The organism is Lactobacillus johnsonii ATCC 33200, assembly GCF_000159355.1.
Classification (GTDB): Bacteria; Bacillota; Bacilli; order Lactobacillales; family Lactobacillaceae; genus Lactobacillus; species Lactobacillus johnsonii.
On record NZ_GG670121.1, the window covers coordinates 181,754 to 270,307 of the forward strand.

85 protein-coding genes, 2 tRNA genes, 3 pseudogenes and 2 riboswitches are annotated in these 88,554 nt (G+C 34.8%); of the genes and pseudogenes, 30 read left to right on the plus strand and 60 right to left on the minus strand.

Annotation, left to right across the window (positions count from 1 at the left end; translation table 11 throughout):
• Nucleotides 1-8 precede the first annotated feature (8 nt).
• A pseudogene (locus HMPREF0528_RS09090) lies at nucleotides 9-349 on the plus strand (transposase); the annotation flags it as partial.
• Nucleotides 350-565: 216 nt separating this feature from the next.
• On the opposite strand, the gene HMPREF0528_RS05995 reads toward HMPREF0528_RS09090, so the two are convergent.
• The 9 genes from HMPREF0528_RS05995 to HMPREF0528_RS06035 all read right to left on the minus strand — a co-directional run bounded on the left by HMPREF0528_RS05995 (nucleotide 566) and on the right by HMPREF0528_RS06035 (nucleotide 12,547).
• Nucleotides 566-817, minus strand: a complete 252-nt coding sequence (locus HMPREF0528_RS05995; RefSeq protein ID WP_004895935.1) for a type B 50S ribosomal protein L31 — start codon at nucleotides 815-817, stop codon at nucleotides 566-568.
• Between the two features lie 116 nt (nucleotides 818-933).
• A complete protein-coding gene (locus HMPREF0528_RS06000; protein ID WP_004895936.1) occupies nucleotides 934-2,532 on the minus strand; it encodes an APC family permease in 1,599 nt (532 codons plus the stop codon).
• A 104-nt stretch (nucleotides 2,533-2,636) separates the two neighbouring features.
• The gene (locus HMPREF0528_RS06005) at nucleotides 2,637-3,401 is read right to left on the minus strand and encodes an ABC transporter ATP-binding protein (protein ID WP_004895937.1); all 765 of its coding nucleotides are present in this window, start codon (nucleotides 3,399-3,401) and stop codon (nucleotides 2,637-2,639) included.
• Nucleotides 3,394-4,293, minus strand: coding sequence for an ABC transporter permease (locus HMPREF0528_RS06010; protein WP_004895938.1), 900 nt, complete (start codon nucleotides 4,291-4,293; stop codon nucleotides 3,394-3,396). Before HMPREF0528_RS06010 ends, HMPREF0528_RS06005 begins: the two co-directional genes overlap by 8 nt.
• Nucleotides 4,290-5,282, minus strand: a complete 993-nt coding sequence (gene trpX / locus HMPREF0528_RS06015; protein ID WP_004895939.1) for a tryptophan ABC transporter substrate-binding protein — start codon at nucleotides 5,280-5,282, stop codon at nucleotides 4,290-4,292. The genes HMPREF0528_RS06010 and trpX overlap by 4 nt, the downstream gene beginning before the upstream one ends.
• A gap of 285 nt (nucleotides 5,283-5,567) precedes the next feature.
• On the minus strand, nucleotides 5,568-6,803 hold the full coding sequence (glyA, locus tag HMPREF0528_RS06020; protein ID WP_004895940.1) for a serine hydroxymethyltransferase: 1,236 nt from the start codon (nucleotides 6,801-6,803) through the stop codon (nucleotides 5,568-5,570).
• A 147-nt stretch (nucleotides 6,804-6,950) separates the two neighbouring features.
• Nucleotides 6,951-8,393 (minus strand): sucrose phosphorylase, encoded by a 1,443-nt coding sequence (gene gtfA / locus HMPREF0528_RS06025; protein ID WP_004895941.1) that lies wholly within the window; start codon nucleotides 8,391-8,393, stop codon nucleotides 6,951-6,953.
• A 10-nt stretch (nucleotides 8,394-8,403) separates the two neighbouring features.
• Complete coding sequence (locus HMPREF0528_RS06030; RefSeq protein ID WP_004895942.1) at nucleotides 8,404-10,602, minus strand: alpha-galactosidase; 2,199 nt, start codon at nucleotides 10,600-10,602, stop codon at nucleotides 8,404-8,406.
• Complete coding sequence (locus tag HMPREF0528_RS06035) at nucleotides 10,586-12,547, minus strand: sugar MFS transporter (protein WP_004895943.1); 1,962 nt, start codon at nucleotides 12,545-12,547, stop codon at nucleotides 10,586-10,588. Before HMPREF0528_RS06035 ends, HMPREF0528_RS06030 begins: the two co-directional genes overlap by 17 nt.
• A gap of 221 nt (nucleotides 12,548-12,768) precedes the next feature.
• Between HMPREF0528_RS06035 and HMPREF0528_RS06040 the strand changes: the two genes are divergently transcribed.
• From HMPREF0528_RS06040 to HMPREF0528_RS06050, 3 genes are all read left to right on the plus strand, one after another.
• Nucleotides 12,769-13,596, plus strand: a complete 828-nt coding sequence (locus HMPREF0528_RS06040; RefSeq protein WP_034525272.1) for an AraC family transcriptional regulator — start codon at nucleotides 12,769-12,771, stop codon at nucleotides 13,594-13,596.
• Between the two features lie 77 nt (nucleotides 13,597-13,673).
• Entirely contained in the window at nucleotides 13,674-15,089 is a 1,416-nt protein-coding gene (locus HMPREF0528_RS06045) for a C69 family dipeptidase (RefSeq protein ID WP_004895945.1), read from the plus strand.
• 139 nt (nucleotides 15,090-15,228) lie between these two features.
• A complete protein-coding gene (locus tag HMPREF0528_RS06050) occupies nucleotides 15,229-15,987 on the plus strand; it encodes an NADPH-dependent oxidoreductase (protein ID WP_004895946.1) in 759 nt (252 codons plus the stop codon).
• A gap of 146 nt (nucleotides 15,988-16,133) precedes the next feature.
• Here the strand turns inward: HMPREF0528_RS06050 and HMPREF0528_RS06055 are convergent, their stop codons facing one another.
• Entirely contained in the window at nucleotides 16,134-16,736 is a 603-nt protein-coding gene (locus HMPREF0528_RS06055; protein WP_004895947.1) for a nitroreductase family protein, read from the minus strand.
• A 149-nt stretch (nucleotides 16,737-16,885) separates the two neighbouring features.
• Here HMPREF0528_RS06055 and HMPREF0528_RS06060 point away from each other — a divergent pair, with 149 nt between their 5' ends.
• Nucleotides 16,886-17,206: a winged helix-turn-helix transcriptional regulator gene (locus HMPREF0528_RS06060; RefSeq protein ID WP_004895948.1), complete on the plus strand. Its 321-nt coding sequence runs from the start codon at nucleotides 16,886-16,888 to the stop codon at nucleotides 17,204-17,206.
• On the opposite strand, the pseudogene HMPREF0528_RS09750 reads toward HMPREF0528_RS06060, so the two are convergent.
• A pseudogene (locus tag HMPREF0528_RS09750) lies at nucleotides 17,207-17,659 on the minus strand (UCP014422 family protein).
• An 86-nt stretch (nucleotides 17,660-17,745) separates the two neighbouring features.
• Here HMPREF0528_RS09750 and HMPREF0528_RS06070 point away from each other — a divergent pair.
• Nucleotides 17,746-18,456 carry a DUF4097 family beta strand repeat-containing protein gene (locus tag HMPREF0528_RS06070; protein WP_004895951.1) on the plus strand — a complete coding sequence of 237 codons (711 nt, stop codon included), beginning with the start codon at nucleotides 17,746-17,748 and terminating at the stop codon, nucleotides 18,454-18,456.
• Nucleotides 18,457-18,497: 41 nt separating this feature from the next.
• Here HMPREF0528_RS06070 and HMPREF0528_RS06075 read toward each other — a convergent pair whose 3' ends face one another.
• Both HMPREF0528_RS06075 and HMPREF0528_RS06080 read right to left on the minus strand, forming a co-directional pair.
• A complete protein-coding gene (locus HMPREF0528_RS06075; protein ID WP_004895952.1) occupies nucleotides 18,498-18,764 on the minus strand; it encodes a hypothetical protein in 267 nt (88 codons plus the stop codon).
• Nucleotides 18,765-18,832: 68 nt separating this feature from the next.
• Nucleotides 18,833-20,014, minus strand: a complete 1,182-nt coding sequence (locus tag HMPREF0528_RS06080) for an AEC family transporter (RefSeq protein WP_034525273.1) — start codon at nucleotides 20,012-20,014, stop codon at nucleotides 18,833-18,835.
• Nucleotides 20,015-20,406: 392 nt separating this feature from the next.
• On the opposite strand from HMPREF0528_RS06080, the gene oxc reads away from it, so the two are divergent.
• From oxc to HMPREF0528_RS06095, 3 genes are all read left to right on the plus strand, one after another.
• A complete protein-coding gene (gene oxc / locus HMPREF0528_RS06085) occupies nucleotides 20,407-22,143 on the plus strand; it encodes an oxalyl-CoA decarboxylase (protein WP_004895954.1) in 1,737 nt (578 codons plus the stop codon).
• 5 nt (nucleotides 22,144-22,148) lie between these two features.
• Nucleotides 22,149-23,507: a formyl-CoA transferase gene (gene frc / locus HMPREF0528_RS06090; RefSeq protein ID WP_004895955.1), complete on the plus strand. Its 1,359-nt coding sequence runs from the start codon at nucleotides 22,149-22,151 to the stop codon at nucleotides 23,505-23,507.
• A 194-nt stretch (nucleotides 23,508-23,701) separates the two neighbouring features.
• Nucleotides 23,702-24,217 (plus strand): hypothetical protein, encoded by a 516-nt coding sequence (locus tag HMPREF0528_RS06095; protein ID WP_004895956.1) that lies wholly within the window; start codon nucleotides 23,702-23,704, stop codon nucleotides 24,215-24,217.
• A 145-nt stretch (nucleotides 24,218-24,362) separates the two neighbouring features.
• Here the strand turns inward: HMPREF0528_RS06095 and HMPREF0528_RS06100 are convergent, their stop codons facing one another.
• From HMPREF0528_RS06100 to HMPREF0528_RS06125, 6 genes are all read right to left on the minus strand, one after another.
• A complete protein-coding gene (locus HMPREF0528_RS06100; protein ID WP_004895957.1) occupies nucleotides 24,363-24,878 on the minus strand; it encodes a phosphotransferase-like protein in 516 nt (171 codons plus the stop codon).
• Entirely contained in the window at nucleotides 24,875-25,348 is a 474-nt protein-coding gene (locus tag HMPREF0528_RS06105; protein WP_004895958.1) for a methylated-DNA--[protein]-cysteine S-methyltransferase, read from the minus strand. Before HMPREF0528_RS06105 ends, HMPREF0528_RS06100 begins: the two co-directional genes overlap by 4 nt.
• A 197-nt stretch (nucleotides 25,349-25,545) precedes the next feature.
• Nucleotides 25,546-26,304 carry an MFS transporter gene (locus tag HMPREF0528_RS06110; RefSeq protein WP_236691938.1) on the minus strand — a complete coding sequence of 253 codons (759 nt, stop codon included), beginning with the start codon at nucleotides 26,302-26,304 and terminating at the stop codon, nucleotides 25,546-25,548.
• A gap of 39 nt (nucleotides 26,305-26,343) precedes the next feature.
• The gene (locus tag HMPREF0528_RS06115; protein WP_004895960.1) at nucleotides 26,344-27,048 is read right to left on the minus strand and encodes a B3/B4 domain-containing protein; all 705 of its coding nucleotides are present in this window, start codon (nucleotides 27,046-27,048) and stop codon (nucleotides 26,344-26,346) included.
• 170 nt (nucleotides 27,049-27,218) lie between these two features.
• The gene (locus HMPREF0528_RS06120; protein WP_004895961.1) at nucleotides 27,219-27,719 is read right to left on the minus strand and encodes a GNAT family N-acetyltransferase; all 501 of its coding nucleotides are present in this window, start codon (nucleotides 27,717-27,719) and stop codon (nucleotides 27,219-27,221) included.
• Nucleotides 27,720-27,892: 173 nt separating this feature from the next.
• Nucleotides 27,893-28,570 (minus strand): YncE family protein, encoded by a 678-nt coding sequence (locus HMPREF0528_RS06125; protein WP_004895963.1) that lies wholly within the window; start codon nucleotides 28,568-28,570, stop codon nucleotides 27,893-27,895.
• A 415-nt stretch (nucleotides 28,571-28,985) separates the two neighbouring features.
• Here HMPREF0528_RS06125 and HMPREF0528_RS09100 point away from each other — a divergent pair, with 415 nt between their 5' ends.
• A complete protein-coding gene (locus tag HMPREF0528_RS09100; protein ID WP_080545357.1) occupies nucleotides 28,986-29,105 on the plus strand; it encodes a putative holin-like toxin in 120 nt (39 codons plus the stop codon).
• A 130-nt stretch (nucleotides 29,106-29,235) separates the two neighbouring features.
• Here the strand turns inward: HMPREF0528_RS09100 and HMPREF0528_RS06130 are convergent, their stop codons facing one another.
• Both HMPREF0528_RS06130 and HMPREF0528_RS06135 read right to left on the minus strand, forming a co-directional pair.
• Nucleotides 29,236-29,745, minus strand: coding sequence for a YbhB/YbcL family Raf kinase inhibitor-like protein (locus tag HMPREF0528_RS06130; RefSeq protein ID WP_004895964.1), 510 nt, complete (start codon nucleotides 29,743-29,745; stop codon nucleotides 29,236-29,238).
• A gap of 162 nt (nucleotides 29,746-29,907) precedes the next feature.
• Nucleotides 29,908-30,540, minus strand: coding sequence for a TetR/AcrR family transcriptional regulator (locus tag HMPREF0528_RS06135; RefSeq protein WP_004895965.1), 633 nt, complete (start codon nucleotides 30,538-30,540; stop codon nucleotides 29,908-29,910).
• Nucleotides 30,541-30,695: 155 nt separating this feature from the next.
• Here HMPREF0528_RS06135 and HMPREF0528_RS06140 point away from each other — a divergent pair, with 155 nt between their 5' ends.
• Complete coding sequence (locus HMPREF0528_RS06140; RefSeq protein ID WP_004895966.1) at nucleotides 30,696-31,088, plus strand: hypothetical protein; 393 nt, start codon at nucleotides 30,696-30,698, stop codon at nucleotides 31,086-31,088.
• A gap of 90 nt (nucleotides 31,089-31,178) precedes the next feature.
• On the opposite strand, the gene guaA is transcribed toward HMPREF0528_RS06140, so the two are convergent.
• Complete coding sequence (gene guaA, locus HMPREF0528_RS06145) at nucleotides 31,179-32,732, minus strand: glutamine-hydrolyzing GMP synthase (protein WP_004895967.1); 1,554 nt, start codon at nucleotides 32,730-32,732, stop codon at nucleotides 31,179-31,181.
• Nucleotides 32,733-32,991: 259 nt separating this feature from the next.
• Here guaA and HMPREF0528_RS09615 point away from each other — a divergent pair, with 259 nt between their 5' ends.
• The 4 genes from HMPREF0528_RS09615 (at nucleotide 32,992) to HMPREF0528_RS06160 (ending at nucleotide 35,804) form a co-directional block, all read left to right on the plus strand.
• Nucleotides 32,992-33,201, plus strand: coding sequence for a hypothetical protein (locus HMPREF0528_RS09615; protein ID WP_004895968.1), 210 nt, complete (start codon nucleotides 32,992-32,994; stop codon nucleotides 33,199-33,201).
• Between the two features lie 123 nt (nucleotides 33,202-33,324).
• Nucleotides 33,325-33,735 carry a hypothetical protein gene (locus HMPREF0528_RS09620; protein WP_004895969.1) on the plus strand — a complete coding sequence of 137 codons (411 nt, stop codon included), beginning with the start codon at nucleotides 33,325-33,327 and terminating at the stop codon, nucleotides 33,733-33,735.
• Nucleotides 33,728-33,826: riboswitch (purine riboswitch) on the plus strand. Its footprint overlaps the gene before it by 8 nt.
• A 70-nt stretch (nucleotides 33,827-33,896) precedes the next feature.
• Complete coding sequence (locus HMPREF0528_RS06155; protein ID WP_004895970.1) at nucleotides 33,897-34,475, plus strand: xanthine phosphoribosyltransferase; 579 nt, start codon at nucleotides 33,897-33,899, stop codon at nucleotides 34,473-34,475.
• A complete protein-coding gene (locus HMPREF0528_RS06160) occupies nucleotides 34,476-35,804 on the plus strand; it encodes a nucleobase:cation symporter-2 family protein (protein WP_004895971.1) in 1,329 nt (442 codons plus the stop codon).
• Nucleotides 35,805-35,877: 73 nt separating this feature from the next.
• On the opposite strand, the gene murA is transcribed toward HMPREF0528_RS06160, so the two are convergent.
• The 4 genes from murA to HMPREF0528_RS06180 all read right to left on the minus strand — a co-directional run bounded on the left by murA (nucleotide 35,878) and on the right by HMPREF0528_RS06180 (nucleotide 40,038).
• Nucleotides 35,878-37,143: a UDP-N-acetylglucosamine 1-carboxyvinyltransferase gene (gene murA / locus HMPREF0528_RS06165; RefSeq protein ID WP_004895972.1), complete on the minus strand. Its 1,266-nt coding sequence runs from the start codon at nucleotides 37,141-37,143 to the stop codon at nucleotides 35,878-35,880.
• A 131-nt stretch (nucleotides 37,144-37,274) separates the two neighbouring features.
• Nucleotides 37,275-38,897, minus strand: coding sequence for a CTP synthase (pyrG, locus tag HMPREF0528_RS06170; protein ID WP_034525274.1), 1,623 nt, complete (start codon nucleotides 38,895-38,897; stop codon nucleotides 37,275-37,277).
• A 130-nt stretch (nucleotides 38,898-39,027) separates the two neighbouring features.
• Nucleotides 39,028-39,570: a DNA-directed RNA polymerase subunit delta gene (gene rpoE / locus HMPREF0528_RS06175; RefSeq protein WP_012845594.1), complete on the minus strand. Its 543-nt coding sequence runs from the start codon at nucleotides 39,568-39,570 to the stop codon at nucleotides 39,028-39,030.
• A 48-nt stretch (nucleotides 39,571-39,618) separates the two neighbouring features.
• The gene (locus tag HMPREF0528_RS06180) at nucleotides 39,619-40,038 is read right to left on the minus strand and encodes a YwiB family protein (RefSeq protein ID WP_034525275.1); all 420 of its coding nucleotides are present in this window, start codon (nucleotides 40,036-40,038) and stop codon (nucleotides 39,619-39,621) included.
• A 112-nt stretch (nucleotides 40,039-40,150) separates the two neighbouring features.
• Here HMPREF0528_RS06180 and HMPREF0528_RS06185 point away from each other — a divergent pair, with 112 nt between their 5' ends.
• Complete coding sequence (locus tag HMPREF0528_RS06185) at nucleotides 40,151-41,515, plus strand: HD domain-containing protein (protein WP_004895976.1); 1,365 nt, start codon at nucleotides 40,151-40,153, stop codon at nucleotides 41,513-41,515.
• A 37-nt stretch (nucleotides 41,516-41,552) separates the two neighbouring features.
• Here the strand turns inward: HMPREF0528_RS06185 and HMPREF0528_RS06190 are convergent, their stop codons facing one another.
• The 22 genes from HMPREF0528_RS06190 to trpS form a co-directional block, all read right to left on the minus strand.
• Nucleotides 41,553-43,169, minus strand: a complete 1,617-nt coding sequence (locus tag HMPREF0528_RS06190; protein WP_034525277.1) for a glycoside hydrolase family 13 protein — start codon at nucleotides 43,167-43,169, stop codon at nucleotides 41,553-41,555.
• A 73-nt stretch (nucleotides 43,170-43,242) separates the two neighbouring features.
• Nucleotides 43,243-44,100: a sugar ABC transporter permease gene (locus tag HMPREF0528_RS06195; RefSeq protein ID WP_004895978.1), complete on the minus strand. Its 858-nt coding sequence runs from the start codon at nucleotides 44,098-44,100 to the stop codon at nucleotides 43,243-43,245.
• Nucleotides 44,101-44,102: 2 nt separating this feature from the next.
• Entirely contained in the window at nucleotides 44,103-45,458 is a 1,356-nt protein-coding gene (locus HMPREF0528_RS06200; RefSeq protein ID WP_004895979.1) for a carbohydrate ABC transporter permease, read from the minus strand.
• 36 nt (nucleotides 45,459-45,494) lie between these two features.
• Nucleotides 45,495-46,712 carry an extracellular solute-binding protein gene (locus HMPREF0528_RS06205; protein ID WP_004895980.1) on the minus strand — a complete coding sequence of 406 codons (1,218 nt, stop codon included), beginning with the start codon at nucleotides 46,710-46,712 and terminating at the stop codon, nucleotides 45,495-45,497.
• Between the two features lie 110 nt (nucleotides 46,713-46,822).
• Entirely contained in the window at nucleotides 46,823-47,926 is a 1,104-nt protein-coding gene (locus HMPREF0528_RS06210; protein WP_004895981.1) for an ABC transporter ATP-binding protein, read from the minus strand.
• A 20-nt stretch (nucleotides 47,927-47,946) separates the two neighbouring features.
• Nucleotides 47,947-48,609, minus strand: coding sequence for a beta-phosphoglucomutase (gene pgmB / locus HMPREF0528_RS06215; RefSeq protein WP_004895982.1), 663 nt, complete (start codon nucleotides 48,607-48,609; stop codon nucleotides 47,947-47,949).
• A complete protein-coding gene (locus HMPREF0528_RS06220) occupies nucleotides 48,594-50,864 on the minus strand; it encodes a glycoside hydrolase family 65 protein (RefSeq protein ID WP_004898725.1) in 2,271 nt (756 codons plus the stop codon). The genes pgmB and HMPREF0528_RS06220 overlap by 16 nt, the downstream gene beginning before the upstream one ends.
• Nucleotides 50,865-51,018: 154 nt before the next feature.
• Entirely contained in the window at nucleotides 51,019-52,743 is a 1,725-nt protein-coding gene (locus tag HMPREF0528_RS06225; RefSeq protein ID WP_004895984.1) for a glycoside hydrolase family 13 protein, read from the minus strand.
• A gap of 19 nt (nucleotides 52,744-52,762) precedes the next feature.
• Nucleotides 52,763-54,418 (minus strand): alpha-glucosidase, encoded by a 1,656-nt coding sequence (locus HMPREF0528_RS06230; RefSeq protein ID WP_004895985.1) that lies wholly within the window; start codon nucleotides 54,416-54,418, stop codon nucleotides 52,763-52,765.
• A 104-nt stretch (nucleotides 54,419-54,522) separates the two neighbouring features.
• Entirely contained in the window at nucleotides 54,523-55,467 is a 945-nt protein-coding gene (locus HMPREF0528_RS06235) for a LacI family DNA-binding transcriptional regulator (protein WP_004895986.1), read from the minus strand.
• Between the two features lie 148 nt (nucleotides 55,468-55,615).
• Nucleotides 55,616-56,587 (minus strand): ribose-phosphate diphosphokinase, encoded by a 972-nt coding sequence (locus HMPREF0528_RS06240; RefSeq protein WP_034525278.1) that lies wholly within the window; start codon nucleotides 56,585-56,587, stop codon nucleotides 55,616-55,618.
• 110 nt (nucleotides 56,588-56,697) lie between these two features.
• The gene (glmU, locus tag HMPREF0528_RS06245) at nucleotides 56,698-58,083 is read right to left on the minus strand and encodes a bifunctional UDP-N-acetylglucosamine diphosphorylase/glucosamine-1-phosphate N-acetyltransferase GlmU (protein WP_004895988.1); all 1,386 of its coding nucleotides are present in this window, start codon (nucleotides 58,081-58,083) and stop codon (nucleotides 56,698-56,700) included.
• A 47-nt stretch (nucleotides 58,084-58,130) separates the two neighbouring features.
• The gene (purR, locus tag HMPREF0528_RS06250) at nucleotides 58,131-58,967 is read right to left on the minus strand and encodes a pur operon repressor (protein WP_004895989.1); all 837 of its coding nucleotides are present in this window, start codon (nucleotides 58,965-58,967) and stop codon (nucleotides 58,131-58,133) included.
• 117 nt (nucleotides 58,968-59,084) lie between these two features.
• Complete coding sequence (locus tag HMPREF0528_RS06255) at nucleotides 59,085-59,324, minus strand: Veg family protein (RefSeq protein ID WP_004895990.1); 240 nt, start codon at nucleotides 59,322-59,324, stop codon at nucleotides 59,085-59,087.
• A gap of 81 nt (nucleotides 59,325-59,405) precedes the next feature.
• A complete protein-coding gene (gene rsmA, locus HMPREF0528_RS06260) occupies nucleotides 59,406-60,290 on the minus strand; it encodes a 16S rRNA (adenine(1518)-N(6)/adenine(1519)-N(6))-dimethyltransferase RsmA (RefSeq protein ID WP_004895991.1) in 885 nt (294 codons plus the stop codon).
• Nucleotides 60,280-60,843, minus strand: coding sequence for a ribonuclease M5 (rnmV, locus tag HMPREF0528_RS06265; RefSeq protein ID WP_004895992.1), 564 nt, complete (start codon nucleotides 60,841-60,843; stop codon nucleotides 60,280-60,282). Before rnmV ends, rsmA begins: the two co-directional genes overlap by 11 nt.
• Complete coding sequence (locus HMPREF0528_RS06270) at nucleotides 60,827-61,600, minus strand: TatD family hydrolase (RefSeq protein ID WP_004895993.1); 774 nt, start codon at nucleotides 61,598-61,600, stop codon at nucleotides 60,827-60,829. Before HMPREF0528_RS06270 ends, rnmV begins: the two co-directional genes overlap by 17 nt.
• Entirely contained in the window at nucleotides 61,600-63,576 is a 1,977-nt protein-coding gene (metG, locus tag HMPREF0528_RS06275) for a methionine--tRNA ligase (protein WP_034525279.1), read from the minus strand. The genes HMPREF0528_RS06270 and metG overlap by 1 nt, the downstream gene beginning before the upstream one ends.
• Before the next feature lie 98 nt (nucleotides 63,577-63,674).
• A complete protein-coding gene (locus HMPREF0528_RS06280) occupies nucleotides 63,675-64,706 on the minus strand; it encodes a P-type ATPase actuator domain-containing protein (RefSeq protein WP_004895995.1) in 1,032 nt (343 codons plus the stop codon).
• Nucleotides 64,707-64,775: 69 nt separating this feature from the next.
• Nucleotides 64,776-64,948, minus strand: a riboswitch (M-box (ykoK) riboswitch).
• A gap of 56 nt (nucleotides 64,949-65,004) precedes the next feature.
• Nucleotides 65,005-65,592 (minus strand): TPM domain-containing protein, encoded by a 588-nt coding sequence (locus tag HMPREF0528_RS06285; protein ID WP_004895996.1) that lies wholly within the window; start codon nucleotides 65,590-65,592, stop codon nucleotides 65,005-65,007.
• Entirely contained in the window at nucleotides 65,582-66,070 is a 489-nt protein-coding gene (locus tag HMPREF0528_RS06290; protein WP_004895997.1) for a deoxycytidylate deaminase, read from the minus strand. The genes HMPREF0528_RS06285 and HMPREF0528_RS06290 overlap by 11 nt, the downstream gene beginning before the upstream one ends.
• 19 nt (nucleotides 66,071-66,089) lie before the next feature.
• On the minus strand, nucleotides 66,090-67,118 hold the full coding sequence (gene trpS / locus HMPREF0528_RS06295; protein WP_004895998.1) for a tryptophan--tRNA ligase: 1,029 nt from the start codon (nucleotides 67,116-67,118) through the stop codon (nucleotides 66,090-66,092).
• A gap of 134 nt (nucleotides 67,119-67,252) precedes the next feature.
• Here trpS and HMPREF0528_RS06300 point away from each other — a divergent pair, with 134 nt between their 5' ends.
• Nucleotides 67,253-67,864, plus strand: coding sequence for an SOS response-associated peptidase family protein (locus HMPREF0528_RS06300; RefSeq protein WP_034525281.1), 612 nt, complete (start codon nucleotides 67,253-67,255; stop codon nucleotides 67,862-67,864).
• A gap of 26 nt (nucleotides 67,865-67,890) precedes the next feature.
• Nucleotides 67,891-67,961: transfer RNA gene (locus tag HMPREF0528_RS06305), tRNA-Gly, on the plus strand.
• A gap of 43 nt (nucleotides 67,962-68,004) precedes the next feature.
• Here the strand turns inward: HMPREF0528_RS06305 and HMPREF0528_RS06310 are convergent.
• Entirely contained in the window at nucleotides 68,005-68,451 is a 447-nt protein-coding gene (locus HMPREF0528_RS06310; RefSeq protein ID WP_225844797.1) for a CPBP family glutamic-type intramembrane protease, read from the minus strand.
• Nucleotides 68,452-68,809: 358 nt separating this feature from the next.
• Between HMPREF0528_RS06310 and HMPREF0528_RS06315 the strand changes: the two genes are divergently transcribed.
• The 9 genes and pseudogenes from HMPREF0528_RS06315 to HMPREF0528_RS06355 all read left to right on the plus strand — a co-directional run bounded on the left by HMPREF0528_RS06315 (nucleotide 68,810) and on the right by HMPREF0528_RS06355 (nucleotide 76,453).
• Nucleotides 68,810-69,670, plus strand: coding sequence for an ROK family protein (locus HMPREF0528_RS06315; RefSeq protein WP_034525282.1), 861 nt, complete (start codon nucleotides 68,810-68,812; stop codon nucleotides 69,668-69,670).
• 202 nt (nucleotides 69,671-69,872) lie between these two features.
• Nucleotides 69,873-71,252, plus strand: a complete 1,380-nt coding sequence (locus HMPREF0528_RS06320; protein WP_004896002.1) for a glycoside hydrolase family 1 protein — start codon at nucleotides 69,873-69,875, stop codon at nucleotides 71,250-71,252.
• Nucleotides 71,252-72,594: pseudogene (locus tag HMPREF0528_RS06325) on the plus strand (PTS sugar transporter subunit IIC). Before HMPREF0528_RS06320 ends, HMPREF0528_RS06325 begins: the two are co-directional and overlap by 1 nt.
• Before the next feature lie 146 nt (nucleotides 72,595-72,740).
• A complete protein-coding gene (locus tag HMPREF0528_RS06330; RefSeq protein WP_004896007.1) occupies nucleotides 72,741-73,064 on the plus strand; it encodes a PTS sugar transporter subunit IIB in 324 nt (107 codons plus the stop codon).
• A 4-nt stretch (nucleotides 73,065-73,068) separates the two neighbouring features.
• Nucleotides 73,069-73,290, plus strand: coding sequence for a hypothetical protein (locus HMPREF0528_RS06335; protein WP_004896008.1), 222 nt, complete (start codon nucleotides 73,069-73,071; stop codon nucleotides 73,288-73,290).
• Between the two features lie 116 nt (nucleotides 73,291-73,406).
• On the plus strand, nucleotides 73,407-73,733 hold the full coding sequence (locus HMPREF0528_RS06340; protein ID WP_003647909.1) for a PTS lactose/cellobiose transporter subunit IIA: 327 nt from the start codon (nucleotides 73,407-73,409) through the stop codon (nucleotides 73,731-73,733).
• Entirely contained in the window at nucleotides 73,733-74,458 is a 726-nt protein-coding gene (locus HMPREF0528_RS06345) for a GntR family transcriptional regulator (protein WP_004896009.1), read from the plus strand. The genes HMPREF0528_RS06340 and HMPREF0528_RS06345 overlap by 1 nt, the downstream gene beginning before the upstream one ends.
• A gap of 66 nt (nucleotides 74,459-74,524) precedes the next feature.
• Complete coding sequence (locus HMPREF0528_RS06350) at nucleotides 74,525-76,018, plus strand: glycoside hydrolase family 1 protein (RefSeq protein WP_034525283.1); 1,494 nt, start codon at nucleotides 74,525-74,527, stop codon at nucleotides 76,016-76,018.
• Between the two features lie 75 nt (nucleotides 76,019-76,093).
• Nucleotides 76,094-76,453 (plus strand): DUF3284 domain-containing protein, encoded by a 360-nt coding sequence (locus HMPREF0528_RS06355; protein WP_234600852.1) that lies wholly within the window; start codon nucleotides 76,094-76,096, stop codon nucleotides 76,451-76,453.
• Between the two features lie 88 nt (nucleotides 76,454-76,541).
• Here the strand turns inward: HMPREF0528_RS06355 and HMPREF0528_RS06360 are convergent, their stop codons facing one another.
• The 3 genes from HMPREF0528_RS06360 to HMPREF0528_RS06370 all read right to left on the minus strand — a co-directional run bounded on the left by HMPREF0528_RS06360 (nucleotide 76,542) and on the right by HMPREF0528_RS06370 (nucleotide 79,188).
• Complete coding sequence (locus HMPREF0528_RS06360; protein ID WP_004896012.1) at nucleotides 76,542-77,240, minus strand: GntR family transcriptional regulator; 699 nt, start codon at nucleotides 77,238-77,240, stop codon at nucleotides 76,542-76,544.
• A gap of 75 nt (nucleotides 77,241-77,315) precedes the next feature.
• Complete coding sequence (gene celB, locus HMPREF0528_RS06365; protein WP_004896014.1) at nucleotides 77,316-78,668, minus strand: PTS cellobiose transporter subunit IIC; 1,353 nt, start codon at nucleotides 78,666-78,668, stop codon at nucleotides 77,316-77,318.
• A gap of 22 nt (nucleotides 78,669-78,690) precedes the next feature.
• A complete protein-coding gene (locus tag HMPREF0528_RS06370; protein ID WP_004896015.1) occupies nucleotides 78,691-79,188 on the minus strand; it encodes a hypothetical protein in 498 nt (165 codons plus the stop codon).
• Nucleotides 79,189-79,385: 197 nt separating this feature from the next.
• Between HMPREF0528_RS06370 and HMPREF0528_RS06375 the strand changes: the two genes are divergently transcribed.
• Entirely contained in the window at nucleotides 79,386-80,834 is a 1,449-nt protein-coding gene (locus HMPREF0528_RS06375) for a 6-phospho-beta-glucosidase (protein WP_034525284.1), read from the plus strand.
• A gap of 148 nt (nucleotides 80,835-80,982) precedes the next feature.
• The gene (locus HMPREF0528_RS06380; RefSeq protein WP_034525285.1) at nucleotides 80,983-81,414 is read left to right on the plus strand and encodes an Hsp20/alpha crystallin family protein; all 432 of its coding nucleotides are present in this window, start codon (nucleotides 80,983-80,985) and stop codon (nucleotides 81,412-81,414) included.
• Nucleotides 81,415-81,458: 44 nt separating this feature from the next.
• Here the strand turns inward: HMPREF0528_RS06380 and greA are convergent, their stop codons facing one another.
• Together greA and HMPREF0528_RS06390 are read right to left on the minus strand one after the other, a co-directional pair.
• Entirely contained in the window at nucleotides 81,459-81,920 is a 462-nt protein-coding gene (gene greA / locus HMPREF0528_RS06385; protein ID WP_004896018.1) for a transcription elongation factor GreA, read from the minus strand.
• A complete protein-coding gene (locus HMPREF0528_RS06390) occupies nucleotides 81,920-82,549 on the minus strand; it encodes a hypothetical protein (protein ID WP_004896019.1) in 630 nt (209 codons plus the stop codon). The genes greA and HMPREF0528_RS06390 overlap by 1 nt, the downstream gene beginning before the upstream one ends.
• Nucleotides 82,550-82,711: 162 nt before the next feature.
• On the opposite strand from HMPREF0528_RS06390, the gene HMPREF0528_RS06395 reads away from it, so the two are divergent.
• A complete protein-coding gene (locus HMPREF0528_RS06395; protein ID WP_004896020.1) occupies nucleotides 82,712-84,022 on the plus strand; it encodes a C1 family peptidase in 1,311 nt (436 codons plus the stop codon).
• A 91-nt stretch (nucleotides 84,023-84,113) separates the two neighbouring features.
• On the opposite strand, the gene HMPREF0528_RS06400 is transcribed toward HMPREF0528_RS06395, so the two are convergent.
• From HMPREF0528_RS06400 to tyrS, 6 genes are all read right to left on the minus strand, one after another.
• Entirely contained in the window at nucleotides 84,114-84,497 is a 384-nt protein-coding gene (locus HMPREF0528_RS06400; RefSeq protein ID WP_004896021.1) for a hypothetical protein, read from the minus strand.
• Nucleotides 84,498-84,512: 15 nt separating this feature from the next.
• Nucleotides 84,513-84,806 carry a type II toxin-antitoxin system MqsR family toxin gene (locus HMPREF0528_RS06405; RefSeq protein ID WP_004896022.1) on the minus strand — a complete coding sequence of 98 codons (294 nt, stop codon included), beginning with the start codon at nucleotides 84,804-84,806 and terminating at the stop codon, nucleotides 84,513-84,515.
• A 105-nt stretch (nucleotides 84,807-84,911) separates the two neighbouring features.
• Complete coding sequence (locus tag HMPREF0528_RS06410) at nucleotides 84,912-85,565, minus strand: HD domain-containing protein (RefSeq protein ID WP_004896023.1); 654 nt, start codon at nucleotides 85,563-85,565, stop codon at nucleotides 84,912-84,914.
• A gap of 15 nt (nucleotides 85,566-85,580) precedes the next feature.
• On the minus strand, nucleotides 85,581-86,894 hold the full coding sequence (locus HMPREF0528_RS06415) for a C1 family peptidase (protein ID WP_004896024.1): 1,314 nt from the start codon (nucleotides 86,892-86,894) through the stop codon (nucleotides 85,581-85,583).
• Between the two features lie 105 nt (nucleotides 86,895-86,999).
• Nucleotides 87,000-87,072, minus strand: a tRNA-Thr gene (locus tag HMPREF0528_RS06420).
• A 70-nt stretch (nucleotides 87,073-87,142) separates the two neighbouring features.
• The gene (gene tyrS, locus HMPREF0528_RS06425; RefSeq protein ID WP_004896025.1) at nucleotides 87,143-88,405 is read right to left on the minus strand and encodes a tyrosine--tRNA ligase; all 1,263 of its coding nucleotides are present in this window, start codon (nucleotides 88,403-88,405) and stop codon (nucleotides 87,143-87,145) included.
• Nucleotides 88,406-88,554: the final 149 nt, after the last annotated feature.

The window sequence follows — 88,554 nt, forward strand, 5'->3', positions numbered from 1 at the left end:
ATGCTTAACTAGGAGAATTAGGAGACTTACGCAGATTTAGTAATCCTAACAAAATCAATGCTTTTATTGGAATTGATCCGGGACGTTATCAATCTGGTGAAATGGACGCCAGTTTAAGCATTACTAAGCATGGTAATGCCGTAGCACGTAAGATTCTTTATCGGGCTATCGACCAAATCGACCAGGCAGCTAAAACACAGCACTGTCATATAGCTGATTACTATGAAAACAAAAAGCTATCCTCTCAAACCAAAGGGTTCAAAAAGATAGCTATTGCCTCTATACACAAACTGATCAACTATATGATTACGACGTAGCCAAACATAATCAAAAAAGACTTTTATCGTAATTAATCGATCAGATTTATTATACTCTTCTAGCTTATTAAAAAACTATTTTAATAAGCTTATTTGTCTTGGATTAATTTCCAAATAAATTGACCTGTTTATTTAGAAAGTTAAACAACTTGATCAAAAATAAAAGCCAAATGCCTTATGGCACTTGACTTTACGTAGAAAAAGAGCAGTCCAAAGTGGGCTGCTCTTTTGGTAAAAACCAAGAATTATTAGTTCTTTGAAGACATACCGTACTTCTTGTTGAATTTTTCGATACGACCATCTGCTTGTGCAAACTTTTGCTTGCCAGTGTAGAATGGGTGAGAATCTGAAGAAATTTCAACACGAACTAATGGGTAAGTCTTACCTTCGAATTCAACTGTTTCTTCTGGTTTTAAAGTAGAACCAGCTACGAACTTAGCACCAGTTGCTGAGTCCATGAAAACAACTTCTTGGTAATCTGGATGAATCCCTTTTCTCATTGTTTAATACTCCTTTGCCATGACCAATATTTCAGATCATAGATTATTTTACGACTAGTTAAGGATAGCACCTTTCTAACTATAATTCAAGCTAATTTATACTAGTGTACTTAATTTTAGTCATTCTTAAGCTTAATTTTTTCGTTTACTTTTATCGCTGCCGGATCAATTTTTTCTAGTCCTGTATCAATTGCAACTTTATAGAAGATCAAGGAGACAATTGCAATCAACAGAAAATCCCACGGATATTTAATCCAGTTTTGTCCACCAAAGCCGTCGCTACCACAATAAGACATAATAGAAATAAATACTAAATACCCTAAAAGCCAAGCAGCATGCTTAAACTGCGATTTAAAATCTTTCTTTTGATATTTAACTTCATAATAGAAATAAATTGGAATTCCCACAAGAATAACCAAAATAACTTGAATTGTTGTTGGCCACATCGTCCAATAAATAGCTAAACTAGTTAATACAAAAGTTAAAGGAGCAAACCAGCGCATATAATTAGGTTTATATGGTCTTTCCAAATCTGGTGCTATTTTTCTCAAAGTAATAGTAGTAACTGGACCAGTTAAATAAGCAATCAAAGTTGCACAAGTAATTACTGTTGCAAGTAAATTCCAGTTCCTAAAGACACTTACTAAAATCATTGCCAAAATTAAATCTGCAATCATCGCAAAACGAGGCACTAGATAGCGTCTATTAAGTCTCCCTAACCAAGCTGGTAAGTGTTTTGTATATGTCATTGCAGCAAGTGCTCTTGATGCTGTTGCGACAAAAGCTACTCCAGTCCCAAAAGGCGAAACAAAAGCATCCATATAAAGTAAAATCACAAGCCAATTAATTCCTAAAAGGATTGCAATATCTGCAAATGGGGACGCAAAATCAATTCCATGCCAGGAGTTTTTAGCAAGCATTGCTGGATCAACTGCTCCAATAAAGGCTACTTGAAGCAGAATATAAATTGCAGCTGTCACAAACATGGAAATTAAAACTCCACGAATAATGTTCTTTCGAGGATTCTTTAATTCACCACCAATATTAATTATTGTCTGAAATGCGTCATAAGACATAATGATACCAGCGCCAGAAGCTGCTTCAAAGATGGCTCTACTTCCATAAGGCATAAATGTTTTTACATCGTGACCAAAGTTAGCAGGATGAAAACTAGATGCAAACAGCATAATAATTGTTATCGTAGGCAAGAGTACTTTAAAAACAGAAATTAAGTTAGTAAAGTGCGTCATGATTTTAATTGACCAGAAGTTAATTAAAGTAAAAATAATCATGAATACAAATACCAATAATAACCCAGGTGTAGTTATATTTCCGTCTTGCATAAAGTGATGTGTCCAGTTTGCCCACTTCCATGGCCAAGAACTCATGTATTGAACAGCCGCAACTGCCTCCATTGGCACCAAGGTTACCAAAGAAATCCAATTCGCCCAGGCAGCGATAAAACCAAGCATGGGACCATGGCTATATTGAGCATATTTGCTCATTCCCCCACTTTCAGGAAACATAGTTCCTAGTTCAACATAGGTTAAGGCGATTGCAATAATAATAACTGCACCAATGATCCAAGATAAGATAGCCGCTGGGCCGGCAATTTTTGCTGCCGAACCTGAGCCAAAAAGCCATCCGGATCCGATCAACGAATTAAGGGCTAGCATTATTGCTGAAAATAAACTTATTTTGTGTCCCTTATTCACATCTCTTCCATCCCTTCTTTATAAAACTTAAATCTATAGTTAAAACAATTAAAAATTATTTTAACTAAAAAACCTAGAACCGACAACCAGCCCTAGGTTTTAGATCAATCTTCAAAATAGCTATAAAGATCACTTACTTTTAAATTTCTTTTTTCTTCTTCACTAATATCTGCTTTAACTTTACCATCCTTTAACACTAAAAGACGATTTCCATATTTTAAAGCATCCTCCATGTGATGTGTAATCATTAAGGCAGTTAATTTATTTTCTTTAATTTGCTTATCAGTTACTGCTAGTAGATTTTCACTAGTATGAGGATCTAAAGCTGCTGTATGCTCATCTAATAACAAAATATCGGGCTTTTCTATTGTAGCCATCAAGAAGCTCAAAGCTTGTCTTTGGCCTCCAGATAAGCCCTCCACAAACGTATTTAAACGATTCTCTAAGCCATTATTCATAACTGCAGCTAGCTTTTTAAAACGAGGTAAGTTTTGCTTAAGTCTTCTAATCTTTAAAAATCTTCTCTTTCCCCGTTTTGTTGCTAGTAATAAATTTTCTGCCACCGTCATTCGCGGAGCCGTCCCCATCTTAGGATCTTGAAAAACTCGTCCAATAAATTGTGTCCGCTTTTCTTCACTCATTTTAGTAATATCTTGCCCATTATGCCGAAGAATACCACTATCAGGTTTTAAACTACCCGCAATCGTATTAAAAAGTGTAGACTTACCCGCTCCATTTGTCCCAATTATAGTAATAAAATCTCCAGGTCTAATTTCTAAATTAATTCCTTTTAAAATTGGAACAATTTCACCATCAGCTGTTTTAACAGTTGTTTGGACATCTTTTAATTCTAAAATTGGCTTAGTCATGCTTTTTCACACCTCTTTCTACTGGCTTTTTCAAATGTAAAAACTTTTCTAACTGCGGAAGCATCATACATAGAGCTAAGACAATTGAAGAGATTAAATTTAAATCATTAGCTGAAAATCCAAGTTGCAGTACAGCGAGTAAAATCAAACGATAGATAATACTACCTAAAGTTACAGCTACTAAACGCTGATTTAAGGTTAATTCTCCAAAAGCTACTTCACCAATAATAATTGAAGCTAAAGCAATAACAATAGTTCCAATTCCCATATTAATATCAGCATAACCATTATTTTGCGCAATTAATGCTCCACATAAGGCAACTATTCCATTTGATAGCATCAATCCTATAATTACCATAAAGTCTGTGTGAATTCCTAATGATTTTGCCATACTCGGGTTATCTCCGGTAGCAATAAAAGCTTGGCCAAAATCTGTATTTAAAAAGAAAATTAAAATTCCAGTAATCACTACTACAATAACAATACCCAAAGCAACACTATTAAAATATTGCGGTAAATTTTCTAAAAATTCATTGTTGAGTAATGTCTTCTTACCAATCAGTGAAATATTAGAACCGCCCATAATTCTTAAATTAATAGAATAAATTGCCGTCATTGTTAAAATACCAGCAAGTAGAATTGGAATTTTTCCTTTTGTATACAATAATCCCGTTACTAAACCTGCTGCCATTCCAGCCAAAAGGGCTAAGAAAGTAGCTAAGTATGGGGACATTCCGTGTGAAATATTAGCTACTGCAACAGCTGCACTCAATGGAAAGGTTCCTTCTACGGTCATATCAGCAAAATTCAAAATTCTAAATGTCAAATATAATCCTAAGCCAAGCAAAGCCCATAGCAAACCCTGGCCAATAGCAGATACGATCAAGTTCATCTATATACAACTCCTTTTTTCTGACATTCTTCTAAAAATCGTTTAGGTACGTGAAGATTTAATTCTCTGGCTTCTTTTAAATTAACAACTGGTTCTCCCTTTTTCACTCTTTCGATTGGTAAAGAACTAACTTTTTTACCCTTTAAAATTTCAATAGTCATCCTTCCAGTCATTTTTCCTAACTCATATTGATTAACACTATAAGTTGCAAGACCGCCTTGTTTTACCATATTAGCTGCAGCAGGGAAAATTAGCTTTTTAGCAGCATTACCATTTTTAACTAATGTTTCCATCGCTCCAGCAATTGTGTTATCAGTTGGTACAATGACGGCATCTACTTGACTAAACATCTGCTCTGAAACTTGATTAAGATCGTTACTATTTGCAATTGAGAAAGATTTTAAAGGTATTTTTCTCTTTTTACATTCACGTTCAATCTCGTGAAAGCCGCTAACTGCAGAAGAATCACTAGAAGTATAAATTACTCCTAAAGTTTTTAAATTGGGTAAAAACTCCCTAATTAAATCTAATTGTTGCTTAATTGGAGCAGCATCTGATACACCAGTAATATTTTTTTCGGGATGTCTTTCATTTTTTACTAGTCCACTAATTTTTGGACTTGTTACAGCACCTAAAACTATTGGAATTTTATTCGTTGTATTCGCCAATGCTTGGGCAGCTGGAGTAGTAATTCCAACTAATACTCTTGATCGCTCATCAGTTAGTTTTGTTGCCATCGTACGTAAATTACTCTGATCATTATTTGCATTTTGATAGTCAATTTTGATATTTTTTCCATTTACGTAGCCTTCCTCTTTCAATTCATCTCGAAAGCCGCGATATATCTCATCAAGAGCTGGGTGACGCATAAGAGTTAATACACCAACCCGGGGAATTTTATTATTTTCTTCTTTCTGTTTATTCTCTCCAAAAAAAGCTATGGTTAAAAAAGCTACCAAAATTACAATTAATCCATACATTCTTTTCATAATTTTTCTCCAAAAAAACAGGAATCTACTTTCACATGCAGATTCCTGTTACTTTTTTATCACAAAAAGAAAAAGGTCTGCATGTTACTCCATGCAGACCACAATAAATACACAGCCAGCACAGATACAATCTGAATCTTTCAGGTTGCATCTTGCTTAACAACCTGATTTACTGGCCTTGCCAACGATTATTTTTCATAAACTTAGCTTGTGTATTCATAATTAACTACTCCTTAAAAAATTTAATTATATTGTAATTGGCTTATATTTTTCTGTCAATAGCTTTTATTTGATCGGATATCTCTGAATTAACCCCTTAACTCTTTCTTTTGCCTGAGCTAGGACTCCTGCATCTTCAGGATTATCCAAAACTTCAATAATTATTTTAGCAACTTCTTTAGCATCAGATTCCTTAAAGCCCCGACTAGTTATTGCTGGTGTTCCAATTCTCAATCCACTAGTAATAAATGGACTTCGTTTATCGCCAGGAATAGATTCTTTGTTAGTCGTAATATTCACAGAGTCTAGTAAATTTTGGGCATCTTTTCCTGTTACGCCGGTCTTGGTAATATCAATAATCATCAAGTGATTATCAGTTCCACCTGAAACCACGCGAATATTTTTGCTATTTTTAAATTCTTCAGCCATGGCTTTTGAATTCTTAATTACTTGATCAATGTATTGAGTAAATTCTGGCTGTAAATCTTCATAAAAAGCTTGAGCCTTTGCAGCAATAACATGCTCTAATGGTCCACCTTGCGTTCCTGGAAAGAGAGCTGAATCAATTTTCTTCCCTAATTCTTTATTGTTAGATAAAATCATCCCTCCACGCGGACCACGTAAAGTTTTATGTGTGGTTGTTGTAACAACGTCAGCTATAGGAATTGGGCTCGGATGTGCTCCAGTTGCAACTAAGCCTGCAATATGCGCCATATCAACCATTAGATAGGCACCAACTTCATCCGCAATATCACGAAACTTCTGCCAATCAATAATTCTGCTATAAGCAGAAGCGCCAGCAATAATTAATTTTGGCTTCTTCTCTATAGCAATCTGTCTAATTCGCTCAAAATCCAATTCTTCAGTTTCAGGATTTAGGTCATAACTAATAGAATTAAAAATTTTCCCTGAAAAGTTAACCTTCGCCCCATGCGTAAGATGCCCACCAGCATCCATACCCATTCCTAAAATTGTATCTCCTGGCTTTAACAAAGCATTATAAACTGTCATGTTTGCCTGTGAACCAGAATGAGGCTGAACATTGGCATATTCTGCATTAAATAATTTTTTGGCATAGTCAATTGCCAATTGTTCTACCTTATCAATATATTGACAGCCACCATAATATCTCTTTCCCGGATATCCTTCTGCGTATTTATTGGTGAGAACAGATCCCTGTGCTTCTCTGACAGAATCGGAAACAATATTTTCTGATGCAATTAATTCAATTGTATCTTCTTGTCTTTTCTCTTCACTTTTAATTGCATCCCAAAGTGCAGGTGATTTTTCTCCATAATTCATCTATAAATTCCTCCCATGCTTGCAGAATTTTTTCATTAATCAAATTATACCTTATATTGTCTATAAACTTAGTTTCTAGATCTGCTTCAAAAAAAAGAATTAAGCAATTTCTACCTAATTCTTCTTCAAAAATATTTATAGTTTGTATTAAAAAGCCATCTCTCGCCCATTCACTAACACTTTATAAGCTAAGGTTTCTAAGTTTGCACGTAATTCTGCTTTTCGTGTTTTGTCCTGATTCAAACGGATAATATGAATTTCATTTTCAGTAGGAGTAGTAACCTCAATACTTCCATTCAAATCAAATGCCGCTTCATTATTTCTAAATCTTAATAAGTTAATTAAAGAACTAACAACAGGACGTTGAACTTCTTCATGAATTTCTTCACGACTATAATAATGACGATTAATATTTCGACCTTCTTTTGTCTTTTCAAGAAGTTCAATATCATTTTTACCAGCAAGCATTCCAACATAATAGACTTGGGGAATTCCAGGTGCAAATACTTGTAAAAGTCGAGCCATAAAGTATTTTTTATCATCATCACCAAGTGCAGAGTAGAAAGTAGAGTTTATTTGATAAATATCGAGGTTATGATATTCCGCACTTGAGTATTTCTTTTTAACATTAGCGCCGACCTTATACAATTCATTGCTTGTGTATTCTATCTCATTCGGAGTTAAGATATCACGAGCATCTACTACACCAATTCCATCATGAGTATCTAATGTCGTAAACTGCTTCATTGGACTCTTTTTTAGCCATGAAGCAAGACGCTGACTTTTACCGCTATATAGTGAATAAAGCACCACCATTGGTAAGGCAAAATCATAAATAAAGTAACCATGTCTTGCAATCTTAAATGGCATTGAATAGTGTTCATGAATTTCAGGCAAAATTAGCGCGCCTTTAGCTGAAATATCATCTTGAACTTCTTTCAATAGATCCCAAATTTCTGGTTCTACGAAAAAGTCATTAGTATCTAGCTTCTTAACAGCATAAGCAAACGCATCTAGTCGAATGATGTCACTGCCATGATCAATTAAATTATTTAAAGTCTGCTTAATAAACTGTTTAGTTACATCTTTGCGAACATCAAGATCAATTTGCTCTTCACCGAAAGTATTCCAGAGTTTTTCCTTACTTCCATCCGCAAAAATAATTTCCTGATATGGAGCACGATCTTTTCTCTTGTAAATAAGGTCAATATCTTTTTGCGTTGGTCGATTCTTAGGCCAGAACTTATCCCAACTCAAAAATAAATCAGCATATGGACTTTGATCCTTATTTTTTTGAAAGTTACGGTAATATTTAGACTGGCGAGAAATATGATTAATCATAAAATCAAACATAAGATAGTATTCTTCGCCTAACTTTTCAACGTCCGACCAGTCCCCAAATTGAGGATCAACCATTGAATAATCCGTTGGAGCAAAGCCGCGGTCACCAGTTGAGGGAAAGAATGGTAACAAGTGAACTCCTCCAACAGCACCTTTTAAGTCTGTGTGCAGTACGTCATCTAAATCTTTAATATTTTTACCTAAACTATCTGGATAGGTTATGAGCATTACTTTATTTGAAATTGCCATTACTATATTCCTAATCTATTGCTTTAAAGTGATAAATATAGGCCTTGAAATCACCGTGTTCAACTGGATCATAAATTCCTAAATTCATCAATTCATCTCCGCCGTATACCTCATGAGTATTTTGATCTTCATAGTACTTTTCTGGGGCAAGTCCGACCATCTTGGTCTTAGTTAAATATGGCTGAGCACTTGCCATTACTTTAACTACTGATAAAACAGCTTCAGTTTTATCTTTCGAAACAGTTTCCCAGGCACATTGATTACTGGTTTGAGCACTCTTTAACCGATAAAAAGTGCCATACTGAGTAACTTCTCTAATTTTTTTATATTCTGCCACCTGCTCTTTAACTGCTTGACGATCCTCTTTGCTCATCTTAGTTAAATCAAGTTCATAACCTAAATCACCCCACATTGCTACAATTCCACGTGTCTTAAATGGTGTAATTCGACCATTTTGTTCATTTGGACTAACTGAAACATGAGAAGTCATCATTGATTGTGGATAAGCTAAACTAGTACCATATTGAATACTTAATCTATCAATTGCGTCACTATCATCACTAGCCCAAATTTGTGGGTTGTAGTATGCCATACCAGCGTCAAAGCGTCCGCCTCCGCCAGAACAACCTTCAATTAATAGATCTGGATAAGAATTAACTAATCTTTCAAGCAAGTCATAGAGTCCTAAGACATAACGGTGGTAAGTTTCACCCTGTCTTGCAGCTGGTAAATCTGCTTCATAAATATCTGACAAGTGACGATTCATATCCCACTTGATATAATCAATCTTTCCTGATTCAAGAATTTTGTTCATTTGCTCAAAGATATTGTCACGAACTTCTTTTCTACCTAGATCAAGAACATATTGATTACGAGATGGACTTGGAGTTCTTCCTGGAACATGCATTAAATAGTCAGGATGCTCTTGATATAAGTTTGAATCCATTGAAATCATTTCCGGTTCAAACCAAAGACCAAATTTTAATCCTTGTTCATGAACATAATCCGCAAAATGGTCTAATCCATGTGGGAATTTCTTTTCAAAAACACTCCAGTCTCCTAATGAAGAATTATCATCATCACGATGGCCAAACCAACCATCATCAAGAACAAACATTTCAATGCCCATTTCCTTCGCATCATCAACAATTGGCTTCAATTCTTCTTCGTCAAAATCAAAATAGGTAGCTTCCCAGTTATTTACTAAAATTGGTCGAACTTGATCTTTATACTTACTTCTAATAACACGATCATGAATTAAACTGTGGAATGCTTGACTCATCTTGTTCAAGCCTTGAGCAGAATATGTCACCAATACTTCTGGAGTTTGGAAACTAGAATTTGGTGTTAGTTCCCAGCTAAAGTTGAAATCATCAATACCGATATTGACATGGGTTTGTGCAAATTGATCTTTTTCTACTTCAAATTTGTGATTACCGGAGTAAACAAAGGCAAAACCATAAGCATCCCCAGAAAATTCAGTAGTAGCTTTATCAACTAAAGCCATAAATGGATTCATTTGATGACTAGAAGTACCACGATGACTAGAATAGACATGAATACCTTGATTAATTTCGCTACGTTCTACTCGTCTTTCATGTGCATGAGCACCAGGTAAGGTAATTGATTCAAAGTCACGGTCTACAAAGTCGATTTGCATTGAAGCAACTTTTTCAATGTTAACTGCTTTCTCACCCTCATTAACAACTTTTACTGAGCGCGTGAGTACGGGGTAATCGCGATAAATTGTATAAGCTAATTTAAATTCAACTTTGCTCTTTTCATCAAGTAAATTGATAATTAAAGTTTCAGCTTCATCATTATTTTCAACAAAGGAATGTGGCAATCCTGCTAAATCTGGCTTACCTGCTACAATTTTATAATCTTGGTAAGTCAAAAATAGTGCGTTAGATCCATCCTTTTGGCGAACTACTGCTGCTGGAGTATGGTAATCCATTTCACCAGCTGTACTGTATTCTTTTGGTAAAGAATCACGTGAAAAAGTTCTATCTAGTGAGCCCGGTAAATTACCAGAAAAGCCTCGGTCTACTCGCGGATAGCGTAATTGCCCATGATATTGTTTAATTGTTTTACCAAAATACACGTGAGCAAGTGTATTTCCATCTTCAACTGCTAATAAGTATGAAATTTGATCATTATGTAAATGAAAAACTTTATTTTTTTTATCAAAATTAATTAGTTGGTTCAACTTCTCCGCCTCCTAATACTGGCTCTTCCTTCTTTACTTTTAATTCTAAAATATTATCTTCTGCTTGTACGGCTTGACCAGTTTTCGCCATTAAGTCAATATCTGAAAACTTACCAGAATTTGTTACTATTACAATAACCGTGTCATCTAGACCAGCCTTTTTAATAGTAGGGTCCCAGAATTCAATTAATTCTTGGCCCTTCTTTACCCTTTGACCCTGTTCAACATATGATACAAATCCAGTTCCGTTTAGTTCTACCGTTCCAAGTCCAATATGAATTAATAGAACTACCCCGTTATCACCAACTAGCCCAACTGCATGTCTTGTAGTAAAGACCTGTCTAACTGTCGCATCAAATGGAGCCAGGACCTTTCCATCACTTGGCTTAATTGCAAAGCCTTGTCCAACTGATCCAGATGAGAATGTTTTGTCATTAACCTGGTTTAAATTTATCAATTCACCAGAAATTGGAGTGGCAATGAGGACATCACTATCAACATCATTATCACTATCCTTATCAAATTTCTTGCCCCAGGTCTTTTCAAGCTCAGCTACGATTTCTGCATGTTTCTTTTCACTTAAAATAACCTTACTTGCAAAAATTAAAATTGCAATTACAAGCATAACAGCAGGTACAGCGAACATCATTATTTTAAAATTAAGCTTACCAGCTGCTGTAATTGAAGAAGCAGTAGCACCAGTAGTCATCCCAGCCATAATCGCAATTTGACCAACAACACCATTTGAAACGGCACCGCCAAACTTATCAATTAATGGACGAACAGACAACGCAAGTGATTCGTCACGATGCCCAAGTTTTAACTGACCATATTCAACTGAGTCAGTAATAACCATTAAAACGATTAAAAATACCATTGGTTGTGGAAAGCCAAAAATTGAGGCAGCAAGCAAAACCAGTGGTAAATTACTTCCAGCTACTGCAAATAATCCCATTCCACAAAGCATTACAGCTAAACAAGAAGTAAAGAGTGCCTTACGACTCATTTTTTTAGATAAAAGTGGAAATAATGACGTCGCAATAATTCCTAAGAATACATTAATCGTTGAAAAAATAGAAAATGCTTTTGGCATTCCCATAATATATGTAAAATAGTAAACTTCAAGAGATCCAGTAATATTAATTGCAACCCCATAGAATAAGTATGCAAGTGCAACCCACATTAATTGATCATTACCTGATAAAGCTTTAAAAATACCAATAATTCCCTTAGTATCTTTCTTATTTTTACGAATATCGCTGTTAACTTCTCTAGTAAATAAACCAACACACCATGCAGAAACAAATGCAATTGAGCAAATAATTGCTGCAAAAATGAACCAACCACGATCATCCCCCGTAGAAGTTGGACGGGCTGAGAAGTAGATAACAGCTGGCATAACTAGAATTCCAACTAACCCACCACCAATAGTAGATCCTACACGAGCATAAGTAGCAGTTTTTTCTCGTTCTCTAGAATTAGTTGTTAAAGATGGAAGCATTGACCAAAAGCCAACATCTTTAAATGAATAAAAGATATCCATTGTGATGTATAGAACTGCAAAAACAATCATGTATAAGATTGCATTCTTTTGATAAAGTCCGCCTAAGTTAGTGAACAATATCAATAAAATCACAGCTGAAACGCTACCACCAACTACAACCCATGGTCTAAAATGGCCCCACTGGGTCTTAGTCCTGTCAATTGCATTTCCAATAAATGGATCAATAAATAATTCAACAATTCTTAACACCATGATAATCAATGTAACCATACTGATCATTCTGGCATCTTCAGCCGCATTACCTGTATTAAATAAATGCGAGGTAATAAACATAATTAAATATCCTGATAGTAATCCATAAAATGAATCATTACCAAATGCACCAAAACTGTATGCTAGTCTAGCACCCAGTGACATTTTTCCCTGATCTTTATCTTTCATAATCTTCCCTCTTTTAGTTTTTTGTATTCGCTTTCAACAATATTTATTATGCATAATGTATGCGCTTTACAAAATAGCTAGATTAAGTCAGATTATGTCAATTTGTTTTTAATCATAATGATATGTTTTACCGTAAAAGTGGTATCATTATAAGTACTAAATATATTTTTGAAAACATATATCCATCATTAACATGGGAATTTGATAAGAGGATAAGAGCAATGAATGGTGAATATCATACATTAAACAATCACAGTATTGAGACTAAAGTTTTATTTTTTGGACAAGAAAATTGTCTTCCAAACTACTTTTTCAAGGGTAATAATGTCCGTAACAACTATGTCATTCACTATATTCAATCAGGTAAAGGAACCTTTTCGGTAGCTAATCACCATGCTGTGAACTTAAAAGCTGGCGATATTTTCCTTCTTCCAAAGGATATACCTTGTTTTTATCAAGCTGACGGCACTGAACCCTGGTCATACTTCTGGATTGGTTTTTCAGGTGTAAAAATCAAGGGATTACTAGACAATTCTAAGTTGACTAAAAAATATTATTTACGTCAGCTTCAAACAAGTGAAACTTACGAAAGCCTAAAACAACTTTTCGATTCACTTCACTACCGTAGTTCCCTTGCTAGCGATGTATTAATTGAGTCATTAATCTATACATTCTTTTACCACTTAATCACCGAATATCCTGCTGAATTAAATTCTAAAGCTAAAAACGCTAATGAAGAATTGCGTCTAGCGGTTAATTATTTAGAACAAAATTCTGCTAATTCTACTTGTACAATTAGTGCTCTATGTAATGATCTCGACCTATCTCGAAGCTACTTATACAGCATTTTTAAGAAAAATCTGAACCTTTCTCCACAAGCATTTCTTACCCAATTACGGATGGAAAAAGCGAAAGAAAAACTATTAAACAGTAATTACGCTATTCAGCAAATTGCAAATATTACCGGGTATACGGATGCCTTTACTTTTTCAAAAGCTTTTAAACGCTATACTGGCCTTAGTCCCAAATACTATCGAGAAAAGCATTAACTAGTGCCAGATTATTTCCTAAGACCTTACATTTTCGCGTACAATAGTAAGTAAAGAATTCAGAAAGGATTTTATTTATGAAACCAACCGAATGTACTACTATCTTAGTCGGAAAAGATGCAACTATTGATGGTTCAACAATGATAGCTCGTAGTGAAGATGGCGGCCGTACTATTATTCCTGAGCGATTTGATGTAGTAATGGCAGCTGATCAACCTAAACACTACGAAAGCGTAATTAGTCATCAAAAGATCGACGATGAAGATCTTCTCCCTAATCCTCTTCGCTATACTAGTGCACCTGACGCATCAGGTGAAAATGGAATTTGGGCTGCTGCTGGTATTAATTCAGATAATATTGCTATGACTGCAACTGAAACTATTACCACTAATTCAAGAATTCAAGGTATTGATCCCCTCCTTGAAAAAGGGGGTCTAGGCGAAGAAGACTTCGTGACTCTAACTTTGCCATATATTCATTCTGCCTATGAAGGTGTAGAACGCGTAGGCTATCTCCTTGAAAAGTATGGTACTTACGAAATGAACGGAATGGCTTTTTCTGATAAAAACGAAATTTGGTACCTTGAAACTATTGGTGGCCACCACTGGGCAGCTCGCCGTATTCCAGATGATGCATACGTAATTGCTCCTAACCGTCTAAATATCGATGAATTTTATTTTGATAATGATGATTTTGCTTCATCAGAAGATTTAAAAGATTTAATTGAAGAATACCACTTAAATCCAGACCTTGAGGGCTATAACTTGCGTCATATCTTCGGCTCCTCAACAATTAAAGATGCGCACTACAATAATCCACGTGCTTGGTATATCCATAACTATTTTGATCCTAATTTTGGTGGCGAGCCAAGTGATCAAGATCAACCATTCATTTGCCACGCAAATCGCAAGATTAGTATTGAAGACATTAAATGGGCTGAAAGTTCTCACTATCAAGATACTCCTTTTGATGCATATGGAGATCAAGGTACAGCTGAACAAAAGAAGACCTTCCGTCCAATTGGTATTAATAGAAACTTTGAAACTCATATTTTACAAATTAGAAATGACGTTCCAGAAGAAATTGCCGGTGTTCAATGGTTAGCATTCGGACCAAATACTTTTAACAGCATGGTTCCTTTCTACACTAATATCACTACCACTCCAGCAAGCTTCCAGACTGGTCCTAAATTCGATTTAAATAAGATCTTCTGGTTGAATAAACTAACTGCTCAATTAGGTGATACTAATTTCCGTGTTTATGGTGAATTAGAAGCCGATTTTGAACAAAAGAGTCTTGCTCAATGCCATAAAATTCAACATGAAACTGATAAAGAAATTGAAAACTACTCTGGCAATGAACTCCAAGATAAGCTGAACAAAGCAAATCAAAAAATGGCCGATACAGTTTACAATAATACTGTTGAATTACTAGGAAATATGGTTAACGAAGGTCACGGCTTAATGACCTTAAAATATGACTTACTTGATTAGGCGAAAATAAATACATACAAAGATGCATAGAAGTATATACTTCTGTGCATCTTTTTTTATCCAAAATTAATGACAAAGAGAAAAAAATAATAACTATTTGCTATAATATACTTACTAATTATTAGCAAGAAGGATAAAAATGATACATAACAAAACTATTGATACACAATTAAATCACCGTTCAATTCGAAAATTTAAAGATACAACTTTAAATAAGGAACAATTGGAAACTTTATACTCAGTTTTTGCACAAACTCCAACTAGTATGTTTATGCAAAATGCTAGCTTGATACATATTATTGATCCTGAGCAAAAGAAAAAAATTAGAGAACTATGTAATCAAAAATATGTTGGTGCAGAAGGTGATTTATTCATCTTTGTCGTTGATTTATATCGTAATCAACAAATTAGAAAACAACTTGGCACGGATGATGGTCGTGTGCATACTACTGATATCTTTTTCCAAGCAATGGAAGATACCTTACTTGCCTACCAAAATGTCGCTAATGCCGTAGAAAGTATGGATTTAGGCTACGTACCACTTGGAACAGTTAATGATCATCCACTTGAAATGCTTAAGACACTTGATTTACCTAAATTGACTTTCCCAGTATTAGGGATGCAAGTTGGCGTGCCTGATCAAAAGCCACAATTAAAACCACGTTTACCATTAAAATTCACTTGTTTTGAAGGAAAATATGATAAGGACTTCAATGTAAAAGAATTACGTGACTATGACAAAGTAGTTACTACTTACTATGATTTACGTGATTCAAATCGTTGTATTGATTCATTTACTAAACAAATCACTGGCGCTAAGCTAGATAATCATAAAACTGATCGTGACGAATTGCCTGAAGAACTGCATAAACAAGAGCTTTGCTTAGACTGGAAGTAAAAATATTAGAATCGGATCAAATGATTCGGTTCTTTTTCTTTCTAAAAATAAAAAGTGAGAAGAAAATAATTTCTTCTCACTTCACTTGTTTGTTCAAATTTATCAGTATCTTAACCTAACGAAATTACTTGAAAAAATGTATTTTATTATTTAATCAACTTAAATACTTCATTTTCATCAAGATAATCTTTCTCACCAGCTGGAGCTTCAATAGAGCCAAATGGCATTTGTGCACGAAGTTTCCATTCTTTAGGTAAATCAAAGGCTTCATGAATTGCATCATCAATTAATGGATTGTAATGCTGCAAACTTGCACCAATATTTTGTTCAGCTAAAGCAGCCCAAACAGCTTGTTGTGCTCCGCCAATGCCTTGTTCTGCCCAGTCAGCAAAATTATCTGCATACAGAGGAAAATCTCTTTCTAACTTTTCCACAATTGCTGTATCAGTTAGGAAAAGAATTGTGCCAAATCCAGCTCTAAAAGTAGCAATTTTTTCTTTTGTTTTAGCAAAGGCTTCTTCGTCAAGTACCTCAGATTTTAATCTGTCTTCAACAATGTCCCATACCTTATTTGAAGCTTTTCCAAATAAAACAACTGTACGCACAGTTTGACTGTTAAAAGCAGTTGGAGAATTGCGAACCGTATCCTTAATCAAAGTATAAATGTCCTCAGGAGTTTCTTTTACATTATCCCCAAGTGCATAAATTGAACGACGTTTTGCTAATAAATTATTAAATTCCGTTTTCATGCTTGTACCTCTCTATTTACAAAATAAGTTTTACAAGTTAATGTATTTATATATTTCACTTACTTATAGTAACTTGCTTTTAAAAAGTAACAAGACGTGAATTTATTTTCACCTAGTCACAATTTATTCACCAGAAAGGAATGTTATTAATGGAAAAACTATCTGCTTCTAGTTGCTCACTAGAAAATACCGTAAGTATAATTGCCGGAAAGTGGAAAAGTGTTATCATTTACTATCTATTGCAAAGAAAAGTGTGCCGTTTTAGCGAATTACAGAAATTAATTCCTGACTGCTCTAAAAGAATGTTAGCTCTCCAATTAAAAGATTTAGAAAAAGCAAAAATTATTAACAAGAAAGTTTATCCGGTAGTTCCTCCTAAAACTGAATATTCCTTGACTGATTTAGGAAAGACACTCTTTCCAGTTATTAAGGCGATGGATGATTGGGGCGCAAACTACCATAATTCTTAATTACTTACTAGCCTTAGGTGGACGAAGAGCGCCGCGTTTAATCGTGATTGGTAAATCCTTTAAAGCCCCATAAACCTTTTCAAGTTCAGCCATAACCTCTTTTTCATCTAATCCTTTTTCCTTGATAACTTCAGAGGCCGCTTTAGCATAGTTACGTTTAAATTTTGCATTCACTTCATTCCAGTTAACTGATGCAAAATTATCAGCTAATTTTTGATCAAAGGATATTTTCCCTTGCAACATCAAAACTGCAATTATCGGATACCATGCATAACCTTGCTAATAAGTCGCATTGTCATTTGAATGGTAAATGTTATCCTCCCAGCTTACCGTATAGGTCTTTGCACCATTTGATGAGGTAACCAAAGCTTCATTATTTTTTAATTCCACATGTTTATCCACAATTGCTGTGTAAGCTTCTAAAATTTTTTGAATTGGTGGCATCTTTTTCATTAACTTTCCCTCCAATTTTCATTTAAATTTACTTTACTCAATAAATATAAGATAATTAGTCATAACTATTATCTTAGGATTTTTTTATGAAAAATATTAGTAAAAAGTTCGCCTTAATTTTTATGCTGCTCTCTCTTGGACTGACTCTTTCAGCTTGCAGCATTATTATCTCTAACAACAATAAACCGGAAATTAAAACTACTATTAGTAATCAAGGTTTTAATCAACTAAAAGTCTCTGTTACTGCAACAGACATTTCTGTTAAATATGGCGATAAATATAACGTTAAATACGAAGGGCCTAAGAATTTAAAGCCTACTGTTAGCAGAAAGAATGGTAGTCTAACAATTAAGCAATCAGCCTCTGGTATTCACCGCATTAACGGAGATCCTACTATCACTATTACCGTACCAAAACACCTATTGAAGAGTTTAAATCTTTCAACAGATGATGGTAATATTGAAGTGGAAAACATTGCTACCACAAATCCTATTTCTTTGAATACTGATGATGGAGATATTGATATTAACAATTTAAAATCTCCAAGTGGAAAAATTGATACCAGCGATGGAGATATCACTATCAACAAATTAAATAGTAAAAATGGCTTTAAGATAAACACAGATGATGGCGATATTCATATCTCTATGTCTAATTTTAGTGGCTATAACCTTAATGTAGATGATGGGGACATCAAAGTTAAAGGTGATTCATCTAGCGATACTTTTACACAGAATAAAAATAGCACTAATGTATTAACAGCTTCTACACAAGATGGAGATATCAAAATTAAATAGAATATAAGCAAAAATGACAGATTGTAGCCTTTTACAATCTGTCATTTTTGCTTACTTAAATATAATTTGTTACTTCGTGGAAATTCTATCTTTTGTAATTTTTTCATTCTCTTTAAAACTTCTATTTCAGTTAAATTTTCCCACACTATTTGGCGATATCCATTTTCAACTACTGTAAAAGCATCTCCACTCTTTTCCACAAGGATGCTTCGATCTTTTTTATAAGTTAAAAATTTAATTTTATCACCCTTATTCATCTTTTGAAGTTCAATTCTTAGGAGCTTCAACAAATTTTTATTATCTATCATGTTTTAATTCCTCAACAAAAAAGAGATAAGAACTCATCTTATCTCTTAATTATATACATAACTTTTATTTAAAACATATGTGCCAAGATTGGTAATAGCCAAATCCAAAAGATACAACTTACTGCAAAGAATACTGTTGAAACAGCTACTGAACTAGCACCTTCCTTAACATAAATGTTGTAACGGCTAGAAATAATAATTCCAGAAAATGCTGGTGGCAATCCAGTGGCCAAACAAAGCATTGAAATCTTAGTAGGATCAGATCCCATCCCGCAAATATAGGCAGCTGCAACAATTACTGCTGGAGTTAAGAATAATCTAAAGAAAGTATTCCAAATTACTTCCTTATTAATTGAAAACTTAACTGTTGATAAAGCAAGTCCCGCTGCTAAAACGGCAACACCAGCATTTGCTTTTGCAATCAAATCAAAAGTTGGTGCCCAAGAAGTAGGAATTCTGATACCAATTAACACGAAAATAACCGCAATTAGTGGCGCTGCAGCAACTGGTTGCTTAATGGCGTTGATAACAGACTTTACAGTTGGGTTCATTTGCTTGTGTGGTTCATCAGCATGATCTGCAATTTCAGCACATGCTAAATCAATTTCACGTTCTATACCTTTTTCTTTCAAAGCTTTTGCTTCCGCATCAGTAACCGGTACTCCATCGGGAATAGTTACCATCACTTTTTTCTTAGTCTTGTTTGGCCCTTTACCCTTTATGTCTTCTACTTCTACTTTTGTACCCTTATTATTTGAATTAGAAGCAGCTTTTTTCTTTGTTAAGGCCTGTCCCCTATTAATTAAGGCTAAGCCTAATGGAATAGTAATTGCATTAACAACAATTGAGACAATTCCAATGACTAAGTTAGTTGTTGCATTATTTCCATAAATGGGATCTAGTACTGCAAAACCAAGAAAACCAATTGTTGGAGAACCAGCAATTAAAGCACAAACCGCAGCTTGTTGTGTAGTTCTGTGGAAAAACAATTTATCTAAGTAATAACTCAACATAAAGAGTCCTACCACACCAACAATTGAAATTAACGTTAATACGATATCTTGCGCAAACATTTTTCTGGTAGCTTTAACAATTGAAATAAATAAAGCTGCTGGTAATGCGATATCAAGAACTAATTTATTTAATCCTTGTCTCTGATCATTATCGAAAAAGTAAAACTTTCCGCAGAGATAGCCTAGTAACATAATCACCAAAATTGGAATTATGTCATTGATTAAGATACTAATCATCTCTATACCTCGCTCATAATCTGACCAGTCTAATATTTCCCGTCTGACCAGTCTAATATTTCCCGATGGAGTTATCTTCATCGTAATTCAAATATAAACCTAATACAAAGATAAGCAAGCAAAAAATTTTATAAATTTAAGCAAAATAGTTATTTTTATTTAGCTATACATAATACATGTTGTATCAGAGAAAGCTGGCAAAGTATTTAAAATACACGTAATATATACAAGCCATATCAGCAACAACTTATGTGTAGTTGTATAAGTTTTTTTATAGTGTTTTTCTTGCTAACCAATTCAAAAAAAGCTATAAATTATAGTGTGCGCATCCTTTATTGGAATAGCGCCTTTATATAAAAAAGTAATATTTATAATTACTATGGAGGTACGTTATGGTAGAGGACTCTCTAAGTAGAACGGGTGCCAGTTTATTAATTGACGCTTTACAAAAAAATGGTATTAACAACCTATATGGAGTTGTGGGAATCCCAATCACAGATTTAGCAAGATTAGCTGAGTTAAAGGGAATGAAGTATTATGGCTTTCGTCGTGAAGACTCTGCCGTAGACGCTGCCGCAGCTGCTGGATTTTTAACTAAAAAACCTGGTGTAGCTATGACTGTATCTGCTCCAGGTTTTTTAAATGGACTAACTGCTTTAGCTCAAGCTACTAAGAATTGTTTTCCATTAATTATGATTTCTGGATCATCAGAACGCCACATTATTGACTTAGCACAAGGTGACTATGAAGGATTAGATCAATACAATGTTGCTAAGCCTTTCTGCAAAAAGGCTTATCGTGTTGATCGAGCACAAGATGTTGGTTTAGCAGTTGCTCGTGCAATTCGTACTGCTGTATCTGGCAGACCCGGTGGTGTTTATCTTGATTTACCAGCTGATACTATTGCTCAACTCAACAATGATCTCGGTGAAAAGAACATGGGAGTCTATAAATTAGTTGATCCAGCTCCTCTGCAAGAACCAAGCGATGAAGCAATTAATCGTGCAGTTGATATTATTAAACAAGCTAAAAAACCTTTAATTATTCTTGGTAAAGGTGCAGCTTATGATAGAACTGAAAAACAAGTCCAAGAGTTAATTAATAAGACTGATATTCCATTCCTACCAATGTCTATGGCCAAAGGATTGATACCTGATGATGATAAACACTCTGCAGCTGCAGCTCGTTCATTATCATTAAAGGGTGCTGATGTCGTAATTTTAATTGGTGCTAGATTAAACTGGATGCTTTCATACGGAGATGCACCACAATTTAATCCTGATGCAAAATTTATCCAATTAGATATTGATGCAACTCAATTTGATTCTTCTCAAAAGATTTCTGCTCCACTTCAAGGTGACTTAACCTCTATTTTAAACAAGTTAGTACCAGCTCTTACTGCAACTGGTTATAAGGTACCTTCTGAGTGGCTTAACGCTATTGCTCAAGATACTGCAAAAAATGATGCAAAATTCGCTAAAAGAATCAAAGCCGGTGAAACTAATCCTGAGTTTGGTTATTACGGCGCTATCGAACCTATTAACGAGTACTTCCAAGAACATCCAGATACTTATCTTGTAAGTGAAGGTGCTAATACTCTTGATATTGGTCGAGACATGATTGGAATGAAACTTCCTCGTCATCGACTTGACACTGGTACCTGGGGAGTAATGGGTGTTGGGATGGGCTATGCTATTGCCACTGCTATTGAAACTGGTAAACATGTTGTTGCCCTAGATGGAGATAGTGCATTTGGTTTTGATGGTATGGACGTTGAAACTATGTGTCGGTATAATCTACCAATTACTGTTGTCGTTATTAACAACGGTGGTATCTACAATGGTGTTGACAATGTTGTTCCTAACCAATTAGGCCCAACAACGCTTGATCCAACTGGCAGATATGATTTAATTGCCAAAGCTTTTGGCGGTGATAACTATTACGTAACTAATTATCAAGAAATGAAAGATACTTTTGCTACAGCAGTTGAATCGGGACGTCCAAGTATTATCAATGTCCAAATTGATCCATCAATGGGTAAAGAATCAGGTCACATTGGTAATTTGAACCCATCATTAAACTTAAAGCCTCTTGAAGAAGCTGAACAAGAAAAAATTGATAAGGAGTAATTAAAATGAGTGAGAACGAAAAAAAAGAACAAAATGAATATGCTCCATTAAAAGGAATTAAAGTAGTTGACTGGACTCAAGTTCAATCCGGCCCTTCATGTACTCAATTACTAGCATGGCTTGGAGCTGAAGTTATTAAAATCGAACGTACTAATACTGGTGACCCAACCAGAAATGAATTACTTGATATCAAGGATTCATGGAGCCTTTACTTCCTCCAACTAAATGCTAATAAGAAGTCTTTAACTGTTGATATTAAAACTCCAGAAGGTAAAAAGATTATGTACGACTTAATTAAAAAAGCCGACATATTCGTAGAAAATATTGCTCCTGGTTCTGCTGATAGAAATGGTTTTGGCTGGGAAAAGCTTCATAAAATGAATCCTAGATTAATCTATGCTTCATTAAAAGGTTTTAACCAAGGATCACGTTTTGAAAATGTTAAGGCTTTTGAACCAGTTGCTCAATCTGCTGGTGGTGCTGCTTCTGCAACTGGTTGGAACAAAGGTGAAGACAATGTTCCTACTCAATCTGCGGCAGCCTTAGGTGACTCAAACTCTGGGATGCACTTAACTATCGGTATTTTAGCAGCCTTACTTCAACGTGAACACACTGGTGAAGGTACCTTTGTTTACCAATCAATGCAAGATGCCGTCTTAAACCTTTGTCGTATTAAATTACGTGACCAAATCATGTTAGACAACTTAGGTGCTCTTCCTCACTACGCTGTCTATCCTGACTGGAAATGGGGTAAAGCAATTCCACGTGCAGAAAATACTGAAGGTGGACAAGTTATTGGTTGGTGCTACAAGGCTAAAGGTTGGGAAACTGATCCAAACGCTTATGTTTATATTGTTGTTCAAAACGAAAACAAGAAGTGGAATAAGCTTTGTGAAGCAATGGGTCATCCTGAATGGGAAGAAGATCCAAGATTCATTGACTGGCAACACCGTCAATTACATAAGGAAGAACTTTACCCATTAATTGAAGCTTATACTAAGCAATATGACAAATATACTTTAACTAAAGAACTAGGTGCTGCTGGTGTTCCTGTTGGTCCTGTTCTTGACTGGCATGAACTTGAAAATGATCCTGATTTAAACAAAGATGGTGCTATTGTTACTATTGATCAAGGCGGTAATCGTGGTGACTTCAAGACTATCGGTCTACCATTTACCCTTTCAAATTACACTCCATCTTACGATCGGGCACCAGATCTTGGTGAAAACAACAAGGAAATTTTAACTAAGTTAGGCTATGATCCTGACCAAATTGAAGAACTAGTTAACAAAGGAGTTATCTCCAAGGCTAAGGGTCCTAAGAACCCACGCGTTCACGTTATTATCGACGGCAAAGAACACTAATTAACTTTTAAATATTTACTAAAGACAGTTAGAATAAACCTCTAACTGTCTTTAGTGTTTTCTTTTTATAGACATTAATTAATTTTTTGTACTCTTACAAATTACTTAAAGTCCTACTTTAATCACTATACTTTATTTTAAAATGCGTCTATAATATAGATTCATAAGATATATAAAGGGGTGAATTTCTGATCATGAAGAGTGTAAATTACACTAAAAAACATCACATGTATTTAATGAACCATACCAATGGTGACGTTATTGAAGTGAAGACGGATAAAAATAATAAATCATTCAAAAAGTTACGTCTTTATCGTCAAGATGGTTTAGGAAACTATTATCTAGATCCACATGCAGAGTTAAAAGATCGGAATAGTTTAGCCACTAAAGAAAATATTGTTGAAGCCGGTAAAAAAGTTAGTCGTCATGTTGCTAGTGCTCGTCACTGGCACCATAAAGTAAGACCAGTCTTTAATGCTGATCATAAAATTATTGATTTTGAACCTCGCTTAAACCTAAAGCATCATACTCAGGTTCAAAACGCTAAAAGATATCTACGTCACCTTGAAAATCATCATGCTGACTTTCTTTTCCGTAAAAACAATAAAGGTCGCCTAATGGCACCCTGGAACTACGTAAAAGACGCAATTTATGAAGATCGAAACAAAGAAATGGTTTTGGCTCATAAAGTACATAAATTAACTAAGTAAAAAGTTTCTCGTTCAAATTGAACGGGAGCTTTTTGTTTTATATAACACAAAATTGGATTAATATCTTCCCAATCAAGTGACAATAAAAATATATAAGATTTATATTCCCCAGTTACTTAATAATCGGCTAAGGATCTTTACTCTTTTAATTATCTAAATCAATATCAATCTTATATTGCTCATTAATTAGCACATAGTTTGACCTATATTTTTTAGCTCCTTGTAAATAATCTGCATTGTCTTTCAAGACATCCTCTATTGAACACTCATCGTCTAACCTATTTTCGATTTTATTTGCATACTTTTTGATATTTGCAAAATTATTCTCGACATATTTTTCACTCATTACAAGGCAATAATATTTAATCCGCTCTAAATATTTTTCATTAAAATCATTCTGCCAATCAAAAGGAATGTAACATCCCTCAATAATTAAATTCTGTCCATTCTCAATCACAATTTTAATTATTTCTCGCACAATCGGCCACAAATAGTCCGTAAGTTGATCATCATCTTCAGGTGTGAGCTTTGTGTAACTACCACGAATCATTCCCATTTTTAAATGATCAATAGATAGATATGGATATTTATATTTTTCAAGTAAACACTGTGCCAGAGTAGTTTTTCCAGTATGTGATGCACCAGTTATTAAAACAATCATTTATTTTTTCTCTCAAGTTCAAGTAAAAACTTCTTTATTTTAACGCCATATGCATAGCCAGTTAGACTTCCATCTGCGCCAACAACGCGGTGACAGGGAACCAAAATCATAATCGAATTATTATGATTGGCCATTCCAATAGCTCTTGAAGCCTTGGGCTTGTCTATTAGTTTAGCAATTTCGCCGTAAGTTTTTGTCTCACCATAAGGAATTTGTTTAAGTTCTTGCCACACTTTCTTTTGAAATTGTGTTCCTTCTTGCTTCAAAGGAAGATCAAATTTTTTTCTTTTTCCAGCAAAATACTCTGCTAGCTCTACTTTACACTCTTGAGCTAACTTATTTGCTGCTTCATTTCCCACTATATTTTCTTCATGATCAGTAGGTTTTGCGCTGACTATTGCTTTATCGGTAGCAATTATCTGCAGTAATCCTATTGGTGTGGTTACGGTTAATTTGCTAATCTCGCTCATTTTTATCCTCCTTTTTTATTATTTTAGTTAACCAAATACAAGAAAACTATTCAATTTCATGAGTAGCTTATTTTTATCGCTCTTGCTTTTTAATCCCAAAAATCAACAAAGTTGCCAACAATGTAACTAATATCGTTGTACCAAGTGACCACTGGTAGCCACTGATAACAGATCCTGTCTGATCTTGAACCAGATTTTTAGTTGTTACTGCCAGTGCCGTACAGAAGGAGTGGCTTCCCTATCTTAAATTGGCGTTTAATAAAGATCATAATAAAAGCTATTCCAACAAGTGCAAATAAAGCTGTATAAATTCCATTACTATCGCTTTCACCTAAACGTCCTAAGCTATAGAGTAGTGATCCAAGACCTACAATTGCATAAAGTACTGACTGAAAATCTGCACTTATCTTCTTAGGTTCGAGCAAATTTTCAACAAAAAATTGTGTACAGATTAAGGTCAAAATGGTAAATGGCAACAACACAATAAAGAGCATGCGCCAGTCATAAAATTCTAAGATTACTCCTGATAAAGTCGGCCCAATTGCTAGTCCCAAGTTAATGATGATACCCGCAATCCCAATGGCAAGACCACGATTTTTAGCCGGAATGATGATTGTCAATACATTCGTAACCAACGGCATATTGATCCCCACAGCAATGGCTTGAACTAAGCGCCCAAGCAACAAAAATGTGAAGTTTGGCGCAAAAGTTGAAATTAAAGTTCCAATTAAGAAGATGCCCATTGTCATTGTAAATAAACGCTTCAAAGGAAAACGATGCATGAAAAATGCGGCTAGAGGCATTATCATTCCTGCCACCAACATATATCCCGTGTTCAGCCATTGCGCACTCATTTGGCTGACATGTGTTTCTTCCATAATCATTGGTAAGCCGTTGTTCATCAACGTTTCTGCCAAAGTCGTAATAAAACTTCCTAGCAAAAGCGTGGCCATCATTAAATTTACTTTGCTGCGATTATTCTTTATTGCCATTAATTACTCCCATTCAAATTCTGGATGATTACGATCTACAGACCCGACTTGCGTTTTTACACCAAAAATTTCAGCAACCCTAATTGCTAGATCTGTTCGTGCTTTATTTACAATATCTTTATTCACATCTGTAAAGCCATAAATTGGAAAGAAAACATCGCGAGTTTGATCAATGATTTTGCCGTGCTCGCTTTGACACCAAGTCCATCTACGCGTTCTCACATATTTCCCTACTGCATAAAAAACTTCCTCTTCATCAGGTTCTTCTATTTTATCTGTACCAAGTGGAATAAAGTTATCACCAGGTTGAGCCACACGCATCATAATATTATCTTCAATCCCATCTAAACTATGCGTCCCCATGAATAGCGTGTACTTCAGTGAAATCGCATTATTTAGATCAACAAGTGGATTAATATGCGGTAAATCTTTTCCTTTTGATAAACGTTTAAACAAAGCTTCGGCAGAACAAGGATAACGATTAGGATTAATACCAATTTTTCTAAAAGCTTCGCGATAGGGAATAATTTCCTCATTTTCCTTAACATTCACACCATCAAATCTTTCTTGTGAGAAGTTCATGTATTTATTGAGAAGCTCATTAATTTTAGGATAATCCTGACTATTATCGACTTCCTTTGCCACTACAACCCCTACATACAAATTTGGTAATTTTTCAAAAATCTCAGGTGTAACTATAAATTTCATAAATATCCTCCTTAACAAAAAAAGCTGGATAAGAAACCCGCCGCAATGCGACGCTCTTATCCAGCTTGTATCAGTTTACAAACCCTCTGAACTTAAAAAGTATTTGATTTTGAATAATTGTATCAGTAAGGCTGATGATTGGTCAAGACTCTATTGATTGTACAAAATATTTATCTCAATTCCCTCACCATATTGTAGCTACTTACGTCTTCTGGATCAGGGATATCATCACTAGTCTTGCCTTCGTTGACAAAGCCACGCGTTTCATAAAAATGGAAGAGCTTAGGTAAACAAGTCAGTGTAACTGCACCTCTATCCTGGGCTTGAGCAATCTTGCATAATTCTTCAATTAAAGCTGATGCAATTCCCTGCTTACGATATTCTTTTCTAGTCGCCAAACTCAAAATTGTTTGATAAGGATACTGTGCATTATTCGATTGATTTTTAAAATAGAGCTCATCCTTAATGTAGCGATCTTTACTTACTGGACCAAAAACGTGGCCCACTACTTTTCCATCAACTTCTGCAACTAAAAAAGTATCTGAGTAATTTTCAATCCGGCCGATCATATCCTTACGCGTCATTTCTTCTGACATATGAAAAGCACTCGATTCAAGCTCAACACTTGCATCTAGATCATCCATTTTTACAGTACGAATATTTAATGTCATCTATTTTTCTCACTCTTATGTTTTCTATTTTTGTTTAATATTCCTCTTGATAGCTATTCCTTACTATTTTTGAGCCCCTTGAATTTAACTTTTAACTTAATTACTCGATCCATATGCAGTAAATTAGGATTTTGACGGTACAATGCTGTAGCAGATTCAAACAACATATAAATTTAACCATCTTGCATTTTATCCTTTTTAAATAGTCCTTTTTTATTAAGTTTATAGGCAAAAAGTTGATCACCTCGGACTTTATCGAAGTAGCCGATATAGAGTTTATTCTTATGATAAGTCATATAAGATGTTCGAAGTGGTACTAATAAGTTAGTACCATGTTCAAATTTTATTGGCTTTTTCTGTTTCTTAAAATTATATTTTTCAATTTCTTTCAGCGTTACCGATTGCACTTGTGCTCGCTGTTCCTGATTAATAGTGGCTACCCATAAACGCTTATGATCTTCGTCATAAGTAATTCCCCCAACATGATCAATATTATTTAAGGCAATTGTTTTTACAAAGCGACCAGTCTTAAAATCTAATACCCAAAGAACTGAATCAAAGGTCTTGCTTTTACTATACGCTGAAATAATCAAATATTTATGGTCAATAATTGCTAAGCCTTGTGGATCCATATCATATGCAATCCCTGGTTGTCCCTGACCAGGAGGAGTATATTTAATTGCTGCTGACTGAATCAAACCGGGAATCACATAGCAAGTTGGTTTTTGCTTAAAATTCAAGTTTTTATAAATATCTGGATAATTTTGGGATAATAAATTTTTGAATTCTTTAGTTGGATAAGAAGCTGAACGAGTACTAGTGTTATCAATTAAAGCAGGTTGGGGCTTCAATTTATGATGTGGAGTTTTCTTTTTAGAATTATTCCACCATGTAAAAATACCTATACATATTATTAAAACTATTCCAATTGTAACCCAATAATTAACTCTTTTTAGAATTTTTTTCTTTCAAAAATTCCTCCACCTTACTCCAAATAAGTTTTCTCTTTTAACTCTATCATATCAATAATTTTACTATAGTTTAGTATCAGCTACTTACGATGATACTTTTCAAAGTGAACTATTTTTTGGATATAATTATGGTAAAAGCCCGCAAATTAATTGTGAGCTTTTTGACTAATCTATATTCTTTTGCAAACAAATTTTCGCTATAATTATATCCGCAGAAAGTTTTATGAGCGGTGGCTGTTTTTCCTCCCGAAGGTGAGGCCTATGGTCCGACATCAATTGGAAAGGGTTCAGCCTAATGAGTGTTTACGATGCCATCTCGTTAATGCTATTGTTTGGTACTTTTTTGTTAGCATTGCTAACATATATCGAAACCACAACAAAAAATAAAAAACGCCGCTCAATATATAACTTTTGACCGAGTTATTGAGTAAGCGTTTGCCAAAACTATAATTTTGTTACCGCTCTTAAAGCGGGCTGCAAAGGAGATCTTATGATCTCCTTTTTCTTTATCTAAATTATAGCATATTTATTAGTAACTTCGACTTTTATTTTGCTTTACTTGGAACTGAAATAGTCGCACTATCAATTATATGACCTTCCATCTCACGCAAAAAGTCGTTTAACCAATAACCTTCTTTTAGATCAAGTTTTGTGTCTAATGCATACACGGTTAAGGTGTAATAGTGCGTCTTATCAGGAGGCATCGGACCTGTATAGCCTTCAACTGGGCCAGAATTTTCACCCAAAAACTTGCTAATATTACTATTATTTCCTTGAACAAAATCAAGGCTGCTATTCTTAGAATGACTAATATTAGCTGGAACATCTCGAACCGGAAGATTGGCAGCTAACCAGTGAATCCAAGTAAATCCACAGACTGGAACTGAATCAAAATCTCTAAAATACACAGCTAAAGTTTTTGCCTTATCAGGCGCATCAGTAATAAAAATTGGAAAAGATCTACTAGGCTTCCCTTCAATCTTTTGATCAGCATTGGCAAATTTACCGTAGCAATCTGGAATAAATCCATTCATAGTTGGAATTTCTATTTTCATTGACGTATCCCCTAAAACTTCGTTTTTTAATTACTATTCTTTTTATGCTACTTCATATTTAAGTACAATTATTTCTCAATTGCCAACAAAACCACTTCATTCAATACTTTAGCCAGTTATCGTGGAGTTCAGCCTAGTATACTATAAATTATTTTATCGTCTCTATTTTTTATTTATATTCATGGAAGCTATCGGTGACTCACGTAAAAATGTAAGTATACTTTGACGAACGTCATATGGAGCTAATCTATCGCTGTATTCAAGCAAGACTCTTACCATACCAATGATGCTATATACAAATACCTGCACACTAATCATCATTCTCATTTGGTCTTTTTCGTCCATTTTTAACTCATCAATATGTTTCATCTGGCTCATACGTTTCATAATTTTCTCACAACCAGTGTGGAAAATCATATTATAGAAACGCGTATCCCCATTATCAGATAACAAGAGTTGAATCTCTTTTTTATGCGCATAACAGAACTCAATGGTATTTTTTGTTGCATTTAAAATAGTCTCTAACTGATCTTCAAAAGGCACATCTAAATCAAGATCTCCTAGTGAATCACGATCTTTTTCAACATTTTTTAGATACTCTGCCATAAAGCTATCTTCTATATCTCTTAGCAAATCATTGACATCTGAATAATATTGATAAAACGTTCTAGTACTTACGCCAGCCTTATCAATAATATCTTTTACTTTTAGCTCATGCACACTCTTATCTTCTAAGCAGCTTAAAAGAGCAGTAATTAAATTATTCTTTGTATTCTGCACCCTAATATCACTCAAACTTTTTCCTCACTTCTCTTTCCTGGATAACTTACTCTCTGTAACTTTCTTTGAGGTAATTATTTTTTCTTTTTCAACTTAGTTAACAGTCATTGTTTTTACTTTTTTCAATTTATATACTTTAGGTGCAATAGTAAGAATAGGAATTGATAGCGATGATTAACTTAGATAGCAATGACTATGTCATTAACAAAAAAGATCAAAAATTACTTAAACAATTTGAAAAACAAGTTCTAAACTCTCAAATCTTATATCCTTTTCATCCGATTAGACATATCAACTGCGAATTTTTCCACTTTATTAAAGGCTCAGGAAAAGACTTATTACTTGATTTTGTAATGCAACCTAAAAAACGTAATGTAATTTTTTCTGAGCTACTATTTATTAGTTACAAATACTTAGCTAAGGTCAGATATGACATTGATGACTATTTTCTTAGAAAAAATTGGGTTAATCTGATTAATGTCTCATATACCAATGACATTATTACCGATGTTTCATCTTTCCTAACTAAGATTGATGAAGCAAATAAGCTTGAGTTTAATTAAGTACTATAAAAGCCTATTAAATCATGGTTCATCAATACAAAGATTTAATAGGCTTCTTTCATTTATATTCTTTTTTCAGAGATGAGTCTCTTATTCCCATTCAATAGTGGAAGGTGGCTTACTGGTAATATCGTAAACTACGCGGTTAATGTGGTCACATTCATCTACGATTCTAGTAGAAATCTTACTTAATACATCCCATGGAATTTGGGCAAAGTCAGCAGTCATCCCATCAATTGAAGTTACGGCACGAATACCGATAGTGTAGTCATAAGTACGACCATCCCCCATAACACCAACTGAACGAATACCTGGCAAAACTGTGAAGTATTGCCAAATATCTTCTTGAAGACCAGCATTCTTGATTTCTTCACGTAAAATAGCATCTGATTCACGCACGATCTTCAGCTTGTCTTCAGTAACTTCGCCAATAACACGAATACCAAGACCTGGACCTGGGAATGGTTGACGCCATACTAAGTCATGAGGAATACCGAGCTTTTCACCAAGTTCACGAACTTCATCCTTGAATAGCTTACGAAGTGGTTCAATTAATTCGAAGTGCATGTCTTCAGGAAGACCACCAACATTATGGTGTGACTTAATAGTTTGAGCGGTATTCGTTCCAGACTCAATAACGTCAGTATATAGAGTACCTTGGGCCAAGAAGTCGACATCTTTTAACTTTTTAGCTTCTTCGTTGAAGACTTCGATAAATTCTTTACCGATGATCTTACGTTTTTGTTCAGGATCAGTTACTCCCTTAAGCCTATTCAAAAAACGCTCTTGGGCATTCACGCGAATAATATTAACGCCAAGATCCTTGTTCAAAGCTTGCATTACTTGATCGCCTTCGTCTTTACGAAGCATCCCGTGATCAACAAAAATTGCAGTTAATTGATCACCAATTGCCTTGTGAAGAAGAGTAGCAGTAACACTAGAATCAACCCCACCGGAAAGGCCCAAGATAACCTTCTTATCGCCAACTTTTTGACGAATTTCATCAACTTGCATCTCGATAAAGTCATCCATAGTCCAGTTAGCTTCGGCACCACAAACCTTAAAGGCGAAGTTCTTCAAAATATCTAAACCATACTCTGAATTACGAACTTCGGCATGGAATTGAATTCCGTAGAATTTCTTCTCATCGTTAGCAATTGCAGAAATTGGACAGTTCTTACTCTTAGAAGTTACAGTAAAGCCTTCTGGAGCCTTAGTTACTAAGTCACCATGACTCATCCAAACGTATTGTTCTCTTGGCAAGCCCTCAAATAAAACTGCATTAGGATCAATTACCTCAATATCAGCACGACCATATTCGGAATTATCAGCCTTTTCAACCTTACCGCCCAAATCGTAACTCATGAGTTGCATCCCATAACAAATCCCCAAAATTGGAATACCAAGCTTGAAAATTTCAGGATCAACTTTTAAAGCACCCTTGTCATAAACACTGTTTGGACCACCGGAAAAAATAATTCCCTTAGGGGCCATTTCTTTAATCTTTTCAATACTTAAGTCATGTGGTAAAAGTTCTGAATAGATACCAAAGTCACGAATTCGACGAGTAATCAATTGGTTATATTGACTACCAAAATCAAGCACAATAATCTTGTCAAAATCATTTAGATTAGTCTTAGCCACAATTTTCTCCTTCTAAAAAATAATTTATCCCTATTTACTAGAAACTTTACTAAGAAAAATTCAATTGGTCAATCATTAATTTATTTTTTAACTTCACAAGCATCAAAATAGCGCTTTGATAATTTGTATATAAAAATTGAAGTAAAACTATACTATTCAATTTTTATATACAAAAGAGGTGATACCTATATCTCAAACAAAATACTTATCTCCATCTTCGGTTCAAGATTTCTTATCTGCTAGGAAGCGCAGTTCTACGTTGATTGCTATTGGCGTCATGCTATGTATTTTCTCACCAATTACTTTATTAATCTTAATCAGACTAACAAGATTAGATATCTTAACTTCATCGATTAATTTTGCAACAGGAATTGATGTAATTGTTCTAATACTTCTAGTTGCAGCCGCTGTGGCTCTCTTTATTGCAGGAAATCACTGGCTAAAAGTTCACGAAAATTTCGAGTATTAAGAATGTAATCTTTCTGAAGAAACAAAAGAGCAAGTTCTTAAATTAAGTAAAGAATATGAAAATCAACACCTAGTTCTAAAGATTATTGGCATTACTTTTTGTATTTTATCTGCTATTCCACTTATGACTGGCTCTTTATTTATTGGTTCTCTTTCAAATAGCCAAATTGATGACCTAATGACTGGTCTTTCAACTGCTACGATTTTTCTTATAGGAATTGGTGTCTTTTTCTTAGTCAAAACTAATATTGCTCGTGATAGTTTTAATATTATTTTGCAAATAGAAGACTATACTACTGAGAAAAAGGCCAGCAAAAAAATAATTGAAAAATATGCCACTATTTATTGGATGACTATTTCTTTTATCTATCTTGCTTATAGTTTCATTAGCAAGAATTGGAGCCAAAGCTGGATTATTTGGCCACTTGCTGGAATTGCATATGGAATTCTTGAGGCAATCCTTTCTTTTCAATTTCAGAATAATACATCAAAAAAAGAGGCCTTGTGTTCGGAAAATTATTCTGCTACACTCTAGATATCAAAATATCTATATATCGTCGTAATAAGGTCGACAGTTTCTACCCGGAACCAATTAATTCTGGACTATAGGTAATCGATGTCATAAGTAGCACTACAAAGGACTTCTTTTACCCTAATTTACGGGTAGAAGAAGTCTTTTTTTGCAGGAGGATAAAATTGAAATTACTTGAGGAACGGATTCGTAAAGATGGAGAAGTATTAGATGGCAATGTTTTAAAAATTAACTCTTTTCTAAATCATCAAGTCGATCCGCAACTTATGATGGAAGTCGGTAAGGAATTTAAGCGTTTATTCGAAAACGAAGAAATTACTAAAGTTCTTACTTGTGAAGCTTCAGGAATTGCTCCTGGTATTATGGCTGCATATCAGTTAGGAGTTCCAATGGTTTTTGCGAGAAAGAAAAAACCTTCAACTCTTAATGATGCTGTTTATTGGGCAGAAGTATTTTCTTACACTAAAAAAGTTAATAATAAAATTTGTGTTGAAAAGAAATTCTTGAGCAGTGACGATCACTTATTAATTATTGATGACTTCTTAGCCCATGGAGAAGCTGTTAAAGGGATGCTTAATATTGCAGATCAAGCAAATGCAACTGTAGCTGGTGTTGGTGTAGTTGTAGCTAAAGAATTCCAAGGTGGCAGCGAATGGGTTAAAGATCATGGCTACCGTCTTGAAGCCTTAGCTAGAATTTCTGATTTTGAAAACAATCAAGTGCATTTTGTAGGAGAAGAATAAATGAAGCACACACAAGTTAACCACAAAAAAGCTGCTTTACTAGGTCTACAACATTTACTCGCAATGTATTCGGGAGCAATTGCCGTTCCCCTTTTAATTGGAACTGCCTTGAAATTCAACTCCACTCAGATGACTTATCTAGTTTCAATCGACATTTTCATGTGTGGTTTAGCAACTGCTCTCCAGCTTCTACGTAATCGTTATTTTGGAATTGGCCTACCTGTTGTTTTAGGGTGTGCTATTCAAGCTGTAGCTCCTCTTCAAATGATTGGGAAAAAATTCACCATTGGTACTATGTATGGTGCAATCATCGTAGCGGGGATTTTCGTATTTTTAGTAGCAGGCTATTTTTCTAAAATCAAAAAGCTCTTTCCACCAGTTGTAACGGGAAGCTTAATTACAGTAATTGGACTTTCCTTAATTCCGGTTTCTATTCAAAATCTTGGTGGGGGCAATTCTACAGCTAAAAACTTCGGTGATCCTAAAAATCTTTTAACTGGCTTTATAACTGTAGCAATTATTCTTGTCCTTCAAGTTTGGGGCAAAGGATTTATCAAATCCATCGCTGTTTTAGTGGGATTAATTGCAGGAACATTAATTGCCAGTACTCTTGGTATGGTTTCACTTACTCCAGTTGCTCAAGCTTCTTGGTTCCACTTACCTCAACCTTTTTACTTTGGAATGCCACAGTTTGAGTGGTCATCCAGTTTAACAATGATTATCATTGCTCTCGTTTCAATGGTAGAATCTACCGGAGTATTCTTTGCTATTGGCGATTTACTCCACAAAGACATCACTAGTGATGACCTTAAAAAGGGTTATCGTGCTGAAGGGCTCGCACAGATCCTGGGCGGAATCTTTAACACATTCCCCTACACTACTTTTTCACAAAATGTAGGTTTACTGGAATTATCAGGTATTACCACAAAAAGACCAATTTACTGGGCATCAGGATTTTTAATGTTAATGGGACTACTCCCTAAATTTGGTGCTCTAGTAACTATCATCCCTGACTCTGTCTTAGGCGGCGCTATGCTTGTGATGTTTACAATGATTGCCGTCCAAGGAATGAGAATGCTAAAGAGAGTAGACTTTGAGGATACTCGTAATATCCTAATCGTAGCTATTTCAATTGGTCTCGGATTAGGTGTTACTGTTTATCCACAAGTTTTCCAAGCTTTACCAGAAACTATTCAATTATTCCTTGGAAATGGTATTGTTGTAGCAAGCTTAAGTGCTACGATTCTCAATTTACTATTTAAAGGAAAATCTGGCTTAGAAGAGCAACATATTCCTGCTGCCCCAGAAAAAATTGAAGTACAAAGCTAAATAAAAATATTTTCTTAAAACCAATAAAAAAGGACTTGGAGATTCCAAGCCCTTTTTTAATGTTCTATTTTAATTAAACATCAATCACAGATACCTCTGCACCTAGTTGACGCAACTTTTGTTCAATTCTATCATAGCCACGCAAAATGTTTCCTGCATTTGAAATGATAGTTTCACCACCTGCCATTAAGCCAGCAAGCATCAAACAAGCTCCTGCTCTAATTTCACCAGCACTAACATGTGCTCCATGCAAATGATGAGTTGGATGAACTAAGATAATATTATCTTCTACTTGAATATTAGCACCCATCTTCTGAAGTTCAGGAATATGACCAACACGCTTAGGATATATTTGATCAATTACTACGCCTTCACCGCTCTTAGCTGTTAAAAGAAGTGGAGTAATTGGCTGCTGTAAATCAGTCGCAAATCCAGGATATACGTCAGTTCTAACTTGAATCATTTTCAAGTCACCTGCTGGATAAACATAAAGTGAATCTTCATCAGCATCAATTACTACACCCATTTCTTCTACTTTAGCCAAGTAAGAATCTAGGTGTTCTTCGATAATATTATGAATTCTAATACCATTTCCTATGCAGGCAGCTAGAGCCACATATGTTCCAGCTTCAATTCGATCAGGAATAATAGTATGAGGAGTTTGTGCTTTTAATTCCTCTACTCCTTCAATTCGAATCACTTCAGTACCTGCACCACGAATAACAGCGCCCATATTATTCAAAAATGTAGCTAAATCAATAATTTCCGGTTCCTTAGCCGCATTTTCAATAATAGTTTGGCCCTTTGCCATTACGCTAGCCATAATTATATTCATTGTTGCGCCTACAGAAGGCATCTTTAAATGAATTTTTGCACCACGAAGCCCAGTTTTAGGAGCTGTAATGATAATTTGATCGTTTTCATTCTCAACAGTTGCACCTAATGCTTCAAAGCCTTTAATATGCTGATCAATAGGACGAGGGCCAATATCATCTCCGCCTGGAAAGCCCACCACAGCTTTACCAAAGCGACCTAATAATGCACCCATAAAGTAATAAGAAGCTCTCAAGCTCTTAATCTTTCCTGCTGGAAGGGGACTACGCTTAATGTTATCCGGATTTATTCGTAAAGTAGTTTCATGAAAATCACACTTTACATCCATTTCACTAAGTAGATCCATCAAATTATCTACATCAGCAATTCGCGGAACCCCTTCTAGGGTAACAGGAGTCCGCGAAAGTATTGACGCTGGAATCAATGCTACAGTGGAATTCTTAGCACCGCCGATCCATACGTCGCCCTTCAGGGGCTTTCCACCATGAATAATCATCTGTTTCATTGGGGAAACAATCCTTTTCTCTATTTGTAATACCCAAATGTATCACAAAATATATTAAATGAAAAACTCAAAAAAAACAAGAGAAGCCGAGGATTATGGCTCTCTTGTTACCGAAATTTAATTTTTAAAGTCTAGTTAAAATGTTGTGCTGGAAGACCACTTGCTGCACCAATAAATGCTTTAAATAATCCTTCTGGTCTTTGTGGACGACTTAAAAATTCTGGATGATATTGAGCTGCGATAAAGAATTTTTTATTTGGAATTTCAATAATTTCTACTAAATGATTATCTGGAGAAACACCAGAGAAGACCATGCCTGCCTTTTCAAATGCTTCACGATATTCATTATTGAATTCATAACGGTGACGGTGTCTTTCTTGAATTACATCTTGGTCATCATATGCTTCACGGGTCTTAGTGCCCTTCTTTAAAGCTGCTGGGTATAGACCTAAACGAAGCGTACCACCAATATTTTCTTCATCACGCTTGTCAGCCATAATATCAATAATATTATTCTTAGTGTCTGGATTAGCTTCTGCACTATTAGCATCTTTTAAGCCGAGTACATTTCTGGCAAATTCAACGCTTGCCATTTGCATACCTAAGCAGATTCCTAAAAATGGGATATCGTGTTCACGGGCATATTCAATTGAAGTAATCATACCTTCAAGACCACGTGTACCAAAACCACCAGGTACAATTAATCCATCTGAATCCTTCATAATTTCTGCAATATTGTCTTCAGTAATGTCTTCTGCTTGAACCTTATTTACCTTAATTTTAGTGTCATATAAGTAGCCAGCGTGTTGCAATGCATCAGTAACAGAAATATATGCATCTTCAAGTTCTACATACTTACCTACTAAGGTAATGGTAGTTTCGTGCTTTAAGTTCTTTGCACGTTCATCTAATTTCTTCCAAACTTCCATATCTGCTTCTGGCTTTGGACTCTCCAAGTGTAAAAAGTCGCAAACCTTTTGATCCATACCTTGAGCTTGAAAAGCAAGTGGTAAATCAAAAAGTGAAGGAGCATCAATAGATTCAATAATGCAGTCTACTGGAACATCAGTAAAGGTAGAAATCTTATTTTTTAACTCTTGAGCAATTGGTTTCTCAGCTCTTAAAACAAGCATATTTGGTTGAATACCAATACTTCTAAGTTCGGCAACTGAATGTTGTGTTGGCTTAGTTTTCATTTCGTGAGCAGCATGAAGATAAGGTACTAATGTACAGTGAATATACATTACATTTTCTTCACCAACTTCACGACGCATTTGGCGAATTGCTTCCATAAATGGAGTAGACTCGATATCACCTACGGTACCACCAATTTCAGAAATAATGACATCTGAATCGGTTGTTAAGGCAGCACGCATGATTTTTTTCTTAATCATGTCCGTAATATGCGGAATTACTTGCACAGTTGCACCATGATAGTCACCGCGACGTTCTTTATCAAGCACTTCTTGATAAATTTTACCAGTAGTAACATTAGAATATTTACTTGTTCTAACATCAACAATTCTTTCATAGTGACCCAAGTCAAGGTCAGCTTCTGTACCATCATCGGTAACATAAACTTCCCCATGTTGATATGGATTCATTGTACCTGGATCGATATTAATGTAAGGATCAAACTTTTGCATGGTAACTTTTAAGCCACGATTTTTAAGTAAACGTCCTAAACTTGAAGCTGAAATCCCCTTACCTAGTGATGAAACAACTCCACCAGTCACAAAAATATACTTTGTCATGCCGTGCTTCCTCTCTTTTCTTTTATTCTCTGTTAAAATCAAAAAAAAGCTCCCAAATACATGGGAGCTTAATTGCACATAGAGTGCCCATACAAAATACTAAAGGGAAATTTGCTTTCCGTCAAGTACTTTACTCATCATCGTCATCAAGATCATCTTGATGAAGTTCAGATAATTGGCCTTCAATACCATCATCTAATTCATTGTCATCGGCATCATCAAGATCATCATCTGAGTAGTCGTCTTCATTAGTATCTTCTTCGTCAACATCCAAATCTTCATCTTCTGGATCATCTGAATCGTAGTCGATAATATCATCATCGTCAGAATCACCAATGAAAGCATTAACTTTCTTATGGTGTTTCTTACGTGGTACATCTTCTTCATCTTCTGGATGGTTTACTTCTTCATCAACAGATTCATATGGGAACCAAGAACGCAATGCCCAAACATTATCACCCATTGAAATGAATTCACCATCAGTGTTCATATCAGTGTAAAATTGTGGCAAACGCTCACGAATTTCTTCGTCACTCTTACCCAGAAAGTTCTGGACGGCGTTAACGATATCAGCAAAGGCCATTCGCTTGCCGCTATCTTGTAAAATTGTACGAGCAACTTCGATCATTGACAATTCGTCTTTATTTTGGCCTTGAAAATCATCTAACCCCACAGTGGCACGTCCTTTCACGTAATCAATTTATCTAAATTTGCTAAAGATCTATTCTATTATATCAATCTTTATTGCATAGTTACCTACTAAGTATAGACCAGAAAAGAGATCATATTCAACTTTTAGTTGCATCTTTCCTGGAGAAATTTCAGAAAAATTCAATTTATTAGTCAAAGACTCTAAATTCATTTGCTTACCAGAAGCTACAACCTTGCATTTTCTTTTTTCTCCTGGCTCAAATTTCATTAGCGTATGATCACCTTTAGCGTCTCCTCGTTGCATTACAAGCTCATTTGGCTTAATTAATAATTTTACTTCAACATCGCCCTCTTTATTTTTTTCCCTATATTTTATGCGCCAATCTTCGCCAACTTTTTCAATTGATCCTAAGCCATCTCTTTCAAAAACGGCTGATTCATCTTCCTGATGAATTTTACTAGTAATTTTAATCTCAACTTTCTTGCTCATATTTTCACCTTCATTCACGCCAAGATAGCCTTAAAGTAGCATTATTGTTATAATCAAATTGATTATACGTTAGCAAATTTATTTTATTATCCGAGAAAATAGTATAAGAAAAATGGAAAAATTTCAAAGTAAAAAGCTAGATCATGAAAAAGTATTAAGAGATCCAGTTCACAATTATATTCATGTTAAAGATCAAGTTATTTTAGATATCATTAATTCAAAGGAATTCCAACGTTTACGCCGAATTAAGCAATTAGGACCGGCATCTTACGTTTTTCAAGGAGCAACTCATACGCGTTTTGAACATAACCTAGGTGTTTATGAATTAACTCGAAGAATTTGTGATATCTTTGAAGAAAAGTATGTAAGTAAAGAACCAGGCGATGGATTATGGAATCCAGATGAAAGACTCTTAGCAGAATGTGCAGCTTTACTTCATGATATCGGTCATGGCCCTTATTCTCATACTTTTGAGCATCTATTTGGTACTAATCATGAAAAAATGGGCCAACAGATTATTACCGATAAAAATACTGAAGTTAATCAAGCCTTAAGAAAAGTAAGTCCTAATTTTCCAGAATTAGTAGCTAGTGTTATTGCTAAAACCTACCCTAATCCTCAGGTAGTCAAACTAATTTCAAGTCAAGCGGACGCAGATAGAATGGATTATTTATTACGCGACGCTTATTTCACTGGTGTTACTTACGGAAGCTTTGATTTAACGAGAATTTTAGAAGTAATCCGTCCATATCGTGATGGTATCTGCTTTACAGATAAAGGAATTCACTCAGTCGAAGATTACATTATTAGCCGTTACCAAATGTATCAACAAGTTTACTTTCACCGTGTCAATCGTTCAATGGAAGTTATCTTACATCACTTACTTGAAAGAGCTCAAATCATCTATGAAGAAGGCAAACTTCAAGTTACTCCTCAACTAGAAGCATTTTTAAACGGAAAATGGACTATTGAGGATTACCTTAAGTTAGATGATGGCGTAATGGAAACTAATTTCTTGCTCTGGACCAACTCAGGGGATCAAATTTTATCTGATCTTTCAAATCGTTACTTATACCGTCATCCCCTTGAAAGTGTCAAAATCAATGAAGATACTAAGAGTTTACTGCCAAAACTAAAGAATCTTATTAAACAAGCCGGTTTTGATCCTAATTACTACACTGCTACCAATTCAGCTTTTGATGAGCCATATGACGCATATAAGCCAACTGGAAAAAATGCTCACAGTCCAATTGAAATCATGCAAGCTGATGGTAGCTTAGTCGAACTATCTGAATTGAGCCCACTCGTTAAATCCTTAAATGGAACTCTCCAAGGAGATGAACGTTTCTTCTTTCCAAAAGTAATGGTTAAAGAAACTGATGAACCTCAAATTTTTGATCCAATTTATCAAGAATTCCAAAAATATATTCGAAATAATACTTTACGTTACTTACGACGTCCAAATAAAAAGAAATAAATTAAAGACGCATTGATAAAATTCAATGCGTCTTTTACTATGCCTTAACTGCAAAAGCTTCATAAGGTTTTAAAACCATATCTTTTAAACTGTCTCGTTTTTCATAGTTACTAATCAAAACTTTTTTAAAAGATATATCTAAATTTAGATTTTGTTCTTCACCAGACAGGTTAGAGACTATTAACCACTTTTCATCTTCTAGTTTTCGCCAAAAGGCCAAAATGTTATCACTAGTATTTTCAACAAGTTCAAAATCTCCATCCACTACAACAGAATTTTCATGACGAAGTCTAATTAATTTTTGATAGGTGTAAAAAATAGAATTTGGATCTTCTAAGGCTTCTTTAACGTTAATAGTCTTGTAGTTTGGGTTTAATTTTAGCCACGGTGTTCCTGTAGTAAAGTCAGCATTTTCTCCATTTGACCACTGCATTGGACGTCGTGCATTATCTCGACCTTTAGTATTAATTGCTTTAATTAGTTCATCCTTACTGTAGCCCTTATCAATTCTTTCACGATACATATTGATACTTTCAATATCTTCTACTTCATCAATTGACTTAACAGGGCAATTGGTCATCCCAATTTCTTCGCCATTATAGATGTAAGGTGTCCCATGCATTAAATGCAGTACAATCGCAAACATTTTTGCGCTTTGAACTCGATATTCTTTGTCATTTCCCCATCGTGAAATAACTCGCGGAATATCATGATTTTCCCAAAAAAGACTATTCCATGCATGATTAAAATCAATTTCTGTCTGCCATTTAACTAGAACTTTTTTCAGTTCGCCTAAATCAAGCGGACGTAAATCCCATTTTTCTTTTCCTTCTTGCTGATCTAAGCTTTGATTTTCAAATTGAAATACCATCGATAATTCATGACGAGCTGGATCTGAATATTCTGCAGCAATCTTTGGAGTAGAGTTCCATGTTTCACCCACTGTCATTAATTCTTTACCGGCAAAAGTATTCTCATTCATCTCTTTTAAATATGGATGAAGCATTGGACCATTCTCACGAATCTTTTTATCGGGATCTTTTCCGATAAGTTCAATCACATCCATCCTAAAGCCGCCAATTCCCTTATCGATCCAATAATTCATCATTTCATAGATTTTATTTCTTAATTTTGGGTTCTTCCAATTAAGATCTGGCTGTTGATCTGCAAAGAAGTGTAAGTAATATTGACCAGTTTTTTCATCAAACTTCCAAGCTGAACCAGAAAAAGCAGATTTCAACTCATTAGGTGCATGGCCCTCTACCGGATCACGCCAAATATAGAAATCTCTGTATGGATTCTCCTTACTTTTTCTTGCTTCTATGAACCAAGGATGCTGGTCAGATGTATGGTTAACAACAAGGTCCATAATAATGCGTATATGATGTTTTCTAGCTTCTCTAATCAGATTATCCATGTCAGCCATTGTTCCGTATTGTGGGTCTATTTTTTGATAATCAGAGATATCATAGCCATTATCTACACCAGGGGATAAGTAAACGGGTGATAACCAAATAGCATCAATTCCTAGTTTTTCTAAATATCCTAATCGCGAAATGATTCCTGGAATATCTCCAATTCCATCTCCATTACTATCTTGAAATGACTTAGGATAAACTTGATAAACGACCGCTTTTTTCCACCAAGGTTTCATATTTTTCTCCTTCAAACAAATAAAAAAGTGCCCTGTTAAACAGGACACTTTTTTCACATAAACTTTAATTTGATTAACCTTTATCAGCACCTGCTGTGATTCCATTAACATAGAATTTTTGCATTACAATGAACAAAATTGTAATTGGGATCGCAATGATTACACATCCGGCAATGAACTGAGTAAAGAATTGAGCCATCGTACCCTTTGCCGAGTGAACCATGTTGTATAGTCCATAGGCAACAGTGTAGGTCTTCGGATTTCCTGAGGTAGAGAGGATGATACCTGAGAAAATGAAGTCTACCCATGGTGCCATGAATGAAGTAAGAGCAGTATAAACAATCATTGGCTTTGAAAGTGGTAATCCAATATGAATGAATACTTGCCATTTCGTAGCGCCATCAATTTCAGCAGCTTCATCAATTGCTCGTGGCATTGTATCAAAGAAACCTTTTGCAATGTAGAAGCCAAGGCCAGCACCACCAACATAGACTAAGATCAATCCACCAAGGTTTAACATGTTTAACGCCTTTAAAATGTAATACAAGGCAATCATTGACATGAAACCTGGGAACATTCCTAATACCAAAGCAATTTGTAAAAATGGCTTACGGAAGCGAAAGCGTAATCTTGATAATACGTAAGCAACTCCGATAGTTACAAACGTTGATAATGTTGCTGAAACTACAGCGACAAATAGTGTATTTAACACCCAATTTACAAATGGATATTGTGAACTAGTAAGAATACCAACATAATTTTGCCAAGTAAATTTTTCTGGCCAAATTGTAGATACAAATCCTGTGTTATTGTATGAAAAACTTGCTAAAATGATCCAAATAATTGGGAATATCCATAAAACGGCCAGGATGGCTAATAGAACATATCTAAAAATTAAAGCAATTCTTCTTTGGTTATGATAAGACTTCATTTTTAGCCCTCCTTGTATGCGTTAGTATGACGATATGCAATTAGTGAGAATGTAGCACTAATGATAAAGATCAAGATACCCAAAACAGCTGATGCGTTATAGCGTTGTTCTTGACCAAATGTCAAGTTATATAGCCAAGTTACAAGCAAGTCTGTTGAACCAGCACCATTGTAGTTATTGTTCATTGGTGCACCACCAGTCAACAAGTAGATAACATTGAAGTTGTTGATGTTACCAATAAATTGTTGAATCAAAGCTGGAGACATTACGAATAAAATTTGAGGGAATGTAATGTGGTTGAAAATTTGTACTGGACTTGCCCCGTCAATACGAGCAGCTTCAATTTGATCTTGTGGTAAGTTTTGAATAATGGCTGTTGAAGTTAACATTGAAACTGGGATACCAATCCACATGTTAACCACAATAACTGTAATTCTAGCAACAAGAGGACTAGCCTGATTATCAATGAAGTGAATTGGGTGGCTAATCCATCCCCAATTCATAAGTAAGGTGTTTAATGGCCCTTGATAGTCAAGGAATTGCGCCATCATTAATAAAGAAACAAATTGTGGTACAGCATAAACAATTACGAAAACTGTTCTCCATAAGTTCTTATGCTTAATTCCCTTAGATTCAATCAAAAGAGCGAGTAAGACACCAAAGAAGAAAGTAGTAGCTGTAGCAGCAACAGCCCAAATTAAGGTCCAACCTAAAACTGGGAAGAAGGTACCTGCTAAATCACCACTCAACACGTTTCCAAATGCTTGAAAACCAGTCCAGGAAAATCCAACTGAGTGTTGACGATCATAGTTAGTAAATGCCATTGAAATCATGAAGACCGTTGGCAAAACCGTAAATAAAATGATTAAAACAATTGGAATTGTCATCAAAGTTGCATGCAATCTTTGATCAAACAAAGATGCAATTTCTTCACGGTTAGTTGGAATATGTTCATGTCTTTTTTCTAATAAGAAAGTATGCTTATTAGATTTCAAATTAATGATATATAGATATATAAAACCAGCAACAATGAATAAAGCCAAAATACCAAATAATAGAATTAAAACAGAATTATCTGGCTGCTGAGTAACATATACTCCTTGAGCTTTATCAAATACAACGCGTTTACTCTTTATTGCACCTAAGTTACTTAAACCAGCAATTGAATGAATTCCACTTAAAAAGAACCAGACTAAAAATACAATTTCAGCAAATAAAAGTGAAAATCCTTTTACCCATTGCCGATGTTTAATAGCATTTAAGCCCATGATGAAGAATGATAATTTTGTTACTGCATCTCCATCTTTCCATGTTTCCTTTAAGGTAACTGCAGGCGTAGCATGTTTTTTCTTAAACATAATTAATCAAACCTTTGCTCATGTGATTTTTCAAAATTATTCTTCCTTAGAAATCTTCTTTTGTAATTTAGCAAGCTTACTCTTGTATTGAGATGGCTTAATCTTGCCGTCGTATGCACCACTAATTAATGGAGCTGAGTCGTTCCAGAAGATTGACATTTGTGGCAATTTAGGTTGAAGAACTGAGTAGCCTGGTTGAGCCATTTGAATTACAGCCTTAGCAACTGGGTCGTTCTTAATCTCTGCAGTATTTTGAGCTGCCTTGTTTACAGGAATTTCACCAGCATTCTTGTGAACAATTAATTGATTTTCTTTGTTAGATAAGTATTTAGCCAAAATTGCTGCATTCTTATCATTAGAAGTATGTGAGTTAACAGCAAAACATTCAATACCTAAGAAAGCTTCCATTTGTGCAGTCTTACCGCCCACTTCAATGGTTGGATATGGAGCAACTCCTAAGTTCTTACCTAAAATCTTCTTAATATTAGCTGCGTTCCATGGACCATCTAAGATAGCTTGGGCATTACCCTTCTTTAATTGGTTAAGTGCGTTTGAAGTTTGCATAACGCCTTTATTGTTCTTTTGTTCAGCGTACCACTTCATTGCATTTACACCATTTTGTGAATCCATAGTGGAGCCTTTTACATCTTCTCCGCTGTTACCAAATAACTTTGTACCTGCTGAGAACATTACTGGCCACATTACGTAAGCATTAGTGAAGTCAGTTGCAACTACACCTTTAGAAGTCATAGTCTTCCAAGATTTAACATCTTCTGGTGAAAGCTTAGACTTGTCATAGTAAACAGTTTGAGCTTGTTCAGAGTATGGATATGCGTAAAGCTTACCTTTCCATTCAACACCCTTGTATGCTTCTGGAACGGAATTCTTCTTAATTTCCTTAGTATCAGTTGGTGACAATGGGTTAATGTAACCTGAATCTGCCATTTGTCCTAATTGGTCATTTGGAACACCAAACACATCGGCAGCTTTTGAAGGATCTTTAGCAACATCAGTTTTAGCATTAGCTGAACCATTAGGGTTTTGAGTAACCTTAACTTTAATATTAGGGTGTTCTTTTTCAAAGTCCTTTACCACGCCCTTATACCAACTAACACGAGCAGTATCTACCCAAAGAGTTAATTGTTTGTTTGAGCTCTTTGATTCATTTGAATTAGAGTTGTTACTACAAGCTGTTAATGAAATAGCTGATAGAGCTACAACACTACCTAAAGCCAATTTTTTCCATAACTTCATGATATTTCCTCCTAGCCATGACTGGCTGAATACATTATTACAACCGTGAACCAAATTTCACACTCGTTGTAAACTTATTAATATTTTGCAGAAGCGTCCTCTCCTGCAAGTTAACGAATTGCATTCGTTGTATCTTTATCGAAGAAGTGGGCTTTATTCACATCAAACCCCATTCTTACTTTATCGCCTGGAGTATGGTAATCACGGGCATTTACAATGGCTACAAATTCTGTTCCATCTACTTTTTGATAAAGCTGAATAGTTGAACCAAGCAATTCTGAAACGACAACAGTTGATTCAACAATTTGGTTAGGCCAAGTTTCAAGGAATGCTTCCTCTGAATGAATATCTTCTGGACGGATACCAAATACTAAATCTTTATCGTCATATCCCTTTTCTTTAAGCATCTTTGCTTTACCTTCAGGGATTTCGATATCTAGACCTTTTCCATCGCTAATTCGATTTCCTTTAAAGTGAACATTAAAGAAGTTCATTTGAGGAGATCCGATAAAACCAGCAACAAACATATTTACCGGTGTATTGTAAACCTCTAGAGGTGTACCAATTTGTTGAACTTTACCAACTGACATAACTACTACTCGATCGGCTAAAGTCATCGCTTCAGTTTGATCGTGAGTAACGTAAATCGTAGTAGTTCCCAAATTTTGATGTAACTTAGCAATTTCAGCACGCATTGTGACACGCAATTTTGCATCCAAGTTTGATAAAGGTTCATCCATTAAGAAAATTGGCGCATCCCGGACAATTGCTCGTCCTAAGGCAACACGCTGTCTTTGACCACCAGATAATTCAGCTGGTTTTTTATCAAGATATTCTGATAAACCTAAAATATCTGCTGCATGATTAACTCGCTTATCAATTTCATCTTTTTTATAATGACGAAGCTTTAATCCAAAGGCCATGTTGTCATAAATTGACATATGTGGGTACAAAGCATAGTTTTGGAAAACCATCGCAATGTCTCTATCTTTAGGTGCAACATCATTCATTACCTTATGGTCAATCTCTAAAGTACCTTTAGAAATATCTTCTAGACCGGCAACCATTCTCAAAGTAGTTGATTTACCACAACCAGATGGTCCAACAAAAACGATAAATTCCTTATCTTTAATATGTAAATCAAAGTCATTAACTGAATATTTATCATTTCCTTCGTACTTTTTATAGATATGGTTTAAATCTACTTCAACCATTCTCTTTCCCTACTTCCCTCTTATTTTTTATTAAAAACTGATTCAATTTCTGAAAGTTTCAATTCTTTAGTAGTTGGAACAATATAATCAGCCTCTTTCAAGACCTCTTTATTCCCAATTCCAACTGCAAATTGACCAGCACTTTTAATTGATTGAACACCGGCTTGAGCATCTTCAAAACTAATTACTTCGTCTGCATTCAAACCAGCTAATTCTTGTGCCTTTTCATAAATTTCTGGATCTGGTTTTCCGCGATGAAGCGTTGCTGGATCAACAATGCCATCAAATTCATCCATAATTCCTAACTTTGTTAAAATCTTAGGTGCATTTTTTGAGGCAGAAGCAATAATCATTTTTAAGTTTTGCTTCTTTGCATCACTAAGTAGTTCTGGAATACCTGGCAAAATATCTGCTGGCGTCATTTTTTCAACTTGTTCAACAAATTTAGTATTCTTTTCTGCTGCGAACTTTTCTTTTTCTGCTTCAGAATATTTATCTTCCTGATCGCCATATTTCAAAATTAGATTTAAAGAATCCATTCTTGAAATACCCCTTAAGCTATCAAGTTGATCATCCGTTAAGTTAATCTCTAATTCCTTAGCTAAATTATTCCAAGCAGTTAAATGGTAGACAGCTGAATTTGTTAAAACTCCATCTAAGTCAAAAATTAGTCCTTTAAGCATTCGCTTTCACCTTCTTTAAGCATTACCTTCTTATCATTAACAAGAATTTCTAGATCTTTGCCTTCAAGTAAAGAGATCTTGGTTTCTTGATGATCAACATAAACTTTAATTAAACGACCACGGTAGTTAATCTTAAAGCTATAGTGATCCCAGTTATCTGGAATAAATGGCTTAAATTTCAATTGGTCATGATCGTATCTCATTCCAGCAAATCCCTGAACAATAGCTAACCATGATCCACTCATCGAAGTAATATGCAAACCATCAACTGTATCATTGTTGTAATTATCTAAATCAAGTCTTGCAGTTCTTTCATACAGTTCAACTGCCTTATCTTTTTTTCCTAATTCAGCAGCTAAAACTGAATGAATTGAAGGTGAAAGTGAACTTTCATGAACAGTTAAAGGTTCATAGAAATCAAAGTTCTTTTCTTTTTGATCCTTAGTATAGTTTTCTGGGAAGAAATAGATACCTTGCAAAACATCAGCTTGTTTAATAAATGGTGATCTTAAGATCTTATCCCAAGACCAATGTTGGTTAATAGGACGTTGATCTTCAATTTCACTAACGGGACGAATCTCTTTATCAAGAAAATCATCTTGTTGTAAGAAAATACCTAATTCCTTGTCTTCCGGTAGATAAATCTTATCAACAATGTCTTGCCACTTTTCTTTTTCTTCTTCAGTAACATGAACTCGTTCTTGTGCCTCCTTAGTTGCAAGCGGCAAACGCTCTAGTGTATATTTCAGAAGCCATCTTGCCATAGTATTAGTAAACCAGTTATTATTTACATTATTTTCATATTCATTTGGCCCGGTAACACCATGCATTACATACTTGTTACGCCACTTAGACCAATGAACTCGAGCTGCCCAGAATCTTGCAGTTCCAACTAAGACATCCATACCTTCATTCTTAACATAGCTATCATCGCCCGTATATTCGGTATACATAGCAATCGCATGTGGAATATCAGCATTTCTGTGAATTTCTTCAAAAGTAATTTCCCATTCGTTATGACATTCAATACCATTGAAAGTTACCATTGGGAACAAGGCACCTGGAAGGCCTTGTTCTTTAGCATTGTGATATGCTCCTGGTAATTGATTATGACGATATTGAAGAAGGGCTTTAGTAACGCTTGGGTTAGTAATTCCTAAGTACATTGGAACGATGTAAGCCTCAGTATCCCAATAAGTAGCACCACCGTATTTTTCGCCAGTAAATCCCTTAGGACCAACGTTCAAGCGTTCATCTTCACCGTAGTATGTCATGAACAATTGAGCAATATTAAATCTAATCCCCTGTTGTGCTGCTGCATCACCAGAAATTTCAACATCACTCATATCCCAACGTTTTTGCCATTCAGCAGTATGGTCAGCTAAGTTTTCTTCAAAGCTCTTTGATTGAAGCTTATTCATTAAATCTTCAGCAACACTTGCTTGATCTTTTTCTTCAACATCTCTACTTGTTATAACAATAACGTCTTTTTCAAGTTCGTAGCTTTGTCCTTCACTTAATTCTACTGAAAACTTTTCGCTTAACTTGGCTTCTTTAGTAGAAACTTCAGTTTGAATTAGTTCACCATTGTGGCGTAAAGATTCTTGAAGTAAAACTGTGAATTGAGGCACTTCATAAGGATTAGGCTTAGTTTTTACCTGGATAGTTTTTGTATCCTTATTCTCAACAAGTGGAATCCAGAAGCGTTCATCATAGTTACTGTCTTCGTTAACAACTGTTCCATCTAAAGTAGAATCAAAATCAATCTTAGCCTTTCCCTCAAGTACCGTAGCTTTTACCTTAATTAAGGCAGCTTCTTTTTGTACAATATGGAGAAAACGTTCAAATTCAAATTTAACTTTGACATCTTTACCTTCATAGATAAAACTTCTTGAAAGAAGTCCTTGATGCATATCAAGTGATAATTCAAAATCACTAAATTTCACTTTGGCTAAATCAATTTTTTCACCGTTGACGGTGATCCCAATTCCAATAAAACTTGGAGCATTTGGTGTCTTACCAAAGTACTTTGGGTATCCATTCTTCCACCAACCAACAACTGTCTTATCTGGGAACCACACACCTGCTAAATATGTTCCTTGAAGTGTGTCGCCAGAGTAACCCTCCTCAAAGTTTCCTCTCATTCCCATATAATCGTTACCAATTGCAGTAATACTTTCTTGTAACCTTTTATCTTCCTTAGAAAATTCATGTGTCGTTACTTTCCAAGGATCAACTTCAAAAATTCTCTTCATCATCATTCTCCATCACTTTCGTGAAGTCTTTTTATTTACAAATCTATTATCTAATCATTGAAAGCGCTTAACAACGCTTATTTTAATGTTACCGATATCAAAAATTTATAAGAAAAAAAGCAGCATCTCATTGCTGCTTTTTATTCTTCATATATTAAGCTTTAACCTCAATCAAAAAGCCATCTGGCGCTAACACTCCCGCTTTATAATTCTGACTAAGAGCTGCTGTTTTATCAATTTCCACATTATGTTTACTGGTATTATAGTAGGCCTTTATTGCTTCTTTGCCTGTTCGTTCAACTTTTAGAAGTCCTTTTTCTGTTACCGTTAACTTAACAGTACCTTTATTTAAGGTATCACTATGATCTAGTCTGAATTTCACTAATTCATGAACTCTTTGCCATACCGGACCATTTATCTTACTCCAATCCATTGGTTTACGACAATCCGGATCATTATCACCGCTCATCCCCATCTCTGTTCCATAGTAAATACATGGCACTCCAGGTTGAACAAATTCATACGCAACTGCTTGCAAAGCTAAATCTTGATTGTCTTTTGCTAAAGTTAAAATTCTAGCCGTATCATGGGAATCAAGCATATTCATCATAGCCTGGTCAACCATATCTGGATACATCATTAACTGATCAGTTAAGTGCTCACTAAGGTCTTTAGCATTCATTTTATGTTTAAAGAAGTGGTCTTCAATTTGTAAAGTATATGGATAATTCATTACACCTGTAAATTGATCTCCCTGAAGCCATGGACGAGCTGAATGCCATATTTCCCCAACAATATAAAAATCAGGCTTTATTTTAACTAATTCATCATGGAATCTCTTCCAGAAATGGTGGTCAACTTCATTTGCAACATCTAGCCGCCAAGCATCAATATCAAAATATTTTACCCAGTAGGTCGCAATTTCTAATAAAAAGTCCTGTACTTCTGGGTTAGCCGTATTTAATTTAGGCATATGTTTTTCGAAGGCAAAAGTTTCATATGGTGGATTTTTTTCACCTTTACTTGGGTCCCGATATGGTTCAACAGGATATGAATTAATGTGGAACCAATCTTTAAAGCGTGATTTTTCGCCATTTTTAACTACATCTTGCCACTGCATTGATTGATCACCTAAGTGATTAAATACAGCATCAAGCATCACTTTCATCCCACGCTTATGTGCTTCATTAACTACTTTTGCAAATAAATCCTTGTCTCCAAAAGCTGGATCTACTTGTAAATAATCAATTGTGTCATATTTATGATTAGAACTTGCCTTAAAAATTGGGCAGAAATATAATCCCGTAACCCCTAATTTCTGTAGATCATCTAGATGATCTAAAACTCCCTGTAAGTCTCCACCATAAAAATCTTCTCTGCCTGGATGATCTTCTGGATTCCATTCTTTAACATTTGCTGGGTCATTACTTTTATCGCCATTAGCAAAACGCTCCGGAAAAATTTGATACCAAACAATGTCTTTAAGCCATTTTGGAGTCTTGATGCGATCAATATCATGGAAGTACGGAACTTTAAAATACATTCCATCTTCTCTTAACTTTTTATCGCTAAATTTTTCAATACTACGATCACCGAAGAGCACATGACTTCCATCTTTGCCAATCACTTCAAAAGTATATTTAATTCGGTGATATGGAGCAGTTAAGGTTGCTCCCCAGTAATCATTAACTTGACCACTACCTATTTTCTCCATTTCAAGTTCTTTAGCTTGTTTTGGTGGGAGATAGTTATCCGTGTAATGAACAATTACTTTTTCCACATCATCTTTTGCTGTATAAAGTCTAATTTTAACGTGTGAATGATCAATAACAAAACAATCTTCACTTTCAGTTCTATGTTTTAAAGCTGCAAGTTGCATATTTTATCCCTCAATCTTTTTAATTTTCTAATACTACTCCGGCATATGGTTCTAATCGTAATTTTCCTGCCATTAAATCATATTTGCCAGCCGATAACCTTTCGCTACTAAATTCTTTTCCTACTTCAATTTCAATCGGTTCTTGACTCAAAGAAACAGCAATAAGAGCTTTTTTGTCTTTTAAATTACGCTCATAGACGTAGCTTCCATCTGACGTTGACCATAAATAATAATTACCATCTTGAAATAGTTGTTCTTTTTTCAAGCTAATAAGCTTTTTGTAAAAGTTAAACATACTACTATCATCTGCTATTTCATCAGCTGCATTTATCTCATCAAGCTTTTTACCCTTAATCCAAGGTTCTTTATCTGTAAAGCCATTATTTCTTTCGTTATCCCATGGCATTGGACCTCGAGCAGGAAGTTTATGGGTTTTACTTGCCATTAACAATGCTTCTTTTGAAGTTACGCCTGCTTTTTCTGCACTCTTTACAAACTCTTTTACGGTATCATCTTGAAAATCATTTACATTTTCAAACTGTAAATTTCTCATTCCTAACTCTTCACCATAATAAATGATTGGAATACCACATTGTAAGTACATCAACATAGCCAAACTTCTTGCTTGAGTATCATTTTTAGCAATCCTGGTTGCAAGCCTTGCCATATCATGATTATTCCAATAAAGAGTAGGCTTAGAAATTCCACTTAAAGTCTGTTGCCAAATAGTCTGATTTTGTTTAAATTTAACCCAATCTAACGGCTTAGGTTGATAATTACTCAAAAAGCTAGGATCGATTTTGCTCTGATCTTCAGTAAAATATCTAAAAGTAATTACGCTATCCATTAAATGATTATGCTTATTTGTATAATCCACAGCCAAATTCACATTTGCACTTGCTGCTTCCCCTAAAAGTAATGCATCAGGATAATCCTGTTTTATTTCTTCACAAAATGGCCGCATCCATTTTTGAACTTGCGGTAAATTAGCAAAAAATGGTTCTGCAATTACTGGCTCTTCATCTTTACTATTAACCGGAAAATTCTGTCTTAGATCGGCTTTTGCAATATGAATAAAGGCATCCAGTCTTAATCCATCAATGCCCTTTTCCAACCAATATTTTGCAATCTCGGTCATTGCATGTCTAACTTCGGAATTCTTCCAATTCAAATCAGGCATTCTTTTATCAAAAAGATGGAAATAAAATTGTCCAGTTCCTGCAGGATCCTTTTCCCAAACACTTCCTCCGAAAAAACTTCCCCAATTATTTGGACGCTGATTGTTTTCTCCAGCAAAAATATAATAGTCACGATATATACTTTCTGGATTTTTTATAGCATCTTGAAACCAGGGATGCTGATCAGAAGTATGGTTCAATACAAAGTCCATAATTACATGAATACCAGCCTCATGCATCTCTTTAATTAAGTTTTCCATATCCTCCATTGTTCCCATCTTTGGATCAATAGCAAAATAATTTGATACATCATAGCCATTATCCACTTGTGGAGAAACAAAAATTGGATTTAGCCAAACAGCATTGATTCCTAATTCCTTTAAATACGGTATTCTCTTTCTTATTCCATTTAAGTCACCAATACCGTCATTATTAGAATCTTGAAAAGACTTAGGATATATTTGATAAATAATTGCTTGATCATACCAATGTCTCATAATACACATCCTCCATGAATTTTATTTTAAGCAATTATTATAAGCGCTTACAATATATTTTATATGTTACCGGTATCAAAAAAGGAAGCTGTCTAAACAGCTTCCTAATTTCTTGTAGATTCACTTTTTATTAGTTCTGGTTCAATCAAGACTTCACCCTGCTGAGCTCCATCTTGTTTAATTTTTTGCAGAATCATCCCAGCTAAGAGCTCACCAAGCTTAAATAAATTTTGCTTAACAGTAGTGAGTTTTGGATTTGAGACTTGATCTAAAAAAACTCCGTCAAAACCAATCACACCAAAATCCCGAGGAATGTTTCCATTCTTTCTTTGTATAGCTCGTACTACCCCCACTGCAATTCGATCACTAGCACAAATAAAGCATGTATTCGTTGCGAATTTTCTCCAATTATCAATAATTAATTTTTCAGACAGCCTACTATGGTTTTGGATTCGAAAAATTTTTGGAATCATATTATGTTTCTGAAGTGTGTTGATATAGCCGGCTTCTCTTGAATATTCAAAAGGCTCTTTTTCATCAATTCCAATGAAAACAATTGATTGATAATTTTTATTAAGTGCATACTGTGTAGCCAACTGTTCACCTAATTTGTTATCTGTATCAATAAAATCATAGCCATAACGATTTTCTCCAAATAAAACAAAAGGTTTATCTAATTGATCTAACCATTCTGCATCCGTTGCTCGCCCACCAGTTATAATGTAGCCGTCTCCTTCGCCAACATCCCTGTCTGTGGCTAATTGAATTGCGTAGTGTTTTTTGCTTAATCCTTTAGCAATCCCAAAAAGTAGATTCATATAGTATGGCTCGGTTGTATCAATATCTTCTAAAATTACCAATTTAACCACATTAGTCCGATTATGAGCTAAAGCACTCGCAATTGAATTGGGATGATAATTCAATTGCTCCATTGCTTTTTCCACAATTTTTCTTAATTCTGGCGTCACCTGTTGCGGATGATTAATAACCCGCGATACTGTCATCTTAGATACACTAGCTTTTTTTGCTACATCATATAAAGTAGTCATATTCCCATAGTTCCTTCTTCAAAACTGTATAGTTTAATACTACCTTAATTATCCGATATATGTAAACGCTTTTTATATTTTTAAAATAAAGGTATATCTTTTATAGGACAAAAAAACCAATACCTAAATAGATATTGGTTTTTATTACTTAATTATGTGATTGAAAACGAGTATTAAATAGTGGACTAACCGGTTTATGCTCTTGAATCAATTTAATTGCTTCACCCATTAATGGTCCAACAGAAACAATTTCAGCCTTAGATAAATCTTTTTCTTCAGGTTGGTTAATTGAATCAGTTAAGATCAATTTCTTAATTGGTGAATTATTCAAACGTTCAATTGCGGGACCTGATAAAACAGCATGAGTAGCTGAAGCATAAACTTCAGTTGTACCAGCATCCATTAAAGCTTGAGATGCTAAAGTAATAGTACCAGCAGTATCGATCATATCATCAATAATAATGGCACGCTTGCCTTTTACATCTCCAATAATGTTCATAACTTCAGCAACATTTGCCTTTGGACGGCGCTTGTCAACAATTGCAATTGGAGTCTTAAGGAATTCTGCTAGCTTTCTTGCTCTAGTTACACCACCATGATCAGGTGAAACTACAACAGCATCTTTTTCTAAATCATGGCTTAAGAAGTAGTCCGCAAGAAGAGGTGCACCCATCAAATTATCAACAGGGATATCAAAGAATCCTTGAATTTGTGGGGCATGTAAATCAAGTGAAAGTACTCGATCAGCACCAGCTTTTTGTAACATATCAGCTACTAACTTAGCTGTAATTGGTTCACGTGCACGGGTCTTTCTATCTTGACGTGCATATCCGTAGTAAGGCATCACTAAGTTAACACTTCTAGCTGAAGCACGCTTAACAGCATCAATCATGATTAACAATTCCATTAAATTATCATTTACTGGAGCTGAAGTTGATTGCACTAAATAAACATCTTTACCACGAACTGATTCATCGATGTTAATTTGAATTTCACCATCACTGAAACGTTTAACATCAGACTTACCGAGCTCAACCCCTACTTTTTTAGCAATTTTTTCTGCTAAAGGCTTATTAGAGTTGAGCGCAAAAATTTTGATTTCTTTGTCTAATTGAGACATAATTTCCTCCACCGAAAAATTACAATTCCACATTTAATAATAGCAAAAAAATACTTGTTACGCTTGTAAATAGCAAAAAAAGAAGTTGTATTTAACAACTTCTTTTAAATTTATTCCCATTCTTTGTCTTTTGCCAAAGGTAATTTGTGCCAATAATCTGGTTTATTAGTTTGTCTACCTCTAGCAATTGCCATATCGTACTTCTCAACATCTTTAGTAATTGTAGAATCTGCTGCAACAAATGCATGATCGGCAATATTAACTGGAGCAATAATCGTAGCACCTGCACCAATGAATGAATGATCACCAACATTAGTATGGAACTTCTTAACGCCATCGTAGTTAGAGAAAATAGTGCCGCAGCCAATATTAATATCTTTACCTAAAGTTGCATCCCCAACATAAGTTAAGTGTCCTACCTTAGTATTTTCTCCAATTTCAGCCTTCTTAATTTCAACAAAGTTACCAATATGTGCACCCTTGCGAATTACTGCCTTTGGACGAAGGTGCGAGTTAGGACCAATGTCAGTATTATCATCCATTTGAGCTTCTTGAAGAGTTGAAGAAGTGATAGTTACATTGTTGCCGATCTTAGAGTCAATGATTCTTGAACTATTAGTAATATAGCAGTTACTACCAATTTTGGTTTTACCCTTAATAACAACATTTCCTTCGATAACAGTATCGTTGCCAATTTTAACATCGCTATCAATATATGCAGTATCAGGATCAATAAATGATACACCATTTCTCATGTGTTCCTCATTGATTCTTCTTTGCATAATTTTAGTTGCTTGAGCAAGAGCTATTCGGTCGTTAACCCCTAGACTTTCACTAAAGTCTGGCATTTCATATGCACCAACCTTGTGACCAGCCTTGCGCATAATTTCTAAAACATCAGTTAGATAGTATTCACCTTGCGCGTTATCGTTACCTACTTGTTTTAGAGCTTTAAATAATTCTTTATTGTCAAAACAAAAAACACCAGTATTAATTTCATCAACAGCTAACTCTTCTGGAGTACCATCTTTTTGTTCAACAATTCTCAGAACATTTCCATCTTCGTCACGAATGATACGTCCATAGCCAAATGGATTTGGAGCTTTTGCGGTCAAAACAGTTGCACTATTTCCGCTCTCTTCGTGTTTTTTAAATAGGTTATTAAAGGTTTTAGCTGTAAATAATGGAGTATCCCCAGTAGCAACTAAAGTTGATCCCTCTAAATTCTCTAATAGATCATTTGCTGCTAAAACTGCATCTCCAGTTCCTAATTGCTTTTCTTGAAAAGCAAATTCTGACTGACCTGCTAATACATCTTTAACACTCTCTGCGCCATTACCAACAACAGTGATAATCTTATCTGGATTAGTTTCCTTTGCTGCATCAACGACATGTTCTACCATCGTTTTTCCGCAAACCTTATGTAATACCTTGTAAAGTTTTGACTTCATACGGGTACCTTTTCCAGCAGCTAAGATAATAACATATTTATTCATGAATTTAATATCCCCTCAATATTGTATTTAAGCTATCTATCAGTATATCATTTTGGGAAACGATTGAAGTCTGTCTGCTCTAAGAAATTACCTGGTCGTACTTTGATTAGTTTCTTATCCCTGTCAACTTCAGTGATTTTAATTAAAGATTGGTAGTCATCAACTACTTTTTGAGAGGCATACTTTGTTTCGCAAAGTACACACATACCGGCAACAGTACCTTTAAATTCTTTAACTAGTTCTTCCATCCCAGTTAAAGTGCCTCCACCTTTCATGAAGTCATCGACAATTAGTACATTACTTCCTTCTGGGAGGAGTCTTTTGGCCAACTCCATTTTTTCAACTCGTTCACTTGAAGAAGCAACATAACTAACTGAAATTGTTGATCCCTCAGTAATTTTAGGACGTCTTCTAACCATTACAAATGGCACATTTAAGAAGCGACTTACTGCTTGTGCAAGAGCAATTCCTTTAGTCTCAATCGTCATTACATAATCAACATTACTGTAGGCATATTTAGTAGCAATCAGTTGTCCAATTTGACGTAAATCTTGCGGCGAGCCTAAAATATCGGATAAGTAAACAAAATTACCGGGTAAAATACGATCAGGATCTTCAATACGGTCAGCTAAATCATGAAGATAGTCTGTAGCTTCTTTTTTTCCTACAAAAGGAATGTATCTTACTCCACCTGCTGCTCCTGCTACAGTTTCTAAAATTCCATTTTGATCGTTAGCTAAAGTTTGACGTAAAATTGCCAAATCTTCTGAAATTGAAGATTTTGCTGCACCATAGCGATCTGCAAAAAATGGTAATGCAATCAAAGTATGAGGGCGAGCCAAAAGATACTTAACCATATCAACTAATCTTTCTGAACGTTTCATGCTTTTACCTTCCTAAATATTAAATAGATTTCTACGTTTAAATATACTCTATATAAAGAAAAATCACTAGCATTTTAAGTGAAATACTAGTGATTGTTCGTAATATTCTATTGTCGACTACATTTCATCAAACTCAAGTTCAATGTTTTTGGTTAATAAATCGGTATAACTATAAGATACTCGTTCAAAATTATTTTGATCTTGGTCAAGATCTACAACAAATACAGCCCGATAAGTCTTAGTTAATCTACCTTTACGACGGGTTACTTTTTTTCTTCCTGCTTGAGCTACTACTACCAAGTTTTCACCCAAATGAGAATCCAAACTTTGTTTAATTGCCATTAGTGTTGTTGGCACTGGACGTCACTCCTTTGCTTGGATTCATTTTATCAAAAATTTAATATTTTTTCAAGTCTGTAATTTGTAATCGTTTTATGCTTACCGATCTTTTAGAAGATGTGCCAACTGAACAAATTGATTTAGAGTTAATTCTTCCGGACGAACTCTAACATCTAACCCTAGATCATTAATTAATTTCTCGCGTTCATTTTTATCTTTAATTAAAGTCTTCAAATTATTGGCTAAAGTTTTACGACGTTGAGCAAAACACATTTTCACTACATGATCGAAGAATACATAATCATTAATGTCAGGCTTTTCAAGAAGTGGCGTTAAGACAACAACCGCGGAATCAACTTTAGGTCTTGGCATGAAAGATGTGCTCTTTACTTCTTCGGCTAAGCGAACATTCATCCGGCTTTGCACTGCAATAGACAAAGGACCGTATTCTTTTGTCTTAGGCTTAGCAACTAACCGTTCAGCAACTTCTTTTTGCATCATTAAGGTTAAACTTGAAAAATCTAAATCGCTCTTAATTAGATTAAAAATAATTGGAGTTGTAATGTAGTAAGGCAAATTAGCAACAATATTAACTGATTTACTTAAATCAAGAAAGCCATCATTATCCTCTACAAAGTTAGCTTTCAATACATCTTTCATTACCAACTTAAAGCGATCTTTCAATTCTTCACCATCAATTTTTTGTGGCAATTCATTGTTTAAGATTTCTGGTAAATCTTGATCAACCTCATAAGCCAAAACTTTAGCTCCAGCTAAAAGAAGTTGTTCAGTTAACGAACCAATTCCAGGTCCAATTTCAATAACTTGGTCTCCTGGTTGAATATCTGCTGCTTCAACAATTCCTTTAATTGCTGGTAAATCTACTAAAAAGTTTTGACCTAAATTCTTTTTCGCATGCATAAAATAGCGATTAACAATTGCTTGAGTTCTAACTGGACTTGCAATCGGCATACTATTTGACATCTTCAACTGCCCTCTTTAATTCATCATAAGTAATTCCAAACATCTTTAAGCGTTTATAAAATTGTTTACTATTTCCATATCCAATTCCTAGCTTAATCCCAACCTTCTCACGTAAAAGACGAGCGCCCGAGCTCATTCCTAAGCCTAACTCATCGTAGTTTTCCTTAGTGATATCACTTTCTATCGGCTTAACTTCATGCAAATCACTTAAAGCACGAATCAAAGCTTCTTTTGAAGCGTGTTCAACTCCTAAACTATTTCCACGCTTAGTTGGTTCTCCTTCTTTGCGTGTAATAAAAGCTTGCTTAGCCTGAGGAGCTGTTTGCGTAACTAAACGTCGAATCCTTTCGCCATTATAATCTGGGTCAGTAAAAATAATTATTTCTCTAGTTTGCGAAAGTTTCTTTATTTCAGCTAAAGTTTGTTCAGATACCTCTGAACCATTGGTTTCAATAGTTTCAATTCCAGGAAAAAATTGTTTTAGACGTTTGGTATCATCTCGACCTTCAACAATTATTACAGCATTAAATTGTTTTTTATTTTCTGATTCCATATGCCCTCATCGTATTCTCAAATGTATGCTTGGCTACTTCTTCAACAGAGCTTCCACGCAAATCGGCAATTGCTTCAGCTACATAACGTACATATCCTGTTTCATTTTGTTTTCCACGGTATGGCTCCGGTGTTAAATATGGAGCATCAGTTTCAATTAAAAATTTGTCCCACGGCACAACCTTAGCTGAAGCATGAACATCAACTGCTTTAGTAAAAGAAACCACACCAGAAAATGAAACCATCATCCCTAAGTCAAGAAACTTCTTGAGCCATTCCGAATCACCATTGAAATTATGAATTATCCCACCATATTCACCGACATGACTATCTTTCAAAACTTGATAAGTATCTTCAAAAGCATCTCGAGTATGAATATTAACAGGCATTTTCAAACTATGAGCCAAATCAAGTTGTCGCGCAAAAACTTTGCGTTGTACCTCTCTTGGAGATTCATCCCAATAATAATCTAGTCCAATTTCTCCTAAAGCGACAGTTTTAGGTTCTTTTAGTTGCTCGACTAGCTTATCCTCAGCTTTTTGATCATAGTCTTTAGCAACATCCGGACAATAGCCAACAATAGCATATAAGTTATCGAATCTTTGACTCAAGTTAATCGCACGTTCGTTAAATTCAGGATCTTGTCCAGCAACCGCACTTTTCACAACACCTAATTCTTTAGCTCGTTCAAGATAAACGTCTTCTTTTCCACGAAAAGGTGCATCATTTAAGTGTGTATGCGAATCAAAAATCTCCATTAGCCTAATTCAGCTCCAACCTCATGTTCATCGCCAACAATAGCTAACTTAACCTTGCCATCCTTTTCACTAGATAAAAGCATACCTTGACTTTCATGTCCTAGCATCTTACGTGGCTTTAAGTTAGTAACTGCAAGGACCTTTTTATCTAAAAGTTCACTTGCATCTGGATAAAACTTACGAATACCACTTAAAATTTGACGTTCGTTTCCATCACCAAAATCAAGTTTAAACATTAATAATTTACTTGATCCCTTTACTGGCTCAACGGATAAAATTTGACCTACTTGAATTTTAACTTTGTCAAAATCATCAATTGTAATGTGTTTTTCTTCTTTTTGTTGACTTCTAGTCTTCTTCTTTGGCTTAGCCTTCCTCATTTCTTCCTTAATGTACTTAACTTCAACATCATTTTTAAGTCGTGGGAAGATTGGAGTTGGCTTTTCTGTTACCTTAATGTTCCAGTCAAAGCCGCCAAAATCAAGTTTCTTTTGGTCATCGTTCTTCCAGTCAAGTCCGAGTTGTTCAAACATCTTAACTGGGCTCTGCGTCATAACTGGTGCAATTAAAATTGCAATTAAACGTAAACTTTCAGCCAAGTTAGTCATTACTTTAGATAGTTCTTCACTCTTGCCCTCTTTATTTAACGTCCAAGGTGTAGTTTCATCAATATATTTATTTGCACGAGAAATGAGTTTCCAAACACTATCTAAAGCTTGAGAGAAGTGGAGGGCATCCATTTGTTTTTGATATTCAGCAATTGTTTCATTAGCTGTTTTAATTAAATCTTTTGCAAATTCATCTTGTTCTGAAGCAACTGGAGCAACTTGACCATCTTGATATTGATTAATCATTGAAACAGTTCTATTTAACAAGTTACCTAAATCATTAGCCAAATCAAAGTTAACTCTTTCAACAAAATCTTCAGGAGTAAAAATACCATCTGAACCAAATGGAATTGCACGCATCAAGTAATAACGAAGAGCATCTAAGCCATAACGTTTAACAATCATTTCTGGGTAAACGGCATTACCCTTTGATTTAGACATTTTACCGTCTCTCATCAATACCCAGCCATGCCCAAAGATTTGCTTTGGAAGAGGAAGATCAAGTGCCATTAACATAATTGGCCAATAAATAGTATGGAAGCGAACAATTTCCTTACCAACTAAATGTACATCAGCTGGCCAATATTTCTTAAATAATGCATCATTATCTGAACCATATCCAAGAGCAGTAATATAGTTAGAAAGAGCATCAATCCAAACATAAACAACATGCTTAGGATCACTAGGTACAGGAATTCCCCAATCAACGGTCGTACGAGTGACAGATAAGTCTTCTAAGCCTGGCTTAATAAAGTTATTTACCATTTCTTTCTCACGAGAGTGAGGCAAAATAAAGTCTGGGTGATCCTTGTAGTATTGAAGTAAGCGATCAGCATATTTACTCATTCTGAAGAAGTATGATGGTTCCTTAACTAAACGTACTTCATGTCCTGATGGAGCCTTTCCGCCAATCACATTGCCATCATCATCTCTATATACTTCAGCAAGTTGTGATTCAGTGAAGTATTCTTCATCTTCTACAGAATACCAACCAGTGTACTCGCCTAAGTAAATATCTCCTTGTTTTAATAATCTTTCAAAAATCTTTTGTACAGCTTTAACGTGATCTTCATCAGTTGTTCTAATGAAGCGATCATAGGAAACGTCTAACATTTTCCATAGGTCCTTATAGGAATCAGCCATTTTATCTACAAATTCTTGTGGTTTAATTCCTTGTGCTTCAGCTTTTTGCTCAATCTTAAGTCCATGTTCATCAGTTCCAGTTAAGAAGAATGTATCAAAACCGCGAGATTTTTTATAACGAGTCATGGTATCAGCAGCAATAGTAGTGTATGCATTACCGATAGTTAATTTTCCAGATGGATAGTAAATAGGTGTAGTAATATAGAAAGTTTTCTTTTCAGCCATCTTTATTCTTCCTCTCATAAGTCTTTTAACTGCTAGTATAACATAGCATGCCTATATAAATTTGTGTACCAAAAAAGGAATTTCTTTTTTAGAAATTCCTAGTTAGATTGATTTTGTTTTTTCATTGCCATGCTATTACTCGGATGGTGAATTGAATTTTTTAGTAATTGGCTAGTGATAGAAATAGGAACTGCATCAGAGGTTAATCCGACAACTACTGCAAGCGCAAATACTAAAGTATTTTCCCAATTGTCATGCATCATACTACTAATTATTAAAAACAAGGGCACAATAACTGTAGCTAGAATCAAAAATACTCTTGTTAAATTTCTGGTATCTAAATTAAATACGTGTTTCTTTAATTCCATCTTGGAAATATTTTGAGCTAATTTTCCAAAAATAGTCTCTTTTCCAGTCGCAAATACTACTCCAACTCCAGAACCAGAGATAATTCTGGTACCTGCGTATAAAATATTTGAATAGTCTACATAACCATGATTGTTTCTCTGACCTAAAGAAGTAATTTCACTCTTATATACTGGATTATCTTCATCCATAAAGAAATCAGCTGAACAAATTATACTATTATTCTTTAAAATTCTTACATCTGCCGGAACCACTTCTCCAGCTTGTAACAAGATAATATCTCCAGCCACTAACTCTTTAGTTGCCAACTCTTGTGGCATGCAGTCGCGCATAACTTTAGTAGTGGGTGATATTTTATGTAGTAAATTTTGAATAGCCGCTCTAATTTTGATATTTTGAATGAAACTTAACATTCCAGAAATAGCTAAAACTAAAATAATTAAAACAGGTGTATCTAAATTATGCACTTTCAATTTATAGTTAAGCATAATAGATACAATTGCTAAGCCTAAAAGAATACTTGTAAAAGGCGTCATAAATGCTTCACATAAAAATTGAAGTCTAGTATTTTTAGGTTTATTTACAATTTCGTTAGGACCATTTTTTGCTAATCGTTGCCTCGCATCTTTAGTTTGAAGGCCACTAATTGAGGTTTTTAATCGTTGCAGTGTTGCAAATTTATCTTCGCATGCAATCCGGCGCACCAGCTTGGTGTCTGTAGTATGTCTTTTGCCGGAAGTGTTGATTTTTAACATCTTCAACATCCTTTCTTAAGAACCTAGCAAACAAACAAAAAGCCGATGCAAAAACTGCATCGGCTTAAATCCAAGCGATTTTTATACTCGTCGTTCAGTTTTAACACTACGTGACGTAAGGTTATAAAAATATAACTAGCTGGCTGGGGAGGGCCTTATATCGACGATCCCTGTTTGACCCGTTGGCATCTCTGGATGTTGCTGGGCGACAGCATGTGTTCACGTAGGAGTCTCACCTAACAGTTTATTTGCTCTAATATTTAATTTCTATTGATACTTTAACGGCTAACTAGCTTTTAGTCAAGCCCTAATGTGGCTTTCGCGTGCTTTTGAATAAAACTAATCCAAAACTAATTAAAGCTGCAATCACTAATCCCCAAACTAAACTTACACTTTGTGGATGGTCAATTTTTTGTAACTCTTCTTGCGTCAAAGAATTTTTATCATAAGACAACTTATCTTTTTGGGCAATTAAAGTTGCACAGGCATTAAAAACTAATCGAATTCCTGAGTTGAAGCTTGATTTTTTCTCACTTCTTAATTTATCGCCTGCATATCGGATAATGTTGCTACACTTATTTTGTGTCAAAACATCTTGGTAATTTTTACCAACAAGAATTTGAACATTTTTTCTTTTATTTTGTAATGCAGCTACAATAATTACCTGATTTTTCATCGGCCTAATTTTATTTATATCATTACTATTTTTTAGACTTAAAAGTCGAATCTCAGGTTTATTTTTTGTTTTTTGATACTCTTTATTTTTTTGAGTTACTAATTCTTTAGTTTGGTTATTAAATAAATTTTGCGGATCACTAACAAAAGAAGCTGTACTAGCAGTAAACAGTAAAAAAGAAATTAGGAGTATTCCAAAACTGATAAACTTATTTTTCATTATCCGTTTTCTCTAACCTCTCAGCTAAGCTTTGAACATATTTATGATCTAGCGTTACTTGTTCAATCGCCACACCCTTTTCACGCAGTAATTTGAGTGCTAACGGATTATCATGATAATCATAATAATAGTTAATTTTCTTAATACCAGCCTGAACTAAGCATTTGCTGCAATTAAAGCAAGGAAAATAAGTCACGTAGATTTCAGTACCTTCAGTTGAAATACCATTTTTAGCACACTGAATTAAGGCATTCATTTCTGAGTGAATAGTTCTAACACAGTGTCCATCAACCATTAAATGACCAACGTCATCACAATGAGGTTGTCCAGAAACACTTCCATTATAACCAGTGGCAATCATCCGGTCGTCCTTGACCAACACACTTCCCACTAGGGCTCGGTCACAAGTTGAGCGCTGTGCAATAACTAACGCCTGCATCATAAAATATTGCTTCCACGGAATCCTGTCTCTTGTCATCAGTCTTACCCTCTTTAAATTATTTATTTAACCTATCAAAATAATTTAAACCAATTGCTTCTCTAACTTCTTGTAAAGTTTGGTTAGCAACTTCATTTGCCTTTTTTGATCCCTCTAGTAACATTTCGTATACAGCATCTGGATCTTGAGCAAACTTCTCTCTACGCTCTCTAATTGGCCCAAGTTCTTCTTCAAGAACCTTATTCAAGTAGCGTTTAATTTTAACGTCCCCTAAGCCACCTTTTTGATATTGTTCCTTAAGTTCAGCCACCTTATCTTTATCTGGTGCAAAAACATCAAGATAAGTAAAGACAGTATTACCCTCTACTTGACCAGGATCTTCAACATGAATATGGTTTGGATCCGTGTACATTGACATAACTTTCTTTTGTACAGTCTTTGCATCATCGGACAAGTAAATTGCATTTCCAAGTGATTTAGACATTTTTGCATTTCCATCTAAACCTGGAAGTCTACCTTGTCCCTTTGGTGGGAAGTAACCCTTTGGTTCAACTAAAATATCAGTGTTATAAACTCTATTAAAAGTACGAACAATTTCTCTAGTTTGTTCAAGCATTGGTTCTTGATCATCCCCAACTGGAATTATTGTTGCTTTAAAAGCAGTAATGTCTGCTGCCTGAGAAACTGGGTAGTTTAAGAAACCAACTGGAATTGAATCTTTAAAGTTCTTTTGCTTAATTTCAGTTTTAACAGTTGGATTTCTTTCTAGACGTGCAACTGTTACCAAATCCATATAATAAGCAGTTAATTCAAAAAGAGCAGGGATTTGTGATTGCACATAGATAGTGGACTTTTCCGGATCTAGTCCAACAGCTAAGTAGTCCAAAGCTACTTGAATTAAGCTATTCTTAATTTTTTCAGGATCTCTAGCATTATCAGTTAGTGCTTGAGTGTCCGCAATCATAATATAAGGGTCATATTTACCTTCATTTTGTAATTTTACACGGTTTTTTAAGGAGCCAATATAGTGACCAATATGAAGTTTTCCGGTTGGTCTATCTCCAGTTAATAAAATTTCCTTTGTCATATTTTTTCTCCAATATATCTGTAATCTTTCGCTTTACCTCCAATTCTAGCAAAAATCCTTATTTGTTTAAACTTACCTAAAAGTTGCTAAAATTAAATTGAGAGAAAAATTACATAAAGAAAGGATGAATAGAGATGTGTAGTCATTATGAAATGCCATCGCTTAAAGAAATTAAGACATATCTAAAAACTGATTTAAAATTACCACTAGTTGTATCAAAAAACATTGAAGACAAATTTGAATCTGTTACTCAGATTTACCCTAAATCTCCATCTTTAGTTATGCTATATAGCGATGACGAACTAAAGTTAGTTGAAAAGAAATGGGGCTATCCAAGTCCATTTAAAAAGAATCGAGTAATTTATAATGCTCGGGTAGAGCGTTTTTATGAAGAAAAACCATCAATGTGGGATGATTCATTTGCTCGCCAGCGGTGCATTATTTTAGCTAATGAATTCTGGGAAAGTAGTAAGCAAACTTACCTTGCATCAAATAACAAAACCTACCATGAACATTCATCTTTTACTGCAAAAGATGAACCGATGGCATTAATTGCTGGTATTTATAAAGGGGATGACTTTTCAATGGTCACTACTGCTTCTAATGATACTGTGCTTCCAGTTCATGAAAGAATGCCCTTAGTGTTAAAGCCATCTGAATTACGTCGTTGGCTCTTTCAAAATTTTACTTCTCTACTTGACAGGTCAGAATATAACCTCGACAGACATCAGTTGCCACATCGTTAGCAAAATGATATAATTATTTTGTTTATGCGGGTATAGTTTAATGGTAAAATGTCAGCTTCCCAAGCTGAAGATGCGGGTTCGATTCACGCTATCCGCTTATATTAAAAAACGAGGAACTTTATGAAGTTCCTCGTTTTTTGTTAAGCTAAAATCACCATAAAAATTCCATTTAGGATTGCTAAATAAATTGGCATCATGATTCTTTGTGAATATAAGTAAGACCAAGCAAAAAGCATCCCGTAAAGACTATTGAAAATAAATAAACTAAATGAAGTTTGAAAATTAAGTATCCCATAGAAAAAGCCTGAACACATAATACCCACTACGCCGCTAACCATATTCTGTGCTCTAAACCCATAATTAAAGAAAAAACCTGTTGTTAAATATACTTGCATTGCTGGTAGCAAAAGACCAGTCGAAAATATAAGAAACCAAAATAAAAGATTACATTCAGCATTTTGATAAATTATTTGAAAAGACATTAAGGGCACGCTTCCCTTAGCTTGAAGATAGGAAACAAAAACCCGTCCTAAAATCACCAGAATAGATACACCAACTATAAATCCATAATCTGCCAATAAAGGCATCGTGGGCTTTTTTTCAAAAAATCGTTGTTCTCGATTAAATTGTCGAATATAAAAATATAAAGTAAACAAGGCACAAAGTAAGAAAAAAAAGTACCCTATTTTATTTATATGATCATTTAACAGAGCTAATTTTTTAACTCCAATTACAATTAAATATAAGACCAAATAAACAATATATCTAGTCAAATTTCCTTGTCTGGACGATGGTGTATTCATGTCTTTTCCCCTTTATATCAGTTACTTTCAATTATAGCAAAGCATTTACTATTAGTTATACTTCAGGAAAAATATATACTTATTGACAGCGCTTACGTTGATGATTAACATGAAAGATAAGATAAAAAGAGAGGTAATACTAATGAACTTAATCGCAATTGATATTGGCGGCACAACTATTAAAATCGCTACCTGGATAAATCAAAAATTAAAGATGGCATTTACTATTGATACACCAGATAATTTAGATACTTTTTATGAGGAATTAATTGATGCAGTTAAGGAAATAAAAGCTAATCATAACATTGATGGTGTAGCCATATCTTCTCCTGGTGCTGTTAATAAAGCTACTGGCGTGATTGAAGGAGCAAGTGCTCTACCTTATATTCACAACTTTAAGATCGTGCCTGAATTAGAAAAAAGATTTGGTTTGCCAGTAAGTATCGAAAATGATGCAAACTGCGCAGCTCTTGCGGAAATCACTGACGGAGCAGCTAAAGGATGCAGTAGTATGGCATTTTTAGTTATTGGTACTGGTGTTGGCGGAAGTATCATTATTAACAATCAAATCTGGCATGGTACACATCTCTATGGCGGTGAATTTGGTTTTATGATTATTGATGGTAAGCAGTTAAGCGAGCTAGCTTCACCTGTTACCATGGCCAAGCGCTACAATAAAAAGACGGGAAAAGATTTTGATGGTAAGACTGTTTTTGAACTTGCTGACACTGATGACCCAGTTGCTCAAGAAGAACGGGGAAAGCTCCTCCATGCTCTTGCTGTGGCTATTTTTAATATTCAACACAGTTTTGATCCTAAAAAAATTATTATTGGTGGTGGAATTTCACAAAATCCAGAATTAGTTCCCCTACTCGACGATGAAATTGCTAAATTAAGAAATAAGATGGATATCGAGACCGTGAAACCAATTTTGGATATATGTACATTAAAAAATGAAGCAAATTTGCGTGGAGCGGTTGCAGATTTTGAAAAAGAGCATTAAATTTTATATAGACACTTTTTTATTATTAAATAAATGTGTTTGAAAGCATCATGAAAAAGGACTGAGGAAACCATCCCAGTCCTTTTTCGTTATCTAATTAAGCAAAAGTATATATTTTTATATGAAGTGTTTTCCTTTTTTCTCAAAATAAGTTTATATTTATACATGTAAAATATGTAAGCGATTGCAAAGAAGGAATGTTATGAATAAGCACAAAATGCCTAAAGACTTCTTCTGGGGCAATTCAGTTTCAAGTATGCAAACTGAAGGTGGCTGGAATGAAGACGGTAAAGACTTATCAGTTTACGATGTGCGTCCTGCTACAGAAAATACTATAGACTGGCATACCGCGATTGATGAATACCATCGTTATGATGAGGATTTAGACCTAATGAAAGAAATGAATATGAATATGTATCGTATTCAAATTTCATGGTCAAGAGTTTGTCCCGAAGGAGATGGAGATTTTAATCCTAAGGGAATTGAATTTTACGACAAATTAGTAGATGCCATGCTTGATCGCGGAATCAAGCCAATGATTTGTCTTTATCACTTTGACATACCCCTACACCTAGCAAAAGAATACAACGGTTTTATGTCACGCCATGTTGTTGATGCTTTTGTTAGATTCGGCAAAAAGATGATTGATCATTTTTCAGACCGAGTTAAATACTGGATTGTTTTCAATAAACACAATCTTTATTTCCAAGATGAAGTATTTAATATCTCTGGTTACGAAAAAGGTGACAAAACTTTAGATGATATGTATACCATCTTTCACCATACTATGATCAGTCATATTCGATTAGCTAATTACATTCATGAAAAATATGATGATGTAAAAATCGGCGGAATGCTTGCCTTCCAACAAATTTATCCTGAGACTTCAAAATCTACCGATGTTTGGGCAGCAAAACAAATTCAAGAATTTTTGAATTTCAATATTTATGATGCAGATACTGGCCGCGGTTATTCACCGGAAGTACTGCAATATGCTAAAGACCATAACATTAATTGGGATATAACTGAAGATGATAAAGAAGAAATGAAAAAAGCAGAGGCTGACTTTTTAGCTTTTAGTTACTATTCTTCTTGGACAGTGTCAGCTGATAAAATTCCTGCCGACGTTGCTCCTAACCGTTACATGAACTATAGCGGTGTAGAAAACAAGTATCTCAAGACAAATACTTGGGGCTGGACAATTGATCCACTTGGTTTTAGAAACGCTATTACCACTATGTACAACCATTACAAGATTCCAGTCTTCCCAATTGAAAACGGGATCGGCTTAAAAGAAACTTGGGATGGTGAGCATATGATCGAAGATGACGAACGTATTGCTTACCACGAGGAACATATTAAGGCTATGAAGGAGGCCATTTTCTTAGATGGAGCTAAAGTTTTAGGTTATCTAGGTTGGGGATTAATCGATATTCCAAGTTCACATGCCGATATGGAAAAGCGTTACGGTGCTGTTTATGTCAACCGTTCAAATCATGACTTAAAAGATTTAAAACGTGTTCCAAAGAAATCATTTTATTGGTTCCAAAAAGTATTAAAAGATAATGGAGACGAAATATAATGAGCGGACAAAAACAATCAGGCTTTAGTGTGTTTGTTAATAAACGCATACTGCCTCCAGTAATGAAATTTGTTAATACTAAGGCTATCCAAGCCTTACAAAATGGTATGATTTATACTTTACCATTTATTCTTATTGGATCTATTTTCTTAATTTTAGGAAATATTCCTATTCCAGCCGTAGCTAATGCAATTACTGCTTCCGGTTGGGGTGCTTTCTTCAACCAAGCCTACACTACTACTTTTAGTATCATGGCTATGTGGGCAGCAGTTGGTATTGCCTATATTTATGTTAAAAATGAGGGCTATGAACCACTAGCACCTGGTCTTACTTAATTAGCTGCATTTTTAATGCTTCAAACTTTAACTATTGACGGTGGAATGAGTGCAAAAGCAGTAACTGAAAATATTGATAAATTACCACACGCTTTACAAACATTCCTAGAATCACCAGTTACAGGTGTCTTCAACATTACCTGGCTTGGTGGCGACGGAATGATCGCCGCAATCATTGTTGGTTTGTTAGTCGGCTGGATTTACTCAGCTATTATGAAAAAGGCTGGACTATTAAGTTACCTGAACAAGTTCCAGCTGCTGTTTCTAACCAATTTACTGCTATGATTCCATCAGGAATTATCTTAATTGGTACTATGCTTATTTACGCAGGCTTTAAGTTAACTACTGGTTCAGACTTCTTACAATGGACCTACCAAACTCTTCAAATTCCACTTCAAGGTATCTCTGATTCACTTGGTGGTGCCATCGCTATTGGATTCTTAGTACCATTCTTCTGATTCTTTGGTGTTCACGGTGGTTTAATTGTTGGTTCTCTTGCTGGCTCTATGCTTCAAGCTAACTCTTTTGATAATGCTCAATTGTACAAAGCTGGTAAATTAACCATTGCCAATGGTGCTCACGTTGTTACTAACGAATTCTACAACAACTTTATTAACTTGACTGGTTCAGGTATCACTATTGGTTTAATTATCTTTATTTTAATTGCTGCTAAATCAGCACAATTACGTTCAATCGGTAAAGTTGAATTAGTTCCTGGTATCTTTAACATTAACGAACCATTCCTATTCGGTTTACCTATTGTTATGAACCCATTCTTCTTAACACCAGTTGTAGTTGCTATCTCAACTTACTTCGTAATTATGTCCGTGGACATGCCAGCTGTTATCTCCGGTTTCCTAATTGGTGGCAGGAAGATGGCAATTTGGCAAGCATGTACATTAATTATTTCAACTTTGATCTACTGGCCATTTGCTAGAAAGTACGACAAGATCTTAGTCCAAAGAGAAGCTGCAACGCTTAAGAAGGACGAAGCTGAAGGTAAATAATTTTTTCAGCTATTAATTAACACTTATGATCAAAATCGTGCTATAATGTAAATGCTTTCAATGATGAAAGTGCATACATTTAATTTATAGATCAACACTCAAACACTGAAAAACACTTAATTAGATTTACAAAGGAGATAATTATTATGGCAGATAAAACTATTATGTTAGCTTGTGCAGCAGGTATGTCAACTTCACTTTTAGTATCAAAGATGCAAAACGCAGCTAAAGAAAAAGGTAAAGACTACAAGATCTTTGCTACTGCAGCATCAGGTATTCAAGATGAAATTGATAAGGAACACCCAGATGTATTAATGCTTGGACCTCAAGTTCAATACATGGAAGACAGTGTTAAAAAGATTACTGATGAAGCAGGTATCCCATTAGCAGTTATTAACATGCAAGACTACGGTATGATGAATGGTGAGCATGTTCTTGAAACTGCTCAAGAATTAATGGGCGATAAATAGTCAAATGAACGACGAAGTAAAAATTGTTAACGAATTTGATCGTAACGGTCATCATTTTAAAATTTGGGTCAGCGCAGATGGACAAGTTTCGATTTATTTAGATAATGAGACTAAAGCTCATCATGGCTATCATTTTCCTGGTATTATCCAAGTCCCTAAAGGTCTTGAGGTAGATGGACAAATGCTACTGCAACTACCAATTGACTGTGATGCAGCAATTGATTAAGGAATTCAAGAATTAAAACAAAAATAATTTATGGGAGATGCTTGCTGACATAGTAAAATAAATAATTGTCAGGAGCATCTTTTATTTTAAAAATACTATCTAGGAGAATTAAAATTATGGCACAAGAAAATAGCGATAACATGCAAGTTGTAATGGGAATTATTATGCAAGCTGGTAATGCAAAGGCTGCTGCTATGCAAGCAATCCAAGCTGCTAAAAAGGGCGACTTTGATAAAGCTGATGAATTTATTAAGCAAGCAAATGAAGGCTTGGTTAATGCCCACAATGTTCAAACTGATATGTTAACCCAAGAAGCACAAGGTAACCATGTAAAAGTTGACCTTTACATGGTTCATGCTCAAGACCACTTAATGACAGCTATTACTTTTATTGATTTAGCTAAGGAAGTAGTAGCTGTTTACAAAAAAATGGCTGAAAAATAATGGCTGCAGAAGCAAAATACTTAAAAGTTGCTCGAATTCTACAAAAAAGAATTGAAGATGGAGTCTATAAACCTCAAACTCCCCTTCCTGACCAAAAAACACTTGCAGAAGAATTACACGTAAGCCGTTTAACTGTTAAGAAGGCCTTAGATGGTCTACAAAGAAAAGGTCTGGTTTATAAAGAATCTGGTCTCGGCACTTTTGTCTTAGGCCCAATTCCAATTCAAGATAAATTTGATTCACCAGCAAATGTTTTTAGTGGTTTAGCTAATCTACTAGGATCTAATGAGGTCACTAGCGATATCATTGAGTTTAATGTTGAATTTCCAAATGAGGATGTTCAACACTATTTAAAATTAAAATCTAGCGATCCGGTTTACAATATTCGTCGTCTAAGACGGCTTGAAGGTAAACCTCTGATTCTTGAACATACATTTATGCCAGTTAACTTAGTTCCAGATTTAAATGAAGATATATTACATAATTCTATCTATAATTATCTTCATCATAATTTGAAACTTAAATTTGGCGTTGCCTATCGTAAAATTAAGGCTACTAAGGCTGATGATTGGGATCAACAATATCTTCAAGCCAAAAAAGACGATCCAATCTTAGAGCTGGAACAAATTGTCTTGTTAAACAATGGTCAACCAGTTGAATATTCAACAAGCCGAAATCGCTACAATGAACGAAATTATGTCGTTTTAGAGACAACTAGCTTTTAAGTAAAAGTTCTAGAGCAATTCTAGAACTTTTTTTATAAATTTAAACAAATTAAGAAAGGAAAAAATATGACAAAAACCTACTCTATGCCTAAAGACTTTTACTGGGGCGGCGCTAGTGCTGCAAACCAGTATGAAGGTGGTTATAAAGACGGTGGTAAAGGATTAAATGCCGTTGATGTACTAACTAATGGTTCTGCTAGTGAGCCAAGAAAAGTCACTTGGAAAACTGCTGATGGCAAAACTGGATCTACTCCAATGGTTTGGGGAAAAGAGTTTAAACTTCCCGCAGAGGCAAAACCAGCTCCTTTAGCTGATTATTACTATCCAAGCCATGAGGGAACGGACTTCTATCACCACTATAAAGAAGATATTAAATATATGGCTGACATGGGCTTTAATATGTTCCGCCTCTCACTAAATTGGTCACGTATTTTACCAAACGGCGATGATGAAGAACCAAATAAAGAAGGCTTAGCCTTCTATGATAAGGTATTCGATGAATGTGCTAAATATGGCATTGAACCTTTAGTAACTCTCTCCCACTATGAAACTCCCTTATCTTTAGTTAATCGTTTTGGTGGTTGGAAAGACCGAAAAATGATTGACATCTTTGTTCATTATGCTGATATTGTAATGAATCACTATAAAGGAAAAGTGAAATACTGGCTAACCTTTAACGAAATTAATGCTATGGACATGGCTCCTTATATGGGCGGTGGGTTAATTGATGGTAGTGAACAAAATCGTGCTCAAGGAGCTCATAATCAGTTTGTAGCAAGTAGTAAAGTAGTTAAACTAGCTCATGAAATCGATCAAAACAATCAAGTAGGTCAAATGCTTGCCTACTCTGCTTACTATCCTTATACTGCTGATCCAGCTGATCAAATTTTAGTTATGAAAGCTAAACAAGAGATGCTATTTTACTCAGATGTTCAAACTGGCGGTCGTTATCCTGAATATCGTTTAAAACAATATGAATGTGATGGCAGCAAACTTGATGACAAGCCAGAAGACTATGAGTTAATAAAAAACTATCCAGCAGACTTTCTAAGCTTTTCTTGTTACACTTCTAATGTTCTTACTACACATGAAGCAGACGCAAAAGTTAATGGTAATGTTTCCGCAGGCGGCGTTAAGAACCCTTATCTTGACTACAACGCCTGGGGATGGGCAACTGACCCAGATGTATTACGAATTGCCTTAAATGACCTTTGGGATCGATACCATAAGCCTCTCTTTATCGTTGAAAATGGTCTTGGTTGGGGTGATGAATTAACTGAAGATCATAAAGTTCATGATGACTATCGAATTGATTATCTTCGTGCCCAAATCAAATCAATGGAAGAAGCAGTTAATGAAGATGGTATTCCTTTGATGGGTTATACCATGTGGTCAGCAATAGACTTAGTCTCAAATGGTACTGGTGAAATGAAGAAACGCTATGGCTTTGTTTACGTTGATCGTGACGACAAAGGAAATGGATCTTTAAAGAGATATCCTAAGGATTCCTTTAATTGGTATAAAAAAGTTATTGCCTCCCATGGAAAAGATTTAGACTAAAAAACAAGATAGAACCTAGCTTTTTCTAGGCTCTATTTTTTTGAAAAGATAGATAGAGAAAGACAAACAAAATCAATCAAAGAACAAGTAAACTTCAAAGCAAAAGATTTTTTTAATTACCTAGATAGGCAACTTACTCAAGCAATTAAAAAATCTCGTGGTAATGACTTACCTGTTAAAATTGCTGCAGGAACAACATATCAACAAAGAAATGTGAAAGCCGAAATCACTGAATATAAATTAGGTAAAAAATATGTTTCAGTTTTTAAGTCACCTAAAATAGATGTTAAAATTGGCTACTATTTAACCGATACACCGCAAGGTTGTGAGATTGTTTTTAAAGAGGATGCTCTTAGCTATGATGAAAAGAAATATTCTAATATCGGTACATGGTTTTATAACTGGCAGTTAAAGCAAGGCGCAAAAAACAACTAAAACAAATGAAAAATAATGTCTTAGCCTATACAAAATAAAAATAGTCCTAGTCTCAAATAATTTATATTTTGAGACTAGGACTATTTTTTTAAATAATGTCATCAGAACTTTGATCATAGAATTTAGAGTTTTGATAATTGTATACCAATTTAGAACTATCAAATGGTGTCCCATTGGCTAAATAGAAAGTATCATAAACTTCTAAACATGGATCTCCTTCTTCTAATTCTAGATATCTTGCTTCATCGGCTCTTAACTTTCTAACGCGCATATATTTATCAGAGAAACGAATTTCTTTCTTTAAACCATCTTTTATATAGTCAAAAATCGATCCTTCAGCAATTTCCTTACTCATAAACGGAATAATTCTCTTAGGATAATACGATTCTTCTAAAACAAATGGCTTCCCTTCTTGTCTGCGCAATCTTTTTATAAAGTAACATACTTCATCAGAATGCAGATACTCAGATAAAGGTTTAGGGGGTCTTTTCTCAGCAAACTCAATTACTTCAGTAGTAGGATCTTTTAAAACATGAGCAAACCCGGCATTATCAGTAAGTGACATATAACCATCTCGCCCTGTAGGTCTGACAAAAACGCCAGAACCTTGGACTTTATAAACTATTCCTCGTTGAGTTAACAAAGTAATCGCCTGTAAGATAGTAGATTTACCAACTTGATATTCTTTCATTAATTCGGTAATTGTTGGTAATTTATCTCCATGATGAAGTTTATTTTTGGTGATATAAGCTTTTATTTTATCCGCAACTAATTCATATTTTTTCATTACTATGTCCTTAAAATAAAAATCCTCATAGTTATATTTTAAACTACGAAGATTTTAAAAGTCTATACTTTTTAATTAAGCTTTAGTAGCATCTGCTTGTTCTTTCTTAAGCAATTCGTTGTCATAGTGCTTAATAAATGGATACCAAATCAAGAAAGCAATTATGGCATTGACCACGGCTAAAACGAAACCTTGCCAACTAGCAGTAGCCATCATACCACCAAGACCTACAGGAATTGGCCATGGTTGTTGAACAATGATCTTAGGAACTAAGTGAGTTGCAATTGCAGCATAAGCAGTCATTGAACATACCATTGGAGCAGCTAAGAATGGAATAAACAATTTAATGTTATAAACGATTGGCAAACCAAATAGTAAAGGTTCGTTAATGTTAAATACAGCAGGAACAGCTTCAAGTTTACCAAGTTCTCGTAATTGCTTTGATCTAGCAGCAAATGCCATCCAAAGAGCCATACCAAGAGTAGCACCAGAACCACCCATAATTACAAAGGCATTTGAGAATTCACCAGCAAATACATAGTGAGCACCAGAAGCATTAGCAGCCATATTTGATAATACAATTGCTTGATAGAAACTTGAAATAATGGTTGCACCGTGAATACCAAACCACCATAAGAAGTGGATCAGGAAGAAGATAATTAATACTCCCCACCAGGTATTAGCAATATTTGAAACAAATGAGAATGGGATAAATAGGAGTTGGAAAATATCTGTACCAAGTACAATTAAAATTACATCAATTACTGCAATAACTACTGCAATAACGAAACCAGGAATTAAGGCAGTAAATGAGTTAGCAACACCAGATGGAACAGATGCTGGCATCTTAATACGCCAATTATGTTTAATACAGAAGCGATAAATTTGAACAGTTAACCAAGCAACGATCAAACCAGTAAAAATACCAGTCGCACCAATTCTTGTTAAACCTGATCCAGAAATACCATATCCTCCGGCAACAACATTATCTTTCTTTAAGATATTAACAAAAATAGTATTGCCGCCTTTCCAAACTAATTGTGGAACGGTAATGAATAAGCCCATTAAAGTTAAGAAAACAGCATTTAATGGATCAAGCAATAAGTTTTCTTCTTTGCGATAAATATCGGCATAGTTATAAGCGAATGATCCAGCAAAGTATATCGCAATAATACCCATTGTGGCGTTGTAAATAACAGTATAAATATTGTTAAAACGTCCAAATGTATTGTTATAAAAATCTACAAATCCCTTAGTAGTAATAACTTGTGTTAAAACTGTTAAGACCAAAAACATAGATCCAATGATAGAGAAGGCAATAATAGAATAACCAGCACCCATAATTGCACGTACAAAACGTGAACCTGAGAACTTACCTAAAGCCTTCATCATTTTATCTTTAAATGATGGTTGCGCAGTGTCAGACATAGTACATCCTCCTCAATTTGTCCTACTGTCTATTACTTTCAAATGTCTTAATTGCTCCTGCATATTTGTCGCGACCATTTTGAATGTTGCTAATTCTTCTTAAGATCAAAATAGATCCTAATATGCCAACAACTAATATTGTAAAGATCACATTTGCGACATCGTTTGTAGCCATAAAAGGAAATAGAGTCTTTCCAAACGGTAAATAGCAACTGATAGCAAAGATTACATTTGCACCTAGCTGGAGTTGATAATACAGTTTTGTAAATTTTAAGTCAGTATTTCTGACGTTCCACTTACTTATCTGCTCTACTGAAGCTATTAATAATAAAACAAATAATAATCCCGAAATTATCGAAGCAACAATATCCTTGTAACAAATTGCAAAAACTAACCAAAAGAGATTAGTGAATAAGAACGCCGCAGAAAAATACCGAATCATTAAATAGCGGCTAAAATTTATAGATCTCACACTCATATCATGTTTCTTTTGTTCTAAACTCTGATCTCTTTTAGTCATTATTGTATCTGTCCTCCTAATATTGTTCCCGAACAATTCAGACAACACCTGTATAATACTCCATAATGAAACCGTTTGCAATAATTATTACTGTTTTTTTATAAAAATAAAATTCTATACTTTAAAGCTTTACAATTAAGTTTTTAATTTGTAGAATGGGTTTCGAAAACGCTTACTTTAGAAAGGACGTATTGAATATGACTGGATATACTATGCCTAAGGGCTTTTTATGGGGCGGCGCTGTTGCTGCTCATCAACTTGAAGGTGCATGGAATGAAGATGGAAAAGGAATGTCTGTAGCGGATGTTATGACAGTCGGATCAGCTACTAAGCCACGTGAAATTACTGATGGCGTTATTCCTGGTAAAAACTATCCTAATCATGATGCCATTGATTTTTACCATCACTACAAGGGTGATATTAAATTAATGGCTGAAATGGGCTTTAAAGCTTTTCGTACTTCAATAGCTTGGACTAGAATTTTTCCTAAAGGCGATGAAGAAGAACCTAATGAAGCAGGTCTTAAGTTCTACGATGACTTATTTGATGAATGTCATAAGTATGGAATTGAACCTGTAATTACCCTTTCTCACTTTGAAATTCCTTATCATTTAGTCAAAGAATATGGCGGTTTTACTAACCGTAAATCAATTGATTACTTTGTTCGCTTTGCCCGTGTTTGCTTTAAGCGTTACAAGAATAAAGTTAAATATTGGATGACTTTTAACGAAATTGATAATCAATCTAGTTTTAACAACGACTTCTTAATGGCTACCAATTCTGGTATTTTATTCAAGAATGGAATGGGCGATAAAGAAAAAGAAGCTGCTATGTATCAAGCAGCCCACTATGAATTAGTTGCTTCTGCTTTAGCAGTTAAAGAAGGCCACAAGATTAATCCAAACTTTCAAATTGGTTGTATGATTAATTACTCACCTGTTCGTCCTCTAACTCCATCATCAGATGATGTTTTACTTGCTGATAAGTTTGAACAAAGACGTGACTTCTTCTCCGATGTCCACGTTAATGGTGAATATCCAAATGCTGTTGAAGACTATATTGAAAGAAATGGCTACCGTCCAGATATCACCGAAGAAGATAAGATTGCCTTAAAAGAAGGGACAGTAGACTACGTTGGTTTCTCATACTATCAATCCACTACTGTTTCAAGTAAGAAAGTTAAACCAGATGAATTAACTGACTTACAAGAAGCTATCGTCGAAAACCCTACTTTAGAGCGTAGTGACTGGGGCTGGGAAATTGACCCAGAAGGTTTGAGAATTTCTCTTAATCACTTAACTGACCGCTACCACAAGCCACTATTTATCGTTGAAAATGGTCTCGGTGCTTACGACAAGCGCGAAGCTGACGGTTCAGTTCATGATCCATATCGAATCGATTACTTGAGAAAACACATTGAACAAATGGAAAAGGCCGTTGTGTTAGACGGTGTTGACTTGATGGGTTATCTTCCTTGGGGATGCATCGACTTAGTTTCAGCTGGAACGGGTCAAATGGACAAGCGTTATGGCTTCATCTATGTTGACAAGAATGACAAGGGTGAAGGAACGCTAGAACGCTCAAAGAAGGATTCATTTAACTGGTATAAGAAAGTTATTGAATCTAACGGTAAAGATTTAGACTAACCATTAAAAATAGGATTTAGAGTGCTTCTAAATCCTATTTTTTTCATTTTTATTAGCACCACTCTAATTAGAGTGCTAAATATTTTACTTTCCCTACGAACTTACTACAATAGAGATTGTAGAGAGCGTAATGGAAGGAAGTTTTATTATGGCAAACGAAATGATGAAAAATCGTAACAACGATAATATGATGGATCAATTAAGTGATTGGTTTAGTTTTCCAAAAGACTTTTTTGACGACAGTTCCATCAAGAACATTATGCAATCTGATGTAGCAGAAACTGATAAGGACTATATTGTTAAGGTTGACATGCCAGGAATGGATAAGAAAGACATCAAAGTTTCATATAAAGATGGCGTTCTAAACGTTTCAGGTAGTCGGGATTCATTCGATAACTTAGACAATAACAATGGCAATGTTCTTCACCGTGAAAGAAGCGTTGGTCACATTCAAAGAAGTTATCGTATTCCTGATGTTGACTCTAAAGACATTTCTGCCAAAGACGTCAATGGTGTTTTAACCATTACCTTACCAAAGTTAACTGAAGAAGATAAGGAAAATACAATTAATATTGAATAAATATTTAGATAAGAAAAAGACATCCCGCATAAGCGAGATGTCTTTTAATTTACAGCGATAATTTTAACATCATAACTTCCAGCTGGCGCTTCAACAGTTACTGTTGCACCAGCTTTTTTCTTCATCAAAGCTTGCCCCAAAGGTGAATCAAAGGAAATTTTTCCCTTAGCTAAATCTGCTTCCATCCTACCAACAATCCGATACTTTTCAGCTTCATCATCACCATCAAAAAGTAAGGTAACATTTGATCCTAAATCAATAGTCCCACTTTCATCTTTTTGAATAATTTCTGAATATCTTAATTGCTTATCTAAATAGCGTAAGCGACTTTGTAAATGCCCTAATTCCATCTTAGCTGTAGTATATTCAGAGTTTTCTGATAAGTCTCCCATACTACGAGCTTCTTGTAAGATTTTAATTCTTCGTGGCCGATCTTTCTTTAAGCGGGCTATCTCGTCTTTAATTTCCTGATAGCCTTCAGGCGTCATTTTCTGATAATAAACCATTATTTAACCTTAACATCGTTTCCAGTAATCACATCTTGCTTGTAAAGATCACCATTCTTTACAGAATAATGACCAACAATTGTTCCAGTTGACTTCTCAGCTAAAGAATATTGTCCATTACCACCATCAATTAACGTAAAGTTGTCTGGGCCATAGCTACTTGAGTAGCCGTTTTCTTTGATAGTATTAGAAACCATCTTATTAAACATAGCATCTGAAGAGTTATTAGCTGACGCAGCACTTTGACCGCCATGATTTTTAGTATTAGATGCTGAAGAATTAGATGAACCATTTGAATTATTTGCATTTTCTGATTCGTTTGAATTAGAAGAAGCATTTGTGTTTGCTGATCCATTCTGGCTAGCTTTTTCACTAGTACTACTCTTGGAACTTTCACTACTACTCTTATCAGTTTTTTTATCTGAGTTAGTAGTTTCTGAATTATCAGTATCTATATCAGTCTTATCTTTCTTAGTTGTATGTTTTTTAGATTTGTGGTTCTTTTCATGGCTTGTCTTAGTACTTTTAGCTTCATTATTAGTATTTGATTGGCTTGCATTATTACTACAACCTACAGCTAAAAGCATTGTCATTAGGGTAATTCCTGATACAAAAATATTCTTTTTCATAGTTCTTACCTCCGATATTGTTATCAATATTATACTTCAGAATCATCCCTTAAATACTCATGAAAGTCACTTTCATTCAATAAAATTAGTGTATTAACTTGTGATTTGCTGTATAGTAAATATAATGAAAAACATGATAAAAAAATTAAAGGAGTGTAATCTATGTCTCACGAATTAACCCTACAAGAAATTGATCAATTCCGTAGTGACTTTGATAATTCACGTAATCAAGTAGTTTCTCGCGCAGCAATGCGGTCCGGTGTGTTAGAAGCTTCATTTAATCCAGCAGTTACTAACCGTCTAAACGATGTATTCTCTGTCGAAGTAGAAGCTGATAATGTTACCAACCAAATGCAATCAGGTCGTTGCTGGTTATTTGCAACCTTAAATACTTTACGCCATGATTTTGGTAAAAAATATAAGGCTAAAAACTTCACCTTATCTCAAGCATACAACTTCTTCTGGGATAAGATTGAACGTGCTAATATTTTCTATGATGCAATTATTAATTCTGCAGATAAGCCATTAGATGATCGCACAGTTAAGGCATATATGAATTTTGCTGGTGCAGACGGTGGTCAATGGGCAATGGCTGCTTCCTTAGTGAAAAAATACGGTGTTGTTCCAACCAATGCAATGCCTGAAAGTTTTAATACTAATCATACAGCCGGTTTGTCTGATGCGCTAGCTCGTAAAGAAAGAAAAGATGCTTTAGTTTTACGTAAATTAGTTCAAGAAGGTAAAACTGAAGAAGTTGAAAAGAAACGCAAAGAATTTCTAAGTGAAATCTATCGCATGACTGCAATTGCTGTGGGCGAACCTCCTAAGACTTTTGACTTAGAGTACCGCGATGATGAAAAGAAACTTCACTTAGATAAAAATTTAACTCCGGTAGAATTTTTCAATAAGTATTGGGATATTAATTTCAATGATTATGTTTGCTTAACTAATGCTCCAGATCATGAATATGGTAAACTTTACTCTCTTCCATTTGAGGACAATGTTAACGGTGGTATCCCTATTACTTTCTTAAATGTTCCAATCGAATACTTAAAAGATGCTGCTATTAAGCAATTAAAAGATAGTGAAAGTGTTTGGTTTGGTAATGATGTCTTGAAAGAAATGGATCGTAAGACTGGTTACCTAGATACTGAACTATACAAGACCGATGAATTATTTGATGTTGATACTTATATGACTAAGGCAGAAAGATTGGCTACTGGTGAAGGCGAAGTTAGCCACGCTATGACTTTAGTTGGTGTTGACTTAGATAAGGGTGAAATCCGTAAGTGGAAAGTTGAAAACTCATGGAGTGAAAAATCTGGCCGTAAAGGTTACTTCACAATGAGCGATAAGTGGTTTGACGAATTTGTTTATGAAGTGGTTGTTAGAAAAGAGTTCTTAACTGAAGATCAAAAGAAACTTGCAGAAAGCAAGCCAACTCCACTTCCTGCTTGGGATTCACTAGCTTAAATACTTATATTTATAAAAATAGACTTCTGCAAAACTCTGGCAGAAGTCTATTTTTTCATCCTAAATTTAATAATATAAGTCCTATAAATTTTTATAATTCTTCTTTTTTACTATCATCGATAAATTTTTGCATAACTTTAGGACTACTAATCAAAATTTTTAATAAACGATTATCGCTAACTGATGGTAATCCGCCAGCTTCATATATAGCAACTGTCGCTACATTCCAGCCTAAAACTTCAGCAAGTTTTGCTTGGCTAAAATCCCAATAATGACGCAAATTTTTAATATCTTCTGGTGAAACAATATCAAATTGTTTCCGATATTTTTCTAATGCTAACTTTGCTGCATAATCATCAAGTTCCAAATCAGCCATTACTTTACCAGTTTTTTCATCAAAACGTGCGGGTGCAGTAATTACAATCTCATGACCACGAATATCATAGCTATTAGTATAATCTCCAATATAAGACATTTTTTATCTCCTCACTTAGTACAATGCTTCATGAAAGGAAATAAAAACAACTATATTTCCTTCATTTTTAAATTTAAGCTTTATATAATACTTCGATCCATAAGTAGTTTCATAAATCCACACATATGTATTAGGATACTGTTTATCCTCTTCTTCTTTAATAAAATCTTTTATAGAAAGATATGAAACAATAATTTTAGCTAGTTCTTTTGAAACTGGTGTAGCATGTTTTGCTCTTCTCTTAACCAATAAAAATTGATTTTTCTTTACTAAGTTTTTCATTCTTTTTAGTGCAAAGACTGGCTCCACTTTTATACCTCTATTTTACGTAATTCATTTTTAAACTCATATTTAATTACGCAAAAATAGAGATATTTTTTAAAAAAGCTAACTGAAAAATCAGTTAGCTTCTCTCTATACATTCCATTCATCCATAAATTCTTGAACAAATTCACGCATATATTCAGTTCTCCGGTGTGCTTCCTTTTTAGCAGCAGGCGTATTCATTAGGTCTTCTAAATCAAATAATTTTTCATAGAAATGATTAATTGTGGTTTCTACATGATTGCGATATTGATCATGACTTATTAGCTTCTCAGGCTTAATTTTAGGATCATAAATCTTATTTCCATGCTTACCACCATAAGTAAACGCTCTAGCAATTCCAATTGCACCTAAGCTTTCAATCCGATCAGCATCTTGCACATATTGTCCACTCAAAGGAAGTTGATAGTGGTGCTCAATGTTAGCTGAAAAAGACATGTGTTGAATAGTAAACAAAATATCTTCTACCTCTAAAGAAGTAAAGCCAACATTAGGCAATAATGCCTTGATTTCTTTTATAACTTCATCAGGATTGTCACAAATCTTTTCATCGATCGTATCATGTAAATAACTTCCTGTCTGAATAATAGCTACTATTCGGCTATCTGGATGAGCATTAGGATAATCACTTAGATACATTTTTGTGGCTAAATTTGCCACTCTTTGTCCATGGTAATAATCATGGCCTGTTTTTTCACCTTTTAGATGATCCTTAGTAAATTGTTTAACTAATTCAATGTTCATAGTCGATCCCCTAGACTAAGCCATTGAATCCCAGCAAGGCACAGAAATTGCTTCGCCTTCAGCAATTTTTACTAGTTTCTCTGGTAAGTATTGCTTTTTAACTACAACTTTAAATAGGTATTCGTCAAACCATTTATCATCCATGACAAAGTAGCCTTTCTCACCAACTTTTGTTCCCCATGAGTTTTCCACTTTCCATTGACGGGGTTTACCATCAACTACATCTACGCCTACAAAGGTCATTGCATGAGTTGAACCACTAGCACCAGTTTGAAGACGTTCTTTTTTATTTAACTTAGTTTCAATACCAAAAATCGTATCAGTTTCATATAAATTAGCAGCTAGAATTCCCTTTTGACGATCACTTTGCTTGCCTACATCACAACCAAACCAGATTGTTTCCCCATCTTTTAGCTGTTTAATTGCTGCTTCCTTAAGATTTTCAATCTTTGTATTCAAAAATCTAACTGGGCTACCACCTTCAACATTATCTTCAAATGGAAAAGCGTAAAGCTTATCATACTCATGATCTGGAGCATTAAAGAGTACTACATAATCATCTAAGTCATCTTCAAAATAATTGTGGAAAAAGTCTAATGGGGTAATATTTTGGTCTAACTTGTAATTTCCATCGTCATCTTTAAATTCTAGATCAAACTTTTGCACAGGTTGTCCAAAAGCAATTACAGCCATGCGGTAAATTTCACTTAAATATTCTTGACGTTTTTGTTCAATTTCATCATTTTTACCAGCTTGAGCAAGTTTACGCAAAACTAGTCCATCTTCACGCAATTTCATATTCAATGCTTGATTAAAAGCAGCTGTATTATTAGCTGTAAAACTTTCGTCTTGTGCATAAGTTGGCACCAAGCCGTATTTTCTAATTAATGAAATAGCCATGTGCCATTGTCCACCATCGGTATCAGGTGCTTGTAAGTAAAAATGTACAGTACGATCATTCACAGGTTTATCCGCAGTTTCTAGAATATGATTAAAGAAAATATTTGCTCTTTCAATTCGATCCCAGAAGAAAAGATAGCTTTGTGAAAAAGTAAAGTTCTTTGCATGATATTGCTTGGCAAACTTATGACGTAAAACATTCAAAGCAGCAAACAACCAACAACGACCTGATTGCTTTTGGTCGGTCACATTATCAGTTGGAATTTCAATTGAGAAAGTTCGATTTAAATCACGGATACCTTCACCGTTGAAACTTGCTTTTTGCACACCGTTATTCACAACAGCCAATTCAGCAATTTTATTTTGCTTATTTTGTTGATAATCTTGTTGAAATTTTGCAATTTCATCTAGCGTAAGTTCATGAGCCATATTAATTCTTCTTTCATAAATTATTTATACTATTTATAACAATTATAAAAAGGGATCGTCTTTTTGACCATCCCTAGAATTTTTTTGTTACTAAATTATTCACTAAGCCGTTTCCCAGATTTGAACTGGGGACCTCCTCCTTACCACGGCGGTGCTCTACCTCCTGAGCTAAAACGGCAGACATCAATTTAATTATAGCAAAAAGGACCAGGAACGTTTTTACATTCCTAGTCCTTAATTTTTATTTATTATTTAATTTTAACTAGAGTATACTTTCTCTTACCCTTACGGATAATTACATATTTTCCATCAAAATCACTATCTGGTTCGATAATAAAGTCAATATCATTTTGGCGCTCACCATTTACGTAAATCGCACCATTCTTAACGTCTTCACGTGCTTGACGCTTAGATGGTTCAATCTTAGTTTCAACCAAAAATTCTACGATATTCTTAGCCTCATGGGTTACTTCAGCACTTGGAGCGTTCTTCAAAGCTTGCTCAATTTGAGGAACTGATAGGCTCTTAACATTACCTGAGAATAATGCTTCAGTAATCATTTGAGCTTCTTTCAAGCCTTCTTCACCATGGACAAACTTAGTAACTTCTTCAGCTAATTTCTTTTGAGCTGCTCGCTTCCAAGGTTCTTTTTCAGTCTTTTCAGCTAAATCTTCAATTTCTTCACGAGATAAGAAAGTAAAGTACTTGAGATACTTGATAACATCGCGGTCATCTTGGTTGATCCAGAATTGGTAGAATTCATAAGGACTAGTCTTTTCTGGATCAAGCCATACAGCTCCACCAGCAGACTTACCAAACTTAGTACCGTCAGCTTTAAGCATTAATGGAATAGTTAAACCAAATGCTGGACGGTCTGCACCTTCAAGTTTGTGGATCAAGTCAATACCTGCAGTAATATTACCCCATTGATCACTACCACCAATTTGGAGTTGTACGCCATTATCTTTATTTAAATGGTAGAAGTCAATTGCTTGCAAAATTTGGTAAGTAAATTCGGTAAATGAAATACCATTTTCCAAACGACTAGCAACAACATCCTTATTAATCATGTTATTAACTTGGAAAAACTTACCGTAATCACGCAAGAAATCGATTAAGTTTAACTTACCTAACCATTCCGCATTATTCTTAATTTCAAAGTTTTCTGTACCGAATAATTTCTTCATCTGAGCAGTTAATTTTTCTTCATTATGTTTAACTTGCTCAGCGGTTTGAAGAACACGTTCAGTCTTTCTCCCAGACGGATCACCAATTGAACCAGTACCACCACCAATTAAAATTACTGGGTGATAACCAGCCATTTGGAATCTCTTCATAATCATGAAAGGAATTAGGTGTCCAATATGAAGAGAATCTCCGGTTGGATCAGTTCCGCAGTAAAGAGCTAAATCATCATGTTCTGCTAAGTACTTACGCAAACCCTCTTCATCAGTTTCTTGATTAATAGCTCCACGCCATTTTAAATCTTCTAAAATATCAAATTTTACCATAAAATTTTCTCCTAACAAAAACGCCCCTAGACTTCTTTCGAAATCTAGGGACGACTAAATTACTTTATTAGCCGTGGTACCACCCACGTTTACGCCTAATGCGCCTTAAAATAGTTGATACGGAAACTACCCCACCATGTACTTCGCCT

Bases quoted from the DNA above. Each gene is read 5' to 3' on its own strand.
- HMPREF0528_RS05995 (WP_004895935.1), bottom strand. From the start codon at position 817: ATGAGAAAAGGGATTCATCCAGATTACCAAGAAGTTGTTTTCATGGAC.
- HMPREF0528_RS06045 (WP_004895945.1), top strand. From the start codon at position 13,674: ATGAAACCAACCGAATGTACTACTATCTTAGTCGGAAAAGATGCAACT.
- HMPREF0528_RS06315 (WP_034525282.1), top strand. From the start codon at position 68,810: ATGAACTTAATCGCAATTGATATTGGCGGCACAACTATTAAAATCGCT.
- HMPREF0528_RS09620 (WP_004895969.1), top strand. From the start codon at position 33,325: ATGACTGGCTCTTTATTTATTGGTTCTCTTTCAAATAGCCAAATTGAT.
- HMPREF0528_RS06105 (WP_004895958.1), bottom strand. From the start codon at position 25,348: ATGAGCGAGATTAGCAAATTAACCGTAACCACACCAATAGGATTACTG.
- HMPREF0528_RS06100 (WP_004895957.1), bottom strand. From the start codon at position 24,878: ATGATTGTTTTAATAACTGGTGCATCACATACTGGAAAAACTACTCTG.
- HMPREF0528_RS06375 (WP_034525284.1), top strand. From the start codon at position 79,386: ATGACTGGATATACTATGCCTAAGGGCTTTTTATGGGGCGGCGCTGTT.
- HMPREF0528_RS06350 (WP_034525283.1), top strand. From the start codon at position 74,525: ATGACAAAAACCTACTCTATGCCTAAAGACTTTTACTGGGGCGGCGCT.
- HMPREF0528_RS06060 (WP_004895948.1), top strand. From the start codon at position 16,886: ATGGAAAAACTATCTGCTTCTAGTTGCTCACTAGAAAATACCGTAAGT.
- HMPREF0528_RS06195 (WP_004895978.1), bottom strand. From the start codon at position 44,100: ATGAAGTCTTATCATAACCAAAGAAGAATTGCTTTAATTTTTAGATAT.
- HMPREF0528_RS09100 (WP_080545357.1), top strand. From the start codon at position 28,986: ATGAGTGTTTACGATGCCATCTCGTTAATGCTATTGTTTGGTACTTTT.
- HMPREF0528_RS06330 (WP_004896007.1), top strand. From the start codon at position 72,741: ATGGCAGATAAAACTATTATGTTAGCTTGTGCAGCAGGTATGTCAACT.
- glyA (WP_004895940.1), bottom strand. From the start codon at position 6,803: ATGAATTATGGAGAAAAATCACCTGCACTTTGGGATGCAATTAAAAGT.
- gtfA (WP_004895941.1), bottom strand. From the start codon at position 8,393: ATGGCAATTTCAAATAAAGTAATGCTCATAACCTATCCAGATAGTTTA.
- HMPREF0528_RS06040 (WP_034525272.1), top strand. From the start codon at position 12,769: ATGAATGGTGAATATCATACATTAAACAATCACAGTATTGAGACTAAA.
- celB (WP_004896014.1), bottom strand. From the start codon at position 78,668: ATGTCTGACACTGCGCAACCATCATTTAAAGATAAAATGATGAAGGCT.
- metG (WP_034525279.1), bottom strand. From the start codon at position 63,576: ATGGCTGAAAAGAAAACTTTCTATATTACTACACCTATTTACTATCCA.
- frc (WP_004895955.1), top strand. From the start codon at position 22,149: ATGAGTGAGAACGAAAAAAAAGAACAAAATGAATATGCTCCATTAAAA.
- HMPREF0528_RS06070 (WP_004895951.1), top strand. From the start codon at position 17,746: ATGAAAAATATTAGTAAAAAGTTCGCCTTAATTTTTATGCTGCTCTCT.
- HMPREF0528_RS06320 (WP_004896002.1), top strand. From the start codon at position 69,873: ATGAATAAGCACAAAATGCCTAAAGACTTCTTCTGGGGCAATTCAGTT.
- glmU (WP_004895988.1), bottom strand. From the start codon at position 58,083: ATGAATAAATATGTTATTATCTTAGCTGCTGGAAAAGGTACCCGTATG.
- HMPREF0528_RS06190 (WP_034525277.1), bottom strand. From the start codon at position 43,169: ATGAAACCTTGGTGGAAAAAAGCGGTCGTTTATCAAGTTTATCCTAAG.
- HMPREF0528_RS06010 (WP_004895938.1), bottom strand. From the start codon at position 4,293: ATGAACTTGATCGTATCTGCTATTGGCCAGGGTTTGCTATGGGCTTTG.
- trpX (WP_004895939.1), bottom strand. From the start codon at position 5,282: ATGAAAAGAATGTATGGATTAATTGTAATTTTGGTAGCTTTTTTAACC.
- HMPREF0528_RS06080 (WP_034525273.1), bottom strand. From the start codon at position 20,014: ATGATTAGTATCTTAATCAATGACATAATTCCAATTTTGGTGATTATG.
- HMPREF0528_RS06160 (WP_004895971.1), top strand. From the start codon at position 34,476: ATGAAGCACACACAAGTTAACCACAAAAAAGCTGCTTTACTAGGTCTA.
- HMPREF0528_RS06415 (WP_004896024.1), bottom strand. From the start codon at position 86,894: ATGGCTCATGAACTTACGCTAGATGAAATTGCAAAATTTCAACAAGAT.
- rsmA (WP_004895991.1), bottom strand. From the start codon at position 60,290: ATGTCAAATAGTATGCCGATTGCAAGTCCAGTTAGAACTCAAGCAATT.
- HMPREF0528_RS06290 (WP_004895997.1), bottom strand. From the start codon at position 66,070: ATGACAAGAGACAGGATTCCGTGGAAGCAATATTTTATGATGCAGGCG.
- HMPREF0528_RS06300 (WP_034525281.1), top strand. From the start codon at position 67,253: ATGTGTAGTCATTATGAAATGCCATCGCTTAAAGAAATTAAGACATAT.
- HMPREF0528_RS06235 (WP_004895986.1), bottom strand. From the start codon at position 55,467: ATGACTACTTTATATGATGTAGCAAAAAAAGCTAGTGTATCTAAGATG.
- HMPREF0528_RS06140 (WP_004895966.1), top strand. From the start codon at position 30,696: ATGATTAACTTAGATAGCAATGACTATGTCATTAACAAAAAAGATCAA.
- HMPREF0528_RS06310 (WP_225844797.1), bottom strand. From the start codon at position 68,451: ATGCCTTTATTGGCAGATTATGGATTTATAGTTGGTGTATCTATTCTG.
- HMPREF0528_RS06400 (WP_004896021.1), bottom strand. From the start codon at position 84,497: ATGTCTTATATTGGAGATTATACTAATAGCTATGATATTCGTGGTCAT.
- HMPREF0528_RS06410 (WP_004896023.1), bottom strand. From the start codon at position 85,565: ATGAACATTGAATTAGTTAAACAATTTACTAAGGATCATCTAAAAGGT.
- HMPREF0528_RS06280 (WP_004895995.1), bottom strand. From the start codon at position 64,706: ATGTTGAAGATGTTAAAAATCAACACTTCCGGCAAAAGACATACTACA.
- HMPREF0528_RS06390 (WP_004896019.1), bottom strand. From the start codon at position 82,549: ATGAAAAAGAATATTTTTGTATCAGGAATTACCCTAATGACAATGCTT.
- HMPREF0528_RS06050 (WP_004895946.1), top strand. From the start codon at position 15,229: ATGATACATAACAAAACTATTGATACACAATTAAATCACCGTTCAATT.
- tyrS (WP_004896025.1), bottom strand. From the start codon at position 88,405: ATGGTAAAATTTGATATTTTAGAAGATTTAAAATGGCGTGGAGCTATT.
- HMPREF0528_RS06035 (WP_004895943.1), bottom strand. From the start codon at position 12,547: ATGAAAGATAAAGATCAGGGAAAAATGTCACTGGGTGCTAGACTAGCA.
- HMPREF0528_RS06075 (WP_004895952.1), bottom strand. From the start codon at position 18,764: ATGATAGATAATAAAAATTTGTTGAAGCTCCTAAGAATTGAACTTCAA.
- greA (WP_004896018.1), bottom strand. From the start codon at position 81,920: ATGGTTTATTATCAGAAAATGACGCCTGAAGGCTATCAGGAAATTAAA.
- HMPREF0528_RS06220 (WP_004898725.1), bottom strand. From the start codon at position 50,864: ATGAAGAGAATTTTTGAAGTTGATCCTTGGAAAGTAACGACACATGAA.
- HMPREF0528_RS06115 (WP_004895960.1), bottom strand. From the start codon at position 27,048: ATGAAATTTATAGTTACACCTGAGATTTTTGAAAAATTACCAAATTTG.
- HMPREF0528_RS06370 (WP_004896015.1), bottom strand. From the start codon at position 79,188: ATGACTAAAAGAGATCAGAGTTTAGAACAAAAGAAACATGATATGAGT.
- HMPREF0528_RS06130 (WP_004895964.1), bottom strand. From the start codon at position 29,745: ATGAAAATAGAAATTCCAACTATGAATGGATTTATTCCAGATTGCTAC.
- trpS (WP_004895998.1), bottom strand. From the start codon at position 67,118: ATGACAAAGGAAATTTTATTAACTGGAGATAGACCAACCGGAAAACTT.
- HMPREF0528_RS06110 (WP_236691938.1), bottom strand. From the start codon at position 26,304: ATGATGGCCACGCTTTTGCTAGGAAGTTTTATTACGACTTTGGCAGAA.
- HMPREF0528_RS06395 (WP_004896020.1), top strand. From the start codon at position 82,712: ATGTCTCACGAATTAACCCTACAAGAAATTGATCAATTCCGTAGTGAC.
- HMPREF0528_RS06270 (WP_004895993.1), bottom strand. From the start codon at position 61,600: ATGGAGATTTTTGATTCGCATACACACTTAAATGATGCACCTTTTCGT.
- HMPREF0528_RS06340 (WP_003647909.1), top strand. From the start codon at position 73,407: ATGGCACAAGAAAATAGCGATAACATGCAAGTTGTAATGGGAATTATT.
- HMPREF0528_RS06200 (WP_004895979.1), bottom strand. From the start codon at position 45,458: ATGTTTAAGAAAAAACATGCTACGCCTGCAGTTACCTTAAAGGAAACA.
- HMPREF0528_RS06210 (WP_004895981.1), bottom strand. From the start codon at position 47,926: ATGGTTGAAGTAGATTTAAACCATATCTATAAAAAGTACGAAGGAAAT.
- HMPREF0528_RS06120 (WP_004895961.1), bottom strand. From the start codon at position 27,719: ATGACATTAAATATTCGTACTGTAAAAATGGATGATCTAGATGCAAGT.
- rnmV (WP_004895992.1), bottom strand. From the start codon at position 60,843: ATGGAATCAGAAAATAAAAAACAATTTAATGCTGTAATAATTGTTGAA.
- HMPREF0528_RS06225 (WP_004895984.1), bottom strand. From the start codon at position 52,743: ATGCAACTTGCAGCTTTAAAACATAGAACTGAAAGTGAAGATTGTTTT.
- HMPREF0528_RS06285 (WP_004895996.1), bottom strand. From the start codon at position 65,592: ATGAAAAATAAGTTTATCAGTTTTGGAATACTCCTAATTTCTTTTTTA.
- pgmB (WP_004895982.1), bottom strand. From the start codon at position 48,609: ATGCTTAAAGGACTAATTTTTGACTTAGATGGAGTTTTAACAAATTCA.
- HMPREF0528_RS06230 (WP_004895985.1), bottom strand. From the start codon at position 54,418: ATGAGACATTGGTATGATCAAGCAATTATTTATCAAATATATCCTAAG.
- HMPREF0528_RS06055 (WP_004895947.1), bottom strand. From the start codon at position 16,736: ATGAAAACGGAATTTAATAATTTATTAGCAAAACGTCGTTCAATTTAT.
- HMPREF0528_RS06240 (WP_034525278.1), bottom strand. From the start codon at position 56,587: ATGTCTCAATTAGACAAAGAAATCAAAATTTTTGCGCTCAACTCTAAT.
- purR (WP_004895989.1), bottom strand. From the start codon at position 58,967: ATGAAACGTTCAGAAAGATTAGTTGATATGGTTAAGTATCTTTTGGCT.
- murA (WP_004895972.1), bottom strand. From the start codon at position 37,143: ATGAAACAGATGATTATTCATGGTGGAAAGCCCCTGAAGGGCGACGTA.
- HMPREF0528_RS06205 (WP_004895980.1), bottom strand. From the start codon at position 46,712: ATGAAGTTATGGAAAAAATTGGCTTTAGGTAGTGTTGTAGCTCTATCA.
- HMPREF0528_RS06005 (WP_004895937.1), bottom strand. From the start codon at position 3,401: ATGACTAAGCCAATTTTAGAATTAAAAGATGTCCAAACAACTGTTAAA.
- HMPREF0528_RS06360 (WP_004896012.1), bottom strand. From the start codon at position 77,240: ATGAAAAAATATGAATTAGTTGCGGATAAAATAAAAGCTTATATCACC.
- HMPREF0528_RS06345 (WP_004896009.1), top strand. From the start codon at position 73,733: ATGGCTGCAGAAGCAAAATACTTAAAAGTTGCTCGAATTCTACAAAAA.
- HMPREF0528_RS06095 (WP_004895956.1), top strand. From the start codon at position 23,702: ATGAAGAGTGTAAATTACACTAAAAAACATCACATGTATTTAATGAAC.
- HMPREF0528_RS06335 (WP_004896008.1), top strand. From the start codon at position 73,069: ATGAACGACGAAGTAAAAATTGTTAACGAATTTGATCGTAACGGTCAT.
- HMPREF0528_RS06380 (WP_034525285.1), top strand. From the start codon at position 80,983: ATGGCAAACGAAATGATGAAAAATCGTAACAACGATAATATGATGGAT.
- pyrG (WP_034525274.1), bottom strand. From the start codon at position 38,897: ATGACAAAGTATATTTTTGTGACTGGTGGAGTTGTTTCATCACTAGGT.
- HMPREF0528_RS06185 (WP_004895976.1), top strand. From the start codon at position 40,151: ATGGAAAAATTTCAAAGTAAAAAGCTAGATCATGAAAAAGTATTAAGA.
- HMPREF0528_RS06180 (WP_034525275.1), bottom strand. From the start codon at position 40,038: ATGAGCAAGAAAGTTGAGATTAAAATTACTAGTAAAATTCATCAGGAA.
- oxc (WP_004895954.1), top strand. From the start codon at position 20,407: ATGGTAGAGGACTCTCTAAGTAGAACGGGTGCCAGTTTATTAATTGAC.